Source organism: Microbacterium sp. NPDC058269, assembly GCF_042881445.1.
Lineage (GTDB): Bacteria > Actinomycetota > Actinomycetes > Actinomycetales > Microbacteriaceae > Microbacterium.
The window spans coordinates 112002-215433 of the sequence record NZ_JBHVXT010000004.1 but is presented as its reverse complement, the minus strand read 5'-3'; the positions used below and the strand labels follow the sequence as shown (position 1 = coordinate 215433).

The 103432-nt window shown below is 68.0% G+C and carries 98 protein-coding genes and 1 tRNA gene (1 of these 99 running past the window's edge); 75 read left to right on the top strand and 24 right to left on the bottom strand.

The window, feature by feature from the left end; all coding sequences use genetic code 11:
• Positions 1-255: 255 nt before the first annotated feature.
• The 22 genes from ACFVWL_RS18235 (at position 256) to ACFVWL_RS18130 (ending at position 22212) form a co-directional block, all read left to right on the top strand.
• The gene (locus tag ACFVWL_RS18235; RefSeq protein WP_387185870.1) at positions 256-1185 is read left to right on the top strand and encodes a hypothetical protein; all 930 of its coding nucleotides are present in this window, start codon (positions 256-258) and stop codon (positions 1183-1185) included.
• Between the two features lie 38 nt (positions 1186-1223).
• Entirely contained in the window at positions 1224-1982 is a 759-nt protein-coding gene (locus tag ACFVWL_RS18230) for a hypothetical protein (RefSeq protein ID WP_387185868.1), read from the top strand.
• The gene (locus ACFVWL_RS18225; RefSeq protein ID WP_387185866.1) at positions 1982-3019 is read left to right on the top strand and encodes an HAD-IIA family hydrolase; all 1038 of its coding nucleotides are present in this window, start codon (positions 1982-1984) and stop codon (positions 3017-3019) included. Before ACFVWL_RS18230 ends, ACFVWL_RS18225 begins: the two co-directional genes overlap by 1 nt.
• 53 nt (positions 3020-3072) lie before the next feature.
• On the top strand, positions 3073-3249 hold the full coding sequence (locus ACFVWL_RS18220) for a hypothetical protein (protein WP_387185864.1): 177 nt from the start codon (positions 3073-3075) through the stop codon (positions 3247-3249).
• A complete protein-coding gene (locus tag ACFVWL_RS18215) occupies positions 3246-4043 on the top strand; it encodes a TlyA family RNA methyltransferase (RefSeq protein WP_387185862.1) in 798 nt (265 codons plus the stop codon). Before ACFVWL_RS18220 ends, ACFVWL_RS18215 begins: the two co-directional genes overlap by 4 nt.
• Entirely contained in the window at positions 4040-4960 is a 921-nt protein-coding gene (locus tag ACFVWL_RS18210) for an NAD kinase (protein WP_387185859.1), read from the top strand. Before ACFVWL_RS18215 ends, ACFVWL_RS18210 begins: the two co-directional genes overlap by 4 nt.
• 13 nt (positions 4961-4973) lie before the next feature.
• Entirely contained in the window at positions 4974-6665 is a 1692-nt protein-coding gene (recN, locus tag ACFVWL_RS18205; protein ID WP_387185856.1) for a DNA repair protein RecN, read from the top strand.
• A gap of 17 nt (positions 6666-6682) precedes the next feature.
• The gene (locus ACFVWL_RS18200) at positions 6683-8392 is read left to right on the top strand and encodes a CTP synthase (protein ID WP_387185853.1); all 1710 of its coding nucleotides are present in this window, start codon (positions 6683-6685) and stop codon (positions 8390-8392) included.
• Positions 8389-8970, top strand: a complete 582-nt coding sequence (locus tag ACFVWL_RS18195) for an NUDIX domain-containing protein (RefSeq protein ID WP_387185850.1) — start codon at positions 8389-8391, stop codon at positions 8968-8970. Before ACFVWL_RS18200 ends, ACFVWL_RS18195 begins: the two co-directional genes overlap by 4 nt.
• A 2-nt stretch (positions 8971-8972) precedes the next feature.
• Positions 8973-9875 carry a site-specific tyrosine recombinase XerD gene (gene xerD, locus ACFVWL_RS18190; RefSeq protein ID WP_387185848.1) on the top strand — a complete coding sequence of 301 codons (903 nt, stop codon included), beginning with the start codon at positions 8973-8975 and terminating at the stop codon, positions 9873-9875.
• Between the two features lie 151 nt (positions 9876-10026).
• A complete protein-coding gene (locus ACFVWL_RS18185) occupies positions 10027-11043 on the top strand; it encodes a hypothetical protein (RefSeq protein WP_387185846.1) in 1017 nt (338 codons plus the stop codon).
• A complete protein-coding gene (locus ACFVWL_RS18180) occupies positions 11043-12686 on the top strand; it encodes a hypothetical protein (protein WP_387185844.1) in 1644 nt (547 codons plus the stop codon). The genes ACFVWL_RS18185 and ACFVWL_RS18180 overlap by 1 nt, the downstream gene beginning before the upstream one ends.
• The gene (locus ACFVWL_RS18175; RefSeq protein WP_387185841.1) at positions 12683-13363 is read left to right on the top strand and encodes an ABC transporter ATP-binding protein; all 681 of its coding nucleotides are present in this window, start codon (positions 12683-12685) and stop codon (positions 13361-13363) included. The genes ACFVWL_RS18180 and ACFVWL_RS18175 overlap by 4 nt, the downstream gene beginning before the upstream one ends.
• On the top strand, positions 13360-14697 hold the full coding sequence (locus tag ACFVWL_RS18170; protein ID WP_387185839.1) for an ABC transporter permease: 1338 nt from the start codon (positions 13360-13362) through the stop codon (positions 14695-14697). The genes ACFVWL_RS18175 and ACFVWL_RS18170 overlap by 4 nt, the downstream gene beginning before the upstream one ends.
• Before the next feature lie 108 nt (positions 14698-14805).
• Complete coding sequence (locus ACFVWL_RS18165; RefSeq protein WP_181157642.1) at positions 14806-15639, top strand: ParA family protein; 834 nt, start codon at positions 14806-14808, stop codon at positions 15637-15639.
• On the top strand, positions 15623-16480 hold the full coding sequence (locus tag ACFVWL_RS18160; RefSeq protein WP_387185837.1) for a segregation and condensation protein A: 858 nt from the start codon (positions 15623-15625) through the stop codon (positions 16478-16480). Before ACFVWL_RS18165 ends, ACFVWL_RS18160 begins: the two co-directional genes overlap by 17 nt.
• Positions 16470-17084, top strand: coding sequence for an SMC-Scp complex subunit ScpB (gene scpB, locus ACFVWL_RS18155; protein WP_387185835.1), 615 nt, complete (start codon positions 16470-16472; stop codon positions 17082-17084). Before ACFVWL_RS18160 ends, scpB begins: the two co-directional genes overlap by 11 nt.
• On the top strand, positions 17081-17887 hold the full coding sequence (locus tag ACFVWL_RS18150) for a pseudouridine synthase (RefSeq protein WP_387185833.1): 807 nt from the start codon (positions 17081-17083) through the stop codon (positions 17885-17887). The genes scpB and ACFVWL_RS18150 overlap by 4 nt, the downstream gene beginning before the upstream one ends.
• Complete coding sequence (locus tag ACFVWL_RS18145) at positions 17884-19020, top strand: prephenate dehydrogenase (RefSeq protein WP_387185830.1); 1137 nt, start codon at positions 17884-17886, stop codon at positions 19018-19020. Before ACFVWL_RS18150 ends, ACFVWL_RS18145 begins: the two co-directional genes overlap by 4 nt.
• Complete coding sequence (gene cmk, locus ACFVWL_RS18140; RefSeq protein ID WP_387185827.1) at positions 19013-19732, top strand: (d)CMP kinase; 720 nt, start codon at positions 19013-19015, stop codon at positions 19730-19732. The genes ACFVWL_RS18145 and cmk overlap by 8 nt, the downstream gene beginning before the upstream one ends.
• A 40-nt stretch (positions 19733-19772) precedes the next feature.
• Complete coding sequence (gene der / locus ACFVWL_RS18135; protein ID WP_387185886.1) at positions 19773-21245, top strand: ribosome biogenesis GTPase Der; 1473 nt, start codon at positions 19773-19775, stop codon at positions 21243-21245.
• Positions 21246-21306: 61 nt separating this feature from the next.
• Positions 21307-22212, top strand: coding sequence for an NUDIX domain-containing protein (locus ACFVWL_RS18130; protein WP_387185824.1), 906 nt, complete (start codon positions 21307-21309; stop codon positions 22210-22212).
• A 30-nt stretch (positions 22213-22242) separates the two neighbouring features.
• Here ACFVWL_RS18130 and ACFVWL_RS18125 read toward each other — a convergent pair whose 3' ends face one another.
• The 5 genes from ACFVWL_RS18125 to ACFVWL_RS18105 all read right to left on the bottom strand — a co-directional run bounded on the left by ACFVWL_RS18125 (position 22243) and on the right by ACFVWL_RS18105 (position 25959).
• The gene (locus ACFVWL_RS18125) at positions 22243-23691 is read right to left on the bottom strand and encodes a DUF222 domain-containing protein (RefSeq protein WP_387185821.1); all 1449 of its coding nucleotides are present in this window, start codon (positions 23689-23691) and stop codon (positions 22243-22245) included.
• 62 nt (positions 23692-23753) lie between these two features.
• On the bottom strand, positions 23754-24125 hold the full coding sequence (locus tag ACFVWL_RS18120; RefSeq protein ID WP_387185819.1) for an RNA-binding S4 domain-containing protein: 372 nt from the start codon (positions 24123-24125) through the stop codon (positions 23754-23756).
• Entirely contained in the window at positions 24125-24793 is a 669-nt protein-coding gene (locus ACFVWL_RS18115) for a lysoplasmalogenase family protein (protein WP_387185816.1), read from the bottom strand. The genes ACFVWL_RS18120 and ACFVWL_RS18115 overlap by 1 nt, the downstream gene beginning before the upstream one ends.
• A 92-nt stretch (positions 24794-24885) precedes the next feature.
• Entirely contained in the window at positions 24886-25341 is a 456-nt protein-coding gene (locus tag ACFVWL_RS18110) for a hypothetical protein (RefSeq protein ID WP_387185813.1), read from the bottom strand.
• A 33-nt stretch (positions 25342-25374) separates the two neighbouring features.
• Positions 25375-25959 carry a GNAT family N-acetyltransferase gene (locus ACFVWL_RS18105; protein WP_387185811.1) on the bottom strand — a complete coding sequence of 195 codons (585 nt, stop codon included), beginning with the start codon at positions 25957-25959 and terminating at the stop codon, positions 25375-25377.
• Positions 25960-26065: 106 nt separating this feature from the next.
• Here ACFVWL_RS18105 and ACFVWL_RS18100 point away from each other — a divergent pair.
• The 5 genes from ACFVWL_RS18100 (at position 26066) to ACFVWL_RS18080 (ending at position 28838) form a co-directional block, all read left to right on the top strand.
• Positions 26066-26142, top strand: a tRNA-Pro gene (locus ACFVWL_RS18100).
• 135 nt (positions 26143-26277) lie between these two features.
• Positions 26278-26964 carry a hypothetical protein gene (locus tag ACFVWL_RS18095; protein WP_387185808.1) on the top strand — a complete coding sequence of 229 codons (687 nt, stop codon included), beginning with the start codon at positions 26278-26280 and terminating at the stop codon, positions 26962-26964.
• Positions 26965-27026: 62 nt separating this feature from the next.
• Positions 27027-27605 carry a hypothetical protein gene (locus tag ACFVWL_RS18090; protein WP_387185805.1) on the top strand — a complete coding sequence of 193 codons (579 nt, stop codon included), beginning with the start codon at positions 27027-27029 and terminating at the stop codon, positions 27603-27605.
• Positions 27606-27789: 184 nt separating this feature from the next.
• Positions 27790-28071, top strand: a complete 282-nt coding sequence (locus tag ACFVWL_RS18085) for a hypothetical protein (protein WP_387185803.1) — start codon at positions 27790-27792, stop codon at positions 28069-28071.
• Positions 28068-28838: a pentapeptide repeat-containing protein gene (locus ACFVWL_RS18080; RefSeq protein WP_387185801.1), complete on the top strand. Its 771-nt coding sequence runs from the start codon at positions 28068-28070 to the stop codon at positions 28836-28838. The genes ACFVWL_RS18085 and ACFVWL_RS18080 overlap by 4 nt, the downstream gene beginning before the upstream one ends.
• Here the strand turns inward: ACFVWL_RS18080 and ACFVWL_RS18075 are convergent.
• A complete protein-coding gene (locus tag ACFVWL_RS18075) occupies positions 28835-29368 on the bottom strand; it encodes a hypothetical protein (protein ID WP_387185798.1) in 534 nt (177 codons plus the stop codon). The genes ACFVWL_RS18080 and ACFVWL_RS18075 overlap by 4 nt on opposite strands.
• Before the next feature lie 37 nt (positions 29369-29405).
• The gene (locus ACFVWL_RS18070; RefSeq protein WP_387185796.1) at positions 29406-30254 is read right to left on the bottom strand and encodes a hypothetical protein; all 849 of its coding nucleotides are present in this window, start codon (positions 30252-30254) and stop codon (positions 29406-29408) included.
• 108 nt (positions 30255-30362) lie between these two features.
• Here ACFVWL_RS18070 and ACFVWL_RS18065 point away from each other — a divergent pair, with 108 nt between their 5' ends.
• Together ACFVWL_RS18065 and ACFVWL_RS18060 are read left to right on the top strand one after the other, a co-directional pair.
• The gene (locus ACFVWL_RS18065; RefSeq protein ID WP_387185792.1) at positions 30363-31049 is read left to right on the top strand and encodes a hypothetical protein; all 687 of its coding nucleotides are present in this window, start codon (positions 30363-30365) and stop codon (positions 31047-31049) included.
• 176 nt (positions 31050-31225) lie between these two features.
• Positions 31226-31624, top strand: coding sequence for a hypothetical protein (locus tag ACFVWL_RS18060; RefSeq protein ID WP_387185789.1), 399 nt, complete (start codon positions 31226-31228; stop codon positions 31622-31624).
• Positions 31625-31664: 40 nt separating this feature from the next.
• On the opposite strand, the gene ACFVWL_RS18055 is transcribed toward ACFVWL_RS18060, so the two are convergent.
• From ACFVWL_RS18055 to ACFVWL_RS18035, 5 genes are all read right to left on the bottom strand, one after another.
• Positions 31665-32729: a DUF6615 family protein gene (locus ACFVWL_RS18055; RefSeq protein ID WP_387185786.1), complete on the bottom strand. Its 1065-nt coding sequence runs from the start codon at positions 32727-32729 to the stop codon at positions 31665-31667.
• 116 nt (positions 32730-32845) lie between these two features.
• The gene (locus ACFVWL_RS18050) at positions 32846-34429 is read right to left on the bottom strand and encodes a carboxylesterase/lipase family protein (protein WP_387185783.1); all 1584 of its coding nucleotides are present in this window, start codon (positions 34427-34429) and stop codon (positions 32846-32848) included.
• Between the two features lie 26 nt (positions 34430-34455).
• A complete protein-coding gene (locus ACFVWL_RS18045; RefSeq protein ID WP_387185781.1) occupies positions 34456-35130 on the bottom strand; it encodes a GAP family protein in 675 nt (224 codons plus the stop codon).
• A 52-nt stretch (positions 35131-35182) separates the two neighbouring features.
• Positions 35183-36925 carry a hypothetical protein gene (locus ACFVWL_RS18040; protein WP_387185778.1) on the bottom strand — a complete coding sequence of 581 codons (1743 nt, stop codon included), beginning with the start codon at positions 36923-36925 and terminating at the stop codon, positions 35183-35185.
• The gene (locus tag ACFVWL_RS18035) at positions 36922-37563 is read right to left on the bottom strand and encodes a response regulator (RefSeq protein ID WP_387185775.1); all 642 of its coding nucleotides are present in this window, start codon (positions 37561-37563) and stop codon (positions 36922-36924) included. The genes ACFVWL_RS18040 and ACFVWL_RS18035 overlap by 4 nt, the downstream gene beginning before the upstream one ends.
• A gap of 153 nt (positions 37564-37716) precedes the next feature.
• On the opposite strand from ACFVWL_RS18035, the gene ACFVWL_RS18030 reads away from it, so the two are divergent.
• The 3 genes from ACFVWL_RS18030 to ACFVWL_RS18020 all read left to right on the top strand — a co-directional run bounded on the left by ACFVWL_RS18030 (position 37717) and on the right by ACFVWL_RS18020 (position 40075).
• Complete coding sequence (locus ACFVWL_RS18030) at positions 37717-38808, top strand: ATP-binding protein (protein WP_387185772.1); 1092 nt, start codon at positions 37717-37719, stop codon at positions 38806-38808.
• Between the two features lie 49 nt (positions 38809-38857).
• Positions 38858-39400: a hypothetical protein gene (locus ACFVWL_RS18025; RefSeq protein WP_387185770.1), complete on the top strand. Its 543-nt coding sequence runs from the start codon at positions 38858-38860 to the stop codon at positions 39398-39400.
• A 90-nt stretch (positions 39401-39490) separates the two neighbouring features.
• Positions 39491-40075, top strand: coding sequence for an NADPH-dependent FMN reductase (locus tag ACFVWL_RS18020; RefSeq protein ID WP_387185767.1), 585 nt, complete (start codon positions 39491-39493; stop codon positions 40073-40075).
• A gap of 33 nt (positions 40076-40108) precedes the next feature.
• Here ACFVWL_RS18020 and ACFVWL_RS18015 read toward each other — a convergent pair whose 3' ends face one another.
• Positions 40109-41815, bottom strand: coding sequence for a 2-isopropylmalate synthase (locus ACFVWL_RS18015; RefSeq protein ID WP_387185883.1), 1707 nt, complete (start codon positions 41813-41815; stop codon positions 40109-40111).
• Positions 41816-42091: 276 nt separating this feature from the next.
• Here ACFVWL_RS18015 and ACFVWL_RS18010 point away from each other — a divergent pair, with 276 nt between their 5' ends.
• Positions 42092-42760, top strand: a complete 669-nt coding sequence (locus ACFVWL_RS18010; protein ID WP_387185765.1) for a FadR/GntR family transcriptional regulator — start codon at positions 42092-42094, stop codon at positions 42758-42760.
• Between the two features lie 21 nt (positions 42761-42781).
• Here the strand turns inward: ACFVWL_RS18010 and helR are convergent, their stop codons facing one another.
• The gene (helR, locus tag ACFVWL_RS18005) at positions 42782-44914 is read right to left on the bottom strand and encodes an RNA polymerase recycling motor ATPase HelR (RefSeq protein ID WP_387185763.1); all 2133 of its coding nucleotides are present in this window, start codon (positions 44912-44914) and stop codon (positions 42782-42784) included.
• Positions 44915-45261: 347 nt separating this feature from the next.
• Here helR and ACFVWL_RS18000 point away from each other — a divergent pair, with 347 nt between their 5' ends.
• Positions 45262-45636, top strand: a complete 375-nt coding sequence (locus ACFVWL_RS18000) for a DUF2255 family protein (protein ID WP_387185760.1) — start codon at positions 45262-45264, stop codon at positions 45634-45636.
• Between the two features lie 285 nt (positions 45637-45921).
• On the top strand, positions 45922-46305 hold the full coding sequence (locus tag ACFVWL_RS17995; RefSeq protein WP_387185757.1) for a hypothetical protein: 384 nt from the start codon (positions 45922-45924) through the stop codon (positions 46303-46305).
• A gap of 32 nt (positions 46306-46337) precedes the next feature.
• Here ACFVWL_RS17995 and ACFVWL_RS17990 read toward each other — a convergent pair whose 3' ends face one another.
• Genes ACFVWL_RS17990 through ACFVWL_RS17980 form a run of 3 tightly spaced genes read right to left on the bottom strand, consistent with a single transcriptional unit; the run spans position 46338 to position 52119 of the window.
• A complete protein-coding gene (locus ACFVWL_RS17990) occupies positions 46338-49802 on the bottom strand; it encodes an error-prone DNA polymerase (protein WP_387185754.1) in 3465 nt (1154 codons plus the stop codon).
• Positions 49802-51340: a DNA polymerase Y family protein gene (locus ACFVWL_RS17985; RefSeq protein WP_387185751.1), complete on the bottom strand. Its 1539-nt coding sequence runs from the start codon at positions 51338-51340 to the stop codon at positions 49802-49804. The genes ACFVWL_RS17990 and ACFVWL_RS17985 overlap by 1 nt, the downstream gene beginning before the upstream one ends.
• A complete protein-coding gene (locus ACFVWL_RS17980; RefSeq protein WP_387185749.1) occupies positions 51337-52119 on the bottom strand; it encodes a hypothetical protein in 783 nt (260 codons plus the stop codon). Before ACFVWL_RS17980 ends, ACFVWL_RS17985 begins: the two co-directional genes overlap by 4 nt.
• 133 nt (positions 52120-52252) lie before the next feature.
• Here ACFVWL_RS17980 and ACFVWL_RS17975 point away from each other — a divergent pair, with 133 nt between their 5' ends.
• From ACFVWL_RS17975 to ACFVWL_RS17950, 6 genes are all read left to right on the top strand, one after another.
• A complete protein-coding gene (locus ACFVWL_RS17975) occupies positions 52253-52723 on the top strand; it encodes a prepilin peptidase (RefSeq protein ID WP_387185746.1) in 471 nt (156 codons plus the stop codon).
• Positions 52724-52772: 49 nt separating this feature from the next.
• Complete coding sequence (locus ACFVWL_RS17970) at positions 52773-52985, top strand: response regulator (protein WP_387185743.1); 213 nt, start codon at positions 52773-52775, stop codon at positions 52983-52985.
• Complete coding sequence (locus ACFVWL_RS17965; RefSeq protein ID WP_387185740.1) at positions 52978-53592, top strand: CYTH domain-containing protein; 615 nt, start codon at positions 52978-52980, stop codon at positions 53590-53592. The genes ACFVWL_RS17970 and ACFVWL_RS17965 overlap by 8 nt, the downstream gene beginning before the upstream one ends.
• A gap of 62 nt (positions 53593-53654) precedes the next feature.
• Positions 53655-54812, top strand: a complete 1158-nt coding sequence (locus tag ACFVWL_RS17960; RefSeq protein ID WP_387185737.1) for a type III polyketide synthase — start codon at positions 53655-53657, stop codon at positions 54810-54812.
• On the top strand, positions 54809-55534 hold the full coding sequence (locus tag ACFVWL_RS17955) for a methyltransferase domain-containing protein (RefSeq protein ID WP_387185734.1): 726 nt from the start codon (positions 54809-54811) through the stop codon (positions 55532-55534). The genes ACFVWL_RS17960 and ACFVWL_RS17955 overlap by 4 nt, the downstream gene beginning before the upstream one ends.
• Positions 55521-56642: an FAD-dependent oxidoreductase gene (locus ACFVWL_RS17950; protein ID WP_387185731.1), complete on the top strand. Its 1122-nt coding sequence runs from the start codon at positions 55521-55523 to the stop codon at positions 56640-56642. The genes ACFVWL_RS17955 and ACFVWL_RS17950 overlap by 14 nt, the downstream gene beginning before the upstream one ends.
• 70 nt (positions 56643-56712) lie before the next feature.
• Here ACFVWL_RS17950 and lpdA read toward each other — a convergent pair whose 3' ends face one another.
• Entirely contained in the window at positions 56713-58110 is a 1398-nt protein-coding gene (gene lpdA, locus ACFVWL_RS17945; RefSeq protein ID WP_387185728.1) for a dihydrolipoyl dehydrogenase, read from the bottom strand.
• 9 nt (positions 58111-58119) lie between these two features.
• Positions 58120-58770, bottom strand: a complete 651-nt coding sequence (locus ACFVWL_RS17940) for a copper resistance protein CopC (protein ID WP_387185725.1) — start codon at positions 58768-58770, stop codon at positions 58120-58122.
• 100 nt (positions 58771-58870) lie between these two features.
• Between ACFVWL_RS17940 and ACFVWL_RS17935 the strand changes: the two genes are divergently transcribed.
• The 3 genes from ACFVWL_RS17935 (at position 58871) to ACFVWL_RS17925 (ending at position 60688) form a co-directional block, all read left to right on the top strand.
• Positions 58871-59356: an FHA domain-containing protein gene (locus tag ACFVWL_RS17935; protein ID WP_387185722.1), complete on the top strand. Its 486-nt coding sequence runs from the start codon at positions 58871-58873 to the stop codon at positions 59354-59356.
• Entirely contained in the window at positions 59356-60042 is a 687-nt protein-coding gene (locus ACFVWL_RS17930; protein WP_387185720.1) for a MerR family transcriptional regulator, read from the top strand. The genes ACFVWL_RS17935 and ACFVWL_RS17930 overlap by 1 nt, the downstream gene beginning before the upstream one ends.
• Positions 60043-60142: 100 nt before the next feature.
• Positions 60143-60688 (top strand): MerR family transcriptional regulator, encoded by a 546-nt coding sequence (locus tag ACFVWL_RS17925; RefSeq protein WP_387185717.1) that lies wholly within the window; start codon positions 60143-60145, stop codon positions 60686-60688.
• A 76-nt stretch (positions 60689-60764) separates the two neighbouring features.
• On the opposite strand, the gene ACFVWL_RS17920 is transcribed toward ACFVWL_RS17925, so the two are convergent.
• Entirely contained in the window at positions 60765-61577 is an 813-nt protein-coding gene (locus ACFVWL_RS17920; protein ID WP_387185714.1) for a ParA family protein, read from the bottom strand.
• A 93-nt stretch (positions 61578-61670) separates the two neighbouring features.
• Between ACFVWL_RS17920 and ACFVWL_RS17915 the strand changes: the two genes are divergently transcribed.
• The 3 genes from ACFVWL_RS17915 (at position 61671) to def (ending at position 67374) form a co-directional block, all read left to right on the top strand.
• On the top strand, positions 61671-65078 hold the full coding sequence (locus ACFVWL_RS17915) for a pyruvate carboxylase (RefSeq protein WP_387185710.1): 3408 nt from the start codon (positions 61671-61673) through the stop codon (positions 65076-65078).
• 65 nt (positions 65079-65143) lie between these two features.
• Positions 65144-66883, top strand: a complete 1740-nt coding sequence (locus ACFVWL_RS17910; RefSeq protein WP_387185707.1) for an AAA family ATPase — start codon at positions 65144-65146, stop codon at positions 66881-66883.
• Positions 66883-67374 (top strand): peptide deformylase, encoded by a 492-nt coding sequence (def, locus tag ACFVWL_RS17905; protein WP_387185704.1) that lies wholly within the window; start codon positions 66883-66885, stop codon positions 67372-67374. Before ACFVWL_RS17910 ends, def begins: the two co-directional genes overlap by 1 nt.
• A gap of 61 nt (positions 67375-67435) precedes the next feature.
• Here def and ACFVWL_RS17900 read toward each other — a convergent pair whose 3' ends face one another.
• The gene (locus tag ACFVWL_RS17900; protein ID WP_387185701.1) at positions 67436-69268 is read right to left on the bottom strand and encodes an AMP-dependent synthetase/ligase; all 1833 of its coding nucleotides are present in this window, start codon (positions 69266-69268) and stop codon (positions 67436-67438) included.
• Positions 69269-69420: 152 nt separating this feature from the next.
• On the opposite strand from ACFVWL_RS17900, the gene ACFVWL_RS17895 reads away from it, so the two are divergent.
• Entirely contained in the window at positions 69421-70110 is a 690-nt protein-coding gene (locus ACFVWL_RS17895; RefSeq protein WP_387185699.1) for a lysophospholipid acyltransferase family protein, read from the top strand.
• Positions 70111-70157: 47 nt separating this feature from the next.
• Positions 70158-71498 carry a class II 3-deoxy-7-phosphoheptulonate synthase gene (locus tag ACFVWL_RS17890; RefSeq protein ID WP_387185696.1) on the top strand — a complete coding sequence of 447 codons (1341 nt, stop codon included), beginning with the start codon at positions 70158-70160 and terminating at the stop codon, positions 71496-71498.
• 118 nt (positions 71499-71616) lie between these two features.
• Here ACFVWL_RS17890 and pknB read toward each other — a convergent pair whose 3' ends face one another.
• Positions 71617-73563, bottom strand: coding sequence for a Stk1 family PASTA domain-containing Ser/Thr kinase (gene pknB, locus ACFVWL_RS17885; protein ID WP_387185693.1), 1947 nt, complete (start codon positions 73561-73563; stop codon positions 71617-71619).
• 78 nt (positions 73564-73641) lie between these two features.
• Positions 73642-74841 carry a LysM peptidoglycan-binding domain-containing protein gene (locus ACFVWL_RS17880; protein WP_387185690.1) on the bottom strand — a complete coding sequence of 400 codons (1200 nt, stop codon included), beginning with the start codon at positions 74839-74841 and terminating at the stop codon, positions 73642-73644.
• A 121-nt stretch (positions 74842-74962) separates the two neighbouring features.
• Here ACFVWL_RS17880 and ACFVWL_RS17875 point away from each other — a divergent pair, with 121 nt between their 5' ends.
• Complete coding sequence (locus tag ACFVWL_RS17875) at positions 74963-75331, top strand: Rv2175c family DNA-binding protein (protein WP_387185687.1); 369 nt, start codon at positions 74963-74965, stop codon at positions 75329-75331.
• 10 nt (positions 75332-75341) lie between these two features.
• Here the strand turns inward: ACFVWL_RS17875 and ACFVWL_RS17870 are convergent, their stop codons facing one another.
• A complete protein-coding gene (locus ACFVWL_RS17870) occupies positions 75342-76430 on the bottom strand; it encodes a polyprenyl synthetase family protein (RefSeq protein WP_387185684.1) in 1089 nt (362 codons plus the stop codon).
• 97 nt (positions 76431-76527) lie between these two features.
• Between ACFVWL_RS17870 and ACFVWL_RS17865 the strand changes: the two genes are divergently transcribed.
• The 25 genes from ACFVWL_RS17865 to hisD form a co-directional block, all read left to right on the top strand.
• Positions 76528-76902, top strand: coding sequence for a DUF3040 domain-containing protein (locus ACFVWL_RS17865; protein ID WP_387185681.1), 375 nt, complete (start codon positions 76528-76530; stop codon positions 76900-76902).
• 268 nt (positions 76903-77170) lie between these two features.
• Positions 77171-77602 carry a division/cell wall cluster transcriptional repressor MraZ gene (gene mraZ / locus ACFVWL_RS17860; RefSeq protein ID WP_091234647.1) on the top strand — a complete coding sequence of 144 codons (432 nt, stop codon included), beginning with the start codon at positions 77171-77173 and terminating at the stop codon, positions 77600-77602.
• Positions 77603-77705: 103 nt separating this feature from the next.
• Positions 77706-78644, top strand: a complete 939-nt coding sequence (gene rsmH / locus ACFVWL_RS17855) for a 16S rRNA (cytosine(1402)-N(4))-methyltransferase RsmH (RefSeq protein WP_387185679.1) — start codon at positions 77706-77708, stop codon at positions 78642-78644.
• Positions 78641-79216: a hypothetical protein gene (locus tag ACFVWL_RS17850; protein ID WP_387185676.1), complete on the top strand. Its 576-nt coding sequence runs from the start codon at positions 78641-78643 to the stop codon at positions 79214-79216. The genes rsmH and ACFVWL_RS17850 overlap by 4 nt, the downstream gene beginning before the upstream one ends.
• A gap of 25 nt (positions 79217-79241) precedes the next feature.
• Positions 79242-81011, top strand: coding sequence for a peptidoglycan D,D-transpeptidase FtsI family protein (locus ACFVWL_RS17845; protein ID WP_387185673.1), 1770 nt, complete (start codon positions 79242-79244; stop codon positions 81009-81011).
• A gap of 27 nt (positions 81012-81038) precedes the next feature.
• Positions 81039-82451 carry a UDP-N-acetylmuramoyl-tripeptide--D-alanyl-D-alanine ligase gene (gene murF, locus ACFVWL_RS17840; protein ID WP_387185670.1) on the top strand — a complete coding sequence of 471 codons (1413 nt, stop codon included), beginning with the start codon at positions 81039-81041 and terminating at the stop codon, positions 82449-82451.
• Entirely contained in the window at positions 82448-83554 is a 1107-nt protein-coding gene (gene mraY, locus ACFVWL_RS17835) for a phospho-N-acetylmuramoyl-pentapeptide-transferase (protein WP_387185666.1), read from the top strand. The genes murF and mraY overlap by 4 nt, the downstream gene beginning before the upstream one ends.
• A complete protein-coding gene (gene murD / locus ACFVWL_RS17830; RefSeq protein WP_387185663.1) occupies positions 83544-85079 on the top strand; it encodes a UDP-N-acetylmuramoyl-L-alanine--D-glutamate ligase in 1536 nt (511 codons plus the stop codon). Before mraY ends, murD begins: the two co-directional genes overlap by 11 nt.
• On the top strand, positions 85048-86253 hold the full coding sequence (gene ftsW, locus ACFVWL_RS17825; protein ID WP_387185661.1) for a putative lipid II flippase FtsW: 1206 nt from the start codon (positions 85048-85050) through the stop codon (positions 86251-86253). The genes murD and ftsW overlap by 32 nt, the downstream gene beginning before the upstream one ends.
• Positions 86250-87326 carry a glycosyltransferase gene (locus ACFVWL_RS17820; RefSeq protein WP_387185659.1) on the top strand — a complete coding sequence of 359 codons (1077 nt, stop codon included), beginning with the start codon at positions 86250-86252 and terminating at the stop codon, positions 87324-87326. Before ftsW ends, ACFVWL_RS17820 begins: the two co-directional genes overlap by 4 nt.
• A 40-nt stretch (positions 87327-87366) precedes the next feature.
• Positions 87367-88767 carry a UDP-N-acetylmuramate--L-alanine ligase gene (gene murC, locus ACFVWL_RS17815; protein WP_387185657.1) on the top strand — a complete coding sequence of 467 codons (1401 nt, stop codon included), beginning with the start codon at positions 87367-87369 and terminating at the stop codon, positions 88765-88767.
• Positions 88768-88770: 3 nt separating this feature from the next.
• The gene (locus ACFVWL_RS17810) at positions 88771-89709 is read left to right on the top strand and encodes an FtsQ-type POTRA domain-containing protein (protein ID WP_387185654.1); all 939 of its coding nucleotides are present in this window, start codon (positions 88771-88773) and stop codon (positions 89707-89709) included.
• Between the two features lie 164 nt (positions 89710-89873).
• Positions 89874-91016 (top strand): cell division protein FtsZ, encoded by a 1143-nt coding sequence (ftsZ, locus tag ACFVWL_RS17805; RefSeq protein WP_387185651.1) that lies wholly within the window; start codon positions 89874-89876, stop codon positions 91014-91016.
• Positions 91013-91720 (top strand): YggS family pyridoxal phosphate-dependent enzyme, encoded by a 708-nt coding sequence (locus ACFVWL_RS17800; protein WP_387185648.1) that lies wholly within the window; start codon positions 91013-91015, stop codon positions 91718-91720. The genes ftsZ and ACFVWL_RS17800 overlap by 4 nt, the downstream gene beginning before the upstream one ends.
• Positions 91721-91763: 43 nt before the next feature.
• Positions 91764-92237, top strand: coding sequence for a cell division protein SepF (locus tag ACFVWL_RS17795; RefSeq protein WP_029261566.1), 474 nt, complete (start codon positions 91764-91766; stop codon positions 92235-92237).
• A 3-nt stretch (positions 92238-92240) separates the two neighbouring features.
• On the top strand, positions 92241-92540 hold the full coding sequence (locus tag ACFVWL_RS17790) for a YggT family protein (protein WP_017830234.1): 300 nt from the start codon (positions 92241-92243) through the stop codon (positions 92538-92540).
• 181 nt (positions 92541-92721) lie between these two features.
• Positions 92722-93315, top strand: a complete 594-nt coding sequence (locus tag ACFVWL_RS17785) for a DivIVA domain-containing protein (protein WP_387185644.1) — start codon at positions 92722-92724, stop codon at positions 93313-93315.
• Positions 93316-93363: 48 nt separating this feature from the next.
• On the top strand, positions 93364-94005 hold the full coding sequence (lspA, locus tag ACFVWL_RS17780) for a signal peptidase II (protein WP_387185641.1): 642 nt from the start codon (positions 93364-93366) through the stop codon (positions 94003-94005).
• Between the two features lie 2 nt (positions 94006-94007).
• Positions 94008-94928: an RluA family pseudouridine synthase gene (locus ACFVWL_RS17775; RefSeq protein WP_387185638.1), complete on the top strand. Its 921-nt coding sequence runs from the start codon at positions 94008-94010 to the stop codon at positions 94926-94928.
• Between the two features lie 48 nt (positions 94929-94976).
• The gene (locus ACFVWL_RS17770) at positions 94977-95606 is read left to right on the top strand and encodes a GNAT family N-acetyltransferase (protein ID WP_387185636.1); all 630 of its coding nucleotides are present in this window, start codon (positions 94977-94979) and stop codon (positions 95604-95606) included.
• 26 nt (positions 95607-95632) lie between these two features.
• Complete coding sequence (locus tag ACFVWL_RS17765) at positions 95633-96175, top strand: RNA polymerase sigma factor (protein ID WP_387185879.1); 543 nt, start codon at positions 95633-95635, stop codon at positions 96173-96175.
• The gene (locus ACFVWL_RS17760) at positions 96150-97406 is read left to right on the top strand and encodes a hypothetical protein (RefSeq protein ID WP_387185634.1); all 1257 of its coding nucleotides are present in this window, start codon (positions 96150-96152) and stop codon (positions 97404-97406) included. Before ACFVWL_RS17765 ends, ACFVWL_RS17760 begins: the two co-directional genes overlap by 26 nt.
• Positions 97325-100843 (top strand): DNA polymerase III subunit alpha, encoded by a 3519-nt coding sequence (dnaE, locus tag ACFVWL_RS17755; protein ID WP_387185632.1) that lies wholly within the window; start codon positions 97325-97327, stop codon positions 100841-100843. The genes ACFVWL_RS17760 and dnaE overlap by 82 nt, the downstream gene beginning before the upstream one ends.
• Before the next feature lie 71 nt (positions 100844-100914).
• A complete protein-coding gene (locus tag ACFVWL_RS17750; protein WP_387185629.1) occupies positions 100915-102150 on the top strand; it encodes a hypothetical protein in 1236 nt (411 codons plus the stop codon).
• Position 102151: 1 nt separating this feature from the next.
• On the top strand, positions 102152-103432 hold the 5' portion of the coding sequence (gene hisD, locus ACFVWL_RS17745; RefSeq protein WP_387185626.1) for a histidinol dehydrogenase. It continues 24 nt past the right edge of the window; 1281 of the gene's 1305 nt are visible here — the first part of the coding sequence; its start codon is at positions 102152-102154; its stop codon lies off the right edge, out of view.

Here is a 103432-nt window from a genome sequence, read left to right as displayed (position 1 = left end):
CCGATGGTACTGCAGGGGGGACCCTGTGGGAGAGTAGGACACCGCCGGACTCCTTTTAGTCAAAATGGCCACCCATCGTTGGGTGGCCATTTTGCGTTTACACGAAAAGAACAGGGAGCATCATGCCAGAAGAGGAAGAGCGCCGTCCGCGTCGCAACGACGACAGTGGATCGCGCGGTAACCGCGCTTCTGGCGGACGCCCGACTAACAGCCGTGATGGTGGCGCCCCGCGTCGTGACGGCGGCGGTTATAACCGTGACGGATCTACTCCGCGTCGCGAGGGTGGCGGTTATAACCGTGATGGTGGTGCCCCGCGTCGTGAGGGTGGTTACAACCGTGACGGTGGTGCTCCTCGTCGTGAGGGCGGTGGTTACAACCGTGACGGTGGTGCTCCTCGTCGCGAGGGTGGCGGTTACAACCGTGATGGTGCGGCCCCGCGTCGCGAAGGTGGTTACAACCGTGACGGAGCTGCCCCGCGTCGCGAAGGTGGTTACAACCGTGACGGTGGTGCCCCTCGTCGCGAGGGTGGTGGTTACAACCGTGACGGAGCGGCCCCGCGTCGCGAGGGCGGTGGTCACAACCGTGACGGAGCTGCTCCTCGTCGCGAGGGCGGTGGTTACAACCGTGACGGTGGTGCTCCTCGTCGCGAGGGTGGCGGTTACAACCGTGATGGTGGTGCTCCTCGTCGCGAGGGTGGCGGTTACAACCGTGACGGAGCGGCCCCGCGTCGCGAAGGTGGTTACAACCGTGATGGTGGTGCCCCGCGTCGCGAAGGTGGTTACAACCGTGACGGTGGTGCTCCCCGTCGTGAAGGTAGCGGTTACAACCGTGACGGAGCGGCCCCGCGTCGCGAAGGTGGTTACAACCGTGACGGTGGTGCTCCCCGTCGTGAAGGAAGCGGTTACAACCGTGACGGTGGTGCTCCCCGTCGTGAAGGTAGCGGTTACAACCGTGACGGAGCGGCCCCGCGTCGTGAAGGCGGTTACAACCGTGATGGTGCCGCTCCGCGCCGTGAAGGTGGGGACCGCGACAAGTCGCGGTCCTTCCCGCAGCGTGGGGGAGCGGGCAGGGAGCGTCCGGCTCAGGCCGCGAACGAGCGTCCGCGGTTCGATGAGCCCCAGATTCCCGATGAAGTCACGGCACGTGACCTCAACGGCGCGGCTCGCAACGAGCTCAAGACTCTGAGTAAGGAGAACGCCGAGCACGTCGCCCGCCACCTGGCGATGGCGTCGCGTCTCATTGACGAGGATCCCGCGCTTGCTCACCAGCACGCCCTCGCTGCTTCTCGACGGGCCGGCCGCATCGCGATCGTCCGCGAGACCCTCGGCATCACGGCATACGCCACTGAGGACTTCGCCCTCGCGCTGCGCGAACTGCGCACCTACCGTCGCATCTCCGGCAAGGACGATCAGATCGCACTGATGGTCGACAGTGAGCGCGGCATCGGTCGGTCCGACCGTGCTCTCGAGACTGGCCGCGCCGTCGACCGCTCCGCGCTCGAGACTCCCGTACGCGTCGCGCTGGCGATCGCGATGTCCGGAGCCCGACTCGACCAGGGCGATCTCGAACTCGCGCTGGGTGAGCTCGAGATTCCCGAGCTCGACCCCGATCGCGCCTTCGAATGGAGCCCGGCGCTGTTCGCCGCGCGTGCCGCTGTGCTCGAGGATCTCGGGCGCACGGAGGAGGCGGAGTTCTGGGCACACCGCGCCGAGGTCGCTGCCGAGGCACTGGGCGTCGACGAGGCCGGTGACGAGGAGATCTTCATCGAAGACAGCCTCATCGAGGGCGAGTTCGCCGATGACGACGATGTCTCCTCCGCGGACGAGTCCGCGGCCGAAGACGAGCGCGTGGACAAGTCCGCGGCGGAGGACGAGTCCGCAAGCGACGAAGGTCTCACAACCGCGGAAGAACCGACCGTCGAAGACGAGGTGCGCGAACTCCTCGGCGAAGACGAGGACGACGAATCGGCCCCGGAGGCGTAGTGGCTCTGTTCTCGCGGAAGCGATCACCGCGCACTCCGCTCGACGGTGTCGACACGATCCTCGCCGACCTCGATGGTGTCGTGTACGCGGGGCCCGGTGCGCTGCCGTTCGCGGTGGACAGCCTCAACGAGGCCGCGAAGTCGGTCCGTCTCGGATACATCACGAACAACGCGGCGCGGACGGACGCCTCGGTCGCACAGCACCTGAGCAGTCTCGGGCTGCGCGTCGAGGCATCCGATGTCGTGACGAGCCCGCAGGCCGCGATGCGGCTGATGGCCGGGATCGTGCCGGCGCCGGCGACGATCCTGGTGATCGGCGGCGACGGTCTGGTCGACGAGGTGCAGAAGGCCGGTTACACGGTCACGCGTAGCGCGGATGACTCTCCGAGCGCCGTCGTGCAGGGGTTCGCCCCGGAGGTGGCGTGGACGGATCTCGCCGAGGCGGCGTTCGCTCTCAAGCTGCCCGAGGACGAAGGCGGCATCCCCTGGATCGCCACGAACACGGACTGGACGATCCCCCGTGAGCGTGGAGTCGCGCCGGGCAACGGCACCCTCGTGTCAGCGGTGCACACGGCCATCGGCAGGCTCGCGACGGTCGCGGGTAAACCGGAGGCGCCGATCTTCCAGGAAGCTCTTGCGCGCTTCGGTGCGAAGAAGGCGCTCTTCATCGGGGATCGCCTCGACACCGACATCATGGGTGCGAGCCGGGTCGGGATCGATTCGGTGCTGGTGCTCACGGGCATCGACCGGCCGAAGCATGTGCTGGCCGCACCGGAGGGCTCGCGTCCCACGTACATCCTCGGCGACCTGCGAGAACTGCACGTTCCGTATCCCGAGGTGACCGAGCAGGACGGCGTCTTCCGCGTGAACGGAGCCGCCGTGCGCGTGGCGGGCGCCGACGTCGAGATCGTCGCCGAGTCCGGCGAGCAGATCGATTTGCTGCGCGCAGGAGCCGCTGCCATCTGGGCGTCCGGTACTCCGGTGTTCGTCCTGCGTGTTCCAGAGCGCCTCTACGACGATCCGTTCCATCGCCCCTGAAGCGGGTCGCGTGGGCTCCCTCCCTCGTCGGAGGGGCCGCGTACAGTAGAACCGTGAGCGATGAGACGACGAGCGCGCCGACCGACGGCCTCTGGAGTCGGCTGCGCCTGATCGAGGGGCAACCGCTTCCGGCACGCGCCGACGCGTACGCCGCCCTCCACGACGAGCTCTCCCGCCGTCTCGAGAGCGGCGCGAGGCTCGAACAGCGGGAGACTTCGGGATCCCGATGACGCGACTCGACGCTGCCCTCGCCTCCCGAGGACTCGCCCGTTCGCGAACCCACGCGGCGACCCTGATCTCCGAGGGCCTCGTGAGCGTCGACGGCCGACCTGTGGTGAAGGCGTCCACCGCCGTCGACGACGCGGCGGAGATCACGATCGCCGGTGCCGACCACTACGTCGGGCGGGCCGCCCACAAGCTCATCGCGGGGCTCGGCGGCTTCGAGATCCCGGCCGAGGGGCGTCTCGCGCTCGACATGGGAGCCTCCACCGGCGGCTTCACCCAGGTGCTGCGCGAGCGCGGAGCCCGCAAGGTACTCGCGGTCGACGTCGGGCATGGACAACTCGCCCCATCGATCGCCGCCGATCCGGGAGTCGTTGCCGTCGAGGGGTACAACGTCCGATACATGACCCGCGAGAACCTCGCCGAGGCGACGGGTGAGGCGGCAGCGCCTGATCTGATCGTCGGCGACCTCTCGTTCATCTCCCTCGAACTCGTGCTACCGGCCGTCGCCGCCGTGGCCACACCGGAATCCGACATCCTGCTGCTCGTGAAGCCGCAGTTCGAGGTGGGGCGTACCGCCGTCCGTGGCGGGCTGGTCACCGACCCTGCGACGCGAGCCGACGCTGTGGCCCGCACGGTATGGAGCGCCTGGGACGTGGGGCTGGGGATGCTCGGCATCCTTCCCTCCCCGATCCTCGGAACCCACGGGAACGCGGAGTATCTGGTTCACCTCGCGCCGGGGCGTGGCAGCAATCCGACAGAATGGCTGGACAGCATCAACCGACTGGCAGGAGGACGATGAACGAGCGCAGCATCCTGGTCGTCGCTCACGCGGGACGTGTCGACACCGTCGAGGCCGCCCATCGGGTTATCGACGCGCTTCGGGAGGCCGGAGCACGACCCGTCCTGGCCGCCGACGACCACGAGGCCCTCGTGGCCGTGGACCCCTTCTTCTCCGACACCGACGTGCTCGGTGCCTCCGTCGATCCGTCCGACCTCGAGCTGGCGATCGTGCTGGGCGGAGACGGCACGATCCTGCGTGCGGCGGAACTCGTTCGCGACAGCGGCGCACCCGTGCTGGGCATCAACATGGGACACGTCGGCTTCCTCGCGGAGATCGACCGCGACGACATGGACAAGGCCGTGCGGCGTGTGATCGATCGCGACTACGAGGTCGAGGAGCGGCTCGCGCTTTCGGTGCGGGTGAAGGATGCCGACGGCACAGTCGTCTACGAGACCTGGGCTCTCAACGAGGCCACGGTCGAGAAGGCCAGTCGTGAGCGGATGATCGAGGTCGTGCTCGAGATCGACGGCCGACCGCTGTCGAGCTTCGGCTGCGACGGGATGGTGATCTCCACCCCGACAGGCTCGACCGCCTACAACTTCTCGGCCGGAGGGCCGGTCATCTGGCCGAGCGTAGAGGCGATCGCGGTGGTGCCCCTTTCGGCGCACGCGCTCTTCGCCAAGCCGCTCGTGGTCAGCCCCGATGCCTCGGTCGCGATCGAGATGCTCGAGCGCACGGACGGCTCCGGCATCCTGTGGTGCGACGGCCGCCGCTCGCACGACCTGCCGCCGGGTGCTCGCGTCGTGGTGCGCCGCTCCTCGCGTCCCGTGCGGCTTGCGCGGTTGCACCCCACGGCGTTCACCGACCGACTCGTGCGCAAGTTCCAGCTGCCTGTCGAGGGATGGCGTGGGCAAGTGCAGGGAGCGACGTCATGATCGAGGAGACGTCATGATCGAGGAGATGCGGATGCAGGGGCTCGGTGTCATCGCCGACGCCGTGTTGCCGCTCGGCCCCGGATTCACTGCGATCACAGGGGAGACGGGGGCGGGGAAGACGATGGTCGTCACCGGACTCGGACTGCTCCTGGGCCAGCGCGCCGATTCCGGTGCGGTGCGTGCCGGCGCAGCACAGGCTTCGGTCGCGGGCGTGTGGGTCGTCCCCGATGGCGGCAGCGTCGCGGAGATCGTCGCCGATGCGGGCGGCGAGTTGGAACCCGTCGGCGCAGGCAGCGCAGAGCTCTACGTGTCGCGCACGCTGAGCGCGGAGGGCCGCAGCCGTGCGAGCGTAGGCGGACGCGCCGCCCCTGCGGGAGTGCTGTCGTCCCTCGCCGAAGAACTCGTCGTCGTGCACGGCCAGTCCGAGCAGCTGCGTCTACGTTCGGCCGTCGCTCAGCGAGATGCCCTCGACCGCTTCGGCGGCGCCCCGATCACGGACGCGGTGGACAGGTACGCCCGCGCCTTCGCCCGCTGGCGCACCCTCGATATCGAGATCATCGAGATCACCGAGAACCGGGACCGTCGCGCCGAAGAGGCCTCGCGGTTGCGGGAGGCCCTCGCACTGATAGATGCGACGGCTCCCGAACCGGGGGAGGACCAGGAGCTCACCGAGCGAGCCGAGCGTCTCGCGAACGCCGAAGAGCTGCGTCTCGCGGCATCGCTCGCTCACGGAGCGCTCTCGAGCGAAGAGGGCGAGCCCGATGCCTCGGCACTCGTCGCGGAGGCACGTCGCGTGCTGGAACGGGCGTCCGACGTCAAGCTGACCGAGATCGGCGAGAACCTCGCCGACATCGGCTATCGGATCGCCGACACCGCCGGACTCCTCTCCGCCTACCTCGCCGACCTCGACGAGACGGGGCCACATGAGCTCGCCGCCGTCGAGGAACGTCGCGCCGCGCTGGGAACCCTCATCCGCGCGCACGGATCGCTCGATGAGGCTCTGACTCTCTGGCAGACCGGATCCGCTCGATTGGCCGAACTCGATGACGACGGCGATCGGATCGAACGGCTCATCGCCGAGCGCGATGCTGCCCGGGCGGAGCTCGACGCGCACGCCGATGCCCTGACGGCCGTGCGCACCGAGGCTGCCTCGCGTCTCGGAGCGGCCGTGACCGAAGAGCTGCACGCGCTCGCGATGCCGGACGCACGCCTCGAAGTCTCGGTCGCTGAGGGAGCGGAGAGCGCCCACGGCCGTGACGATGTCGCGATCCTCCTCGCACCGCATCCCGGCGCCGAGCCGCGTTCGGTCTCGAAGGGTGCGTCGGGTGGCGAACTGTCCCGAGTGATGCTGGCCATCGAGGTCGTCATCGCTGCGACGGACCCGGTGCCGACGTTCGTCTTCGACGAGGTCGACGCGGGCATCGGCGGTGCCGCGGCCATCGAGGTCGGTCGGCGACTCGCCCGACTTGCCGAGAAGTCGCAGGTCATCGCCGTGACACATCTCGCGCAGGTCGCCGCCTTCGCGAACAATCACCTGTCGGTCGTGAAAGCCAACGACGGCGCGGTCACGGCGTCCAGCGTGCGGCGTCTGGAGGGGGAGGAGCGGGAAGCCGAGATGGCTCGTCTGCTGTCGGGACTCGCCGATTCGGATGCCGCTCTGACCCACGCCCGCGAACTTCTCAGCCTCCGCGTCCCCTCCGCCTGATAGGATCGAAGCCCGTGATGAACTCTTCTTCTGCGGGACCCAAGAACGACACGACCAAGCACATCTTCGTGACTGGTGGTGTCGTTTCGTCTTTGGGCAAGGGACTGACGGCTGCGAGCCTCGGCAACCTCCTCACGGCCCGTGGTCTGCGCGTCGTGATGCAGAAGCTCGACCCGTACCTGAACGTCGATCCGGGCACGATGAACCCGTTCCAGCACGGCGAGGTCTTCGTGACGGACGACGGCGCGGAGACCGACCTCGACATCGGCCACTACGAGCGCTTCCTCGACATCAACCTGTCCGAGGCGGCGAACGTCACCACCGGCCAGATCTACTCCCAGGTGATCGCGCGCGAGCGCCGCGGCGAGTACCTCGGCGACACGGTGCAGGTGATCCCGCACATCACCGACGAGATCAAGCGCCGCATGCGCCTGCAGGCCTCGGAGGACCCCCGTCCCGACGTGATCATCACCGAGGTCGGCGGCACGGTCGGCGACATCGAGTCGCAGCCGTTCCTCGAGTCCGCGCGCCAGTTGCGTCACGAGCTCGGGCGCGACAGCGTCTTCTTCGTGCATGTCTCGCTCGTCCCGTTCATGGGGGCATCGGGGGAGCAGAAGACCAAGCCGACCCAGCACTCCGTCGCAGCTCTCCGACAGGTCGGCATCCAGCCCGACGCCCTGGTGCTCCGCAGCGACCGCCCGGTGAGCGTGAGCAACCGCAACAAGATCGCGCTGATGTGCGATGTCGACGTCGAGGGCGTCATCAACACCGTCGACCTGCCGAGCATCTACGACATCCCCTCGACGTTGAACGAGCAGGGCCTCGACTCGTACATCGTGCGCCGGCTGGGCCTCGACCAGAAGGCCGCCGACGTCGACTGGACCCGTTGGAACAAGGTGCTGCACGCGGTGCACAACCCCAAGCACGAGGTGACGATCGGCCTCGTCGGCAAGTACATCGACCTGCCGGACGCCTACCTCTCGGTGACTGAGGCTCTCAAGGCGGGCGGCTTCGCCCAGGAGACCAAGGTCAACATCCGCTGGATCCCTTCCGACCTCTGCGAGACACCGGAAGGAGCGCAGCAGCAGCTCGCCGAGCTCGACGGCATCTGCGTGCCCGGCGGTTTCGGTATCCGCGGTATCGAGGGCAAGCTCGGCGCGCTCAAGTTCGCGCGCGAGCAGGGCATCCCGACGCTCGGCCTGTGCCTCGGCCTGCAGTGCATGGTGATCGAGTATGCACGCGACGTCGCCGGCATCGTCGGAGCCTCCTCCAGCGAGTTCGACCCGGAGACCGCAGAGCCCGTCATCGCCACGATGGCCGAGCAGATCGACATCCTCGACGGCGGTGACCTCGGTGGCACCATGCGCCTCGGTCTGTACCAGGCTGCCCTCGCCGAAGGATCGCTCGCCCGCGAGCTCTACGGCGCCCCGGAGGCATCCGAGCGTCACCGGCACCGCTACGAGGTGAACAACGCGTACCGCGACCGCCTCTCGGCTGCGGGACTGGTGTTCTCGGGGCTCAATCCGGAGCTCGACCTGGTCGAGTACGTCGAGCTGCCCCGCGACGTGCACCCGTACTACATCGCCACTCAGGCACACCCCGAGCTGCGTTCTCGTCCGACGGCCCCGCACCCGCTGTTCCGCGGGCTGGTGGGCGCAGCGATCGAGCGGCACCGCGCGAGTGAGCTGTTCGACGTCAGCGCGGATGACGGAGTCGAGCAGGGATGACCGAGCAGGGGGAGAGCCTCCGGGACGAGCCCTTCGAACCGGAGGTTCTCCAGAGCGACCTCGTCTATCGTGGCAAGGTCTGGGACGTGCGCTCCGACCGCGTGCGATACGGCGAGGGCGAAATCGTCCGGCAGTACGTCGATCACACCGGCGCGGTGGCGATCGTCGCGCTCGACGACGAGGGTCGGGTGCTGCTCATCCAGCAGTATCGGCACCCCATCCGCCACCGTGACTGGGAGCTCCCGGCCGGGCTGCTCGACGTCGAGGGCGAAGAGCCTCTCGCCGCTGCCCGGCGCGAGTTGGCCGAGGAAGCCGACTTGGTCGCCGCGGACTGGGAGCCGCTCGTCTCCTCCTGGACGACTCCCGGGGGGAACGACGAACTCATCCACGTGTTCCTCGCGACCGGTGTCTCCTCGTCCGGGACGGCGCACGATCGTGAAGACGAGGAAGCCGACATCCGCGGGGAATGGGTGCCGCTGGCCGACGCCGTTTCTGCCGTGCTCGACGGGCGGATGCGCAACGGCATCCTCGCGATCGGTGTGCTCGCCGCCTCGCAGAGGCTGCGCGACCGGGGCTGAGGATGCTGCTCGCGCGTGCCATCGACACCTACCTGCGTCATGTCACGGTCGAGCGCGGTCTCAGCGTGCACACGATCGCGGCGTACCGACGTGACCTCGGGAGCTACCGGGAGTGGCTGGAGGCCGAGGGGATCGGTGACACCGCGGAGGTGACCCCTGCCGTGATCGATCGGTTCATCGCGGAACGGGCGTCAGCAGAGCCGCCCCCGGCGTCGACGAGCCTCGCCCGACTGCAATCCTCGGTGCGGGGATGGCATCGCTTCCTGGCACGCGAGGGCATCGAGTCCGACGATCCGAGCGGCAGACTGCGTCCACCGAAGGCGCCGCGCCGACTCCCCAAGGCCTTGACGATCGATCAGGTCGAGAGACTGCTCGGCGCGCCTTCTCCCGAGGAGCCGCTCGGCATCCGCGATCGCGCGCTGCTCGAACTTCTCTACGCGACCGGCGCACGCGTGTCCGAGGCCATCGATCTCGACGTCGACGACCTGGCTCATGGCGATGTCCTGCGCCTGCGCGGGAAGGGCGCGAAGGAGCGCATCGTGCCACTGGGCTCCTATGCGCGCACCGCCGTGGATGCCTATCTGACCCGTGTGCGCCCAGGGCTCGCCGCGAAGGGGCGCGCTTCGGCTCGACTGTTCCTGGGTGCTCGTGGAGCGCCGCTCTCCCGCCAGAGCGCGTGGCTCGTCATCCGAGCCGCGGCCGAGCGCGCCCAGATCACCGCGGACGTCTCGCCGCACACCCTGCGTCACTCGTTCGCGACCCACCTCCTGCAGGGCGGTGCCGATGTGCGCGTGGTGCAGGAGCTGCTCGGTCATTCGTCCGTCGCGACGACCCAGATCTACACCCACGTCTCGGTGGACGCGCTCCTCGACATCTACGCGACGTCGCACCCCCGCGCCCGCTGAGGGGAGATATCGGGTATCGGACGCGCCAGCGGCATTGCCCCGATTCTTCATGACGCGTGATTTATCATCCTCCAGGTGGATGCGGCGCCCGCACCTGACATTTTAGTGTGGAGGGCTCCGGCCATCTTCGGTCGTACAAAGGAGTCTTCGCATGCGTTCCACCGTTCCTCTCGCCGCGCTCGCGGCGTCCGCCATGGTGTTCATCCTCACGGGCTGCGGAGGCGCGTCCTCCGACGACAAGCTCAGCTACGAGGACTCGCCGCTGAGTCAGTACCTCTCCGCGGCGTGGGGCGGCGACCTCTCCCCGGAGGAACAGCAGAAGAAGATGGAAGAGCAGCAGACCAAGGTCGAAGACCTGGTCGCGCAGTGCATGGCCGACGAGGGGTTCGAGTACACGCCGAACACCGACACCGGCACCGTCGTGTCGGACGGCGGCGAGTGGGAGCCCGAGAAGCGGGAGTGGGTCGAGAAGTACGGATACGGCTTCGTCAACAGCCCGTTCTCGGAGCAGCTCGAGGAGAACCCTTCCGAGCAGGAGAGCTCAGACCCCAACGCCGACTACGTCACCTCGCTCTCGGAGTCGGAGCAGGCCGCGTTCTACGAGACCCTCTACGGCGCGACCCCGGCGGAGGACGAGTTGGCGGAAGACGGCAGCTACGAGTACCGCTGGGAGGACGCCGGCTGCCAGGGATGGGCGCAGCATGAGATCCAGGGCGACGACCCCAGCCAGTCCGAAGAGTTCAGCGCGCTCCGCACCAAGATGGAAGAGCTGATGACGACGATGCAGGACTCTCCCGAGCTCGCCGACCTCAACGCCGAGTGGGCGTCGTGCATGGCGGACAAGGGAGAGCCCGGTTTCACGAAGCAGTCGGAGGCCGGGGAGTCGATCATGGAGGAGCAGAACAAGATCTACGACGAGGTCTACGGTGATGGCTCGGAGCCTGTCGACACCGAAGCCGCCGATTTCGAGGACCCCAGCGAGGGCCCCGAGATGAAGGCGCTGGGAGAGCGGGAGCTCGAGCTGGCCGTCATCGACCTCGAGTGCCGCGAGAAGACCTCCTTCGCGACGAAGTCGCTGGAGATCCAGTTCGCGCTCGAGGAGAAGTTCATCGCCGAGAACAAGGCGGAACTCGAAGCTTTCAAGGCCGCTGCAGAGCAGAGCAAGTGATGCGCGAGGACGATACCCCGACGACGAAGCTTCCTGCAGAATCCTCACCCGGCGGCACGGCCTCGACACCGGACTCCGGCGTCGCCGATGCCGACACGACGCCGTTCTCCGAGCTGATCGACGGCACCGAAACCGCCGCGGCGGAGTCGGAGTCCGAGGTCGACACGTCTCGCGTGAGCGGATGGGGTCGGGTGCTGCGGGGAAATCGCGCGCTGTGGATCGTGGCGCTCGTCGCTGTGGTGTGCCTGGTCGCAGGTCTGCTCGTCGGACGCTTCCTGATGTCGCCCGATGCCTCGAGCGCCGATGCGCCCGAACCCGGTCTCGTGACCGCGCCCGTCGAGTTCGGACCGCTCAGCAACGACGTGACGCTGCGCGCGGACGTCGGATACGCGGACGCGGTCGAGGTGAAGCTCGACACGTCGGCGTTCTCCGGAGCGGCGGTCGTCACCGGCCAGGTTCCCGAGGTCGGGGCCACTCTCACACCGCTCTCGATCGCCCTCGAGGTGGTCGGGAGGCCGGTCATCGTGCTTCCCGGGGAGCTTCCGTCGTACCGCACGCTGCGGTTCGGCGTCTCCGGCCCCGACGTGCTCCAGCTGAAGCAGGCTCTCACGAGCGTGGGAATCGGGGCGGGCGATGTGAACTCGAACGTGTTCGATCGGGCGACGGCCGATGCGGTCGGCCAGCTGTATGCGCAGGCGGGGTACCCCGTGCCTGCACCGGAGGAAGGTGCGTCCGATGGCGTGCGGGCCGCTGAGGAGGGCGTTCGTGCGGCGCAGACGGGTGTCGCAGATGCCCAGAAAGCGCTGAACGAAGCCGGCGCCGGGCCCAGCACCGTCGAGATCTGGCAGGCAGATGTGAAGGTCGCCGCAGCTCAGCAGGCTCTCGCCAGGGCGCAGGGTGGCGATGGAGACCCGCAGCAGGCGCAGTGGGATCTGCAGACCGCACAGCTCGAGCGAGACGAGCTCCGCAAGGGGAAGGACACCAGTGCCCAGCGCTCGGCGCTCGATTCGGCACGCGCCCAGGTGGCTTCTGCTAATCAGGCGCTGGAGGAGGCCCGCCAGAAGGCGCTCCCGTACCTGCCGGCGAGCGAGGTCCTCTACCTCACCGAGCTTCCTCGCCGCGTTGACGCGGTGAGCGTCGAGCGCGGGTCGGTGCTGTCGGGGGCGGCGATGACCGTCTCCGGGGCGACGGTGCGTCTGACTGGGGCCGCAGCAGAGGCGGACGCCGCGCTGCTCGCCGCCGGTGCGGAAGGCTCGTTCGACCTGCCAGACGGAACAGCGCATCGGGCGGTGATCTCGGAGTTGAAAGCGGGCAAAGACAGCAAGTCGCGGTGGGAGGTTCTCCTCGACCCCGACCCGCTCACGCCCGAGCAGATCACTCAGCTGCAGGGGAAGAACGTGCGCGTGAAACTGGCGATCGGCGCGACGGAGGGCGATGTGCTCTCCGTTCCCCTCGCCGCGCTCACCGCCGGGCCCGGCGGAGAGTCGCGCGTGGAGGTCGTCGAGTCCGATCCGCGGGAAGGCAAGGACGCGAAGACGCGACTCGTCGTCGTCGAGACGGGACTCGCCGCGAAGGGCGCCGTCGAGGTGACAGCCGTCGACGGCACGCTCGAGGAGCGCGACCTCGTGGTGGTCGGGCGGTGACGCCGGCACCTCCGCTCGTCGAGTTCCGCGATGTCACGCGTTCGTTCCCGGGTCCGCCCGAGGTGCAGGCGCTCAAGGCCGCGACGCTCACCGTGGAAGCGGGAGACTACATCTCGATCGTCGGACCCAGCGGGTCGGGCAAGTCGACCATGCTCAACCTTCTCGGTCTCCTCGACCGTCCGAGTGTGGGGGAGTACCGGCTCGCGGGCTCGCTCACGGGCGACCTCACCGAGGACGAGCGGGCGGCGGTGCGTGCGCGGTTCATCGGCTTCGTGTTCCAGTCGTTCCATCTGCTGCCGCGGCGCAGTGTGCTCGACAACGTGCTGATGCCCATGCTCTACAGCGGCGTGCCGCGTCGGGAGCGCGAAGCCCGTGCGCGGGAGGCCTTGACCCGCGTGGGCCTCGGACACCGCATCGACTTCTTCCCCAACTCGCTCTCGGGCGGTGAGCGCCAGCGCGTCGCCGTGGCGCGTGCGGTCGTCAGCAGTCCGCAGCTCCTGCTCGCGGACGAGCCGACCGGAAACCTCGACCAGCGCACATCGGGCGAGGTGATGGAGCTGTTCGAAGAGCTGAACGCCGATGGGCTCACCCTCATCGTCATCACCCACGACGATGCGGTGGCGCGGCGTGCGGGTCGAAGCATCCGCATCGCCGACGGCCGATTGACGGAACTGTGATGCGCGTCCTGCGGCGTCGGAAGAACATCGAAGACACGTCTGCGGAGAGCGTCGGTGATCCCGCTGTGGCGCCGACGAGTTCGGCGGCCGCGCTGCTCCCGGCCGTGAAGCATGCCGATCGGTTCACCTTCCAAGACCTCGTGGCCGAGGCCACGGCCGACATCGGTTCGCGTCCCGCGCGACTGGTCATGACGATCCTCGGTACCGTCCTCGGCATCGCTTCGCTCGTCGCGACGCTCGGATTCGCACAGACCGCCGCGGCGCAGATCGCCAGTCAGTTCGACGGTGTCGCCGCGACGCAGGTGGTGGTCACCCCCGCCAAGGCGCAGTCGGGCAAGGCGAACACGACGGTCGCGACCGGCCGCCTGCCGTGGGACTCTCCCGAGCGGGTGAAACTGCTGGCCGGAGTGGACAGCGCTGCGCTGATCGCCGAGGTCGAGCTCGCAGACGGCGAGACGATCACAGCCGTACCGGTGAACGATCCGTCGGCGCCGATCACAGCATCGCCGAAGCTCTTCGCGACCACGCAGGACCTGCCGGAGACCGTCGACGGCGACCTCGTGACCGGGCGCTTCTTCGACGACGGGCACGACGCCCGGGGCGACCGCGTCGCGGTGCTGGGCCAGCGCGCAGCGGAGCGGATGGGGATCAACCGCGTCGATTCGCAGCCCTCGATCTTCATCGCGGGAGTCTCATATTCCGTCATCGGCATCATCGAGGGCATGGACCGCCGCTCCGAGTTCGTGGACGGCGTCATCATCCCGCAAGGGGCTGCGCGCGCAGACTTCGGGCTCACCGCGCCTTCCGAGTTGACGATCCACATCGCCCTGGGGGCGGGGCCGCAGGTCGCGGACCAGGCGGTGATCGCCCTCCAGCCCGACGATCCGGAGTCACTCGAGGCGAGGTCGCCGGCAGCATCGTCCGACCTCAGTCAGAACGTGCAGGCAGACGTCAACGTCGTCTTCCTCATCCTGGGCATCATCGCTCTGCTCGCCGGCGGTCTCGGCATCGCCAACGTCACCCTGCTGTCGGTGATGGAACGCATCGGCGAGATCGGACTCCGGCGTGCGCTCGGTGCGACGCGGCGCCAGATCGGCGCGCAGTTCATGGTCGAGTCCATCGTCATCGGGTTCATCGGCGGCATCATCGGCTCTGCCCTCGGCGTGCTCGCCGTGATCATCGTCGCGGCGGTGCAGGGGTGGTCGCCCGTGACCGATCCGCTGATCGCGGTCGCCGGCACTCTCCTCGGCGCCCTGGTCGGCTGGGCGTCCGGGTGGTACCCCGCGCGACGTGCAGCCCGCATCGAGCCGGTCGCCGCGTTGCGCGGCGTGTGAGAGGGGGCCTGGCCGGTACAATCGACCAAGCACGAAGGAGCAGGAGAACGGGTGGCTGAGAAAGTGGCGAAGTCCAGGGCGAAGGCGCAGAAGGCCGACGAGACCCCCATGGGACCCACCGGCCGCCCCTATCACGGGTTCCCGACCCCCGAGCCGTTGAAGTCCCACGGCCCGGCACGCATCATCGCGCTGTGCAACCAGAAGGGCGGCGTCGGCAAGACGACCACCTCCATCAACCTGGCCGCTGCCCTCGCGGAATACGGCCGGAAGGTGCTGGCCGTCGACTTCGACCCGCAGGGCGCCCTCTCGGCGGGCCTCGGAATCCCGACGCACGACGTGCCGACGATCTACGACCTGCTGCTCGACACCAAGCGCGACGCGCACGACGCGATCGTGCATTCGAGCGTCGAGGGCCTCGACGTCATGCCGGCCAACATCGACCTCTCCGCCGCCGAGGTGCACCTCGTCAACGAGGTGGCGCGTGAAACCATCCTCGCCCGGGTCCTGCGCCAGGTGGCGGGGGAGTACGACGTCATCCTCATCGACTGCCAGCCGTCGCTCGGCATCCTCACGGTCAACGCTCTGACCGCGGCACACGGGGTGATCATCCCGCTCGAGTGCGAGTTCTTCGCGCTGCGTGGTGTGGCGCTGCTGATCGAGACGATCGACAAGGTCCGCGATCGGTTGAACCCGTCCATCACGATGGACGGTCTGCTGGCGACGATGTACGACCCGCGCACGCTGCACTCTCGCGAGGTCCTCGAGCGGGTCGTCGAGGCATTCGGAGACGACGTGCTGGAGACCGTGATCGGCCGCACCGTGAAGTTCCCGGATGCATCGGTCTCGGGCGTCCCCATCACCGAGTTCGCCCCCGAGCACGCTGCCGCTCAGGCGTACCTGCGGCTGGCGCGGGAGCTGGTCGCCCGTGGCGCCGTCGCCTAGCGAAGGACCTGTCGACGCATCGCTCGAGGAGAGCGCAGGCGATGCCGCGTCCACCGACAACGCCGGTTTCCGGGTCTCGCTGTCGAACTTCGACGGCCCCTTCGATCTGCTGCTGAACCTCATCTCGAAGCACGAGATGGACATCACCGAGGTGTCGCTGAGCGCGGTGACCAACGAGTTCATCGCGTACCTGGGCGAACTCGACGACGACGAAGACCTCGATCAGGCCTCCGAGTTCCTGGTCGTGGCCGCGACCCTGCTCGACATGAAGGTGGCCGGACTTCTGCCGCAAGGCGAGCTGGTGGACGCCGAGGCCGTGGCCCTTCTCGAAGCGCGTGACCTGCTGTTCGCCCGGCTGCTGCAGTACCGGGCCTTCAAAGAGGTGTCCACGTGGTTCGCCCGCTGCCTGCAGCGCGAGGACCGTCGTCACGTGCGCGCCGTCCGTCTCGAGGAGAAGCACCGACGCCAGACGCCCGAACTCGTGTGGTCTCTGAGCGCCGACGACTTCGCCGCTCTCGCGCTGCTGGCCTTCGCACCCAAGGAGATCCCGCACGTCGGACTCGACCACCTGCACGCACCACTGGTCAGCATTAGAGAACAGGCGGCGATCGTGGTGACACTGCTGCGCGGCACGGAGTCGGTGAGCTTCCGCGAGCTCGTCGCCGGCGTGACCGAGCCCGGCATCGTCGTCGCGCGCTTCATCTCGGTGCTGGAGCTCTACCGGCATGCGGCACTGTCCTTCGAACAACTGGAACCGCTCGGCGAGCTGACACTGCGCTGGGCAGCCGACTCCTGGTCGGATGAGACGCTGGCGAGCCTGGGGGCCGACTATGACCGATGACATGACAGAAGAGCACCTGACCGCTGACACGGCGGAGGCATCCGTGGAACTCCCTCTCGCCGAGCGGATCGAGGCGATCCTCTTCATCGTGGATGAGCCGATCGGCCTGGTCGCTCTGGCTGCGGCCGTCGGGTCTCCTGTGCCCGCTGTACGTCAGACGCTCGAGACGCTGGTCGAGGACTACGACGGTCGAGGCGCCGGCCCTCGTCGCGGATTCGAACTGCGGGAGGTCGGTGGCGGGTGGCGACTGTACGTCCGTGAAGACCTCGACCCCGTGGTGGCCGATTTCGTCGGTGGACAGGCTCCCGCGCGGCTGTCGCAGGCTGCGCTCGAGACGCTGGCCGTCATCGCCTACAAGCAGCCGGTGACGCGCAGCCAGGTCGCCTCCATCCGCGCGGTGAACGTCGACTCGGTCGTCCGCACCCTCCTCGCCCGAGGACTGATCACCGAACTGTTCGCCGACTCCGAGACCGGCGCGATCAACTACGGCACGACCGACGCGCTTCTGCAGCACCTGGGTATCAACTCGCTCGACGAGCTGCCCCCGATCTCCCCGCTGCTCGATGACGGGGCAGACGGATTCGACGAAGGGACCATCCGATGACCGGCTTCGACGCCTCGACAGACTCCGAGGCCGCGCCCGAGGGCGTGCGCCTGCAGAAGGTGCTCGCCGCCGCAGGAGTGGCCTCGCGACGCGTGGTCGAGCAGTACATCACCGAGGGGCGCATCCGCGTCAACGGCGTCGTGGTCGCCGAACTCGGTCGGCGGATCGACCCGGATAACGACCTCGTCGATGTCGATGGGACCGCAGTGCAGCTCGACGTCTCGAAGCGCTATGTCATGCTCAACAAGCCGACAGGCGTCGTCAGCAGCATGAAGGACGAGAACGGGCGACCCGACCTGCGTCGTTTCACCGACGAGTTCGAGGAGCGCCTCTACAACGTCGGCCGCCTCGATGCCGAGACCAGCGGTCTGCTCATCCTCACCAACGACGGCGCTCTCGCCCATGTACTGGCCCACCCGTCGTTCGGGGTGACCAAGGTGTACATCGCCAAGGTCGAGGGGACGGTTCTGCCCCAGACCATCTCGAAGCTCACGAAGGGCATCGAGCTCGATGATGGTCCGATCGCCGCAGACAAGGCACGCTTGCTGGACACGTCGCGCGGGTCGAGCCTGGTGGAGCTGACGCTGCACTCCGGTCGCAACCGGATCGTCCGTCGGATGCTCGCGGCGGTCGGCCATCCCGTCACCGAGCTCGTTCGCCGGCAGTTCGGTCCCCTCCACCTGGGAACCCTCCCGGCCGGGAAGACGCGGGAACTGAGTAAAATCGAACTCGGCGCGCTTTTGACCCTGTCGCGCCGTGATTCCGGTGTCGCCGAGGCGCCAGGCGAGCAGGAGAGCGAATGACCGATACGACGAGTGCGCCCGCGGCGCGGAGAGCGGGCTTCGTCGCGCCGCGTCTCTCCGGCACCGTCCGCATCGTCGGCGCCGGCCTCCTCGGTGCGAGCATCGGACACGCGCTGCGCGCGAAGGGTGTCGACGTCGTGCTGACCGATGCCTCGCCCGCGCAGTTGCGTCTCGCCATCGACTACGGCGCAGGGCGGATCTCTGCGGAGGACGACGCGCCCTCGCTGATCGTCGTCGCCGTGCCACCCGATGTCACGGCAGACGTGATCCAGGCCGAACTCGAACGCTTTCCGGGCGCCGTCGTCACCGATGTCGCCAGTGTGAAGCTCGAGCCGTTCCGCACGCTCCAGGAGCGCGGCGTCGACCTCGCCCGCTACATCGGATCGCACCCGCTCGCCGGTCGCGAGCGCGGCGGCGCGATCTCGGCCCGCGCCGACCTCTTCATCGGGCGTCCCTGGGTCGTGTGCCGTGATGAGGAGACCCAAGCGTCCGATCTCGCTCTCGTCGAAGCTCTGGCGCTCGATGTGGGGGCCATGCCGCTCGAGATGACTCCGGAGGAGCACGACAGGTCGGTCGCGCTGACCTCGCACGTGCCCCAGGTGGTCGCGAGCCTCCTCGCCGGTCGCCTCGCGGAAGCCGAGGAAGGATCACTTCGTCTCGCGGGCCAGGGCGTCCGCGACACGACGCGCATCGCGGCATCCGCCCCCGAACTCTGGGTGCAGATCCTCGGGGCGAACGCCGCGCCCGTGGTCGAGATCCTCGACGCACTCGCCTCCGATCTCGGCGAGATCTCCGATGCTCTGCGCGAGCCGAGCGCTCCGGGGGCCCGCCGCATCGTGGCCGAGACCATCCGGCAGGGCAATGATGGGGTCGAGCGGCTTCCCGGCAAGCACGGACAGAACCAGCGCTTCGAAACCCTCGTGGTCATGGTCGACGACACCGCCGGTCAGCTCGGACGACTCTTCGGGGAACTCGGCGAACTGGGCGTGAACGTCGAAGACCTCCGCCTCGAGCACTCGCCGGGCGCACAGTTCGGCCTCGCCGAGATCAGTGTCGACCCGGCGGCTCTGCACGGGGCGATCACCGGGCTGCAGGAACGCGGCTGGCGCATCGCGGGGAGTACCAATGACTGACACCTCGACCTCTGCTGCGGAGACGCCCGTGACCGACGCCCACAAGTTCATCGCGATCGACGGGCCGGCCGGTTCCGGCAAATCCAGCGTCTCGAAGGCTGTCGCCCGCACGCGCGGCTTCGGCTACCTCGACACGGGATCCGCCTACCGCGCGCTGGCCTGGCATGTGCTCGATCGGGGCGCCGACACCGACGACCCCGAGGCTGTGCGCGCTGCGGCGTCGGAGTTCCCCCTCACGCTCGGGCTCGACCCCGACGATCGAACGGTGCTCGTCGGCGATGTCGAGGTCACCGAAGCCATCCGCGACCCTCGGGTCTCCGGCGCCGTGAGCGGTGTGGCGCGCGTGCCCGAGGTGCGTGCGCAGGTCAATGAGCTGTTCCGACGACTCGTCTCCGAGGCGTCGTATCCCGCCGTCGTGGTCGAGGGCCGGGACATCACCACCGTGGTCGCGCCGGACGCCCCGGTGCGGATCCTTCTCACCGCGGCCCCCGAAGTACGGGCCGCCCGACGTGCCGGCGAACTCGCCGGCGAGAACGCGGCAGCTGTCGCCGCGGCGCTGCACAAGCGCGACGCCTCAGACAGCGCCGTCGTCGACTTCCTGAATGCCGCTGAAGGCGTAGAGGTCGTCGATTCGACGGAACTCGATTTCCCCCAGACCATCGACGCCGTCCTCACGGTGATCGAGCGAATCCAAGGAGCACACCGTGGCTGACGAAGAATACGAAGGCGGCCCCGACCAGCTCGCCGAGAAGATGGACCAGCTCGACGAGCATCTCGCCGAGCAGCGCGCGGAGACGCTGCGCGCCGGCCTCTCCGACTACGAGCTGGATGACGAGGACGCGGAGCTCCTCGCCGGTATCACGCTCGGCGAGGACGGCATTCACTACAGCCCCGCGCTTCCTGTGGTGGCGATCGTCGGACGACCGAACGTGGGCAAGTCCGCCCTCGTGAACCGCATCCTCGGCCGCCGTGAGGCCGTCGTGGAGGACACCCCGGGCGTCACCCGCGACCGCGTGACGTACAAGGCCGAGTGGGCCGACCGTCGCTTCTCGCTCGTCGACACCGGTGGGTGGGAGCCCGACGCCCGCGGCATCGACCGCTCAGTGGCGATGCAGGCAGAGGTCGCGATCGACCTCGCCGACATGGTGCTGTTCGTCGTCGACGCGATGGTGGGCGCGACATCGACCGACGAGCACGTCGTGAAGCTGCTGCGCAAGAGCGGCAAGCCGGTGTTCCTGGTCGCCAACAAGATCGATGACGCCCGCCAGGAGCCGGAGACCGCAGCGCTGTGGAGCCTGGGTCTCGGGGAGCCCCACCCCGTGTCCGCCATCCACGGACGCGGTGTCGCCGACCTGCTGGATGCCGTGCTGAAGAAGCTTCCCGAGGTCTCGGCCGTCGCGAAGCAGGAGATCGGCGGACCGCGCCGCGTGGCTATCCTCGGTCGCCCGAACGTGGGCAAGTCGTCACTGCTGAACAAGGCAGCCGGCGAGGAGCGCGTGGTCGTCAACGATCTGGCCGGCACCACCCGCGACCCGGTGGACGAGGTCGTCGAGCTCGGCGGGAAGATGTGGCGTCTGGTCGACACCGCCGGTATCCGTCGTCGTGTGCACATGGCGCAGGGTGCGGACTTCTACGCGTCGCTGCGCACCTCTGCCGCGTTGGAGAAGGCAGAGGTCGCCGTCGTCGTGCTCGACGTCTCCGAGTCGATCAGCGAGCAGGACGTGCGCATCATCGACCTCGTTCTGGATTCGGGACGCGCCCTCGTCCTGGCGTTCAACAAGTGGGACCGACTGAACGACGAAGACCTCGAGAACGCCGAACGCCGTCGCTACCTCGAGCGAGAGATCGAGCAGGACCTGGCGCACGTCGCCTGGGCCCCGCGCGTGAACATCTCCGCGAAGACCGGACGACACCTCGACAAGCTCGTGCCCGCGCTGGAGACGGCGCTGGAGAACTGGGACCGTCGCATTCCGACGGGCAAGTTCAATGCGTTCCTCGCTGAGCTCGTGGCCGAGCACCCGCACCCGCTGCGCGGTGGCAAGCAGCCGCGCATCCTGTTCGGCACGCAGGCGTCGACGCGTCCGCCGACGTTCGTCCTGTTCACGACCGGATTCCTCGACCCCGGGTACCGCCGGTTCATCCAGCGGCGTCTGCGCGAGCTCTACTCGTTCGAGGGCACGCCGATCGTGATCAACATGCGGGTACGCGAGAAGCGTCAGCGCTGATCTGTTCCGGCGCGTGTCGCGCCGTAGTGCCGTGACCCCGATGCTGTGAAAGGCTGAGGGCGTGACTGTCGTACCTCCTGCCTCCGGTGAGCCGCGTCGCCCTGAGGGGCCACGGAACCCCGGCGATGCCTGGGTGGTCGCGGAGACGGGGGAGAAGTACTGGGGGCGCTTCGGCGCCGCCGGTCTTCTGGCCTACGACCCCGCCCGCGGGATCCTCCTGCAGCATCGTGTCTCCTGGAGCCACTTCGGTGGCACCTGGGGCCTGCCAGGCGGAGCGCTGCACGAGGGTGAGAGTGCTATCGCCGGAGCCATCCGCGAAGCTCAGGAAGAGGCGGGCGTGCCGGACGGAGCGGTACGTGCTCGGTTCACGAGCGTGCTCGACCTGGGCATCTGGTCGTACACCACCGTCATCGCCGACGTGCCGGTGCCGTTCGAACCGGTGATCAGTGACCCGGAGAGCGTCGCGCTGGAGTGGGTGCCGGTCGACCAGGTGGATGCGCGGCCGCTGCACCCCGGTTTCGGGGCGTCGTGGACGGCGCTGCGTGCGCTGCTCGAGGTTCGTCCGACGATCGTGGTGGACGCAGCGAATGTCGTCGGCTCCGTTCCGGACGGCTGGTGGAAGGACCGTGCGGGGGCGGCGGCTCGCCTGCGTGCTCGTCTGGAGGAGTTGGCGGTCCCCGCGGACGAGCTGGAGCTCGGGGGTGACGAGTGGTTCCCCGAGGTGTCGATGGTGGTCGAGGGGCAGGCGCGAAGCATCGATGACGACGCGAGCACGGTCGCCGTGGTCCGTGCCGAGGCCGGGGGCGACGATGCGATCGTTGCCGAGATCGAGCGTCGTATCGCCATGAGACAGACGGTGATCGCGGTCACCAGCGACCGCGGGCTCCGCCAACGAGCCGAGACCGCAGGCGCCGCGCGGATCCGTTCGGCCGGCTGGCTGCTCGAGCTGCTCGCGGCGCCCAGCTGATTTCTTTTCGAGCACTGCGAATACCGTGACTCAGACGAACATCACGCGCCGGGGTGGCGGGTCGGCGTAGTCACGGCCCAGCGGACTGTGCCACGTGACGCTGCCGTCCTTCTCCTGCTGTGCAGTCCATCGATGCGGCTCCGGGATATCCGGGTGCTTGAGGGTGTGATGGTTTCGGCAGAAGTGGCCGAGATTGTCGAGCCTGGTCTTCCCGCCCTTCGCGTGATCGTGATTGTGATCGATCTCGCAGCGGTGGATGGGCATGCGGCACCCCGGGAACCGGCAGTGTCGATCGCGCGCGCGGAGGAACCGTCGCATCCCCTCGGTCGGGGTGTAGGTGTCGGTCTCGACCACCATGCCGGTCGCGTCGAGGAACAGGCGGGTCCAGCCGGTGTTGCGCCCCGCGAGGTCGCGCGCGATGTCGGGGTGCAGCGGTCCGTGACCGTCGAGTTCTGCGGGGCTGTCGTCGGCACCGGCGAGCGTGCTCGCTGCGACGGTGACCTGAATGCGGGCCTGGATGCCGTCGAGGCCGTCACCGTGCGCGGCACTGGGGTCGGCGGTGAGGAGGAGGTCGGTGAAGAGGTCGGCTTCGGTCTGCGCCCACGTCCGAGTATCCGCCGGGAAGTGCACGACCTCAGGGTCGGTGGCGAACGTGTCTCCGTCGGCGTTCGGGATCATTCCGCCGGCTCCCGGGAGCACTCCGGCGTCGAGCAGATCGAACGCCGGGTCATCGAGGGCGAAGTCCTCGGGGCCGATGCCGTCGCCGTCGCCCGCATCGTCGAACCACCAGGGCAGGGGCACGATCTCGCGGTCGTCTCGGGCGCGCACGACCTCACGTGTCATCCGGTTCAACCGATCGGAGATCGCGGTGGCGATCCATTCGGGGAGCACAGCGGTGAGCAGTGCCAGCCCGTCGTCGAGGGACTTCACCATCACGCATCGCTCTTCCGCGGCGCGTCGGTGCCTCTCGACGAGCGTCTCTCCGACGAGGGCGGCGGCGACCTGTTGCGCATGGGCCTTGGTGCGGGCAGCCGTGTCTTGTTCGGCGACCACCAGCACCGCCGTCTCGAACAGTGCCATGACCGTGGCATCGGCCTTCTGGTTGCGGATGGCTTCGGCGACGATGGCGCTCGCCCTGGCGATCTCGCGCACGTGCCCGACGCTGATGGAGCCGTTCGAGAAGGCGGCGCGAACGGCGGGGAGATGGGTGTGCAGCGCTTGGGCGTCGGCGAAGGCGAACTCCATCGAGCCCTTCGAGACATGGCCGGCGGCCGAGAACTCCGCGACCATCGAGCGGTAGATCGCGTCGCGATGGAACGGGCTCGCGGTGATGTCGGCATCGTGGAGTGCGATCTGCTCGGCGAGCAGTTCGGCGGCCTCTGCTTCGAGTGCGGCGATCCGACGTCTCGTCGCGACCCAGGCATCCAGCACGCGACGTCGGGCCTCGAGTGCGAGGTCGAAATCGGTCGTGTGTGCCATGCCTCCACTTTAGAACATAAGTTCGATTCTTAGGAGGGGCGCAGGAGATGCATGCCGAGATATCAGCTCAGGTGGTCGTCGTTCCGCCCGCGCAGCCTGTCGATGTCACGACGTTCGCGCTTGGTGGGTCGCCCGGCTCCGCGGTCACGGAGGCCCAGGGCCGCTTGGGGTTCACGCTCGGGTGTGCGGTCGTCGTAGGCGAGAGCGGCGACCGGTGCCCCCACACGCTTGACGAGAAGTTGACGCACGATGAGGATCCGGTCGAATCCCGCGATGCGGATGCGCAGCTCGTCGCCCACGCGAATCTGCTGCGCGGCCTTCACCTTGTCGCCGTTCACGCGTACATGTCCTGCGCGGCATGCGGTCGTCGCGGCCGAACGCGTCTTGTAGACACGGATCGCCCACAACCAGCTGTCGACGCGCGCGGCCTCCATCAGGAGCTCCGCTTCCGCAGGGTCACGAGTGCACCGGCGATGATCAGGCCCTGCCCGATCGTGTAGGTGAGCATCACCGCGGGGCTGCTCCACGACGGCAGCGATTCGGGGAGGAACAGTCGGAAGGCGAGAATCGTGTCGCTCGTGAGGAAGAACGCGCCGCCGACTGCGACGAGGGGATGGCAGCGGGCCGAGAAAGCGGCTGTTCCGCCCAGCACGAGGCCATAGAGGGCGACCGCGAGGAGCAGACCGCCGGTGTGCGGGCCGAGCACCGCGATCATCGCGACCCACCATGCGGAGTACACGAGCGCCCACCATGGCATACGACGCACCGCCAGGAGACGCGCGAACAGCACGATGTATGCCACGTGGGCGATGCCGAAGAACAGCAGCATGAGGGGTAGCTCGGGGCCTGCGGGGAAGAAGGCGCCGGCGCCGTCGCCGAGCCAGGAGAAGAGCAGCGCGGCGAGCAGCAGAATCAGTGCGGAGCGCGGAGTGAGACGGCGTGCGGAAACCAGCACCGGGACAGCGAGCATCGGCATCAGCAGTAACTTCGTGGGGGCGGCGAGAGGGCTGTTCGCGGCAAGCAGGACCACGTGGAGAATCGACACCACGGCGAACGGAAGGAAGCTCCACGCGAGAGTGGGCGACGGGGTGCGGCGTTGCATGCCCTCATCGTAGGGTCGAGGCGGGGTCGGCCCTCGCGACGTGCTCTGTGCGGTCACGTTGGTCGCGACTCGACGGTTCACGACTAGACGGTTCACGATTCGACGGTGACCTGTACGACGCTGTCATCGACCCCGAGATGCACGGCGGGCCAATACCCCTCAGGGAAGTGCTCGCCGCAGCTGTCGATGAGGTGCACGACGACCGTGCCGTCGGTGGCCGCCTCGATGGCCTCGATGGTGAGGTCGGACGCGGCGTCGTCGAGCTCGTGAGCTTGAGGGTCGCCTGTGCTGAAGTTCGTGACGACCGCGTCGGTGGCGATACGGCGCACGATGTCCAGTCGCTTCACCGTGTCGCGCAGGCGGGGGAGGAGCGGTGTGACCTCGCCGGAGGTCGTGCCCTCCAGCATGAGCTCGAGCTCGGTGCCTTCGACGGAGACGGTGCCGACGAACCAGTCGTGCGTCAGCACGGAGCCGTCGGTGAGTTCCGTGCGGGCACGCGTGAACGTGCCGAGCTCGGGATCGTCGATGGTCGAAGTCACGTCGCTCATGACTTCACGCTAGCGGCTTCTCGACGCTCACGATCATGCGGCGAGGTCGAGGGCGACGAGCGTGCGACCGGGCTTGAGTTCGGCCTGCTCCGTGAAGCCCGCCGCGAGGAACGTGCCGAGCGTGCCGTGGAACAGATCGTTGGTGCGCTGCTTCTCGCCGCCTGTGTCGACGGGGTAGCCCTCGATGAGGCGTGCCCCGGACTCTCGGGCGTAGTCGACGGCGGCGTGCAGGAGTTCGAGGTTGAGCCCGGCGCCGCGGTGTTCTCGGCGCACCACGAAGCACGTCACGGCCCAGACGGACTCGTCGTCGAATGGTTCGGTGCTGGCCGCAGCGATGATGCGGGTACGGGGGACCCGCGCCTGGCGGGTGCGGGGACCGATGCGGATCCAGCCGGCGGCCTCGCCGTCGACGTAGGCGATGATGCCCGGCGGCGGACCGTCTTCGATCTCGGCGCGGAACATCTCGGTGCGCTGCGGGGTCGTGGTCGCGTTCCAGTCCTTGTTGCTGAGCACCGGCCAGATGCACTGGCAACTCGCTCCATCCCCGCCGCCGGTGAGCGCATGCTGCACGTCATCCCAACGGGCGGTCGTCGCCACCTCGGTCGTGATCGTCGCCATGCCGCGACGCTACGCCGGGCATCCGACACACGCAACGGGCCGGTTCGCGGAGCGGCCTGGGATGCGGCTAAGATAGGGGAGTTGCCTGCGCGAGAGTGCAGAACAACGGGCTGTGGCGCAGCTTGGTAGCGCACTTGACTGGGGGTCAAGGGGTCGCAGGTTCAAATCCTGTCAGCCCGACCACGAAGCCCCGGAGAACCGCAGAAACACGCGGGACTCCGGGGCTTTTTTCCTGTCCGGAACGGGCTCGGCTGGTATCCGTCTCACGCGCGCCTGGCTGACGTCGAGAAGCGGGGACCGGTCTGTCAGTATGGCGTCATGTCCGGCACGCACAAGCTCGCCCCTGTACTCGCCGCGCTCGCCTTGACGGCTGCCGCGCTGGCCGGGTGTACCGCCGCAGCACCGGCGGCAGTTCAGACGTCGAAGGCATCCGCACCCACGGTTGACACCGAGCGGTTGACCGTGGCTGCACCGACGCCGCAATCGACCGAGTCGAAGACTTGCTCCGGTATGTCCGAGGTCTACAGCGACGGCGGCGGTCTGTATTGGGAGCGGCGCGGCACTCTCCGTGATCTGGGCGCCCGCGATTTCGCTCGGGGTGAGGTGGCAGTAGATGCGAACGGCACGCCCGTGACGTATACCGTCGAGCCGGGCGACGTCGAGGCCGTGGTTGCTGAACGGCTCTGCGCGTACCCGACCCTCGGCTCGATGAACCACAGGCGCGACATTCACCCCGGCCAGGTGCTCTGGCTCACGCCCGACCCCGACATCCCCTGGGTGCCGTACTACAGCCCCGATGACGCGCCTGCGGGGTTCCCACAGATTCCGTATCAGCAGGCGATCGAGTCCGCAGGCGCGGCGGTTGACGCCGGTGACGTCGACACGGTGCGGGCTATTTGGAACGACACCCTCAAGGGCATGTTCACGAACCAGGGGACCATCGACGCCGTCCAGAAGGTGGTCGACTCCGGCGACCTCGACGCGCTCCGCCAGCTCTTCTCCTGATTCGGGATGAAGCGCCCACGGGTTGCCCGTGACCGCCGTCGATGTCCCCATAGGCTTGACGCATGCCCGTGCTCTTGTTCCCCGCGTTGCCGGATCGCGGGGATGGGGCGAGGTTGGGTGGTGCTCCGCCATCTGTGATCGAGAGGCATCCGCTTCTGGCGACGCATCGCTATCTGCTGACGCTTGCCGCGGACTGCGCGTCGTGGACCGGCGGCCGTGAGGTGTCGGTGGTGTTGCGTGCCGGCTTCCGCATCGAAGACGAGGATGTGGTGTATCCGGACATGGCTATGCGGGCGATCGTCCATGACCCCTCGCCGCGTGGCGGCCGGGACGACCTGGGATGGCCCGGACTGCGCGCGACAGCACTGATCCCAGGAACGGACGTCGCGTCCACGCCCGCACTGGTGCGGATCGATGACGAACCCGTATTGATTCAAGGAGAGCCGGCTTTCGCTGATGCAGTGCGCGCCGATGGCCATCGATTCCTCTTTCAGATCGACGAGGAGGGGTGGCCTCTGGAGGGCGAGCTCGAGGACGTCATCGCGGAATACCTGTGGGGATACGGCTCGGTGTACTTCTACGGCACACCGGGCGCAGAAGGGACCGTACGCGCCGTCGTCGCAGGCTTCCTCGACTTCTAGTCGAACGCGATCTCCCAACGCGACAGCCGAGCGTGCAGCACCCGTCGTACGAGCGCGGTCGATAGGCTCATCCGGTGACCCCCGTCGAATACCGTGATGCGCTGAGAGCCGTGCTCGATCCGGTGTCACAGTCCACCGCCGTCCGGCTCTTCCCTCTCGCACTCCGGTGCCCGGGCCGTCGGGGTTGCGGACACCGCGAGTCTTTCTGTCGCGACGCACCGTCACGGGAGAGATCCGGATCAGCGACGACGACGCCAGTGCTGCTTCTGATCCGGTCGCCTTCCTGCGCCAGACGATCCACACGGCAGTCGCCGACCTCATCCGTCGCATCGCTGCTCGCGACGCTGCCTTCGACGCGGACGCGGAGCGACGGAAGATCGCGTTCCTCATCGATGACGAGCCTGCGCCCGGCGCAGATGCAGTTCCTGATGCGACGACGCCTGCTGCCGAGCGGATGGGTCAATGAATGAGCCGGTGAAAGCGCCTCGCGATGCCGAGCTGTCGCGCCGGTGGACGCCGGACCGGCTGGCTGCGCTCCGGGAGCAGATGGGGGAGCAATCACGCATCGTGAAAGGCCCGCATCGATTCGACACCGACTGGCCGGAGACGGATGAGGGCCGGCTGGATCTGCGGGGTGTGAAATCGGGGCGCGATGGTCTGCAGTTCCGGTTCCTCACGTTGTCCGGCGTGGACTTCCGCCAGGCGCGCGGCCGACTGCTGTTCTTCGAATCCGAGCTCACGGACTGCCTGTTCGATTCCGTATCGCTTCCCGGGCAGCCCCGCTTCGACCGCAGCTTCGTGCGATGCAGTTTCCGCGCAGCGTCGCTGAAGGGACTGGCGATCGGCACGCAGATCACCGAGTGCGACTTCACGGGGGCGGATCTGCCCAGATTGAGGTCGTTGCCGAATACCCGATTCGAACGGTGCCTGTTCGATGCCGCCGACCTCAGTGGAGCAGACTTCTCGGATACCACCTTCACGGACTGCACGTTCGTCGATGCCACGTTCTCCGCGGGCACGAGCTTCACCCGGTGCGCGTTTGTGAACACGCCCGTCGCGTTCGGTCTCGCGCGTGTGACGCGCTCACACCGTGAGGGCGAGCCGCTGCCGGACCAATGGGACGGCGAGGAGCACACAGACGCCGCGCGTGAAGCGTACGCGCAGCGCTATGCGCGTGCCGCGGCTGCGGGGCGTGCGGACGACCTGCCCTTGGATGCGGACGCCGAGAGCTAGTCGCCACGGGTCGGGTCAGGGATGCCGGCGCCATCGAACAGGAGTCTCTCGACGATGCCGTTCCGTGCCGCCGGCCGCGCGATGATGTACCTCAGCAGATCCTCCAACGGAGAGAACACGACAACCGCCTCTTCGAACTCCGGCTCCGCTCCGTGGACGACTGCTCCGTCGTCTCGCACCGCCAGATACTCGTATCCGTCGCGAACGGACAGCAGGATGGGCACGTGACGTTCCCAGAAGCGGGAGACCGCGGCCGCCTCGTCATCTGTGATCGCAGACCGGATGCTCAGCTGTTCGCACTCGTTCCACGCGAACGCGCCCTCCGCGCCGGTCGAGTAGTCGCGGCGGGATAAGAACCACACCGTCTCGTCTGAACTCGACAGCAGCGAGAACGAGGACACCCAGCTGATCACCGTCTCGGGTGCCGTGCGCAGCGCGGAGGGAACGCCATCTTCCGCGGGCAGAGGCGGCTCATACTGCCACCCCGCCTCCTGCAGGGCTTCGGCCGTGCGTCGGAAGAGTTCCGTCATGCTCCCAGGCTACCGAGCAGTCTCTCCAGACAGACGGTCACGTGGTTGCGCCGGTGTTCGCCCATTCCAGCGTCGACAACTTGGCCTCGATCGTCTCGAGGCCGATGTTCCCGCATCCGACCAGGGTGAGCCTGCGCAGTCGGGGGAGGTCGTTGATGGCGGCGATGCCGGTGATCTTCTTGCAGTACTGGATATTCACGATCTCGAGTTGCTGGAGCGCTGCCAGCTCCGAGATGTCACCCAGAGCGGTGAGGTTCTTCAGCCGCAACGACTCCAGCTGGGGGAGCGCGCTGATCCCGGCGAGGCTCGTCAGCGTGCGTCCACCGATCAGTCCGAGACGGCGAAGCCCGACCGGTTCGACGAGGCGGAAGATCTCCTCGTCCGTGGGCACGTTCAACAGATTCAGTTCTTCGAGCGGCAGTTCGAGCGCCTGCCGGACATTGTTCAGAGATCTCTGCGGGTAGAGGGAGAGGGCCCGGAGTTCGGGGAAATGCTCGTTCTTGAAGCGGAACGGTTCGCCGACGTAGAGGGTCTTCAGGTTCGGCACCACCACGTCCGGCCACACCAGGGTCCGATCACCGATGTGCACCGAGAGCTCTTCCAGACTCTCGGGGAGATCGCCCTGCCGCAGTTCGGTGACGATGGTGGGGAGGACCCTCCCCGGGCCGATGCTGAGGGCTTTCAGGTTCGTCATCGCCGTGATGATCTGCGGGAGACGGTCGATGGGCCCGTCCAGGGGAGACCACAGATGCACATCGGTGATGCGCGACAGCCGCTCGGCGTCGTAGGGCTGGTCGTAGAACACGAGGTCCCGGTCCGGCACGTCGAACTGGTCCTGGTGCGCGCTGTGCAGCACCATCGTCCGCGTGCTCGTCGACGCCCTCATCCACTCACTCCTGAATCCGCCGGCTGTCGCCCACGCCGAACCCAGATTACCGGCGCATGCTGTCGTCGTTCCTCCCACGCCGCCGCGGGCAGTCGGGATAATGGAGGGGTGACGGTGAATCAGGAGGTCGTGACCTACGACGGATTGCCGACCTCGGCGGGAGGGGCGCACTCGCTTCGCACCAAGAATCCCCGAACTGCCTATGAGAGTGTGCAGGCCTTCCTCGATGCCGCCGGGCTGACCGTCGGTGCGCCGGAGATGTCCTTCGAGCTCTGGGCCGGAGGCTCGCCCGACGACACAGGCCGCTTCGAATCGTTCGCGGCAGCGCGCCTCGGGGGACCGCAGAGTCGACAGCGCACGCACAGCCGGTGGAGGGTTCGCGAAGATGACGTCGATGCCACGCTCGACGCCCTGAGCGGTGCGGGCTCCGGAGCGGTGACCGGCCACGGGCATCCGCTGGCCGCACTGGTCTTGAGCGCGCAGGTAACTCTGGTCGACCCCATGACGCGCGCGCCGTACGAGGGGATCGACGCCGAGGCGTTCGGTCGGTTCGCGGTGGATGGCTACGGTCGCCTCCTCGGCGCGTCCGGGATGCGTGCCACGTTCGGTACCACGGCGTCCTCGCTCTCGCTCTGGCTCGGGTTCCCCGCCGACGACCGGTTGCACCATGCAGCCGCTCACGTGCAGAAGCACCTGCCTTTCCGGATGTCGACGAAGCACTGGCGCCGGTGGCATGCCACGAAAGACGGGCAGTCCTACCGGGCGACCAAGATCATGTCACCCCTGGTGTCATGAGCACACCGTCGAAGCTCCATCGGCTCTGCGTCTTCATGACGCCCGCGGATGAAGAACAGTTGAGCGAGGCGGTGCGAACCACCCTTCCTGCGGTGAGGTTCGTCGACGCGACTCAACAACCCGAGACGCCCACCCCGACGTTTCGTTCGTCGCTGAACGAATGCGCAGGCCCTCACGTGACGCTCGTGGACACGAGCATCATCTCCGAGAACGCGTTTCATCGTGACTATGTGGTGCCTCACCCGTCCGGTCGGGGGTGGGCGTACGCGATCGTCGGCGCCGGCCTCGCAAGCCTCGTGCGGTCGCGTTCCGAGGACGACGGCGTGCGGAACGGCGAGGTGCGGGCATCCGTGCCGGCGGGTGACGGACGGACCGCCGACTACGTCCGTGAACTGATGTCTGTGGTGCGCGCCGAGGGGATGAGCGTGTTCGCCGTCGACCCGAGGACGAAGAGCATCGCGCGTCGCGCCGAGAGGAACTTCGTCGCGTGGCCGGATGCCGCATCCCGCTTCGGGGGCAAGGATGCTCCGTTGCTCACGAATGGTCCCACGGCCTGGTTCACCGTCGAACGCTGACGACTCGGGACACTCGGCGCCATGCAGACGATCGACGTCATCAGCCCGGGGCGCCTGTCTCCGACGGCCGCTCGGGGAGAGGCGGGAGACGATCGATGTCGAGGACCGAGACGAAGCTCGGGAGCGTCGCCAGAACCTCCCGCGTGTCGGCGCGATCGATCATGAGTGTTCGCGAGGGGAGCGGCACCGGGGAGTCTTCGAGGCTCCCGTCCCGAACCGTGTACGCGACCCCGGGTTCCCCTTCAGCCTGCCCGCTCGCACGCTCGGCTTCGGCATGTCGAGATTCGGGAGTCGCAACATGAAGCTCCGTCAGCGGGGCTCCATCGAAATCATCGTCATCGCGAGCAACGATGGTGCGGATGTACGCGGGTAACTCCGCGAAACACGTGCCCGCCGTCACGCGGGGCTCCCAGAAGTCATCGATGCTCTTCACCGCCGGGGGAAGCGAGGCGTCGGCCAGGCTTCCGATGATCGTGTCGAGCGACTCACCGGCCCGGAGACGGGCCACGAGCCCGTTGAAGATGTGAGACCACGGAATGGCGCCGGGACGGGGGACCCGGGGAGGGAGGTGGTCGAGGGCTCGAAGCCGTCCGGCTCGGCGCGGCGGTTTGCCGTAGTTCTCATTGACGATCCACGCCAGCTGCGCACTGCAGCCCGCATCACGCGTCACCGTGGTCTTCGCCACGTTCTCCGACGCGTAGAAGACATAGAGCGGCATCCAACGACACGCGACACTCTCGCGTCCCGGATCGAGGAGTCGTCGCATCTGTTCCCCGGTCGCGCGGGGGTGACCGAGTTCGGCAAAGCTCCCGTTCGCATTGATGATCTTCGCCTGGACACGTATCTGGATCCACCGGTCGCCGTGACCGATGATCCACTCCCAGTCGGCGCCGGTCGTGGTCTCATCAGGCTCGTTGGTCACGATGTACACGCGCTTCGTCCAGAACTCGCGGAGGCGGAAGAAGTTCAGTTCGGTGGTCGTGACTTCGCCGAGACGCAACCTGTACCCGGGAGACCGCGAGTAGCGCACCATGTCCCAGACATCTTCGGCCTGCTCGTCCATCTTCTGCTGCATGCGAACGAAGAAGTCGTACTCGGCCGTCATACGGGTAGCTTGGCACAGCCCTCACCACTTCCGGCCGTCGAGCAGGCCTGCGAGGTAGATCCACCATCGTCACCAGACGCTGACATCCGCCGGCGCTGGTGGGGAGTTCCTCGGCCTCAGAGGAAGTTGAGCACCCCGCCGCCCCACGCCGCGCGCAGGGGACCGTCGAGGTCGGAGATGATGCTGTCCTGCCGCTCGATCACGAGAGTATGACGACTGCTGTCGGAGGCGGAGTACGGCAACCACGCAGGGGCGTCCGCCGTCGTCCTCGCATCGGGTGCGCGTCCGTGCGCGAAGGCCGTCCAGCGCTCCTGCATCCGCACCGAGATCTTCTCGGCGGCGCGACGGCCGCCCAACCGGAACGTCGGATCCTTCGGCCCGATCGACAGATTGCCCCATAGGTACGGCAGCTCGGTCGCGTGCGTCGCCCCGAGACCGATCAGCCGCAGGAAGGGAGCGGCGTGATCGAAGCGGTAGAGCCACACATCGGCGACCGTGCTGTGGCCCTCCGCGATCCACACGGTCGGCATGCGGAACCCGATGTCACGGGCGATCCCGAGACCGACGGCGCGCTGCCGCACGTTCTCGTATGCCGTCTGCACCTGGGCGACAGAGGGAAGAGCGATCGTCGGATTGTCCTCGGCCATGTCGGCGAACATCTGCCGGATACGGTCGTCGGTGATCGGGATGAGAGGCGACTTCATGAACGTGAACAGCGACGCCTCGTCCTTGTTGGTCCCGATCAAGAGGGGGACCCGGATGCCGCGTCCTTCGCGCAGCACGGTCACCGGCGCTTCCGGAAGCAGCTCGCCGTCGATGACGGGCGCGAACGCGAGGGTTCCCGGGGCCTCGCTCGGCACGGCCGCGTACACCTTCATGCTCGCCGTGACGATGTCATCGACGGATGCTGCGCGCAGTGCCCCCGCAACTGCCGCAGCATCCGTCGAATCGATGCCCAGCTCATGCACGAACCGGGTGGCGACGTCACGCGCCCGCTCGGTGCCGTACATGCTCGAGGCGGGGGAGGACTGCGCGATCGCGCGGGCGAACAGACCGTCAGCCGAAGGCGTCGCCAGCAGCGTGGTCACGAGCCCTCCTCCCGCGGACTCCCCGAACACCGTGACTCTGCCTGCGTCGCCCCCGAACGCGGAGATGTTCTCCCGCACCCAGCGCAACGCGAGCAACGCGTCCTTCAAGGCGAGGTTGCGATCGAAACCCTCTTCAGGCAAGAGCCCGGCGAGATCCAGAAAACCGAAGGCGCCGAGCCGATAGTTGACCGTCACGACGACGACCTCGCCGCTCGTCGCCAGTGACGTCGCATCGAACAGCGGTTGGCTCGACGCCCCGAATGTATAGGCGCCCCCGTGCAGCCACACCATGACCGGCAGGGTGCCGCCATGCTGCCCCGATGGTGCCCACACGTTCAGCACGAGGCAGTCCTCGTCCATGACCGCGCCGTCACCCAGGGGCACTGCGGGGTTCATCTTCTGCGGACACACGTTGCCGTACGCAGTGGCGTCGATCTCGCCGATGGCGGGAGACGCCGCGACGGGATCGCGCCAGCGCAGCGGTCCGACCGGCGGCTGGGCGTAGCGGATACCGCGCCACGAGCGCGCACCGTCGGCGACTGTGCCGCAGAAGGTGCCGGCCGGCGCTGTGACGATGCACGTCTCATCGCCGGGAAGGGTGTCGTCTGACATGGGGGCTGCTCCTGACGTGGTCGTGTTCAGGCCAGGTGACGGATGACCTGGGCGGCTTCGTTGGCGGCGAGGGTCGCGAACAGCACCGTCATGATCATCGCGTTGTGGGCGATCATCTCCGTCTTCACTCGTTCGAGCGCCTTCGTGACGGCCGTCGATCCGCTCGTGGCGACGGCGGCCGCGATGATGAGCGGCAGGGAACCGGCGACGACCAGTGCGAGGCACAGCCCTCCTGCCGAGAGAAGGGAGAGATGGGCCTCGCCGATCAGCGCGCCGCCCTTCAGCGCGAGCGGGATGTTCTTCGTGTTGGTGACCGCCATGATCAGCGCCAGGGTCGCCGCTTTCCCCGGGGTGACGGCGTCGAGAGCCGCGAGCCAGGCCGGGGTTCTGGATGGTTGGTCGTGGCGAGGCCGCGAGAGCCAACTCGCGATAGCGAGCGCCGCGAAGCCGAGCGCGAGCACGATCGCGAGGACGAACGAGACGGTCTTCGCCGTGCCGGACGGAGAAACCGAGGAGGATCCCGCGGCGGTGAGCGCGCCGACCATGACCACGCCGAGGGAGACGCCGATGAACACTGAGGCGTAGGCGGGTGCCGCCGTCCGTCCGCGAGGAGCGAGGATGATCGCGATGATCGCCACGACGGGCAGCGGCGAGATGAGTATCCCCACGGCGAGCGGGAGGAGATCGTGCAACTGGTTCACTTCGCGTCCGTTCGTCTACCTCGCGTGCCCTGCGATGCGGGCGATGACGACGTTACGGTGGCGATACGTGAGGCCAGCCGCGATGTTCGGCTGACACGACAGCGGTGTCTGCGGTGAGCGCGAAGCCGGCTTCGAGGGCGATTCCGTCCGGGCTGCGGAGGAGGCGGGCGCCGAGCTCATGCATCCGTGAGGAGGTGCGCAGACGTGCGGCGGGCGCGGCAGTACCGGGCGAGGAGACGCGAACGCGAAGGCGAGGTCCCGCTCCGGTCGTCACGCGGCGAAGAGACACCTCCGCTCGTCGCTCGCTCGCGTGCTTCGCCGAGTTCAGGAGTCCCTCGGCGATGACTTCATAGCAGTCTCGCGACACCCAGGGTGAGACGTGCAGGGCCTCCCGCGCGTCGTCGTCGATGTCGACGACGAGGTCGATGACATGCGCCCACGTGTCGAACAGTGCGGTCAGTGAGGCTGGGGCTCCGGGATCGTGGGCCCCGACGAACGCATCAGGCAGGCGGCCCACCACGGCTGCGAGATCGTCCTGCAAACGCCGCACCTCCTCAGGGCCGGGTGCCGGGTGGGAGAGGGCGAACATGACGCACGCGCCCTGCGCGTCTGCGTGCAGAAGCTCGGCGGCAGCGCGGAGACCTTCGCGAACGGGACGCGTGTCGGCGCGGGCGAGCCGCTGAGCGTGTGCGACCGCGCTCGACAGTCGGCGCTGGTCACAGCGGAGGCGGTGCAGGACGCCGGCGCACGATCCGGCGGCGAGCGCGAACCCGATGTATGCGATCGCCGACACGGCAGCGACGAACGGAGGTACGCCCTGCGCAACGGCGAGTGCGGCGAGTGCGAAGCCGACGACGCACGAGAGCATGACGAAGAGCGACGAAGCCCCGTGGGGGACCCGGACGATCGCGCGGCGGCGAGGCAGCAGGTCGGCGAGCGCACCTCCCACAGCGAGGGCGGTGATCCCGACGAGCAGGTCGAGCGACGTCTGCGTCCTCGCCGCATAGGGGAGGAGGCACGCCGCATAGACGAGGGCGACGATGCCGGGCGGCGGCAGGCGGAAGGGAAGTTGTCGACGAGGGTTGTGCGGGGCAGGAACTCCGTCATCGATGGGATCGCCGTCGGTGCCGCCCGGGGTGCCCGCCCCTTTCGCCTCGGCGAGTGCGACGAGGCGGTGACTCCATTCGCGCACCTGTTCGGCGCCGAGACGGCGAACGCCGGCGGATGTCGGTTCCAGATCGAGAATCGCCGCCGCGAGAGCCGACCGTGCCTGGTCGAGAAGCTTCCGGGCCGCGGTCGCGAATGCCTGCGCACCGTGCTGAGCCCGCGCGAGTTCCTGCGCGACGGACCGCAGCAGGGCGTTCGTCCGACGCAGCGATCGGAGTGAGGACTCGAGCACCGCGATGATGCTCAGCACCATCGCCCAGACGACGATGTTCGTCGCGATGCGGTACGGCAGTTGATCCGCCGATGGGGTGGGGAGGGCGCTGAGGTGGAGCCAACCGTCCTGCAACGCAGGGCGCAGCGTCGCGCAGAGGGCGATCCCGGCGATCACGATGGCTGCCCTCTGCGGGCGGGAACGTCCGTGCCGCTCCAGGGTGGCGACGCCGACGAGTGCGGCTCCGAAACAGAGCCAGGTCACGACCATCGCGGGAAGCGCGGCCTGCGGTTCGATGCCGTCTCCGACGGGGGCCATGACGGACAGCGACAGGGGGAGCGAGACGCCGATCGACCAGAAGGTGAGGAAGCGGCCGCTGCCGACCGCGCGGACAGCCGCGCGGGCGAGGTTCCTCATCGGGCGGGACCGAACGCGGAGAGGTACAGTCCCGCAGCGGCGACGCGGGCGTTGACGGTCGGGTCGCGCGTCACCTCGAGCCGCCCGAACAGTCGGCTGATGGATCGTTCGACCGCGCGCACCGTGCCGCCGGTCTCGGCGGCGATGCGTTCGTTCGACCATCCGCGGGCGATCATCGCGAGGATCTCCAGTTGATGCCGCGTCAACGTCGCCAGGGGATCACGCACTGCAGGCGCGGAAGGCTCCGGGCTCGGGTGCGTCGACAGGGCGCGCTCCAGCGCGGAGAGGAGAGCGGCGGGCGACTCGAGATCCTGTTTCGGGACGAAGACGGCGTGCGCGATGCCCATCGCGGTGGCGCCGGCAGCAGCACGGGGGTAGCTGCTGAGGAACACGACGGCGATATGCGGTGCGAGCTCGACCAGCATCGCCGCCAACTCCGCTCCGGACGGGCGGGAACCCAGATCGATGTCGGTCAGCAGCGCGTCCGGGTCGAAATCGGTGAACAGCCGTGTCGCCTCTGCGGCGTCGGCGGCCGCGGCGGTCTGGAATCCGTGACGCTCGAGCAGATCGCACACCAGCATGCGCAGGGCGCCTTGATCCTCGACGACGAGCACCCGTCGCCTCCACTGCGCGCCCACGTTGTCACCCTAGTGGAGCGTACGAATTCACGGCGTCGCCCGTTCGCACTGGTGCGTTCGAGCGTGACCGAGGATGATGTCGTGCATCGGCGTCGGAGCAGGGTCGCCTCTTCCGGACGAGATGACGACGTGAGTGAAAGGCGTATCGGAGTGATGACGAACCTGACCATCGGAACGACGTTCGACGACCCACGGGCACCGGTCGATCTCGATGCTCGGCGCTTCAACAGACACACCTTCTGGGTCGGCCAGAGCGGCAGCGGGAAGACGTATGCGCTCGGCGTGGTGCTCGAGCAGCTGCTCCTGAACACCGAGCTGCCGATGCTCGTGCTCGACCCGAACGGCGACTTCACACGCTTGCGGGAGACGCGGGCCTCGGCAGGCGTGATGGACGCGGACCGGATGGCGGAACTCGACATCCGCGTCTTCCGCTCCAGTGCGGGTGAGGGCGAGCGTCTGCACGTGCGTTACGTCGATCTGGCACCGGCATCGAAGGCGGCCGTGCTGCAGATGGACCCGATCGCCGACGCCGAGGAGTACAACGCCCTGATCCACGTGGAGCAGGAGGCCGAGAGCTTCGATGCTCGCGACATGCTCCCGGATCTGCGCGCCTCGGCCGACCCGGCACGGGTGGGGCTCGCGAACCGGATGGAGAACCTCGAGGTGTTGGAGTGGGAGCTGTGGTCTCGCGGCGGTTCGTCGGTGACCGACGTGATCGACGAGCGACCCCGTGCAACCGTCCTCGACCTGGGCGGCTTCGAGCATCGTGCCGAGCCGAAGGTCGCAGCTCTCGCGGTGCTCGAACATCTGTGGGCGCATCGGGAGGAACGACGGCCCGTCCTGATCGTCATCGATGAGGCCCACAACCTCTGCTCTCCGAACCCCGAGACCCCCGTCGAACGAGCTCTCACCGAGCAGCTCGTGCAGATCGCCGCCGAAGGGCGCAAGTTCGGTCTCTGGCTGCTGCTCTCCACGCAGCGGCCGACGAAGATCCACCCGAATGTGCTCTCGCAGTGCGACAACCTCGCACTCATGCGGGTCAATGCGCCGCGCGACCTCGCCGAGCTTGCGGACGTCTTCGGGTTCGCCTCTGAGGAAGCCATCCGCAGGTCGGCGGACTTCGTGCAGGGGCAGGCGCTGTTCGCCGGGGGTTTCATCGCGACGCCGACCTTCGTGCAGATGGGGGAGCGGATCACCGAGGAGGCCGGCGGCGACGTGAAGGTTCCGCTGCGCGTCGGGGGATGATGGGAGTGCGGATGTAGCGGTGGGACGACGGGTCAGGAGCAGCAGCGGGATGAACAGGCGGAGAACGGCTGCGGACGACGGGATCCTGCGTGTGCACAGGGCATTGCGATCCGGGTTCGGCACGGAGGCCGCCGTCTACGGCACGATTCTCGTCAGCGGTCTGGTGGCGGTGTCCTCGGCGCACGGGGAGACGTCGCTGGTCGTGCTGGTGACCGTCGCCGTGACCGTGCTGGTGTTCTGGGGTGCGCACGTCTATGCCGGCACCGTGGCCAGGGTCAGCGACCGCGATGAACGGGAACAGGGCGAAGCCGTCGGCGTGCGAGCGGCGTTCGCGGCGTCGGTGAAGCACTCCCTGGGCATGCTCAGCTCCGCGACGGTTCCGGCGGTGTTCCTGCTGGCGGGCACGACCCGGGTCATGCCCGACGGGCTCGCGAACGATCTCGCACTCTGGTCGGGCGTCGTCATCCTCGCGTTCCTCGGCTACGTGGCATTCCTTCGTCGAGGCAGCCCCCTCCTCACGCGCATTCTCGGGGCTCTGGGAACCGCGTCGTTCGGGCTCGTCTTCGTGGTGCTCAAAGCCCTCGTGCACTGAGTCCGGGGGCCCGCACGGGCTTGCCGCACACGGGTGCAGGGCTATCCTGAACGCGAACGAACAAGGCCGAACGAACAAGGGAGAATCCGCATGACCCACCGGATCGGCTACCTCATCGGAAGCCTCGCCCACGACTCGATCAACCGCGTCGTCGCGACCGCTCTCGTGAAGCTGGCACCGCCCAGCCTCGAGATGTTCGAGATCCCCATTCGCGAACTGCCGCTGTACAACCGTGACGACGAGCTCGATCCGGTCGCCGCCGTCACCGCGTTCAAGCAGGCGGTGGAACATGCGGAGGGACTGCTGATCGTCTCGCCCGAGTACAACCGCTCGATTCCCGGCGCGTTGAAGAACGCGATCGACTGGGGCTCGCGCCCGTGGGGCCACAACTCCTTCGCCCGCAAGCCCACAGGCATCATCGGCGCCTCCACCGGCGCCATCGGCACCGCCGTCATGCAGTCGTCGATGCGCAGCGTGCTGAGCTTCCTCAATGCGCCGCAGCTCAACGCCCCCGAGGCCTACCTGACGTATCGGCCCGAGATGTTCGGTGCCGAAGGTTCGGTCGAGGACGAGAGCACGAAGAAGTTCCTGGAGCACTACATGGAGGAGTACGCCGCCTTCGTCGAGCGTGTGCTCTCTCTGACCGCTCCGGGCCACGTCGGCGACCCGGAGTAGCGGGCGGGGCGGCTCGGCGTTCAGCGGTACCGTTCAGCCCTCGGTGCCACCTGCCCGTGTGCGGTTCGCCGCCGTGATCACCGCGGACAGGCTCGCGGAGAGGACAGAACGCCCCCGGCCAGCCGTCCAAGCCGCACCGTCTTCCGTGCGGTGCTCCAGAAGTGTGAGCGCGTCGCTGTCGTCGCCGGATCCCAGGCTGGTCTGGTGCAGGCTCACGACGTCGACCCGGACCCCGTGGGTCTCGAGCGTCGCGGTGAGGGCCTCGACGGGACCACCTCCTGCATGGGTGGCCGTGTGCTCGAACCCGTCGATGCGCAGGATGATCTGTGTGCGGGACTCCACGCCACCCTCAGCGATGTCGTATGAGACGAGCGCGACACGGGCGGGGTCGGCGTCGGTGTCCGCGGGGAGGTAGGCCTCCTCGAAGACCTGGCGCAGCTCGGCTGCCGTGACCTCGGCGCCGGTCGTGTCCGTATGCCGCTGCACGTACCGGGCGAAGTCGATCTGCAGGCGACGAGGCAGCTCGATCCCGTACTCGGTCTCGAGCAGGTAGGCGATGCCGCCCTTGCCCGACTGCGAGTTCACCCGGATCACCGCGTCGTAGTCGCGCCCGATGTCGGCGGGGTCGATCGGCAAGTAGGGGACCCGCCACTCGATCTCCCGTTCCGTGCGTCCTTCGGCCGAAGCGCGGGCGCGATGCTCGGCGAAGCCCTTCTTGATCGCGTCCTGGTGCGTGCCGCTGAACGCCGTGTGCACCAGGTCGCCGACGTAGGGGTGGCGGGCGTGCACCTCGATCCGGTTGCAGTACTCGACCGTGCGGCGGATCCCGTCGATGTCCGAGAAGTCGATCATCGGGTCGACGCCCTGCGCGTGCAGATTCAGAGCGAGCGTCGCGATGTCGACGTTGCCGGTGCGTTCGCCGTTTCCGAAGATGCACCCTTCGACCCGCTGCGCTCCGGCGAGCACCGCGAGCTCGGCGCAGGCGATGCCCGTGCCGCGGTCGTTGTGGGGGTGCACCGAGAGGATCACGGCATCGCGGCGGGCGAGGTTCTTGTGCATGTACTCGATCTGGTCGGCGTACACGTTCGGGGTGGCGACCTCGACCGTGGCCGGGAGGTTCAGGATCACCGGACGCTCGGGAGTGGCCTGCCACAGCTCGGTCATGGCATCGCAGATGTCGATCACGTAGTCGGGCTCGGTCAGGTTGAACACCTCGGGGGAGAACTCGAACCGCACGTTCGGCAGGTGCCCGGCGAACTCCCACACATCGCGCCCGCCGGCCAGGATGAGCTGTTTCAGGTCTTCGGTCCCGTAGCCGAGCACCATGTCGCGCCAGGTCGGGGCGGTCGCGGTGTACATGTGGATCACGACCGGATTCGCGATGCCCCGGATGGAGGCGACCGTGCGCTCGATGAGATCGCGGCGCGCGGGAGTGAACACCACGATCGTCACATCCTCGGGGGCGATGTCGCTCTCGGCGATCAGCCTCACGAAGTCGTAGTCGGTCTGCGACGCCGAGGGATATCCGACTTCGATCTCCTTGTAGCCCATCGACACCATCAGCTCGAAGAAGCGCCGCTTCCGGGCGGGATCCATCGGCTCGGCGAGGGCCTGGTTGCCGTCGCGCAGATCGACGGGCACCCACAGCGGTGCCGCAGTCAGGCGGCGCGTGGGCCAGTCCCGCTCGGTCAACGGAACTTCGACCAGGGAGTAGACGTCGCGGTAGCGGTGCGACGGCATCGAGGAGTGCCGCTGTCGGTTCCAGGACGGCGCCTGGTCAGGTACGGGGCCGGAGGGGGTGGTCGGGCGTGTGGAGGATGTCGTGGCCATGATGGTGCGTGTCCTTCTTCGAGCGTGGCGACCGGCACACGTTCGACCCCACGACGGGGAGCCGGTCCGGCTACGCCCCGCCGTGGCGGCGAAGAAGAAGGTGCTCTGACGAGAACATGGCTAGACTGTAACACAACTCCTCAGACAAGTAGACGAGAGGAGCGTGAACGACATCGGAGGCGACGTATGGCGCAGGTGAGACGTGCACCTCTGGCGGATCAGGCCGCGGAACTGCTGCTGGAAAGGGTCCGCGCCGGAGAATGGGCCCTGGGGGAGAAGCTCCCCGGCGAGACGACGCTCGCCCCGCAGCTCGGCGTCGGCCGTTCCACCGTTCGCGAGGCGATCCGCCAGCTCGCCGGGCGCGGAGTATTGGCCTCGCGGCAGGGTGCAGGAGTGTTCGTGACGGCTCTCGATGCCCCGGAGGACTGGGACGCGGTCCTGCGCAGGGCCGGCATCCTCGCGGTGATCGAGGCGCGCATCGCGATCGAGACCGAAGCCGCCGCGCTCGCCGCCGTTCGACGCACCCCCGCCGATCTGCGCCGCATCCGGCGCGCGCTGGCCGACCGCGCCGCGCACCGCTCCGACATCGAGAGCCACGTCGATGCCGACACCACGTTCCATCGGACGGTGGTCGCCGCTGCGCACAACCCGGTTCTCCTCGATCTGTTCGACAGCTTCACCCCGCGGTTGCGCGAAGCCATGGTCGAGATGCTCCGCATCCGGCGCGAATTCGGAGACGATGCCGATCACGACGCCCACGCCGACCAGGTGCAAGCGATCGCCGGCCGCGATGAGGGCGCCGCCGCAGCGCGCAGCCGCGCTCATCTCCTCGCCCTGCGTGACGCTCTGGCGTGACGCGGCTGTCGGAGCCCCACGTCACCGGAGCACGACGAGCTCCTGCGTCGACCGGGTCATCGACACGTAGCGATCCACGGCGCCGGTGACGTCGTCGCCGAACTGCTCTGGACGCACGAGGACGACCAGATCGAATTCCAGCCCCTTCGATCCCTCGGGGGTCAGCGACCGCACGCGTGCGGTCGGGGCGAACCCGGGGGCGCCGATCACGCACGCGACGCCGTCGGGATGCGCATCCAGCCAGGTGCTCAGCAGATGGGGAAGCGAAGCGGCGGCATCGAATCGCACCGGCGTTCCGCTCTCGCGCACCGAGGTCGGCACCTTCGCGTCCGGGATAGCCGCGAGAATCTCGGGTGCCGCTGCCGCCATCACCTCGGTCGGTGTCCGGTAGTTCACGTTCAGGTGCGCGATCCGGACATCACGGAGGCCGATACGGGAGAGTCGTGAATCCCAGCTCTCCGTGAACCCGTGCCGTGCCTGCGCGCGATCACCGACGATCGTGAAGCTGTGCGAGGGGCAGCGGGCGAGGAGCATCCGCCACTCGGCATCCGTGAGCTCCTGCGCCTCATCGACCACGATGTGTCCGAACGGCCCCGCCAGCTCATCCGGCGCCATCGGGGGTGGGGCGTCGACACCGAGAAGCACGTTCCTCGCATCCTGTCCGCGCAGGATGGACATGACCTTCATCTCGCTGTCGTCGTCTTCGATCAGGTGATCCACCACATGGGAGATCTGCTCCTGCGCCGAAGAGATCACGGCCTGACGCCGGTGCTCCTCGCGCACGGCGTCCGGGTCGCCGATGCGTCGGCGTGCGGCGTCCAGGAACGGCAGGTCGGCGACGGTCCACGCCTCGGGTTCCTCGCGCTGCAGGAGCAGGATCTCTCCGGGGGAGAGCTCCGGTGCGCAGCGCCCTAGGAATTCGGGTGAGCTCCACAGTCGAGCCACCACCGTTGTCGGCGACAGCAACGGCCAGGCGCGCACGAACGTGCCTGTCAGCTCCTCGTCCTGGCGCAGCCACCGTCGGACGATGTGGGGTGGCGCGTCGTCATCGTGGACTTGGTCGGTCAGCAGCTCGAGGGCCTCCTCCCACACCTCGTCGCGCGCCTCGTTGTGCGAGGCAGCAGGGTCGGCGCCGGAGAACAGCTCCGCCCATTCCTCGCGACTCATCCAGAGGTCGGCCCATGGCGACTCGAGACGCATGGCGTGCTGCGGTGGCCGCTCGAACCACTTCGCGGCCGTTTCGAGCATCGCGACGGGATCGAGCACGGCCTTCAGCACCGCCCTCTGCGGATTCTCCTCGTCGACCGCCGACGCTCCCTCTGGCACCAGATCACGCAGGGTCGACAGCCGCACGGTGTCCTCCCCGAGGCTCGGCAGCACGTCGTCGACGTACGCGAGGTAGGGCGCGTGAGGACCGACGAGAAGCATGCCGCCCGCGCTCTGCGTGAGCCGCGGCTCCGCATACAGCAGGTGCGCGGCGCGGTGCAGCGCCACGACCGTCTTGCCCGTGCCCGGGCCGCCGTCCACGACGAGCGCGCCGGGGGATGACGCGCGGATGATCGCGTCCTGGTCGGCCTGGATCGTCGCGAGCACATCACGCATCCTCGACGTGCGGTGGGTGTCGAGACTGGCGATGAAGGCGGACTGATCGTCGAGGGAGGCCGCACCGTCGAATCCCGCGTCTGCCAGTGCCTCATCCCAGTAGTCGCTGATGCGTCCATCGGTCCAGCGGTACCGTCTTCGGGAGATGAGGCCGCGCGGATCCTCCATGGTCGCGGCGAAGTACGGCTCCGCCGCAGGGGTCCGCCAATCGATGAGGAGCCGGGTTCCGTCGGCAGCGGCCAGCCCGGTACGGCCGATGTACATCGGTTCGCCGTCTTCCGGGGTCATCCGGCCGAGGCAGACGTCGACGCCGTAGCGATCGAGCACGCGGAGCTGTCCACTCAGGCGGCGGATCTCCAGGTCGCGGTCCACGGCGCTGTCGCCGAACCCGGCGTGCCGACCACGCATCTCGTCGAGGCGGGATGCGACTTCCGCGCGCTGATCCTCCAGCGTGGCGGCGATGCGCAGCAGTCGGGCGCGGTCGGCATCGAGGAGCTCCGGCGTGTCCTTCGCGCGGAGGTTCTCGGGCAGGTGGAAAGGATCGAGGGGCATGGATCTCCTTCGTGCATGCGCGCGGATCGCGTGAGCGAGGGTCGATTCTGCCCCACGAGGGGGGCCTTGCGGCAAGCCCCCATGCCGGAGATATCCTGGAAATGCAAAGGGGGCATCCGGTCTCCGCCGCCCGCACGGCGCAGGTGGCGTTCCCGACCGGGTGCGCCGCGCGATCGACCTGCACGCGTCGCGTCTCGCCTGGAGCAGTCTCGCCCGGAGTCGTCCTGTCCGGGCCTGCGCACGGGAATTCGCTCGTGCCCGCCCCGGTTGACGACCAGTGGGGTCGACGCCGGCCGCGCCGCGCGATCCCGTCGCCGCATGATCGCATGACGAAGAGGGAGACCACCATGACGACCTGGAGCACCGAGGAGCTCACCCGCATCGCCGAGCCGGAGATGTTCGATCTCTCCGCGCAGCTCGAGGATGGGACGATGCCCAAGACCGTGGGGATCTGGGCGGTGGCGGTCGACGGCCGCCTGTTCGTCCGCTCCTACACGGGCCTCGAGGGCAAGTGGTACGCCCCGGCCCTGGCCAGCCTGCGTGGTCGGGTCTCGGCGGGTGGTGTCACGAAGGACGTCCGGTTCGAGCGGATCACCGACGAGGCGATCAACGCCGCGATCGACGCCGAGTACCTCCGCAAGTACACGCCGAGCCCGTACGCGCCGGAGATGGGCCAGGAGCCGGTGCGCTCGAACACGCTCGAGGTCATCCCGCTCGGCTGAGCGCGCGGCCTGTGCAGGCGGACCGGGGAGATTGGCCCTCTCGATGACCCGCCCCAGACGGTGTCGTCGAGAGGGCTCACCGCCCTTCCCGGACGGTAGGGGAGGCGGCGAAGATCTCGCTGCGCTCACGACTGATTCCCCAGCTCATCAGCCTCGTAGCCCCCGCTACGTGAGCAGAATATCGCTTAATCGTCTTGTCCGCCATTTGGGGGACAAAGAAATTTACGAATGTTACCCGAGCGGACTCCCTGTTGTCTTCCCGACGGGCTTCTCTAGGGTGGACTCATGGACAGACTGCTCGTGCTCACCGCTCAGGTCGCCATTGCTCACGGCCACCGCATCGAGGTGACGGAGCAGGTCGATCCGCTCACCGATGAACCGGTGGTCCTCGCCCTCGTCGACCTCGACACCGGCATCCGCTACCGACGCGCAGAAGACCCGAGCGGCGACTTCTCCCGCTGGATCGGGCGCGTCCTGAGGTGCACGGTGACCATCGGCGAGGCAGGCGCGCACACGTCGCTGCTCGTCGACCCCATCGGCCCCGGCCCGACCGGAGCCAAGGTCGCTCTCCGCGAAGCCGACGCCGCCGCCGACGCTGCGAAGGCCGAAGCCGACCGGTGGGGTGGAGCCGATCGTCCCCCGGTGGAGGAGTCCGAGCGCTTCTGGTGAATCTCAGCGCTTGGTGAATCGGGCGGCCGTCCTCAACGGAAGTCCCTGGAGCGATGCGTGAGACCGGTGCGCAGATCCTCGAACCCGTCGGCGAGCACGTTGATCACGCCCTCTGCGGATCTCTCCAGGATGCCGCGGATGATGAGTGCGGGTGAATCCCGCGCGACGCGGCGGTAGCGGTTCCAGACGCCGGCCGAGCAGACGATGTTCACCAGGCCGCTCTCATCCTCGAGGTTCACGAAGGTGATCCCGGCGGCCGTCGCCGGTCGCTGACGATGGGTGACGAGACCTGCGACCTCGATGCGCCGACCGACCTCGTGTCCCTGCAGGTCGACCGCGGTCAGCACACCGCGGGCGCGCAGCTCTTCGCGGAAGTGGGCCATCGGATGATCGTCGGTCGATACCCCGGTCGCCCACAGATCCGCGGAGAGGCGCTCGTAACTGGTCTGATCGGCGAACAGCGGCGGTTGCACGGCGACCGTCGTCCCCGGGAGGAACCTGGAGCGGTCGTCCGCTGCGGCACCCGCCATCCAGATGGCCTCTCGGCGCTCCAGGCCCAGGCAGTCGAAGGCACCGGCAGTGGCGAGCGCCTCCAGCTGTGCGGCGGTGGCATCCGTCCGCCGCACCAGGTCGTTCAGATCCCGGTACCGGCCGTTCGCGTCGCGTTCGACGACGATCCGCTCCGCCAGAGGCATGCCGATCCCGCGGATATCGCTGAGGCCCAGCCGCACCGCGAACCTCCCGTCCCTGCGGTGCGCCTCTGAGACATCGGGCGCATCTCTGTCGAAGCGGAGCGTGGGCGGCTGCGGGTCGGCGAGGCAGTCGTCCCGGCCCGTCGGCCTTCTCGGCACACCGTCGGCCGACGGCTCCAGAGTCTCCGCCGCCCCCGAGACATGCAGGTCGGGGCGTCGGACCTCGACCCCATGCCGCCGTGCATCCGCAGTGAGCGTCGCCGCGGAGTAGAAGCCCATCGGCTGCGAGCGCAGGAGACCTGCGAGGAACGCGGCGGGGTAGTGCAGCTTCACCCAGGAGCTGGCGTAGACGAGCAGCGCGAACGACAGGGAGTGCGACTCGGCGAACCCGAAGTTCGAGAACGCCTGGATCTGCGCGTAGATGCGATCGGCTGCCTCGTCGACGAGACCGCGCCTGGCCATGCCCGCGTACAGCTTGTCCCTGACCTTCTCGATCTTCTCCAGGCCGCGCTTGGAGCCCATGGCGCGGCGCAGCAGATCGGCCTCATCGGCGGTGCAGTCGCCGATCGCCGTCGCCATCTGGATGAGCTGCTCCTGGAAGATCGGAATCCCCAGCGTGCGCTTCAGGATGTCCTCCAGATCGCTGTGCGGGTAGGGGATCGTGAACTCCACCGGGTCCTGACCGCGAGTCGCCCGCTCCCGGTTCTCCTCGTCGACACGGTCCTTCGCCATCTTGCGCCGAACGAACGGATGCACCGCCCCGCCCTGGATCGGCCCAGGACGGATGAGCGCGATCTGGATGGCGAGGTCGTAGAAGCTCCGCGGCTGCAGGCGGGGGAGCAGCCCGATCTGCGCGCGGGACTCCACCTGGAAGACCCCGATGGAGTCCGCGCGGCAGAGCATGTCGTAGACGGCCGGCTCCTCCTTGGGGATGCTCTCGAGCGTCCACTCCTCGCCGGTGGTCTCCCGGATCAGGTCGAAGCAGTGCTGGAGGGCGGCGAGCATCCCGAGTCCCAGCAGATCGAACTTCACCAGTCCCATGAAGGCGGAGTCGTCCTTGTCCCATTGGATGACCGTGCGGTTCTCCATGCGAGCGTGCTCCACGGGCACGACCTCCCCGACCGGGCGGGCGGTGAGCACCATGCCGCCGGAGTGGATGCCGAGATGACGTGGCGCCTTCAGCAGCTCACCGGCGTAGGCGAGCACGTTCTCGGGGATGTCGTGCCCCTCGGCGGGTTCCAGTCCTGCGCCCCAGCCGTCGACCTGGCGCGACCACGCGTCCTGCTGGCCGGGGGAGTGTCCGAGCGCCCTCGCCATGTCGCGCACCGCGTTCTTCGGGCGGTACTGGATGACGTTCGCCACCTGCGCTGCCCGTTCCCTGCCGTACTCCGCGTACACCCACTGGATGATCTCCTCGCGGCGGTCGGAATCGAAGTCCACGTCGATGTCGGGCTCCTCCGTCCGCGTGGTGGCCAGGAACCTCTCGAAGGGCAGGCGGTAGAGGATCGGGTCGACGGCGGTGATCCCCAGCAGGTAGCAGACGGCGCTCGCCGCGGCCGACCCCCGACCCTGGCAGAGGATGCCGCGTCTGCGCGCCTCGGCGACGATGCCGTGCACGATCAGGAAGTACCCCGGGAAGTCCTTCTCCTCGATCACATCGAGCTCGCGTGCGATCCGGCGGCGGCCGTCATCGTCCAGGCGCGGATACTTCGCCGGCACGGCTTCCCACACCAGGTGACGCAGCCAGGTCATCGGGGTGTGTCCCTCCGGCACTTTCTGCTGCGGCAGTGCCGGTCGGGCGAGCCGCAGCGGGAAGGCGGATGCGGCGGCCAGCTCGAGCCCGTGCGAGATCGCTCCGGGGTAGCGCTGGAAGCGTGCGGACATCTCGGCGCCGCTACGCAGATGCGCCCCGCCGTGTGCGGGCAGCCAGCCGTCGAGCTCGTCCATGCTGCGCACCGCGCGGACCGCGGCCACGGCCTCGGCGAGGGGCGCCTGCGCAGGGGTGGCATAGTGCACGTTGTTGGTCGCGACCACCGGCAGCCGCATCCGACGCGCGAGGTCGGCGAGGGCATCGTTGCGCCGGGTGTCGAGGGGATCTCCGTGATCGAAGAGCTCGACGGCGACGTGGTCGCTCCCGAACAGATCGACGAGCGACCGCAGCGGGGTGGCCGCATCTCCCGCCTCGAGCCCGCGACGCACGGCTCCTTTGCGGCATCCGGTCAGGATCGTCCAGTGTCCGCCCGCTCGTGCACCGAGGTCATCGAGGTCGTACACCGGGCGTCCCTTCTCACCACCGCGCAGCTGCGCCGCCGTGATCGCCCCCGACAGGCGGTGGTATCCCTCCATGCCCCGGGCGATGACCAGCAGATGCTCGCCGGCGGGATCGGCCGAACCCCGCTGCGGTGCAGGCAGGTCGAGCGAGAGCTCGGCGCCGAACACCGTCTGCAGCGGGCTCTCCATGAGATCCGCCACCTCGGCGAAGCGTGCGGCACCGTAGAAGCCGTCGTGGTCGGTGAGGGCGAGGGCGGTCAGCCCGAGGCGGTCAGCTTCGGCGAGCAGCTCTTCAGGGGAGGAGGCGCCGTCGAGGAACGAGTACGACGAATGGGCGTGCAGCTCGGCGTAGGGGACGGCGTCTTCGGGGCGGGAGACGGCGACGGGGGGAGTGCGCTTGCGGCGATGACTCACCGGTCCCGGATCCGTCCGCTGCCCTCGAGGTTCGACGCCGGGAGGGGGTGGGGGTGGCTCCTCCCCGCTGAGGGTGCGTTCCAGATCGTTCCAGGACAGGGGTGGGTTGTGCCAGCCCATCAGCGATACCTCCCCTCGGCCCACCAGCGCTCGCCGGTGTGGAAGACCAGCCACGCGCGGTCGTGGTCGTCGATGATCTGCAGTCGGTATCCGCGCTTCCCGCCGCCGGAGGTCCAGCGCCTCTCATGCACCGGCCAGGGACCGGCCCAGGCCTGGACGGCGGCCCCGTCGATGCGGGCTGGGTGGCTCGAGAGAGCCCCGCGCTCATCGACGGTGATGGTGCTCTCATCCGCGTCGAGCACTCCGATGGGGCGCGGGGGCAGGAACACCTCGGCGGGAAGCGGGTCGGGGAGACTCCCCGGCCACGGGGATCCGGGGTCGCGCGGGGGCACCGTGCGTTCTCCCCAGGGCGTGAGCACCTGGCGATCGGCGAGCCAGCGTCCGCCCGCCACCGCAGCTGTGACCACGCCCTGGTGACCGAGCATGGTCTGCACGCGCGAGACCGCATGGTGCAGGCGCTCATCGGTGCCGGATCCGAAGAGGCCAGGCTGGTGGTGCGCGGCATCGTCGACGGCGGCAGGGACGATGCGCACCGCCACGATGCCGCCGAACGCCCGGGCTTCGTCGACCGGATCCTTCGCGGACCGTGCGGCGAGGGCCTCCAGCTGCCAGCGCACCCGGTCGACGAGGTCGGAGGCGTCGAAGCAGGTCGGATGCAGCCAGGATCGGGAGAAGACCACCCCGTTGTCGTCGGTCAGGTCGATCCGCACCTCCGTGCAGACGAGCGAGGCGTCGCCGAGGGCGAGCATCACCGCATCCGCCGTCTGGCGCACCGCGAAGGCCACCTGATCCGTTCCTCCCAGCGGGGAGTCGAACTCGATGCTCCGCACCAGCTCAGGGTCGGGCGGCCGCGGCGTCAGCGGGCGGGAGTCGGCACCAGCGGCGAGCGCGTGCAGCCGTGCGCCGTGCTCGCCGAAGCGGTCGCGCACGTCGAGCGGGGCGAGGGCGGTGAACTCGCCGAGCGTGCGCACTCCGAGCCGGATGAGGAGGCCGGCGATCTGCTCGTCGCGCAGCACCTGCACCGGGTACGGCGCCAGGAACTCCCGGGACCCTCCTGGCGGCACCACCGTGCAGGGAACAGGGCCTCGTGCGGCGATCTCGGCGGTGAAAGGACCGTCGGCGACACCGACGCGCACTTCGGGGAAGCCTGCTTCGGACAGGACGGCAATGAGCGCCTCTGCCGCCTCCGCCTCCCCTCCGTGATAGCGGGAGATGCCTCTGGCGCGGAGGATCGCGAGTCCCGGTCGCAGCAGCGTGACCCCGGGGGCGTGCTTCTCGATCAGGTGCAGCACCGGCAGGAAGGCGCGTTCGTCCCGGTCGGGGTCGTGGGGGAGCACCTGCAACGAGGAGAGGTGCCCCTGTGCGACCCGGCGACGCTGCCCGGTGCGGACACCGTGCTCTCTGGCTGACGCAGTGCAGGCGACGATCGTGTTCGCCTGTACCAGCGCGGTGGGCGGATGCGGGGGCGCGCTGCCGAGGGCGGCCCGCATCGGCCAATCGGGGAACCACAGCACGAGAACGCGGAGCGGACTGTTCATCCGGCTTCCGCCCATCGCAGGAGCTCCGGCGGTGCGGATCCGCCCGCGACGACGGTCTCCGGAGAGAGCGAGGGCAGTGCGGTGAGCTCGGCCCCGACGGTCTCGACGGCGCCGTGTCCTCCGGGGAGCCGCACGCGCACGCTCGACGGTCGCGGGCTGTGCCGTGTCTGGGCCGTCACCGTGACCGTGCAGTCGGAGAGCAGTCCCCAGCCGGCGCCGAGGCCGTGCCAGTGCGGGTCGTGCAGGCGTAGGGTCCCCTCGCTCTGCGGCCAGCGTTCGGCGCCGGGGGACTCGGTGACCAGGAGTGTGCACCCGCGATCGCGCAGGCGCGCGCTCAACCGGGCGACATCGGCGTCTCGTGCGCGTCCGCCCGGGGCCACGACGATCAGGGGCACGACCTCGGCCAGGGCGGAGGTCGCGGCGAGCCAGCGTTCTCCGGGCGTGGGGACGAGGATCAGGCGGGCGAGGTCGATGCCGAATGCGGCGGCGGCTTCGACGCCGAGGGTCGGCATGCCGACGACGGCGCACCACAGCCCCTTCTGCGATGCGGCGCTGAGCAGCGCGAGGACGAGACTCGGCGAGGGGGAGACGGTGTAGGAGGTGCCGGTCTGCAACCCCTCCTCCGGGAGGAGCGCGGCGAAGGCGGGGTCGAGGGGGAGCAGAGCATGTTCGCTGCGCCGTCTTTGCATCCGGCTGATCTCGCGACGCAGCCGCAGCACTTCTCCCGCGCGGGAGTCGCCCGCCGGAGAGAGCGAGGCGATTGCGTCGAGCCCGAGCACCCTGCGTCCTTTCTCGAAGATATATTCTAATATACCAAGCCGTGGGAATGACGATAGTTCGTACATCAGACATCGGCCAGGGGTTGTCCACAGGAGGTCGGAGCCAGGTCCGCCGATCTCCTAATCTGCGGGGATGGACATCCGGTTCGCCCTCATCGTGCTCGTGCACGCCGCACTCATCGGCGTCGCCGCATGGCTCGTCGTGGTCGACGCGCGCACGCATCGCCTCCCGAACCGGATCGTGCTGCCGACGCTCGGCTCTCTCCTCGTGCTCGTCGCGATCGATGCGCTGGCGGCAGGGCAGGGGAGGTCGTTCGTCCGCGCCCTCCTCGGCCTGGTGATCCTCGGCAGCTTCTATGCGGTGCTGCGGGCGATCAGCCGTGCGGGGATGGGCGGCGGAGACGTGAAGCTCGCCGCCGTCATCGGCCTGGTGCTGGGGTGGCACGGCTGGCAGGCGTTCGTGATCGGGGCGGCCGCGGCCTTCGTGCTGGGTGCGCTCTACGCGCTCGTGCTCATCCTGCTGCACAGAGCGAACGGCACGACCCGCATCGCTTTCGGCCCCTGGATGATCGCCGGCGCTCTTCTGGGGATCGCCCTCGGATGAATCCGCCTGCCTCGCACCGATACCGCGACGACGGCGCTACCCTGAGCACATGGCACTCGCACGACTTCACGGCGGCCCGCTCGACGGGCAGATCATCCCTCTCGGCGACGCGGACGACAAGCTGATCGTCCCCTACAGCGAGACGCAGGTGGTGTACAACCGCCGTGGCGAACCGCAGAACACCGGGGCCGCTGACGGACCCACAGAGGTCGACTACTGGTTCGAAGAGTCTCTCGAGGACCTCACGCTCGACGATGACTGAGCCGTCCCGCACGGTCGAGGTCGAGCGCAAGTACGACGTCGACCTCGAGACCCCGTTGCCGTGGTGGGAGGCGATTCCCGGCGTCGACGCGGTCAGCTCGGGAGAAGTCCGCACTTTGGACGCCCAGTACTTCGACACGGCCGACGGCACGCTCTCTCGTGCCGGAGTGGCACTGCGTCGTCGCACCGGCGGACCCGATGAGGGTTGGCATGTGAAGGGGCCGCGACAGGGCGACGGCCGACTCGAACTCGGCTGGCCTCTGGGTGACGGAGACACGCTTCCGTCCGCCGTCGCCGCGACCGTCTCCGAGTGGACGACCGCGCCGCTCACCCCGCTCGCCCGCATCGAGAACGACCGCACCGCCTATCTGCTCACCGGCTCGGACGGGGTGGTGGCCGAGTTCGTCGACGATCGGGTGCGCGCGACCGACCTGCGCCGGAACGTGAGGCGCGAATGGCGTGAGTGGGAGATGGAACTCGGGCCCGCGGCGCCGGCCGACGATGCCGGGCGGGCCGTGTTCTTCGACGCCGTGGAGCGGGCGGTCGTGGCCGCCGGAGGCCGCGAATCGGCATCCGGCTCCAAGCTCGCCAGAGCGCTCGGCGTCTAGGCCAGACAGCGCCCGGACGCAACCCCTTCCCCCGGGGCGGTGCGCAGTGCTTGAGTGACACCATGAGCCGACCGCCTGTGCTTCGATCGCTGCAGACGATCGTCCCCGACACCGTTCTCGTCCAGGAGCAGGTGCGTGATGTCTTCGCGCAGCAGCCCGACCTCGGGAGATTGGCCCAGCGCATCGTCACGACGTCGTTCAACGTCTCGGGTATCGATACCCGCCACACCGTGATCGACGAGCTGTCGTTGGATTCCGACGTCACCGACCCCGTCTTCTTCGACCGTCGAACGGGAATGCTGCTCGCTCCCGGTACGAGAGCACGCAATGACTTCTACAGCCGCGAGGCCACCAAGCTCTTCGTCGAGGCCGCACGGCGGACGATCGAGGCCGACCCCGATCTCGACCCCTCCGATGTGACGCACGTCATCACCGTCTCCTGCACCGGTTTCCACGCGCCGGGTCCGGAGTACGAGATCGTGCGGGCGCTCGGACTCTCCGACGCGGTGCAGCGCTTCCACCTCGGGTTCATGGGCTGTTATGCCTCGATGCCGGCGCTCCGGGCGGCGAGTCAGTTCTGCGCTGCGGACGAGAACGCCGTCGTCCTGGTCGTGAGCGTCGAGCTGTGCACGCTGCACCTGCGCTCCTCGGAGAATCCCGACACGATCGTCGCCTCGTCGCTGTTCGCCGACGGCGCGGCCGCCGGCATCGTCACGGCGCGCGATCTCCCGTCGCCGATGACCGCGCTGCGCCTGGACCGCTTCCACACGGCGATCGCGCCGGAGGGCGAGAAGGACATGGCCTGGACCATCGGCGACACCGGTTTCGAGATGATCCTCTCCACGGCCGTGCCGCAGATCATCGGCGAGACCATCATCGGTGCGCTCCGGCCGCTGTACGGCGCTGAGGAAGGTCTCGGTGAGGCCTTCGAGGCCGGGAATGTGGGGGAGGCGGTCCAGCACTGGGCCATCCACCCCGGCGGGCGGAGCATCCTCGACAAGGTTCAGGAGCGACTGCACCTCAGCGATGCGCAGCTGCACCCGGCCAGGGAGGTGCTGCGGGAGAACGGCAACATGTCCAGCGCGACCGTGCTGTTCGTCCTCAAGCACATCCTCGAGGAGGGGGCGAGCGCAGGCGACCGGGTCTCGGCGATGGCGTTCGGGCCGGGGTTGACGGCCGAGAGCGCCCTGATGACCGTCGTCGCGCCGCCGCGGTCATGAGCCCCGCATTGACCGCGCGGGATGTCCGCACCCGCGAGCTGATGGACGATCCGCACGCCGATGCGCGGAGGCTGGCGCGGACCTACGGACGGTTCGGGTTCGTGAACGCCCTGGTCTCCCGCCCGGGCATGCTCTACCGGCGCGACATCCGACCGCGGGCGGAGCGCTCCCGGTCGTTGCGGATCCTCGACGTCGGCGCGGGAGGGGGAGACCTCTGCCGTCTGCTCGCCTGGAGATTGCGTCAGGACGGGCTCGACGCCGAGATCACCGCTCTCGACGCCGATGAGCGCGCGATCCGCTGGGCGTCGGCGCATGATCGCGGTGCCGGCATCCGCTATCGCTGCGCCCTCACGACCGAGCTCGTGGCCGCCGGCGAGACCTACGACGTGGTGCTGTCCAATCACGTCCTGCATCATCTCGATGACGCAGAGCTCCGGACCGTCCTCAGCGACTCCGTGCAGCTCGCCGCCTCGGGCGGGCTGGTGTCGCATCAGGACATCGCCCGCAGCCGCACCGCGCACCTGCTGTTCGCCGCGGCTACCTGGGCGGTCTCCGGCACGCTCCTCGCGGACTCGTTCATCCGCGAGGACGGCCTCATCAGCATCCGCCGTTCGTACACGGTCGCAGAGCTCGCCGCGATCGCTCCTGCCGGGTGGACGGTCCGCGGGGGTGTGCCCTCTCGTCTGGAACTGCGGTGGGAGGGCGACCATGCCCGATCATGACGTGCTGATCGTCGGTGCGGGCCCGGTCGGTCTGCTGCTGGCCTGTCTGCTGGTGCAGGAGGGGTTGCGGGTCGCGGTCTGCGAGCGTCGGAAGGAGGATGATGACCGCACCAGGGCGATCGGCATCCATCGTCCTGGTCTGGAAGCTCTGGAGGCTGCGGGTATCGGAGACGCGGTGCGGGCGCAGGGGCTGCGGCTCGAGGGCGGCGAGGTGCGCAGCCGTCGGCGGACACTGGCGACGCTGACGTTCGCTGCCGATCGCCCCGTTCTGATCCTTCCGCAGCCGCGCACCGGCGCGCTGCTGCGCGCTCGACTGCAGTCGCTCTCCGCAGAGGCGCTGATCCTCGGGTGCGACGTGACCGGCATCCGGCAGACGGCGGAGGCCGTGCACGTCACCGCCGATGCCGCCGACGGGAGGCGAGAGCTCTCGGCCGCCGTCGTGGTGGTCGCGGACGGCGTACGCAGCCGGCTCCGCGACGATCTCGGCCTCGGGTGGCGCCCCCGCACCGGACGAGCCTCCTATGCGATGGTGGACGTCATCGATTCGGCACCGGGCGCACGGGCCGTGCTGCACTGCGAGCCGGAGGGACTCGTGGAGTCTTTTCCCCTTCCGGACGGTCGCCGGCGGTGGGTGGTGCGGGTGTCGGAGGGCAGAGGTCTGGAGGGCATCGAGGACTTCTGCGCGGCGATCGCGACGCGTACGGGAGTCGACCTCGGGCTCCCGCCCGATGTGAGGCCGACCGCGTTCGTCGCCGCGCAGCACACGGCGAAGCGGGTGCATCGGGGGCGGATCGTGCTCCTGGGCGACGCGGCGCACGAGGTCAGCCCGATCGGCGGGCAGGGGATGAACCTCGGATGGGTGGATGCCGTGCGTCTCGCAGAGCGGCTCGCGCGCTCCGCCCCGGCGCGGATGCCGGACCTGACGGCCTACGACCGACAGGTGCGCAGATCGGCATCGCGGGCCCAGCGCCGCTCGGCGTTCTACATGTCCATGGGGGCTCCGGCGCCCGCCACAACCGTGCGCGCCAGGGAGGTGCTCATGCGCACGCTCGGATCGGCCCCGTTGCGCGGGTGGACGGCCGGGCTCCTCACGATGCGCGGCCTCTGAGAGAAGCGTCCAGACGCAGAAAGGCCCGATCCGTGCTGTGCGGATCGGGCCTTCCTGGATCAGCGGGTGATCAGAAGTTGATCATGTGGCCGGCGAGGCCGTGGAAGCCCTCCTGCAGCGCCTCCGAAAGCGTCGGGTGCGTGTGCACGTTCCTGGCCAGTTCGAGCGCCGTCAGGTCCCACTTCTGGGCCAGCGTCAGCTCGGGCAGGAGTTCGGACACGTCGGGGCCGATCATGTGCGCGCCGATGAGCTCGAGGTGCTCCGCATCGGCGATCAGCTTGACGAAGCCGACCGGCTCGCCCAGGCCGTGCGCCTTGCCGTTGGCCATGAACGGGAAGGTGGCGACCTTGATCTCGCGCCCCTCGTCCTTGGCCTGCTGCTCGGTGAGACCGAACGATGCGACCTGCGGCGAGCAGAACGTCGCGCGGGGCATCATGCGGTAGTCGCCCAGCGTCTGGGTCTCCGCGCCGCCGATGGTCTCGGCGGCGACGACGGCCTGCGCCTCGGCGACGTGGGCGAGCTGCAGCTTGGCGGTCACGTCGCCGATCGCGTAGATGCCCTCGACGTTGGTGCGCATGTGGTCGTCGATGTCGATCGCACCGCGCTCGGTGAGCCTCACACCGGTCTTGTCGAGACCGAAGCCCTCGATGTTCGGGGCGAAGCCGACGGACATGAGCACCTTGTCGGCCTCGATCGAGCTTTGCTGGCCGTCCTTGCCGGTGTAGGTGACGGTGACCGAGGAGCCGTTGTCGACGACCGTCTCGACCTTGGTGGAGGTCAGGATGTCGACGCCGTAGTTCTTGTACTGCTTCGTGATCTCCTTCGACACATCGGCGTCCTCGTTGGGGAGCGCGCGGTCGAGGAACTCGATGATGGTGACCTTGACGCCGTAGTTCGTCATCACATACGCGAACTCCATGCCGATGGCGCCGGCGCCGACGATGACGATCGACTTCGGCAGCTCACGGCTCATGATCTGCTCTTCGTACGTCACGACGTTGTCGCTGAGCTCGACACCCGGAAGCAGGCGCACCCGCGAGCCGGTCGCGATGATGGCGTTGTCGAACGTGACCTCTTCGGTCGAGCCGTCGGACTTGGCGACCGAGATCGCCTTGGGGCCGGTGAAGGTTCCGCGGCCGTCGTACTCGGTGACCTTGTTCTTCTTCATCAGGAAGTGGATGCCCTTGACGCGACCGTCGGCCACGACGCGACTGCGATCGAAAGCCTTGCCGTAGTCGATCGTGAACTCGCCGGAGATTCCGAAGAACTCCGCCTTGTGGTTCAGGGTGTGTGCGAGCTCCGCGTTCTTCAGGAGTGCCTTGGAGGGGATGCAGCCGACGTTGAGGCAGACACCGCCCCAGTACTTCTCCTCGATGATGGCGGTGGAGAGACCGAGCTGCGCGCTGCGAACCGCAGCGACGTATCCGCCAGGACCTGCACCAAGGATGACGACGTCGTAGTGTGGCATGCCTTAAGCCTATCGCTCGGAGGAGGGGTCGGAATCGGTAGCCGAGGCGCTCTTCCGCCCGCGCATGCTGTACCAGAGCATCAGCGCCACGATGACGAGGATCCCCCCGATCGAGATCCCCCAGATCCACGCGGAAGCGCCGGGGCCGGAGTCGGCGTCAGTGGCGGCCGGCGTGTCGCTCGGGGCGGGAGCGGCGGTCTGCTCGGTGGTGGGCGCAGCCGTCGTCGGCGCGGTGCTGGGCCCGTCCGTGGCCGCACCGTCACCGGTGGTCACGGTGAAGGAGTACTCGCCGGACGTGGGGTGGCCGTCGCTCGAGACGACCTTCCAGATCACGTGATAGGCCCCGGCCGGTCCCGAGCCCTGCAGCGGTTGCGTGACGATCGCGCCGTCCACCGTCGCCGGTCCGTCGGTGACCGAGTTGCCGTCGGGGTCCGTCACGACCACCTCGGTGGCGCCCTCGCCGCCGATCAGCTTCGCGCTGAAGGTGAGCGTCAGCTCGGCGGGAACGACCTCGACCGACTCGTCCGCTGCCGGCGACGACGACACGAGCGCATCGTGCGCCGACGCGGAGAGAGGGGAGAGGAGCACGAGAAAGGCGGCGAGCAGCGTCGCGGCGAGGACGATCGGGGCAGCCGAGCGGCTCAGAGCTTTGGTCTTCACGAGTACAGCCTATGAATCCTCGGTATGCGACGGCTGAGTGTGAAAGCGGCCTCCCGCGAGCGGCTCGGCATCCGTTAGTCTGGACAACCAGGAGGGCACAGTGACTGACAGCGACAGCCGACCGGCCGGAGAAGCCGCGATCCACCGTTCCGGTGAACAGAGACACGACGTTACGCAGACGTTCGGACACGATTCCGATCTGTCGTTCGTGCCGTTCGGAGTGGAGCTCACCGACGTCGAGGAGACGGCGATCGCCGCTCTGCCCGCGGGATCGGCGCTTCTGCTGGTACGCTCCGGCGCCCTCGCCGGAGCGCGTTACCTTCTCGACACCGACGTGACCACCGTCGGCCGACACCCCGAGGCCGACATCTTCTTCGATGACGTGACTGTCTCGCGTCGGCACGCGGAGATCACCCGCACGGGATCGACGTTCGAGATCATCGATCAGCGCTCGCTCAACGGGACGTATGTCAACGGTGAGCGCGTCGACCGCAGCGCGCTGGTGGACGGTTCCGAACTCCGTGTCGGCAAGTTCCGCCTGAACTTCTTCGCCTCTCCGCGCGACCGCCTGGCGGCGAACGCCTGATGGCGGCCTCTCCCGCCCGCGAACGCTCTGCGTCCGCGGGCCTGTTGAGTATCGGTCAGGTGCTCGCAAGGCTCACCCCGGAGTTCCCCGACCTGACCTCCAGCAAGCTGCGTTTCCTCGAGGTGCAGGGCATCGTCAGCCCGTCTCGCACCGACTCCGGCTACCGCAAGTTCTCGGCATCCGACATCGAGCGTCTCCGTCTCGGGCTCACCCTGCAACGCGATCACTACCTGCCGTTGAGCGTCATCCGGGAACAGCTGGATGACGCCGACGCCGGGGGAGATGCCACCACGCTCGCGCCGCCGCCGTCGATCGCCCCGACGCCCCGCCGCTATCGGCGCGACGAGCTCCTCGCCGCGGCCGGAGCCGGCCCGCAGCTTCTCAACGACGCCATCAGCACGGGAGTCATCACCGCTCAGGAGAGCTATCCCGAGGCGACGGCGACGCTGCTCCGCGGGCTCGTCGCCCTCGACCGTCACGGCATCGAGCCGCGACATCTGCGCTCGTTGCGCCAGGGCGCTGAGCGCGAGGTCGCCCTCATCGAATCGGCCATGTCCGCGCTGCTGCGCCGGACGGATGCCGCCTCCCGTGCGAAGGCCAGCGAACTCGCCCCCGAACTCGCCACACGCATCGACGAAGTGCGATCGCTCTTCGTCAAGGACGCACTCTCGCGGGTGCTTTCGTAACGAACTGATTGCGACACACCTTCGCTGTCGTACGGATGTCATTGCCGGTGCCCAGGCACTGCTCTACCGTGGAAGATAACCGTTCCAGGGAGGATTTCAGATGAATGCGGATGAGCTCACAGGCGACCCGCGGTTCGTGCCCGAACTCCTCTTCACCGACGGTCTCCCGGCCATGGATGACGAGGTCGGCTACCGCGGCGCGGTCGCTGCTCGTGCCGCCGGCATCACCTACCGTCAGCTGGACTACTGGGCGCGCACCGAACTGGTCGAGCCCACCGTCCGCGGCGCGAGCGGCTCCGGCTCGCAGCGTCTGTACGGGTTCCGCGACATCCTCGTCCTCAAGCTCGTGAAGAGCCTTCTCGACACCGGCATCTCGCTGCAGCAGATCCGCACGGCGGTCGAAGAGCTCCGTCGTGCCGGCATCCGCGATCTCGCAGGCACCACGCTCATGAGCGACGGCGCCTCGGTCTACCTCTGCACCTCGAACGACGAGGTCATCGACCTCGTCAGCCGCGGACAGGGAGTGTTCGGCATCGCCGTCGGCAAGGTGCTCCGCGAGGTCGAGTCGACGCTCGTGGCCTTCGACGCGAGTGCTCCGGACCCCGTGGACGAGCTGTCGGCGCGTCGCACCAAGCGTTCCGCCTGACGACGCGGTCGCCCGCCATACAGAAAAACGGCCGTCCTCGAAGAGGATGGCCGTTTCGCTGTGTGCGCCGGGGCGGTCAGCCCTGCTGACCGCTTTCCGGGACGGCGATGCGTCCGGTGCGGATGATCCGGTCGAGCAGCTGATCGAAGTCGGCGGCGAGCTCCTGGGCAGAGTCGCCCGGCCAGATGTGCAGCGGCTTCGCGGCACCCTGAGCCTGCTGCAACGAGGTGCGCTCCGGAAGCTGAGGGGAGAGGACGAGAGGCCCGAACATGTCGCGCAGCTCCTTGATGCGGAACTGGTGCTCGATGGACTGCGGGCGCACGCGGTTCACGACGATGCCGAGAGGCTGCAGCCGCGGAGAGAGGCCGCGGCGGATCTCCTCGATCGCGCGGAGGGCGCGGTCGGCTGCGGCGACGGAGAACAGGCCGGGTTCGGTGACGACCATGACGCGGTCGCTCGCCGCCCACGCCGTGCGGGTCAAGGCGTTCAGCGACGGCGCGCAGTCGACCAGCACGAGGTCGTAGTCGGCCTCGACGGATGCGAGGGCCTCTTCCAGCTTCCACACGTCGCGGACGCTCGGGTGCGGCCCGTCGAAGTTGATCGCAGAGGGGCTGCCGATGAGGACATCGATCGTCCCGGGGTGCACCTTCGCCCAGCCGCTGGAAGTGATCGCCTGACGGACGACCTTCTCCTTCGGGTTCGCCAGGACGTCGGCGATGTTGAGGCGTCCTGCCACCTGGATGTCCATCCCGGTGGAGACGTCGGACTGCGGGTCGAGGTCGACGACGAGCGTCCGGACTCCTCGGGCGAAAGCCGCTGAGGCCAGCCCGAGTGTCACGGTCGTCTTGCCGACGCCTCCCTTGAGAGAGCTGACGCTGAGTACGTGCACGGACACCACGTTACCTTCCCCTAGGCTGGGGGAACACTCAGCCCCGCCCCATGCGCATCGAAAACGCTGCGCATCGAGCTCCCAGAGGTGTGCATGTTCCAGAAGATCCTTGTGGCGAATCGCGGCGAGATCGCGATCCGTGCCTTCCGTGCGGCAGTCGAAGTGGGAGCGCGCACTGTCGCGGTGTTCCCGCATGAGGACCGCGGTTCCGTTCATCGACTCAAGGCCGATGAGGCCTACGAGATCGGTGAGCGCGGGCATCCGGTGCGCGCATACCTGAACGTCGATGAGATCATCCGCGTCGCGCTCGAATCGGGCGCGGATGCGATCTACCCCGGGTACGGGTTCCTCTCCGAGAACCCCGAGCTGGCCGAGAAGGCCGCAGCGAACGGCATCGTGTTCATCGGTCCGCCCTCGAACGTGCTCGAGATGGCCGGCAACAAGGTCGAGGCGAAGCGGCACGCGGTCGAGGCCGGTGTCCCCGTGCTCCGCTCCACCGAGGCATCCGACGACGTCGATGCTCTGGTGGCGCAGGCCGACGAGATCGGCTTCCCCCTGTTCGCCAAGGCGGTGGCCGGTGGTGGCGGTCGCGGGATGCGTCGTGTCGAGACGGCCGGCGATCTCGCTCCTGCTCTGGCCGAAGCGATGCGGGAAGCCGCGAGTGCCTTCGGCGATGCCAGGATGTTCCTCGAGCAGGCGGTCGTTCGTCCTCGGCACATCGAGGTGCAGATCCTCGCCGACAAGACCGGCGAGACGGTGCACCTGTTCGAGCGGGACTGCTCGGTGCAGCGGCGCCATCAGAAGGTCGTGGAGATCGCCCCGGCGCCGAACCTCGATGACAGTGTGCGCACCGCGTTGCACGGGTACGCCGTCGCCTTCGCCCGCTCCATCGGCTACGAGAACGCGGGCACCGTCGAGTTCCTGCTCGAGACCGCGGGGGAGCGCACCGGCGAGGTCGTCTTCATCGAGATGAATCCACGCATCCAGGTCGAGCACACGGTCACAGAAGAGGTGACCGACGTCGACCTGGTGCAGAGCCAGATGCGGATCGCCTCCGGTCAGACCCTCGCCGACCTCGGTCTGCAGCAGGAGAACCTGCACCTGCGTGGAGCGGCGCTGCAGTGCAGGATCACGACCGAGGACCCGACGCAGGGGTTCCGGCCCGACACCGGCAAGATCACCACCTACCGTTCTCCCGGTGGTGCCGGCATCCGCCTCGACGGCGGCACCGTGCATCAGGGCGCGCAGATCAGCCCGCACTTCGACTCCATGCTGGCGAAGCTCACCTGCCGCGGGCGCGACTTCCCGGCGGCCGTCGCGCGTGCACGTCGTGCTCTCGCAGAGTTCCGCATCCGCGGTGTCTCGACCAACATCCCCTTCCTCCAGGCGCTTCTGGAGGACGATGCCTTCATCGCGGGCGACGTCAGCACCTCGTTCATCGACGAGCGCCCCGAGCTGCTGCGCGGCCGAGTCTCCAAGGACCGCGGCACGAAGCTGCTGAACTGGCTGGTCGACGTCACGGTGAACAAACCGCACGGCGCGCACCCCGGCGTCGTCGACGCGGCCACCAAGCTCCCCGCCGTCGATCTGACCGCCGCGCCGACTCCGGGCTCGCGCCAGAAGCTCCTCGAGCTCGGACCGGAGGGCTTCGCCCGCAGCCTCCGCGAGCAGACGGCGCTGGCGATCACAGACACGACCTTCCGCGACGCGCACCAGTCGCTGCTGGCCACGCGCGTGCGCACGAAGGATCTGGTCGCCGCTGCTCCGTACATCGCGCGGTTGACGCCCGGTCTGCTCTCGGTCGAGGCGTGGGGCGGAGCGACCTATGACGTCGCGCTGCGATTCCTCGGGGAAGACCCCTGGGAGCGGCTCGACAAGCTGCGTGCCGCGCTGCCCAACGTGGCGATCCAGATGCTGCTGCGTGGACGGAACACGGTCGGCTACACCCCGTACCCGACGGCCGTGACAGAGGCGTTCGTCGCCGAGGCCGCGGCCAGCGGTGTCGACATCTTCCGCATCTTCGACGCACTCAACGACGTGGAGCAGATGCGTCCGGCGATCGAGGCCGTCCGCAACACGGGGACCGCCGTCGCCGAGGTCGCCCTCTGCTACACGGGAGATCTGCTCGATCCGGCAGAAGACCTCTACACTCTGGACTACTACCTCGGTCTCGCAGACCAGATCGTCGCGGCGGGTGCGCACATCATCGCGATCAAGGACATGGCGGGCCTGCTGCGTCCGGCGGCGGCGGCCAAGCTGGTCACCGCGTTGCGCGATCGTTTCGATCTCCCGGTCCATCTGCACACGCACGACACCCCCGGCGGTCAGCTCGCGACACTCCTCGCGGCCAGCGCCGCCGGCGTGGACGCGGTCGACGCCGCATCGGCGCCGCTCTCCGGGACGACGAGCCAGCCCTCGCTGTCCTCTCTGGTGGCAGCCCTCGCGCACACCGAGCGCGACAGCGGCATCTCCCTCGACGCCGTCTCCGATCTCGAGCCCTACTGGGAGGCGGTGCGTCGTCAGTACGCGCCGTTCGAGTCGGGCCTGCCCGGTCCCACAGGCCGCGTCTACCACCACGAGATCCCGGGTGGCCAGCTGTCCAACCTGCGACAGCAGGCGAAGGCGCTCGGCCTCGCGGACGACTTCGAGCTCATCGAGGACATGTACGCCGCGGCCGACCGCATCCTCGGCCGAGTGCCCAAGGTGACGCCCTCCTCGAAGGTCGTCGGAGATCTCGCCCTCCACCTCGCGGCGGTGAAAGCCGACCCGGCTGACTTCGAGGCCAACCCCGAGAAGTACGACGTGCCGGACTCGGTCGTCGGATTCATGGCGGGTGAACTCGGCGATCTCCCCGGTGGATGGCCGGAGCCCTTCCGCACCAAGGTCCTCGCCGGACGGTCCGTGCGCACCGGACTCACCGCGATCACAGCGGACGACGAGGCGGCACTCGCCGGTACCCGTTCCGAGCGACGGACACGCCTCAACACCCTGCTGTTCCCCGCGCCCAGCGCCGAGTTCGCCGAGCGTCGGGAACTCTTCGGCGACCTCTCGGTGCTCGACACGAGCGACTACCTGTACGGCCTCGTGGCGGGGCAGGAGCACCAGGTCGAGATCGATCGCGGTGTGCGGCTGTACGTCGGGCTCGAAGCCATCGGCGATGCCGACGACAAGGGTATGCGTACTGTGATGACGACTCTGAACGGTCAACTCCGTCCGGTATTCGTCCGTGACCGTTCCATCACGGTCGATGCGATCGAGGTCGAGAAGGCGGATACCTCCGTTCCCGGTCAGGTGGCCGCTCCGTTCTCCGGTGTCGTCACCCTGAAGGCTGAGGTCGGGGCATCCGTCCGGGCCGGTGAACCTGTCGCATCCATCGAGGCGATGAAGATGGAAGCGGCCATCACCGCACCCGTCGACGGTGTCGTCGAGCGGCACGCGATCGCCGAGACTCAGCAGGTGGATGCCGGAGATCTTTTGGTCGTGATCCGCCCGGCGCACTAATCTTGTGCGGGCGAGGGCCGCGCATCCGTGTGCACCCGAGGCCCGCGCAGGCTTGGAGCGACATCGTGACACCGAAGAACACCACTGACCCCGAGGAGAACTCGCTGGGGGTGCTCGACGAAGCCGCGTCTCTCGACACGGCAGGCATCGGCATCCTCGGCGGAACCGCCCAGGTCAGCGTGACCCTGCCCACGGGCGACGACGACGACCTCGCCGACGACGGGGTCGTCGAAGGCGAGGTCATCGGTGACCTCCTGATCGATCAGGCCCCTGCCGTCGACCCGAAGCCGATGTCCGCGTCGAAGACGAAGGCCAAGGCGAAACCGCTGCCGAAAGCGGCGCCCCATCCTGAGCCCGGATCGGCATCGGCGCCCATCGTCGCGCCGGCCGATGCGCCGGTGGATCCTCCGATCGTCGACGCGGTATCGGTGGAAGAGCCGGCCGCGGAACCTGCGGTCGTCACGGGGGAGATCGACGAGACACCCGGCATCGACCCGATCGTGATCGACGTCTCGGCACTCGAATCGGTCCCCGTCGAGGAGACCATCGTCGACGCGGTCGTCGTCGACGATGGTCACCTCGAAGACCAGGAGCCCGAGTCGGTCGCTGATGACCGTGATGCCGCCGAGGAGCGGGCTGCGGAGGAAGCCGCCGCCGCCCGATTCCTCTCCCAGGCTCGATCCGAGATCGAGACGGCTCCTCCTGCACCGGCATCCGCCGTGCGGGCATCCGCCGAGAAGGAGACCACTGCCGTGTCCACCCCCGAAGAGAGGCCCGTCGTGGTGCAGTCTGCTCGTGCGGCGGCCCGCACGGACGTGACGCTCACGTCGAAGCGCCTGGACGATCTGGGCGATTCGTCGCGTGAGTCCGCCGACCTGCTCACCGCCGACCGGCTGCTCGATCCGCACCAGATCACGAAGCCCGAGCCCGAGGGTGCATGGAGTCACTTCCTGTACGCCGTCTCCGGCAGACGTATCAACATCGGCGACGGCCGCCGTGCGCGGGAGCGGAAGGCGCTCTCGGCGAGGATCGCTGCACCGCTCGCCGGGGGAGCGCGCTTCGTCCCCGTGCTGTCCCGCAAGGGCGGGGTGGGGAAGACGACGATCACCGCGCTGCTGGGTATGGCCCTCGCTGATGCCCGCGAAGACCGTGTGATCGCCGTCGATGCCAATCCGGACCGTGGAACTCTCGCGGAGCGCATCGTGCGTCCGCACCACAGCAAGTCCGTGCGCGACCTCGTCCGGATCCATGACGACGTCAAGGGATACCACGACATCTCCGCCATCGTGGCGCGTGATGCGACACGACTCGATGTCCTCGCCTCCGATGCCGACCCGCGCATCGCCGAGGCCTTCAGTGACAGCGACTACCGTGACGTGGCCGGTGTGGCCGCCCACTACTACTCGCTCGTCCTCACCGACACGGGGACGGGGATCGTCCACTCCGTGATGTCGGCGACTCTCGATCTCGCCGATCAGATCGTCATCGTCTCGGGACTCAGCGTCGACGAGGCCCGCCTCGCGTCCGAGACCCTCACCTGGCTCGAGACCAACGGGTACGAGGAGCAGGCGCGCGAGGCGATCGTCGTCCTCAACCAGTCCACGCCGGGGACTCCTCTCGTGCGCCTGAACGAATTGCAGGCGCACTTCGCCACGAGGGCGCGGAGCGTCGTTCGGGTCCCCTACGATCCGCAGATCGCCGGGGGAGGCACGATCGTGTTCGCCAACCTCCTCCCAGAGACCCGGATCGCCGCCCGCGAACTCGCGGCACTGCTCGTCGAGGGCCTGCGGGCCAGGGCCGCCTGATGGCGGTCCGTGAGATCCGCATCTTCGGCGACCCCGTTCTGCGCACGGTCTGCGCGCCGATCGAGGAGATCGACGACGGGGTACGCGCCCTGGTGGCCGACCTGGTCGACACCGTCGAGCTGCCGGGGCGCGCAGGTGTCGCGGCACCGCAGATCGGCGTCGCTCTGCGCGCGTTCAGCTACAACATCGACGGCGACATCGGCTATGTGCTCAACCCCGTGCTGACCGAGGTTCGCGGCGAGCCCGAACCCACGGGGGAGGGGTGCCTCTCGGTGCCCGGGCTCTGGCACGACGCGCAGCGCCACCCCTGGGCTCGCGTCGAGGGGATCGATCTCGACGGCAACCCCGTGGTCCTCGAGGGTGACGGCCTGCTCGCTCAGGCTCTGCAGCATGAGACCGATCACCTCGACGGCAAGCTCTTCCTGACCCGGCTGGATCCGGAGACGCGAAAGATCGCCATGCGCGAAGTGCGGGAGAGCTCCTGGTTCTGAGCGCATGAGACATGAAGAAGGGCCCCGCTCGCGCGGGGCCCTTCTTCATGCGGAGAGCGTGTCAGCCGCCGATGGGGACGTTCGTCGTCGCGACGGGCTCGTCGTAGATCGCGGCGATCTCGTCGGCGAAGTCGTTCATGATGATGTTCCGCTTGATCGAGAGCTTCGGGGTCAGGTGGCCGGAGGCCTCCGTCCACTCGGAGTCGAGGATCGTGAACTTGCGGATCGACTCCGCACGCGAGACACGGGCGTTCGCGGCATCGACGGCGCGCTGCACCTCAGCACGCACTGCTTCGTTCTTCGCGGCATCCACGAGAGACATCGTCGCCTCCAGGCCGTTGTTGGCGAGCCAGGTGGGGAGCATCTCCGGGTCGAGCGTCACGAGCGCCGAGATGAACGGACGCTGGTCGCCGACGACCACGACCTGGCCGATGATCGGGTTCGCGCGGATGGGGTCCTCCAGCGCGGCGGGTGCGACGTTCTTGCCGCCGGCCGTGACGATGATCTCCTTCTTGCGGCCGGTGATCGTCAGGAAGCCCTCGGAGTCGAAGCTGCCGATGTCGCCGGTGTGGAACCAGCCGCCCTCGCTGAAGGCCTCGGCCGTGGCCTCGGGGTTGTTCCAGTACTCCTTGAACACGTTGATGCCGCGGACCTCGATCTCGCCGTCGTCTGCGAGGCGCACCCCGACGCCGGGGAGAGCAGGGCCGACCGTGCCGATCTTCGACTTGTCCGCCAGGTTCACCGTGGCGGGTGCGGTCGTCTCGGTCAGTCCGTAGCCCTCGAGGATCACCACGCCGAGGCTGTGGAAGAAGTGTCCGAGTCGCGCGCCGAGCGGTGCGGACCCCGAGACGGCATAGACGACGTTGCCGCCCATGGCCTCGCGGAGCTTGCTGTAGACGAGCTTGTTGAACAGGGCGAACTTGAGCTTCATCCCGAACGGGATCTTCTTGCCCTCTTCGAGCAGCTTCGAGTGCTCGATGGCGACGTCGGCGGCGGCACGGAAGATCTTGCCCTTGCCGCCCGCCTCCGCCTTCTGCTCCGCCGAGTTGTAGACCTTCTCGAACACGCGGGGGACCGCGAGGAGGAAGGTCGGCTTGAACGATCCGAGCGCCGGCAGGAGCTGGCGCGTGTCGGGCTGGTGGCCGGTGCGCACGCCCGCGTGGATGTCGAGGATCGAGATGAACCGGGCGAACACGTGCGCGGTCGTGATGAAGAGAAGCGTGGAGGCTCCCGGCGTCTGGACGACCTCATCCAGCGCCTTGGCCGAATTGCGGGACAGCTCGACGAAGTTGCTGTGCGTGAGCACGCACCCCTTGGGGCGCCCCGTGGATCCGGAGGTGTAGATGAGGGTCGCGATGTCGGAGCCGACAGCGAGACTGCGCCGGCGTTCGATCTCGGCGTCACTCACCGAGGCGCCCTGTGCGGTCAAGGTGTCGATGGCCCCGAGGTGCAGCTGCCATACCTCGCGGATCAGTGGGAGGTCGCCACGGACCTCGTCGACGCGGGCGAAGTGCTCTGGCGATTCCACGATGAGCGCGATCGCGCCGGAATCCTCGAGGATCCACTGGATCTGGGAGGGGGAGCTGGTCTCGTAGATCGGCACCATCACGGCACCGGTGTAGAAGAGCGCGAAGTCGACGAGCGTCCATTCGTACGTGGTGCGCGCGAGGAATCCGACCTTCTCGCCGGGCTGAATGCCGGCGGCGGCGAAGCCCTTCGCGAGAGCGACCACGACCGTCTGGAAGTCGGCGGCGGAGATGTCGCGCCAGCCTTCTCCCTCGGGGACCGAGAACAACGCCCGATCCGGGGTGGCTTCGACACGCTTCACCAGGAGGTCGGCGACGTTCGCGTCGGGATCGGCGGGGACGATCGCGGGGACTTCAAACTGGACCACGGCAGCTCCTTCGGTACCGGTCGGGCACGGACTTGCCTCCGAGTCTAAGGCATGGAACCGAGTCGCGCCCCAGGTGGAACTGGGTCGCGTGTACGAGTGAGGCGAGAAGACCGCTCCGACGGATGCCGGACGCGGCGCTAGACTTCACCACGATGTTCTACTGGCTGATGAAGTACGTGGTGATCGGCCCCGTGGTCAAGGCGGTGTTCCGCCCCTGGATCGTGGGGCGGAAGAACGTGCCCGCGAACGGTGCGGCGATCCTGGCGAGCAACCATCTCTCCTTCGCCGATTCCATCTTCCTTCCCCTGGTGATCGACCGGTCGATGTCCTTCCTCGCGAAGAGCGACTACTTCACCGGTCGTGGTCTCAAAGGCTGGGCAACCAAGTTCTTCATGAAGGCGACGGGACAGATCCCCATCGACAGGTCGGGGGGCAAGGCGTCCGAGGCCTCGCTGAACACGGGGCTTCAGGTGCTCGGGGGAGGCGACCTGCTCGGGATCTACCCCGAGGGGACGCGAAGCCCCGACGGCAAGCTGTATCGGGGCCGCACCGGGATCGCCAGGATGGCGCTCGAGGCGAAGGTCCCGGTGGTGCCGGTCATCATGGTCGACACAGACACGGCGATGCCCATCGGCCGGCGGCTGCCGCGCATCGTGCGCGTCGGCATCGTCATCGGGGAGCCTCTCGACTTCTCCCGATACGCGGGCATGGAGAACGATCGCTACATCCTGCGCTCGGTCACCGACGAGATCATGGTGGCCCTGCAGCGGCTCGGCGAGCAGAAGTACGAGGACGTCTACGCATCGACGGTCAAGGACCGGCTCCCGACCCGCGTCACATAGGCTTCGCGCGGATCTCGGCGGTATCCGCGACCACTAGGCTGGAACGCATGCTCCCGCACCACATCGAAGCCCTTGATGCATGGCGCTCGCTTCCCATCAAGCAGCAGCCGCAGTGGCCCGACGCGGACCGCGTCGCCGACGTCTCCCAGCAGATCGCCACCCTTCCACCGCTGGTCTTTGCCGGCGAGGTCGACAACCTCCGCGACAGGCTCGCCCGTGCGGCGTCCGGCCAGGCGTTCCTGCTCCAGGGCGGAGACTGCGCCGAGACCTTCGCGGGCGCGACGGCCGAGCAGATTCGCAACCGCATCAAGACGGTGCTGCAGATGGCCGTGGTGCTGACCTATGGCGCCTCGATGCCGATCGTGAAGATGGGCCGCATGGCCGGCCAGTTCGCCAAGCCGCGATCGAGCGACAACGAGACGCGCGGCGAGGTCACCCTGCCCGCGTACCGTGGCGACATCGTGAACGGGTACGACTTCACCGAGGGGTCCCGCACGGCGGACCCTGCTCGTCTGCTGCAGGGCTACCACACGGCGGCTTCCACGCTGAACCTGATCCGTGCGTTCACGCAGGGTGGCTTCGCCGATCTCCGCGAGGTGCACTCGTGGAACAAGGGCTTCGCACAGAACCCGGCCAACCAGCGCTACGAGCGCATGGCCGCCGAGATCGACCGTGCGATCAAGTTCATGGAGGCTGCGGGAGCAGACTTCGACGAGCTCAAGCGGGTCGAGTTCTTCACGGGGCACGAGGGTCTGCTCATGGACTACGAGCGCCCGATGACGCGTATCGACTCGCGCACGGACACGCCGTACAACACCTCTGCGCACTTCCTCTGGATCGGAGAGCGCACGCGTGAGCTCGATGGTGCGCACGTCGACTACTTCTCCAAGATCCGCAACCCCATCGGAGTGAAGCTCGGGCCGACCACGTCACCCGACACCGCACTCGCCCTGATCGACAAGCTCGATCCTGAACGTGAGCCCGGACGCCTGACCTTCATCACCCGCATGGGGGCGGGCAAGATCCGCGATGCTCTGCCGCCGCTGCTCGAAGCCGTACGCGACTCCGGAGCGCAGCCGCTGTGGGTCACCGACCCGATGCACGGCAACGGCATCACCACGCCGACCGGATACAAGACCCGTCGCTTCGACGACGTCGTCGACGAGGTGCGGGGCTTCTTCGAAGCGCACCGTGCGGTCGGCACATTCCCCGGCGGCATTCACGTCGAGCTCACCGGGGACGACGTCACCGAGTGCCTCGGCGGCTCCGAGCAGATCGACGAGGCCGCTCTGGCCACGCGCTACGAGAGCCTGTGCGACCCACGCCTGAACCACATGCAGTCGCTCGAGCTCGCCTTCCTGGTGGCCGAGGAGCTCGAGAAGCGCTGACGCTCCGTCGTCGAGACGAAGCGTCATAGACACGGAGAAAGCCGCCCTCCCGGAATGACCGGGGAGGGCGGCTTTCTCGTTGCTCGGTCCCCGTTCTCGCGGGGACCGTCAGCGGGACTCAGCCGCTCAGCTGAATCGACAGGTTCACCGTGCCACCGCGTGGGAGGGATTTGTCCGGGCCGGGATCCTGACCGGTGACCTTGGCCATCTCGGCGAAGCCCGGCAGATCGCCCCAGGCGGCGTAGGTCGATTTGAAGCCCTTGTCGGACAGGATCTTCTTGGCCTCGTTCAGTGTCTTGCCGGAGACATCCGGCACGGGGAACAGCTCCGGGCCTTTCGAGACGATGAGCTGCACGTTGTCGCCCGGCCGCCAATTGCCCTCTTCCGCACGATCGGCAACCCCGATGACCACGTCCTTCGCGACGTTGTCGCTGAAGGTGTACTGCGCGTCGGGAGTGACGGTGAGGCCCTTGTCGGTGAGCGTGGAGGTCGCCTCGCCGACCGACATGCCGGCGACGTCGGGGAAATCGCCGGCGGAGACATAGAGCTCCACCGTGTCGTCTTCGAAGATCTCGCAGCCGTCACCGCAGATGTAGGACTCTCCGCCCGCCCTCGGCGTGACATACGCGTTGATGACGATCCCGGCGTCGGCGTCGGAGAAGAGCAGGAGCGACTTGTCCGTGACATTGACGTTGAGGCCGGTGAGGTAATCGCGAGCGTCCTGCTCCGCACGACCGTTCAAGGGGTCGAGCGTGTGCGTGGCCGGTCCTGCCGAGACGATGACCGTGACGGAGGCGCCCTTGTCGAGTCGCGCACCTTCCGCCGGATCGGTTTCGATCACGGTCCCCGCGGGGATGTCGATCGAGAACTCGTCCTTCGGGACGGGTGCGAATCCGGCTTCCGTCAGCGTTGCGGCGGCGTCGTCGTATGTGCCCCCGGCGACGGCCGGGACGGCGATGAGCGACCCGGGGCCCGAGCCGAACCACCAGCCGACACCGCCGGCGAGCACCGCCAGCAGCAGCACGAGCGTGAGCAGGAATGCACCGCGCGCGCGGCGCTTGGACGCACGTCGACGCAGGAGCGTCGCGTTGTCGAGTGCGGCCGGGACCGGGGCCGTGGGGTCGGCGATCACCATGGTCCCCGGCATCACCTTGGTGAGGTCTCCGGAGTCGCCGTGGCTGTGCTGCGAGGCGGTGGATCTGGCCGCGGTAGGGGCGATGCCGAGGTCGCGTTCGATGTCTCTCAGGCGCTCGAGCATCTGCTGCGCATCGTCTGGCCGGTCGTCAGGCGACTTCTCCGTAGCCCAGAGCACGAGCTCGTCGAGTTGCTCCGGCACCGCGGGATTGCGCACGCTCGGCCGCGGCACCGACTCCGTGGCGTGCTGGAACGCGATCTGCATGGGCTGCTCACCCTTGTAGGGCTGCTCGCCGACCAGCATCTCGTACAGCATGATCCCGAGGGCGTAGATGTCGCTGCGGGCATCGGCGGTACCGCGGGTGACGAGCTCGGGGGCGAGGTAGGCGATCGTCCCCAGCAGCTGCTGCCCGGTCGCGGTGTTCGCGGTCGTCGCTCGCGCGAGTCCGAAGTCGCCGATCTTGATGCGACCGTCTTCAGCGAGGAGTACGTTCTCCGGCTTCACGTCCCGGTGCACGATCCCGGCCCGATGCGCGGCCGAGAGGCCTGCCAGGATCGCATCCATGATGGTGATGGTCTGCGGGATCGTGAGACGCTTCTGCTCTCGCAGGAGCTCGCGCAGCGTGATGCCGGGCAGATACTCCATCACGAGGTAGGCGAGCTCGCCGTCCTGTCCCTGGTCGAACACGTTCACGACGTGCGGATCCGCCAGACGTGCCGCAGACCTGGCCTCTTGGATGAAGCGGCTCTGGAAGGCCGAATCGTCGCTGAGGTGGGCGTGCATCACCTTGAGGGCGATGCGCCGCTCGAGTCGGAGGTCGGTCGCGACGTACACCGTCGCCATGCCGCCGCGAGCGATTCGCGCGCGTACACGGTAGCGGCCGTCGACAAGCCGCCCGATGAGGGGGTCGGCTTGCTGATTGGTCGTCACGTCAGAATTCTATGGAGAACTGCCTGAAAGACAGGGGAGCGGCTCACCCCTCGACCCTGTGGGTTTTCCCGAATGTCGTCACCCGTGGAGCGCGAGCCAGGCATAAGCTTGCGTCTCCCACTGTCCGTACTTGTCCGGGTAGGCCGAGATCTGGACCGCCTGCGCTGCTGCCGTGAAGGGCATGCCCTCCCAACCGGGGATGTCCAGGAGTCCGCGCGTCGCCGGTCCGTTCGGGTCGCTCTGGCCGCCGTAGAAAACGCGCGTGCTCCGGTCGGCGTCCATGATCTGGGCGGGTGTGCCCCACCCGGTGCTGGGGCGCTGCTGGAAGATGCCGAGCGAATCGCGGTCGCCCCAGTCGAGATTGCGCAGCCCCGATTCGACCATCCCGGTCGCGAGGGCGAGGGCGATCGCCCGATCGGAGACGCCGAGCTCGCGGCCGATGCGTATGATGAGCGCCGCGTTCGCCGCCTGCTCCGCGGTGAGTGTCGCCGCCTGCTGGCCGGCTGTGACAGGGACTGCCGCCGGGGCAGGCGCGGGTGCCGGTGCCCCTTGCAGGGAGAGAGTCTGGCCGGGATAGATGATCGACGAGGGACCGAGGCCATTCGCGGCGTACAGGGTCTGTGTCGTGGTGCCGTACTTCTGCGCGATGCCGAACAGTGTGTCTCCGGCCGCGACGGTGTGGGTCGCGGTGGATGCCGGAGCCGTTGCCGGAGCCGTTGGCGGCGCGGCTGCCACCGGCACCGCGGATCCGCCGACGACGAGGCTCTGGCCGGGGAAGATGACGGATGCGCGGGTGAGCCCGTTGGCCGACAACACGGCGTCGACGGTGGTCCCGTACCTCTGGGCTATGGCGTACACGGTGTCGCCGGCGACCACCTGGTGCGTGGACGCGGCTGTCGGGGCCGGAACCACTGCGGGGGTCGGAGCGACCGCGGGCGCGACGACGGCTGCCGGCTGGAGCGTCAGAGTCTCGCCCGGGTAGATCACCGAGCGCCAGGAGAGGCCGTTCCAGGTCAGGATGTCGACGACTCGCAGTCCGAAGCGCGTCGCGATCGCCGAAACCGTGTCTCCCGGTCGGACGACGTAGCTCGACGGCACCGACTCGGAAGGCACCACGCGGGCGGGGAGAAGACGTTGACGTTCGATGGGAGCGGTGTCTGCGGGCGAGGCCGCGCTGGCCGGTGCCGCAGCGAGTGTGGTCGCCAGGGCGCCGAGCACCACCGCAGGCACTCCGATCTGAAGGTGTCGCGTTCGACGCGTGGCGGTCTTGAGTATCAAGGCTTGCCCCCTTTTCGAGCTTTTCACGCTGACACGGATGTAAACAGAAGTCAACAGAAGTGACGCAAGTGAAGGATGTGACTGGAGCGTCGACATGCGACCGCCACGCAGAGGTGAGATAGTGGGCAACGTGTCTGAGAACGTTGCTGGATCCCCTGCCGCCGCTCCCACCGAGTGGTTGACGATGCCCGACCTCGTCGAGGTGCTCGACGAGCCCCTCGGGCGTGTGCGTCGCCTGATCGATGAGCACTACCTCGTCGGGTCGACCCGCAACGGAGCCTTCGCCGTGCCGTCGGTTTTCATCGTCGACGGCCACCCGCTGAGCTCTCTGCGCGGAACGGTGATCGTCCTGCAGGACGCCGGATTCACCGACGATGAGCTGATCGACTGGCTCCTCGCTGACGAGGAGAGCCTGGGTCGATCGCCGATCGAGGCGCTGCTGGCCGGACACAAGAGCTCGGTCCGACGCCTCGCACGCACGCTCGCCTGATCGGGCGCTGTCAGGACGAACGCACCGTGGCCGCGCGGGCGAGATCGCGCAGTTCGCCGACGGCGGCGTTGTCGAGCCGTGCGCCAGACAACGCGCGATCGGCCTCGCGGGCGTAGTCGGCGATCATCGCCTCCACCTGATCGAGTGCTCCCGAATCGGTGATGGTCGCCTGCAGGAACGACACCTGCTCCGGCGTCAGATCCGGGTCGCCCAGCATCTCGTCCAGGAGATTCCGCGTGGAGGTCTCGAGGGACTGCCTGGTGAGGGCGATCAGCACGGTGCGCTTGCCCTCGCGGAGGTCATCTCCGGCGGGCTTCCCCGTCACGGATGCGTCGCCGAACACGCCGAGCACGTCGTCCCGGAGCTGGAAGGCCATACCGATCGGGTGCCCGAACCGGCGAAGAGCCGCCGTCTGGTCCGCCTCGGCTCCCGCGAACGCGCCGCCGAGAATCAGGGGCTGCTCGATGCTGTACCTGGCTGACTTGAGAGAGGCCACGCGCAGTGCCCTCTCTGCATGAACGCTCCCGTCGTTCACGCTCCAGGCCGACTCCTCGGCGATGTCCAGGAACTGCCCGGTGGTCACATCCCTTCGCATCCTCGCGTACTCGGAACGCACGGTTCGCGCGTGCGGCTGTCCGTCGAGCGCCGATTCCAACAGGTCATCACTCCAGGCGACGAGGAGGTCTCCGAGGAGAATGGCCGCCGCCCGACCGAATGCTTCGGCATCTCCCGACCAGGCGGCGGTGCGGTGCGATGCCTCGAGCGCGCGGTGCGCGGCCGGACGGCCACGGCGGGTGTCGGAGTTGTCGATCAGGTCGTCGTGGACGAGCGCGGCTGACTGGAAGATCTCCAGTGCGGTGCACATGTCCCACAGCGCATCGGTCTCCGTCGCTTCACGGTCGTCGAACCTCGCGACGGCACGCCAACCCGCATGGCAGAAGCGCGCGCGAAGCCGCTTCCCTCCGTCGAGCGTGCCGGCGGCGGCGTCGAGAAAGGATGCCGCATCCGGGCCGTAGCCCGTCGCTTCGTCGCGCATCCGTGCGAGGAAACGATCGAGGTGCGCGGCGATGGCGTCGGGGACGGGGGAGGAGGACGGCACGACTCCCAGCATACGTAAAGCAAGAGGAGGTCGAACGGCTAGCCCCGAACGCCTCGGCGCGCGTAGAATGGAAGGCACGATACCCGAGGGGGACGAAATGCCACTCTCCGAACAGGAGCAGCGTCTGCTCGACGAGATGGAACGCCATCTCCTTCACAATGATGCCGACGTGGTCACCGCGCCGTCCGGCGATCGAGCATTGAGCTATCGAAATCTCGTCTACGGTGCGCTTCTCCTGCTCGCCGGCGTCGGCGGTCTGGTCGCCGGAGTGATCCTCGGTGGCGTGTGGGGCATCGTCGTCGGTGTCGTCGGCTTCGCCGCGATGCTCGCCGGTGTCATGGTTGCCGTCACTCCCGTGAGGCGAACGACGGCGTCGGAGCCTCGAGAACGTTCCGCCCCCAAGCGACAGGAGTCGGCCTCGTTCATGGATCGAATGAACGATCGTTGGGATCGCCGCCAGGACGGTCACTGACCTCCCTCACAACTTCTCGACAGAAGCCCGGATGCTGAGCATCCGGGCTTCTGTCGTTAACGGTGGTCGGGAGAAGGCTCCCTCTCCCTGAGCCGGCAGATCCCTCCACTCACCCTCCACCTTCCTCCACCGCGGGATTCCGCGGTTCTTCGGCGCGCGCATCAGCCTGCTCCGCGGTAGTCTGCGGATTGGTCGTAGGTATGTGGAGGAAAGTGGAGTAAAGTGGGGCGCACCTCGAGTTGGCCGGACGCAGAGGGGGTGGTGGCCGATGTTGCTGGGTACGCACTCACCGAAGCTGGACGACAAAGGACGGGTCATCCTTCCTGCGAAGTTCCGCGAGGACCTCGGCGGCGGCATCGTCGTCACGCGAGGCCAGGAACGGTGCCTCTACGTGTTCAGCACGGCCGAGTTCGAGGCGATGCACGAGCGGATCCGTCAGGCCCCGCTCGCGAACAAGCAGGCGCGTGACTTCATGCGACTGTTCCTCTCCGGAGCCAGCGCGGAGATGCCAGACAGCCAGAACCGCATCACGATCCCGGCGCACCTGCGTCAGTACGCAGGTCTGCAGAAGGAACTCATCGTCACCGGAGTCGGCGCCCACGCCGAGATCTGGGATGCCGAGAGCTGGAACGCCTACCTCGCCGCCGGCGAGGAGACCTACGCCGACCTCGAGCAGGAGGTGATTCCGGGACTCTTCTGACCACGGCTGTGATGCCCCGCCGCTCCCGCCCCGACACACTTCCCCGGTGCCGGGTCGAGAAGCGGAGGGGGATCAGAGCCGAAGGTCACCCCCGAGAGAGATCATGAACCTCCGAGACATCCACACCCCAGTACTGCTCGACCGCTGCGTCGAACTGCTCGCTCCCGCCCTCCAGGCGGACGGAGCGGTGCTCGTCGATGCCACCCTCGGCATGGGCGGCCACTCCGAGGCGCTGCTCGAACGCTTCCCGAACATCCGCCTGGTCGGACTCGACCGCGACACCGACGCGCTGCGCATCGCGGGGGAGCGGCTCGCTCGCTTCCGTGATCGCGTCACCCTCGTGCACACGGTGTACGACGAGATCGGCCTGCACGCGCAGGGGGCTTCGGGGATCCTGTTCGATCTCGGCGTCTCCTCCCTGCAGCTCGACGAGGCCGACCGCGGGTTCGCGTATTCGAAGGATGCTCCGCTCGACATGCGGATGGATCAGACGAAGGGTGTCACCGCAGCCGATGTGATCGCCACGTACAGCGAGGGGAACCTCCGCCGCATCTTCGAGCGCTACGGCGAGGAGAAGCTCGCCGGGCGCTACGCCCGCTTCATCATCGAGGCGCGTCAGAAGCAGCCGATCACGCGTTCCGGCGAGCTCGTCGAGATCCTGATCGCGGCGACACCCGCCGCGGCGCAACGCGCCGGTCACCCGGCCAAGCGCGTGTTCCAGGCGCTGCGCATCGAGGTGAACACCGAACTCAACGTGCTCGCCGACGCGATCCCCTCGGCCATGGACGCGCTCGACGTCGGAGGACGCATCGTCGTGATGTCGTATCAGTCGCTCGAGGATCGCCTCGTGAAGCAGGCGTTCGCCGCCGCATCCTCCTCGACCGCACCCGCCGGGCTTCCGGTCGAACTCCCCGAACATGCTCCGCGGTTCCGCATCCTGACCAAGGGTGCAGAACTCGCCGACGACGATGAGCGCGCGCGCAACCCGCGGGCGATCCCGGTGCGCCTGCGCGCCGCCGAGAAACTGCGGGAGAGCGCATGAGTCTGAATGCCGTCGTCCGCAAACCGGTCCAGCCGGTCGCGCCGGTCGCGCCGGACAGCACGCCGCAGCGGAAGCTGCAGCCGGTCACCCGTCCGGCGGTCCGTCGCAAGCCGAAGCTCGCGTACGCGCTCGTCGCGCTCGGCGGAGCGCTCGCGATCGGTGCCGCGCAGATCGGGCTGTCGCTCGCCATCACCCAGGACTCGTTCACGCTCGCCAGCCTCTCGTCGCAGCAGCGCGAATTGAACCTCAAGACCCACGCGCTCCAAGAAGAACTCACCGGTGTCAGCTCGCCCCAGGTGCTCGCGAGCGGCGCGGCCGGCCTCGGGATGGTGGTCGCCGGCTCGCCGTCGTATCTGCGCCTCAGCGATGGCGCCGTCTTCGGTACCGGGGCCGGTGCCGACTGGACGTCCACGGTGAACCCCGCCGGTGTCGGAGCCGTGAGCAACTCGCTCATCGTCGAACCGCCGCCGCCCCCCGCGGAGACCGAAGACGGGACGGCGGTGACGGAGCAACCCACGCAGGAACTCCCGCCGTCGATCACCGACGGCCTTCCCAGCCCCACGACGCACTGACACACACGATCGACGGAGAGATCCCATGACGACACGAGCCACCCGCGGACCGCGGCGACGCACCGTCGTCGCCCTCGCCGTGATCCTCTCGGTGCTGGTCGCCTTCGTGGTGCGGCTGGTCGACATCCAGGTGGTCAGCGCCGACGAACACGTATCCGAGTCCCTCGAGCACCTCGGGGCGAGCTCGGCCATCCCCGGACAGCGCGGGTCGATCGTCGATGCCTCCGGCACGGTCCTGGCCTCCAGCGTGATGGTCTACGACGCGCAGCTCAGCCCGCAGGTGATCATGCTGGTCGAGGAGAAGGATCCGAAGCTGCCGTGGGCCGAGGCCTCCGACAAGATCGCGGCCATCACCGGGCAGACCGGCGAGGAGGTTCGGGCGCTGGTGTCGAACGCCCTCGCGGAGAACCCGGACAGCCAGTACGCACCCCTCAAGAAGGGGTTGAACACCGAGCAGTACATGGCGCTACGGGACCTGGGAATCGGTTCCTATCTGTCACTGAAGGCGCGCGAGACGCGGGTGTACCCGAACGGCGCGGTCGCGGGCAACATCCTCGGCTTCCTCGACAACTCCGGCGAGGCACAAGCAGGCGTGGAGAAGCTCGACGACTCCTGCCTGGCTCCCGTCGACGGTGAAGAGACGTACCGCAAGGGCAAGGACGGGGTCGTGATCCCCGGGAGCGAGCGCACGGTCGATGCCGTGAACGGCGGCTCGGTGCAGCTGACCATCAACAGCGACCTCAACTGGTACCTGCAGCAGATGATCGCCGAAGAAGCGCAGACGCAGGGCGCCAAGGGCGGCACGGTCACGGTCGTCGAGGTGAAGACGGGGAAGATCCGCGCCGCGGCCGAGTGGCCGGCACTGGACCCGAACGATCTCGATGCCTCGACACCGGCGACCAGGGCCAGCCAGATCTTCCACCGCGACTTCGAGCCCGGATCGACCTTCAAGGCCGTCACTGCCGCTGCGGCCATCGAGGGCGGGGGTCTGACCCCTCTCAGCACGGTCAGCGCTTCCTCTCGCGAGAAGTTCCCGAACGGCGCCGTCGTCAACGATGCGTTCAGCCACCCCGCCTACAACTACACGCTCGCCGGCGGACTCATCGACTCGTCGAACGTCGCGCTGTCGAAGTTCGGCACCATGGTGAGCCCTGAGGTGCGTTACGACTACCTCGAGCGGTTCGGCGTCGGCGACAAGACGCTCGACTTCCCGTCCGAGGTCGGGGGAATCCTGCACCCGGTCAAGGACTGGGACAACCAGTCGCTGTACACGACCACGTTCGGGCAGTACTTCACCGTGACGGCCGCCCAGCTCGCCGGCGCCTACCAGGCGATCGCGAACGGCGGCGAGAAGATCGACCTCTCGCTCGTCGAGTCGTGCACCGGGGCCGACGGCACGGTCACCGCACCGGCCGATCCGAAGCATGAGCAGATCATCCAGGAGCAGACGGCCGCCGAGCTCACCCGGATGCTGGAGAACGTGGCAGTGCAGGGCGGCAACGCCGAGCGCATCCAGGTTCCCGGTTACCGCGTGACCAGCAAGACCGGTACGGCTCAGGTCTCCGACGGGAACGGCGGCTACAAGGCCGGGGTGTACTACACCAGCATGGTGGGCTTCGCGCCGGTCGACGATCCGCAGTACGTCGTCGTGGTCACCCTCGACGAGCCGACTAAGGTTGTATCGTCCGCGGCCACCGCATCCGCCTTCCAGAAGGCGATGACGCAGGTGATGAAGACCTATCGCGTGATGCCGTCCTCTGTCCCGATGGACGAGCTCCTCCCCAAGTTCGGATAGTCGGCGAGAGCCGCGCATGGAGATGACATGATCGCCCTGACGCTCGCTGAGATCACCGCCGCAGTCGGAGGTGATCTGCGCGTGGCCGGAGAAGACACGGCCGAGACCGTGGTCGACGGTCTCGTCGACACCGATTCACGCACGATGGGCCCGGGCACGATCTTCGTGGCCAAGCCCGGCGCCGAGACCGACGGACACCGCTTCGTCGGGCCCGCCGCCGAGGCAGGCGCCGTGCTGGCAATCGTCGAGCACCCCGTCGACGTCGCCATCACTCAGATCGTCGTACCGGATGCGGTCGCAGCTCTCGGCGCGCTCGCGAAGGAGGTCGTCGCGCGCGTCCGTGCCGGCGGAGACCTTCGCATCGTCGGCATCACCGGATCGAACGGCAAGACCACCACCAAGAACTTCCTCGCACGCATCCTCGAAGGCGAAGGCGAGACCGTCGCCCCCGTGAAGTCGTTCAACAACGAGGTCGGCGCTCCCGTCACCATGCTCCGCGTCACCGAGAGCACCCGGTTCCTCGTGAGCGAGTTCGGCGCTGCGGCACCGGGGAGCATCGCTCACCTCGCCGGCCTCGTCGAGCCGGACGTCGCCGTCGTGCTGATGGTCGGCATGGCGCACGCCGGCGGATTCGGCGGGATCGAGGCGACCGCGAAGGCGAAGGCCGAACTCGTCGCCGCGGCTCGTGTGCCCGGAACTGCAGTTCTCAACGTCGACGACCCCCGGGTCGCCGCCATGCGCGAACTCGCGGACTCCCGCGGGCTGCGCACGGTCGGCTTCGGCCAGGGACCAACGGCCGACGTGCGCGCGCACGACATCGAGGTGTCGGCATCCGGCACCTCGTGCGCGGTCGAGGTCGACGGGCAGCGCTTGTCCCTGCGGCTCCAGGTGCTCGGTGCGCACCACATCTCCAACGCGCTGGCTGCGATCGCCGCAGCGCTCGTGCTCGGTGTCGCGCCCGCGGAGGCCGTCGAGCGCCTCGAGACGGTCGAGATCGCGGAGCGGTGGCGCATGCAGCCGCTGGGCAACGACCGCGTCCGGATCATCAACGACGCGTACAACGCCAGCCCGGACTCGATGGCCGCCGCCCTGCGCACACTTGCCCAGATCACGGGCCCCGGGGAGCGCACGGTCGCGGTGCTCGGTGCCATGAGCGAGCTCGGCGAGAGCGCAGGGGAGGAGCACGACCGCATCGGGTTGCTCGCGGTGCGCCTCAACATCCAGCGGATCGTCGTCGTCGGACCCGAGGCGAGGCGCCTCTATCTCGCCGCGGTCGGTGAGGGCTCCTGGGACAGCGAGGCTGTCCATCTTCCTGACCAGGACGCCGCGTTCGAGTATCTCCGCACCGAGCTTCGCGACGGCGACCGCGTGCTCGTGAAGTCATCCAACTCCGTGGGCCTCCGGCATCTCGGCGATCGTCTGGGAGAATTGTTCTCGTGAGGTCTCTCATCATGTCGGCGGCGATCTCGCTCGCCTTCACCCTGTTCCTGACTCCCGTCTTCCTCCGGCTCTTCCGGAAGTGGGGCTGGGGGCAGGTCATCCGCACCCCGGAATCCGTCCACAACCCGAGCCATGAGGCCAAGCGCGGCACGCCCACGATGGGTGGCGTCATCTTCATCGTCGGCTCAATGGTCGGCTACTTCACCGGTGTGCTCGTGAGCGGTGAGGTGCCTGCGCTCTCCGCGCTGCTCGTGATCTGGCTGATGGTCGGATTCGGCGCCGTCGGGTTCATCGACGACTACATGAAGGTGCGCAGCCAGCGCAGCCTCGGGCTGTCGGGCTGGCGCAAGGTGATCGGCCAGCTGCTGGTCATCATCCCTTTCGGCATCGTCGCTCTGAACTTCCCGAACAAGTGGGGACAGACACCGGCGAGTTCTGCGATCTCGCTGTTCCGCGACATCACCTGGCTCAATCTCTTCGCGTTCGGCGTGGTGCTCGGCTGGATCCTCTACCTCGTATGGATCTCGATCATCGGCGTCGCGACCTCGAACAGCGTGAACTTGACCGACGGTCTCGACGGCCTCGCCGCCGGAGCCGGAGTCATCGTCGTCGGCGCCTACAGCGTGATCGCCTTCTGGCAGTTCAAGCAGCCCTGCATCGGCGGCGATCCCGACGCCCTCGGCGGATGCTATGAAGTGCGCGACCCGTTCAACCTGGCGATCATCGCCGCCTCGTTCGCCGCCAGTCTGATCGGATTCCTGTGGTGGAACGCACCCAAGGCGAAGGTCTTCATGGGCGACGTCGGTTCGATGGCGATCGGCGGAGTGATCACCGCGATGGCGATCCTGACCCGCACCGAACTCCTCCTGCTCGTGATCGCCGGCGTCTTCGTCCTGTCCTCCGGGTCGGTCATCCTGCAGCGCGGGTACTTCAAGATCACGCGCGGCAAGCGTCTGTTCCTGATGAGTCCCTTCCACCATCACCTCGAGATGCGCGGCTGGTCCGAGGTCACCATCGTGGTGCGGATGTGGATCATCGCCGGTCTGCTCGCCGTCTCGGCCGTCGGACTCTTCTACGTCGAATGGCTGACCCGTGTCGACTGATCGTCTGGCCGGGCTGACGAGCTGGAACGCCGACTGGAGCGGCCTGCGAGTCGCCGTGCTCGGACTCTCCATGACCGGGTTCTCGGTGGCCGACACGCTGGCCGAGCTCGGCGCCGACGTGCTCGTGCTGAGCGAGTCCGCCGAGGAGGAGTACGAACGTCTGCTCCCGGTGATCGGCGCCAGGCTCGAACTGGGTTCGCTCGCTGAGGTCCCTTCAGCGCTCGTCGAGTTCGACCCCGAGGTGGTCATCGCCTCGCCGGGCTTCTCTCCGTCGCATCCGCTCATCCGCTGGGCGCAGGACTCCGGTGTCGCGATCTGGGGCGATGTCGAACTCGCGTGGCGCGTGCGGGACAAGGTCGTCCGCGCCGATGGTACGCCGGCGGACTGGGTGCTCATCACCGGGACGAACGGCAAGACCACGACGACCCAGCTGACGGCGACCCTGCTCGTCGCGGGGGGTCTGCGGGCGGCTCCGTGCGGCAACATCGGCGTGCCGGTGCTCGATGCCGTGCGCGACCCCGCCGGGTTCGACGTGCTCGTGGTCGAACTCTCCAGCCACCAGCTGTGGTACCTCGGACAGTCGAGCGCCGAGGGGGAGCTGTTCCCCCACGCGTCCGTGTGCCTCAACCTCGCGGACGACCACCTCGTCTGGCATGGAAGCGCGCAGGCCTATCGCGACGCGAAGGCCGTGGTGTACCGCAACACCCGGGTCGCGTGCGTCTACAACAAGGCGGACGAGGCCACGCGACGGATGGTCGAAGAGGCGGAGGTCGTCGAGGGTGCCCGCGCGATCGGCTTCGATCTCGGCATCCCCGGCCCCAGCGACCTCGGTGTGGTCGAGGGGCTGCTCGTCGACCGAGCGTTCCTCGACGATCGCTCGCGCAGCGCTCTCGAGCTGACGACCGTCGCCGACCTCGACGCTGTGGGTCTCGCCGCTCCCCACATCGTGCAGAACATCCTCGCCGCGAGTGCCCTGGCACGCTCGCTCGGCGTCGAGCCGGAGGCGATCCACACCGCTCTGCAGTCTTTCCGCCTCGATCCGCACCGCATCCAGGTGGTCGCCCGGCATCGCGGTATCACCTGGGTCGATGACTCCAAGGCGACGAACCCGCACGCCGCCGCGTCCTCACTGCGCGCGTATCCCGGCGCGGTGTGGGTGCTCGGCGGGGATCTGAAGGGCGTCGACATCTCCGATCTGGTCGCCGAGGTGGGTACGACGGCTCGTGCAGCCGTCGTGATCGGGGTCGAGCGCTCCACCGTGGTGACGGCATTCCAGCGACACGCGCCCGGGGTGCCGGTGTTCGAGGTGGATGCTGGCGAGACTGGACAGGTCATGAACCGTGTCGTGGAGATCGCCGCGGGAATCGTCGACGACGAGGGAACAGTCCTGCTGGCCCCCGCGGCGGCATCCTTCGATCAGTTCTCCGGCTACGCGGAACGGGGCCATCGCTTCGCCGAGGCGGTGCGGGACTGGATCGACCGGGGGAGCGCCGATGACACAGGTATCCCGCCCTCCGCGCTCTGAGTCGGGCGGCCTCGCGGCCAGGGTCTCGCTCGGGCGCCGGTTCACGCCGGTGTCGACCGAATTCCTACTCATCGCGTCGACCGCTCTGCTGCTCACTCTCTTCGGCCTCGTCATGGTGCTGTCGGCGACCAGCGCGACCGCCGTCTCCAAGGGTGTCAATCCCATGGACGGTGTGCTCCGCCAAGGAGTCTTCGCGCTCCTCGGCATCCCCCTGATGTTCCTGATCAGCCGCCTGCCGGTCGATTTCCTCAAGCGGATGGCATGGCCCGCGCTGTTCGGCGCCGTGGCGCTGCAGATGCTCGTCTTCACGCCGTTGGGGATCGAAGACGGTGGAAACCGGAACTGGATCAGAATCGCCGGCTTCACGCTGCAGCCGTCGGAGTTCCTGAAGCTCGCTCTCGCCCTATGGATCGCGGCCGTGCTGTTGCGCAAGCGCACGATGCTCGGCACCTGGCACCACGTCTTCATCCCTGTGATCCCCGTGGGAGCCCTTGCGATCGGCACCGTCCTCGCGGGTAAGGACCTCGGCACCGCGATGGTGCTGGTGCTCATCCTTCTGGGGTGCCTCTTCTTCTCGGGGGTCAAGCTCCGACTGTTCATCATCCCGCTGATCCTCGGCGTCATCGCCGTGCTCGCCTATGCGCTGTCGAGCGAAGACCGCATGCGGCGCATCACGGCGACCTGCGACAACATGGCGCTGTACTACACGGATTGCTATCAGTCGATCCACGGGATCTGGGGGATGGCCACCGGGGGCATCTTCGGTCTCGGACTCGGCAATTCCCAGGAGAAGTACGGGTGGCTTCCCGCTGCGGGCAACGACTTCATCTTCGCGATCGTCGGGGAGGAGCTGGGCCTGATCGGCTGCATCGTCGTGCTCGCCCTGTTCACGTTCTTCACGATCGGCGCGTTCCACATCATCCGCAAGACGCCGGACCCCTTCATCCGGGTGGCGGCCGGCGGTATCACCGTGTGGATCGTCGGCCAGGCCGTGATGAACGTCGGCGTCGTCATCGGCGTCTTCCCGGTGATGGGCGTTCCGCTCCCGTTCATGTCCCAGGGCGGCACGGCCCTGCTCGCAGTGCTGATCGCGTGCGGTGTGCTGCTCGCGTTCGCGCGCACGATCCCCGTGACCGAGAAGCAGCCAGCCGAGCGGGGTAGGGTCACGAGGTGACTTCGTATCTCCTCGCCGGCGGTGGCACCGCCGGCCATGTCAATCCCCTGCTCGCCGTCGCGGACGGTCTCCGCGCACGCGATGCCGAAGCCGCCGTGCTCGTGCTCGGCACGGCCGAGGGACTCGAGTCCCGTCTCGTCCCCGCGCGCGGCTACGAGCTTCTGATCGTCGACAAGGTTCCTTTTCCCCGGCGACCGAACAGGCAGGCCTTGGCCTTCCCCGGCCGATTCCGTCGTGCCGTCGCCCAGGTACGCGGTCACATCCGTCGGCACGGCATCGACGTGGTCGTCGGCTTCGGCGGGTACGCCTCCGCGCCGGCGTACGTGGCGGCTCGTCGTGAGGGGGTGCCGTTCGTGGTGCACGAGGCCAACGCCAAGCCGGGGCTCGCGAACGTGCTCGGTGCGCGCCGTGCTGCCGCGGTCGGCGTCGCGTTCGAGGGCACCCCGCTTCGTGGCGGTCAGGTGGTCGGCATGCCTCTGCGTCAAGAGGTCATCGCGCTCGACCGCGCGGCGTCACGTGCGGAGGCGGCGGAGTGCTTCGGCCTCGACGCCGAGCGCCCCGTCCTCCTCGTCTTCGGCGGCTCGCTGGGCGCTCAGCGACTCAACGAGGCGCTCGCGGACTCGTGGCGGGACATCCTGGATGCCGGGTGGCAGCTGCTGCATGTGACGGGGGAGCGCAGCGACCTCGCCGACCCCGGCGTCGAGGGCTATGCCCTGCATCGCTACGTCGACCGCATGGATCTGGCCTTCGCCGTGGCCGATCTGATCGTCTCCCGTTCCGGGGCAGCGACCGTGAGCGAGATCAGCGCGCTGGGTATCCCCGCTCTCTACGTCCCGTACTCCGTGGGCAACGGTGAGCAGCGCCTGAACGCCGCCTCCGCTGTCGCCGCGGGGGCCGCAGAGCTCCTCGACGATGCGACCTTCGACGGAGACGCGGTGCGGCGCATCGTCGTGCCGCTGCTCGGAGACCGGGAGCGGATCGCGCGGATGGCGGCCGCCGCTGAGACCGCCGGCACCCGCAGCGGCACCGAGAATGTCATCACCCTCATCGACCGCGCGCTCGTCGCCGTCTGACGCGGTCGACGAGACCGAAGAAAAGTAGACTGAAGCGGACATGATCAGACCCGACCTCTCCCTCCCCATTCCCGAGACGATCACCTCCGCGCACTTCATCGGCATCGGCGGTTCCGGCATGAGCGGTCTCGCGAAGATGTTCCTCGACGCCGGTATCCGCGTCTCCGGAAGCGACCGTGCCGACAGCGACAACCTGCGCGCATTGGCCGCCGCGGGAGCGACGGTGCACGTGGGCCACGACGCGGCCCACCTCGGCGATGCCGACACGGTCGTGCACACCGGAGCCATCTGGCCGGAGAATCCCGAATTCGTGACGGCGAAGGACCGTGGACTCCACGTGATCCACCGGTCGCAGGCACTGCACTGGCTGATCGGTTCCCGCCGCCTGGTCTCGGTCGCGGGCGCGCACGGGAAGACGACCTCGACCGGCATGATCGTCACCGCGCTGCGTGAGCTCGGTGCTGACCCGCACTTCGTCAACGGCGGTGTGATCGAGCAGCTCGGCACGTCGAGCTCGACGGGATCCGGCGACCTCTTCGTCATCGAGGCCGATGAATCCGACGGAACGTTCCTGCTGTACGACACCGCGGTCGCGTTGATCACCAACGTGGACCCGGACCACCTCGATCACTACGGTTCGGAGGAGGCCTTCCACCAGGCGTTCGTGCAGTTCGCGGACGCCGCGACCGAGGCCGTGGTGATCTCCAGCGACGACGCCGGGGCGCTGCGGGTCGGTGCCGGGCTCTCGCATCCGAACGTGCTCACCTTCGGTCAGGCGGAGAGTGCGGATGTGCGGGTGACCGACATCGTCGCCGCCGGTCCCGTCGCCGCCACGCTGACGCACGGTGACGAGCAGGCGCGGATGCAGCTCGCCGTCCCCGGCGTGCACAACGCGATCAACGCGGCCGGAGCCGTGACGGTTCTGCGCGCGCTCGGCCACCCTCTCGTCGACGCTGTTCGCGCTGTCGAGGGTTTCGCGGGCACCGTGCGTCGCCTGGAGCAGCACGGTGTCGAGCGTGGCGTCACGGTGTACGACGACTACTCGCACCACCCGACGGAGGTGCAGGCCGCGCTCGAGGCGATGCGCAGCATCGCGGGGCCGGGACGGATCATCGCCATCCAGCAGCCCCACACGTACTCCCGCACGCAGCATATGTACCAGGAGTTCGCCGACGTGCTCGAGAAGTTCGCCGATCACACGGTGATGCTCGATGTGTACGGTGCCAGAGAAGATCCCGTACCCGGTGTCACCGGTGAGCTGGTGAGCGGTGCGTTCCGAGACCCGTCCCACGTGCACTACGTCGCGGACTGGCAGCAAGCCGCCGACTACACCGCGACCGTCGCACGAGAGGGTGACTTCGTCGTCACGCTCGGCTGCGGCAACGTCTACCAGATCATCCCGCAGGTCCTGGACTCGCTGCGTCGGACCGACGAGGCGTAGCCGATGCGCCGGCCCGCACCGCTGCCGTCCACCCCGGGGAGGCCGGGGGAGAAGGACGCCGCCCCGGCGGCGAAGTCCGGCCGGCGGCGACGAGATGTGGGAGCGGAAGACGGCTCTTCGTCGCTCGATGACGTCGCTCGTGACGAGCGCGCGGACGACGTCTCCGTCGACGAGCCGCAGCCGCAGCCGACGTCGACGCGAGACGTCTGGCGAGCGGCGCGCGCGCGTCGCAAGGCTCTTCGCGCGGAGATCCGGCGCTTCACCCAGCGATCCCGACGACGGAGGATCGTGTGGTTGAGCAGCATCGGCGCCGCGCTCCTGCTCGTCGGGGGCAGTGTCGTGGCCGCCTACAGCCCGCTCTTCGCCGTTCAGAAGATCACCGTCGCCGGTGCCACGAGTCTCGATCCCGCCGCGATCGAGGCCGCGCTCGGCGATCAGCTCGGAACACCACTCGCGCTCGTCGACTCCAGCAAGGTGAAGGCCGCGTTGCTGGCGTTCCCCCTCATCGAGACCTACGCGCTCGAAGCGCGCCCACCGCACGACCTCACGGTGCGGATCGTGGAACGCACTCCGGTGGGTGTCATCCGCTCCACTGCCGGCTACACGCTGGTGGACGCCGCCGGAGTCGCGCTCTCGACGACCTCCGATCAGCCGCCCGCACAGCCGGTGATCGATGTCGCGGGCGGTGTCGATTCCGCGGCGTTCCGCAGCGCAGGCCTCGTGGTGCGCGCCCTTCCCGCCGATGTCCGCGCCGCCTTGACGGGAATCAGCGCGACGACCGCGGATGATGTGACCCTCACGCTCAACAGCGGGTTGACGGTGGTCTGGGGGAGCGCTGACGAGTCGGCGCTGAAAGCCCTCGTGCTCTCGAAGACCATGGCCAACAGACCGGACGCTGCTTCGATCGACGTCACGTCCCCCGAAGTCGCCGTCGTCGGCTGACCGCTTTCGCGGGGAATGGCGCGACACGCCCGTGTCTTCGCGCGTACGCGGGCGGGCGGCGCTTACCTTCGATCAAAGAGAACGCAATACCGGGAAATACTTTACACCTCTACTTGAGGTTTAAGGTTCACCCACTTCCAGGCTCGAATAATCGGAGGCCGGCCATGAGCCAGAACCAGAACTACCTCGCCGTGATCAAGGTCGTCGGCGTCGGCGGTGGCGGCGTCAACGCCGTGAACCGCATGATCGATCTCGGCCTCCGCGGAGTCGAGTTCATCGCCGTGAACACCGACGCGCAGGCGCTGCTCATGAGCGACGCCGACGTCAAGCTCGACGTGGGTCGCGAACTCACCCGCGGTCTCGGCGCCGGCGCGGATCCCGAGGTGGGTCGTCGTGCCGCAGAGGACCACGCCGAAGAGATCGAGCAGGCGCTGACCGGCGCCGACATGGTCTTCGTGACGGCCGGAGAGGGCGGTGGCACCGGAACAGGTGGCGCGCCCGTCGTGGCTCGCATCGCGAAGTCCATAGGAGCCCTCACCATCGGTGTCGTGACCAAGCCGTTCTCGTTCGAGGGTCGCCGCCGACAGAGCCAGGCCGAGGCCGGTGTCTCCAAGCTCAAGGAAGAAGTCGACACCCTCATCGTGGTGCCGAACGACCGCCTCCTCGAGATCAGCGACCGCGGCATCTCGATGATCGAGGCCTTCGCCACCGCCGACCAGGTGCTCCTCGCCGGTGTTCAGGGCATCACCGACCTCATCACGACCCCGGGTCTCATCAACCTCGACTTCGCCGACGTGAAGTCGGTCATGCAGGGTGCGGGATCCGCGCTCATGGGTATCGGCTCGGCGCGCGGCGCTGACCGTGCGATCAAGGCGGCCGAGCTGGCAGTGGAGTCCCCGCTGCTGGAAGCGAGCATCGAAGGTGCGCACGGCGTGCTGCTCTCGATCCAGGGCGGCTCGAACCTCGGCATCTTCGAGATCCACGATGCGGCCGACCTCGTCAAGGAAGCCGCTCACCCCGAGGCCAACATCATCTTCGGAACGGTCATCGACGACACGCTCGGCGACGAGGTGCGGGTGACGGTGATCGCCGCAGGCTTCGACGGCGGCGAACCCTCGCTGCGTCTGGACCCGATGGTCGTGTCGCGGCCCTCCACGACGCCTCTTCCCGAAGTCGCGCTCACCGATGAGGCTGAGAGCAAGCCCGAGACGGCCACGCCCGAGCCTGTGCAGCAGCGGGTCCCGGCGACCAGCATCGAGCCGGCTTTCGCAGACGACGACATCGACATCCCTGAATTCCTGAAGTGACCTCTCCGGTCGACGGCTCTGGGTCTTCATCCCTGGCCGCGCGGCTGTCGGCGATCGACGAGAAGATCGCCGCGGCCGCGCAGGCCGCCGGGAGGAGTTCGGAGGAGATCACCCGGATCGTGGTGACGAAGTTCCACCCGGCATCCCTGGTGCGCGACTTGCACGACCTCGGTGTACGCGACGTCGGCGAGAACCGTCAGCAGGAGCTGTCGGCGAAGCAAGCCGAACTCGCGACCCGGGGGTTGCGCTGGCACTTCATCGGTCAGGGGCAGACCAACAAGGCGGCGGCGATCCGCAGGAGTGCGGACGTCGTGCACTCGGTCGACCGAGACCGGTTCGCCGATGCCCTGCATCGGGCGGCCGACGGTGAGGGTCGACTCGAGGTGCTCGTGCAGATCAACCTCACGGATGATCCCGGTCGCGGGGGAGTCGTCCCCGCTCAGGCTGTGGCGCTCGCAGAACATGTCCTGACGCTGCCATCGCTGCATCTGCGCGGCGTCATGGCTGTGGCGCCCCTCGACGAGGAACCCGCGTCCGCCTTCGCCCGACTGCGCGACGTCTCGGACAGCGTCCGCGCCGTCGACCCTTCCGCATCCTGGATCTCTGCGGGGATGACCGGAGACTTCGCCGAGGCGATCGCCGTCGGCGCGACACACCTGCGGATCGGCTCCGCAATCACCGGCCCCCGGCCCGACCGGGGTTAACCTGTGAAAAGACCAGCCCGACACGTTCGAACCGGAGGACACGATGGGTAACCCGCTGAAGAAGACCATGGTGTATCTCGGCCTCGCCGATGAAGAAGAGGTCTACGAGGAGGAGGCGCAGGCACCTGCCCGCGCCCACCGCGAACGCGACCGTGACCGCGAGGAGCCGGCACCGGCCCCCGTCACGCCGCTTCGCCGCCCCGTCGCCGTCCGCCAGCCGTCTGCAGGAGCCGTGAACGAGATTCTCACCGTCCACCCGAAGCAGTACCGCGACGCCCAGCTGATCGCGGAGAGCTTCCGCGAGGGTGTCCCGGTCATCATCAACCTCTCCCAGATGAGCGATGCCGACGCGCGTCGCCTCATCGACTTCGCGAGCGGACTCTCCCTCGGCCTCTACGGCCGCATCGAGCGCGTGACGTCGAAGGTCTTCCTGCTGTCGCCGGAGAACATCGCCGTCTCGGGGCACGGGGGCATCGCACACGCAGACGCCGAGTCTGCGGGCTTCGATCAGTCGTAGCCCGTGCAGCTGGTCTCCGTCCTCGCGAGCATCGTCCATCTGGTGCTCCTTCTGTACGTCTTCGTGCTCTTCGCGCGCCTGATCCTGGACTACATCCCGATGTTCAATCGGGAGTGGCGTCCCAAGGGTTTCGGATTGGTGGCTGCTGAGGCGGTCTACACGCTCACCGATCCGCCCATCCGGTTCTTCCGGCGGATCATCCCGCCGCTGCGGATCGGTTCGCTCTCCCTTGATTTCGGGTTCACGCTCACCCTTCTGATCGTTCTGATTCTGATGAACGTCGTCGGGCTGTTCATCCGCTGAAATCCAGGCGTGTCTCCCGACCGGACGTCGACCACTTCGCCCACTCTGGGTGTCGTGACATCGCGGCGCCAATGTGCGGGGGCTATGCTGGCACCCAGGTGCGCGCCCCGGGTTCGCGCCACATCACGACCACGCCATACATCGATACTGGCAATCGAACTCATCGAAAGAGGAGCCACCCATGGCACTTACCCCGGATGACGTCGTCACCAAGCAGTTCCAGCACGTCCGCTTCAAGGACGGCTTCGACCCGGACGAGGTGGACGACTTCCTCGACGAGATCGTCATCGAGTGGCGCAAGGCTCTCGAGGAGAACGTCGAGTTGAAGGCCAAGCTGGCCGCGTACGAGTCCGGTGCTGCTCCTGAAGCCGCCGCTCCCGCCGCAGCCGAGGCTCCGGCCCCCGCGCCTGTCGCCGAGGCTCCTGCTGAGCCGGCTCCGACGGGTTCCGCGACCGCAACCGCCGGCATCATCGAGCTCGCGCAGCGCTTGCACGACGAGCACGTCGCCGAGGGTGAGGCGAAGCGCAACGCGCTCATCGCCGAGGCCGAGACCGAGGTTGCCCGCATCCGCACCGAGGCCGAGGCCAAGCAGCGCGAGGAGTCGGCACGACTCGAGCGCGAGCGCAACACGCTCGAGGCCCGCATCACCGAACTCCGCAACTTCGAGCGCGACTACCGTTCGCAGCTGCGTGGCTACATCGAGGGTCAGCTCCGCGAGCTCGACGAGAAGTCGACCTCCACGGACTCGACGCCCGTTTCCGCGATCGGTCTGTAAGGCGCCCTCTTGTCAGGACGCCGTCCCCTTCGTCGGTCGGCGGCCGGCATGGTCGTTGCGATTCTCGCAGCGATCGTGCTGGCCGCCGATCAGTTTGTGAAGCACCTCACGATCGAGAACCTTCCGTATCAGGAGCCGGTTCCGGTCCTGGGTGAGTTCCTTCAGCTGTACTACGTCCGCAATCCCGGCGCGGCGTTCTCTCTCGGCTCCGAGGTCACGTGGATCTTCACGATCGCCCTCGCGGTCGTGGCGTGCGTGATCGTGTGGAAGGCGTTCGGCCTCAAGTCCCGTCTGTGGGCTGTCGTCCTCGGTCTTCTCCTCGGCGGGGTCCTCGGCAACCTCAGCGACCGCCTGTTCCGTGAACCCGGTTTCCCGGTGGGACACGTGGTCGACATGATCTCGATGCCGTGGATGATGCCGGCGATCTTCAACGTCGCGGACATCTTCATCGTGACGGGGATGATCTCGGTCGCCTTGCTGGTCGTCTTCGGACTTCGCTTCGACGGCACGCGGGAACGCGATCACGAGATCGTGGAGACCGAGGAAGAAGCCGAAGCTGCGGCTGCGGCTGCTGTCGCGGCAACCGACACCGACGACGACATGGTCGACGCCGACGACTCCGCGCCGCTGCGCTCGACCGATGACGATGCGCCCTCGGAGGATGCGACTTCCGCATCGGAAGGACGTTGACCGTGGAATCACGGTCGCTGCCGGTGCCCGACGGCCTGGACGGCGCACGCGTCGACGCGGCTCTGGCGAAGCTGATGGGTTTCTCCCGTACCTTCGCCGCCGAGGTCGCAGCCGCGGGTGGAGTGCGGCTCGACGGCGTGACGCTCGACAAGTCCGACCGCCTGCGCGGCGGCGGTTGGCTCGACATCGAATGGCAGCCGAAAGAAGCACCGAAGATCGTTCCCATCGCGGTGCCGGAGCTCGGGATCGTCTACGACGACGATGACCTCGTCGTCGTCGACAAGCCGACAGGCGTCGCGGCCCATCCGTCGGTCGGTTGGGAGGGCCCCACGGTCGTCGGCGCCCTCGCTGCCGCGGGCTTCCGCGTCGCGACCAGCGGTGCTCCGGAGCGTCAGGGCGTGGTGCACCGACTCGATGTCGGTACCAGCGGCCTGATGGTGGTGGCGAAGTCCGAGCATGCCTACACGGTTCTGAAACAGGCCTTCAAGGACCGCACGGTCGAGAAGATCTATCACGCGGTCGTCCAGGGACACCCGGATCCGCTTGCCGGAACGATCGATGCTCCGATCGGTCGCCACCCGAACCATTCGTGGAAGTTCGCAGTGGTCCCGGACGGAAAGCCGTCCGTCACGCACTACGAGACGCTCGAGGCGTTTCCCGGGGCGTCGCTGCTCGAGATCCACCTCGAGACCGGCCGCACCCATCAGATCCGGGTGCACATGGCTGCGCACCGCCACCCCTGCGTCGGCGACCCGCTCTACGGAGCAGACCCGACGATGTCGGCACGGTTGGGGCTCAACCGCCAGTGGCTGCATGCGCACCGGCTCGCCTTCGCGCATCCCACGACGGGGGACTGGGTGCAGTTCGAGTCCCCGTATCCCGAGGACTTCCGTCACGCATTGGACGTGCTGCGGGGCGACTGATCCGTGTTTCACCGACAGGGTGTCGGTGATGTGCGCGACACTGAACGCATGACCATCGAGGTTCGTCCCGCGACCGCGTTCGACGACGTCGCGGCCCTCGTCGGGCCGAAGAAGCCGACGTCGAACGTGTGCTTCTGCCTGAGCTACCGGATCGGCAGCAAGGAGAATCTGGCTCTGAAAGGGCCAGCCCGTGCCGATCGCGTGCGCGAGCTGTGCCATGAGGATCCGCCGCCCGGAGTGATCGCTTATCTCGACGGCGAACCGGTCGGCTGGGCGGCGCTGCATCCGCGACGGGATACGAGCTTCGCCCGCAACCGACTCATCCCGCACGTCGACGATCTCGACGTGTGGTCGCTTTGGTGTTTCCGCGTGCGTCCTGGTCACCGGAAGCAGGGCATCTCCCACGCCCTGATCGACGGCGCCGTGACCTATGCGGAGGAGCGAGGAGCACCGGCGATCGAGGGCTATCCGGTGGATAACGGTGCCGAGAAGGTGAATCTGACGATGGCGTACGTCGGCACACGCTCCCTTTTCGAGAGCGCGGGTTTCGTGAAGGCGGCGGACACAGGGTCCGTCCTCGACGGGTTCCCTCGCGTGTTGATGAGGCTCGATCTGGGCGCATCGCAGATGCCATCGAAGAAAGCGCGAACCGCTCGGCGGAGCACGGCCCATGCATAGCGTGACCACAGACAGCGAGATCATCCATCGGTCACTCCAGCCTCCGGCGGCGTTCGCCGATTCGCTGCCGTGACGATTTTCGAACCGTCTTCGCGATCTGGGGCAATACCTTCCTGGTCGCGTTCGCACGACGGAGATCGTTCGACACGGCCTGGGACTCGGCGCTTCCCTGGTTGTACGGGATCGCTTCCCGTCTGATCAAGAAGCATCGGGCGCGAGAGGCCAAGCATCTCCGCTCGAGCGCGGCGTCAGCCGCCAGGGAAGAGCACATCTCCCACGGGGAACTCGACGTGGCGGTCGCCCGTCTCGACGCCGAGATCTCCACCAGGGAGCTGGCGCCGATGATCGCGTCGCTTTCAGCGAAGGATCGCGAGACCCTGCTGCTCTACGCGTGGGGCGACCTCACCTATGAGGAGATCGCCATCGCCCTCGGCGTCCCGGTGGGGACCGTCCGATCGCGCATCAACCGCGTGCGGACGCGGTTGAATCCGAATCGCGGGAGCGGTCGAGAACGAATCGTGGACGAGAAGAAGGGAGAGGTCGATGGACGTTTTCGAGCGAGTGCGTGAGGTCAACCGGGGGGCTGGCCTGACGGAGGAGCGGATCACGGCGGCGAAGGCGCGGCTTCTCCGCGGGATCGATGAGGAACGGAGTGCGGAGCGAAAGCGGATCGCGCGTCGGCCGATGTTCGTGATCGCCGGGGCGGTGGCCGGAGTGGCTGCAGCGACGGCGGGTATCGTCGTCGTGAATCAGTTGAGCGCTCCGGCTCCGCGCGTCGAGGCGGTTCCCGACGAGGCCATCCGACCGACACCACAGCCCTCGCCGCCGACGCCGCTGCCCTCCGCCACCTCGGGGACGACCGTGACGGAACCGTTCCCGGGAACGACCCCGCAGGCGGGGCAGTACCTCCGAATCGAGAGCGACATCCAGCGGTTGAGCTATCGAGACTCTCAGGGGGCGGTCTTCACGTGGCCCTCGTACCGGGGCACACCTCTCGTCTCGGCGCTCCTCACGCGCGACCGGCTGCAGCTGTACGTTCCCGCCGATCGATCGAGGGATTGGTACAACGAGAACGGGCCTTTCGCCGAGCGGGTTCAGTTCTTCCCTGGAGGTGAGGCATCTTCCGATGATGAGGCCGCATGGAGCGTCGCGATGCCCGTACAGCCGGGCGCCGACGGATGGTGGAGTCCTGGAGGGCTCGGCGGGGACATGCTGCCGGCGACAGGTTCGATCGATTCCTATGCGAACCTTCCCAGGGATCCACAGGCGCTCCTCGACGACCTGCGCGCGAGGATCTCGGGTTGGACGTCGACACAGCGGGAGGCCGACGACGCGCTCCTCGAAGGTCTCACCTTCGAGTTGCTGTTGAATATCGCGCCGCCCGACGTTCGCAAGGCATACCTGGATGCGCTGGCGGTCAGCGGACTCGTGCAGACGGAGGGGGCCGGCAGCGGGACCGTCCGCTACGAGTATCGCCGTGACCTGCACGATCCGCGCACCGAGACGATCACGGTGGATGAGGCGACGGGGTGGGTGATCGAGCATGCGGTGCGCTACGACCGGACGGTCAACGCCGCCGTCGACATCGTCTCCTCGAGTGCCGGACATCCGGACGACGTACACGGTCTCTATCGTGGACTCCGCACCGTAGAGCTGGAGCCCCGGCGGGGGCCCGACACCGACCTCCGGTGTCGGGGCCCCGCCGTAGAATCGAAGGCATGGCATCCGACTCCTTCGTCCACCTGCACGTGCACAGTGAGTACTCGATGCTCGACGGTGCGGCGAAGATCAACGCCATGACCCAGGCGGCCGCCGAATACAAGATGCCGGCGATCGCGGTGACCGATCACGGCAACACGTTCGCGGCGTTCGAGTTCTACAACGCGGCGCGCAACGCGGGCATCAAGCCGATCATCGGGCTCGAGGCGTACATGACCCCCGGCACGCACCGCAGCGACAAGACGCGTGTGCAGTGGGGCTCGCCCGACCAGAAGAGCGACGACGTCTCCGGCTCGGGCGCCTACACCCACATGACGATGTGGAGCCAGAGCACCGAGGGCATGCACAACCTCTTCCGCATCAGTTCCCGGTCGAGTATGGAGGGCTATTACTTCAAGCCCCGCATGGACCGCGAACTGCTCCAGACCTATGGCAAGGGGATCATCGCGACGACGGGGTGCCCGTCGGGTGAGGTGCAGACGAGACTCCGGTTGGGTCAGTACGATGCGGCTCGGGCGGCAGCCGCGGAATTCCAGGACATCTTCGGCAAGGAGAACTACTTCGCCGAGATCATGGACCACGGGCTGTCCATCGAGCGACGTGTGATGACCGATCTCCTCCGCCTCTCGAAGGATCTGAACATCCCGCTGGTCGCCACCAACGACTCGCACTACACGCACCAGCACGAGGCCGACGCGCACGAAGCGCTCCTGTGCGTGCAGTCGGGATCGACGATGGACGACCCGAACCGGTTCAAGTTCGACGGCGACGGCTACTACATCAAGACCGCGGCCGAGATGCGGCAGCTGTTCCGCGATCACCCCGAAGCCTGCGACAACACCCTGCTGATCGCCGAGCGTTGCGAGGTCGAGTTCAACACCTCGGCCAACTACATGCCGCGCTTCCCCGTGCCCGACGGCGAGACCGAGGACAGCTGGCTCATCAAAGAGGTCGAGACCGGCCTGCACTACCGGTATCCCGGTGGCATCCCCGACAAGGTGCGCAAGCAGGCAGAGTACGAGACCGGCATCATCCTGCAGATGGGCTTCCCGGGGTACTTCCTCGTCGTCGCCGACTTCATCAACTGGGCGAAGGACAACGGCATCCGCGTGGGTCCGGGCCGTGGCTCCGGTGCCGGCTCGATGGTCGCCTACGCCATGAAGATCACCGACCTCGACCCGCTCGAGCACGGTCTGATCTTCGAGCGCTTCCTCAATCCCGACCGCGTCTCGATGCCCGACTTCGACGTCGACTTCGATGACCGGCGCCGTGGCGAGGTCATCGACTACGTCACGGAGAAGTACGGGTCCGAGCGCGTCGCGCAAATCGTCACCTACGGCACGATCAAGTCCAAGCAGGCGCTGAAGGACGCCGGTCGTGTGCTCGGCTTCCCGTTCAGCATGGGGGAGCGGCTCACCAAGGCGATGCCGCCCCCCGTGATGGGTAAGGACATGCCCCTCGACGGCATGTTCGACTCGGCGCACCCGCGGTACAAGGAGGCGAGCGAGTTCCGCACGCTCATCGACACCGACCCCGAGGCGAAGACGGTATTCGACCGCGCACTCGGTCTGGAGGGTCTGAAGCGCCAGTGGGGCGTGCACGCTGCCGGCGTGATCATGTCGTCCGATCCGCTGCTCGACATCATCCCGATCATGCGCCGTGAGCAGGACGGGCAGATCGTCACGCAGTTCGACTACCCGTCCTGCGAGTCCCTCGGCCTGATCAAGATGGACTTCCTCGGGCTCCGCAACCTCACGATCATCTCGGATGCGCTCGACAACATTCGCACGAACCGTGGCGAAGAGCTCGATCTCGAACACCTCGGCCTCGACGACCCCGGCGTGTACCAGCTGCTCGCCCGCGGCGACACCCTGGGCGTCTTCCAGCTCGACAGCCCGCCGCTGCGTTCGCTCATGCGACTGATGAAGCCCGACAACTTCGGCGACATCTCGGCCCTCATCGCCCTGTACCGCCCGGGGCCCATGGGCGCCAACTCGCACACGAATTACGCGCTGCGCAAGAACGGGCTGCAGGAGATCACTCCGATCCACCCTGAGCTGGAAGCGCCGCTCGCCGAGATCCTGGAGGAGTCCTACGGGCTCATCATCTATCAGGAGCAGGTCATGGCCATCGCCCAAGCGGTCGCCGGGTTCAGCCTCGGTCAGGCAGACATCCTCCGTCGGGCGATGGGTAAGAAGAAGAAGTCCGAGCTCGACAAGCAGTACGAGGGCTTCGCGGGCGGCATGACCCAGCGCGGATTCGGAGAGGCGGCGATCAAGGCTCTGTGGGACATCCTGCTGCCCTTCTCGGACTACGCCTTCAACAAAGCCCACTCCGCTGCATACGGGCTCGTCTCGTACTGGACCGCGTACCTCAAGGCGCACTATCCCGCCGAGTACATGGCGGCGCTGCTCACCAGCGTCGGCGACTCCAAGGACAAGATGGCGCTGTACCTGAACGAGTGCCGCCGCATGGGAATCAAGGTGCTTCCGCCCGACGTCTCCGACTCGATCAACTTCTTCGCCGCCGTCGGCGACGACATCCGCTTCGGCCTCGGTGCGGTGCGCAACGTCGGCAGCAACGTCGTCGAAGGGATCGTGAAGGCCCGCAAGGACGAGCGCTTCACGTCGTTCCATCACTTCCTCGAGAAGGTGCCGCTGCACGTCTCGAACAAGCGCACGGTCGAGTCGCTGATCAAGGCCGGCGCCTTCGACTCGATGGGGGACACGCGTCGCGCACTCTACGAGGTGCATGAAGACGCGGTCGAGGCCGCGGTCGACCGCAAACGCAACGAGGCCCAGGGCGCCATCGGCTTCGACTTCGACAGCCTGTACGACGGCACCGAAGAGGTGGCCCCGGCGAAAGTCCCGGCGAAGCCCGAATGGATCAAGAAGGACAAGCTCGCGTTCGAGCGGGAGATGCTCGGCCTCTACGTGTCGGACCACCCGTTGGCCGGGCTCGAGGTGCCGCTCGCGAAGCACGCATCGATCTCGATCCACGACCTCAACAACTCCGAAGACCTGCAGGACGGCGACCAGGTGACGGTGGCCGGGCTCGTGACCAGCGTGCAACATCGCGTCGCCAAAGCGAGCGGAAACCCCTACGGCATGATCACCGTCGAGGACTTCAACGGTGAGGTCACCGTGATGTTCATGGGGAAGACCTACACCGAGTTCCAGCACACCCTGCAGCAGGATGCGATCCTCGCCGTGCGCGGGCGCGTGTCCCGACGAGATGACGGGCTCAACCTTCACGCGCAGTCGGCGTTCGCGCCCGACGTCGGCTCGTTCGATGCAGCCGGTCCGCTGGCTCTGGTGCTCGCCGAGCAGCGGGCGACCGAGCGCGTGATGATGGAACTCGCCGAGGTGCTGCGACGACACAACGGCGACACCGAAGTGCTGCTTCGCGTGCATCGGGGCGGCACGGCGAAGGTCTTCGAGGTGCCGATGCCGGTCAAGGTGTCGGCAGACCTCTTCGGTGACCTCAAGTCACTGCTCGGACCCACCTGTCTGGGGTGAGCGGGTAGGATCATGAGCCGTCGGCAGAACGACGAATCCACCCGTCGAGCCCTGTGACGAAAGGACCACGCATGAGCACGGATCTCCCCGAAGCGGACCCCGAGGACACGGTTTTCAGCGACGACGACGGCGTCCTCTACGACGAAGAGGTCACCCCCGAATTCGGCATCCTCGGTTTCACGCTGCGCGAGCTCCTCATCGTCGGAGTCTGGCTGCTGTCCTTCGTGTTCTCTTTCTTCCCCCTGATCGGTGACCTCTCGCTGTGGGGCGTCGGTATCCAATGGGTTCTCCCCGTGGCGCTCCCGACCGTCGCCGTGTTCCTGCTGGTGCTTCGCCGGTTCTCGCCCGACGGCATCCGCCGGGTCGGTTCGCTCGGCATCGATCAGTTCGCGTCTGTCGCCTTCTCCGTGTCGGCCGTGGTCTGGGTCAGCAGCCTGTGGCTCGCGATCTCCGCAGCGATCTCCGGCGGAAGCTGGAGCCTTCCCTGGAACGGGGTGGCCATGGTCATCACCTCGCTCGCCCTCGTCGCCCTCACCGTCTTCGCCCCGATCATCCCAGGGCTCAAGGAAGACTTCCACGGTCGGCTCGTGACGCTCGCGCACCGCAACGCGAATCCGGTGCGCCCCGTGATCGCACGACCGCGTCCCGAGCCGGTGCCGGTCGCCGAAGACGACGAAGAGGCGACCAGTACAGCCGAACCGTCTGCGTCCTTCGATGGGACCAGCGAGCAGGAGGAGCAGACCGACGTCATCGCGGACAGCTCAGAGCGTCCGCTCGTCGTCGACCTCGATGTCGAGACGTCGGGTCGTCAGGCCACCGACGAGATCGCCCGATTCGATCTGGCCGAGCAGGTGCCTCTCACAGCGCATGCCTCGGGCGGTGGTCTCGGTACCGCGCAGGAGACCTCCGACGACGAGTACGTGCCTGCCTACTCGCGTCGTTCCCGCGGCCAGGAACCGGAGATCGTCTCGGATACCGGGAGCATCGAATCGCTGCTGGAGACGGCCGCGACCTACGAGACGAGCACGCTCGCGGAAGAAGAGCCCGCACCGCTGGTCCTGGAGGGCGTCAGCGATGCCGACCTCGAGCCGACGAACCAGCGGGAGGCGGAACTCGCCGTCCAGCCGTTCTGGATCCTCGCGCCCTCGGAGCGCGACGTCCACGACGAGCGCGGCGAACCGCTCTTCCGCATCGGCCCGAGTGCCTGGGCTCTCGTGATCGAGGACCGTGGGGGTGCCTTCGTCGTGCGACATGATGACGGCCGCATCGGCTACCTCCACGACATCTCCGACATCACGAAGGGCTGAAATGCGCACGATCGATCTGCGAGGGCGTGAGCTCTCGCCCGCCGGCATGCTCGCCGCCGTACCTCGCGCCACCCAGGCGCGCGCCGAAGCGCTCGACACTGCGGCTCGCATCGTCGAGGACGTGCGCGGGCGCGGTGAAGTCGCTCTTCGCGAGCAGGCCGAGCGTTTCGACGCCGTCACGGACCACGCCGTGCGGGTGCCGGCCGAGCACATCACCACAGCCCTGGCGGAACTCGATCCCGCGGTGCGGACTGCCCTCGAAGAGGCGATCCGGCGAGTGCGTCTCGCCTCCGCCGCGCAGGTTCCCGCCACGCAGGTCACCCGGATCGGTGAGGGGGCCGTCATCACCCAGCGCTGGCAGCCGGTGCACCGTGTAGGCGTCTACATCCCCGGTGGCAAAGCCGTCTATCCGTCGAGCGTGATCATGAACGTCGTCCCCGCGCAGATCGCCGGAGTCGCGGAGATCGCGCTGGCATCGCCGCCGCAAGCGGATCAGGGTGGGCGGATCCACCCGACGATCCTGGCGGCGGCGGCGCTGCTCGGCGTGACCGAGGTGTACGCGATGGGCGGTGCCGGCGCGATCGGCGCCCTGGCGTACGGCGTGCCGTCCCTCGACCTCGACCCGGTCGATGTCGTGTCCGGCCCCGGCAACAACTACGTCGCGTCCGCCAAGCGTGCGGTCGCGGGTGTCGTCGGTACCGATTCGGAAGCCGGGGCGACGGAGATCCTCGTGGTCGCCGACGCCCACGCGGATCCGCGTCTCATCGCCGCCGACCTCGTCAGCCAGGCCGAGCACGACGAGCAGGCATCCGCCGTGCTGGTCACCGACGCGCCGGAGCTCGCCGAGAAGGTCGCCATCGAGGTGGAGCGCATCGCCGCGATCACGCGCCACAGTGAACGTGTCGCCGCCGCACTGTCGGGGCCGCAGTCCGCCATCGTCCTCGTCGACGACCGAGCGATGGCCACGGCGTTCAGCAACGCCTACGCACCGGAGCACCTCGAACTGCACCTGGTGGACGCCGAGGAAGCGGCAGCCGAGTTCACCAGCGCGGGCGCCGTGTTCGTCGGCGACCAGACCCCGGTCAGCCTCGGCGACTACATGGCGGGCAGCAATCACGTGCTGCCGACCGGGGGACAGGCGCGCTACGCGCCCGGGCTCGGGTCGTACACGTTCCTCCGTCCACAGCAGGTGATCTCCTACGACAGGGCTGCACTGGAGGCCGTGCGTGCCGGAGTCGTCGCCTTCGCCGAAACCGAGGTGCTCCCCGCACACGGTGAAGCG

What these genes read in the sequence shown, in the direction of transcription:
- recN (WP_387185856.1), top strand. Translation starts at nt 4,974, where the DNA reads ATGATCGAGGAGATGCGGATGCAGGGGCTCGGTGTCATCGCCGACGCC.
- lspA (WP_387185641.1), top strand. Translation starts at nt 93,364, where the DNA reads ATGGTCGTTGCGATTCTCGCAGCGATCGTGCTGGCCGCCGATCAGTTT.
- ftsW (WP_387185661.1), top strand. Translation starts at nt 85,048, where the DNA reads ATGACACAGGTATCCCGCCCTCCGCGCTCTGAGTCGGGCGGCCTCGCG.
- ACFVWL_RS17965 (WP_387185740.1), top strand. Translation starts at nt 52,978, where the DNA reads ATGACTGAGCCGTCCCGCACGGTCGAGGTCGAGCGCAAGTACGACGTC.
- murC (WP_387185657.1), top strand. Translation starts at nt 87,367, where the DNA reads ATGATCAGACCCGACCTCTCCCTCCCCATTCCCGAGACGATCACCTCC.
- ACFVWL_RS18050 (WP_387185783.1), bottom strand. Translation starts at nt 34,429, where the DNA reads ATGTCAGACGACACCCTTCCCGGCGATGAGACGTGCATCGTCACAGCG.
- rsmH (WP_387185679.1), top strand. Translation starts at nt 77,706, where the DNA reads ATGAACCTCCGAGACATCCACACCCCAGTACTGCTCGACCGCTGCGTC.
- ACFVWL_RS17990 (WP_387185754.1), bottom strand. Translation starts at nt 49,802, where the DNA reads ATGGGCTGGCACAACCCACCCCTGTCCTGGAACGATCTGGAACGCACC.
- ACFVWL_RS17890 (WP_387185696.1), top strand. Translation starts at nt 70,158, where the DNA reads ATGCTCCCGCACCACATCGAAGCCCTTGATGCATGGCGCTCGCTTCCC.
- def (WP_387185704.1), top strand. Translation starts at nt 66,883, where the DNA reads ATGGCGGTCCGTGAGATCCGCATCTTCGGCGACCCCGTTCTGCGCACG.
- ACFVWL_RS18040 (WP_387185778.1), bottom strand. Translation starts at nt 36,925, where the DNA reads ATGAGGAACCTCGCCCGCGCGGCTGTCCGCGCGGTCGGCAGCGGCCGC.
- ACFVWL_RS18030 (WP_387185772.1), top strand. Translation starts at nt 37,717, where the DNA reads ATGACGAACCTGACCATCGGAACGACGTTCGACGACCCACGGGCACCG.
- ACFVWL_RS18145 (WP_387185830.1), top strand. Translation starts at nt 17,884, where the DNA reads ATGACCGATACGACGAGTGCGCCCGCGGCGCGGAGAGCGGGCTTCGTC.
- helR (WP_387185763.1), bottom strand. Translation starts at nt 44,914, where the DNA reads ATGCCCCTCGATCCTTTCCACCTGCCCGAGAACCTCCGCGCGAAGGAC.
- ACFVWL_RS18150 (WP_387185833.1), top strand. Translation starts at nt 17,081, where the DNA reads ATGACCGGCTTCGACGCCTCGACAGACTCCGAGGCCGCGCCCGAGGGC.
- ACFVWL_RS18070 (WP_387185796.1), bottom strand. Translation starts at nt 30,254, where the DNA reads ATGAGGGCGTCGACGAGCACGCGGACGATGGTGCTGCACAGCGCGCAC.
- ACFVWL_RS17930 (WP_387185720.1), top strand. Translation starts at nt 59,356, where the DNA reads ATGGCGGCCTCTCCCGCCCGCGAACGCTCTGCGTCCGCGGGCCTGTTG.
- ACFVWL_RS17985 (WP_387185751.1), bottom strand. Translation starts at nt 51,340, where the DNA reads ATGAACAGTCCGCTCCGCGTTCTCGTGCTGTGGTTCCCCGATTGGCCG.
- ACFVWL_RS17760 (WP_387185634.1), top strand. Translation starts at nt 96,150, where the DNA reads ATGGACGTTTTCGAGCGAGTGCGTGAGGTCAACCGGGGGGCTGGCCTG.
- der (WP_387185886.1), top strand. Translation starts at nt 19,773, where the DNA reads ATGGACCAGCTCGACGAGCATCTCGCCGAGCAGCGCGCGGAGACGCTG.
- ACFVWL_RS17955 (WP_387185734.1), top strand. Translation starts at nt 54,809, where the DNA reads ATGAGCCCCGCATTGACCGCGCGGGATGTCCGCACCCGCGAGCTGATG.
- ACFVWL_RS18110 (WP_387185813.1), bottom strand. Translation starts at nt 25,341, where the DNA reads ATGAGCGACGTGACTTCGACCATCGACGATCCCGAGCTCGGCACGTTC.
- ACFVWL_RS18120 (WP_387185819.1), bottom strand. Translation starts at nt 24,125, where the DNA reads ATGGAGGCCGCGCGCGTCGACAGCTGGTTGTGGGCGATCCGTGTCTAC.
- ACFVWL_RS17865 (WP_387185681.1), top strand. Translation starts at nt 76,528, where the DNA reads ATGCCACTCTCCGAACAGGAGCAGCGTCTGCTCGACGAGATGGAACGC.
- cmk (WP_387185827.1), top strand. Translation starts at nt 19,013, where the DNA reads ATGACTGACACCTCGACCTCTGCTGCGGAGACGCCCGTGACCGACGCC.
- scpB (WP_387185835.1), top strand. Translation starts at nt 16,470, where the DNA reads ATGACCGATGACATGACAGAAGAGCACCTGACCGCTGACACGGCGGAG.
- ACFVWL_RS18095 (WP_387185808.1), top strand. Translation starts at nt 26,278, where the DNA reads ATGTCCGGCACGCACAAGCTCGCCCCTGTACTCGCCGCGCTCGCCTTG.
- ACFVWL_RS18165 (WP_181157642.1), top strand. Translation starts at nt 14,806, where the DNA reads ATGGGACCCACCGGCCGCCCCTATCACGGGTTCCCGACCCCCGAGCCG.
- ACFVWL_RS18185 (WP_387185846.1), top strand. Translation starts at nt 10,027, where the DNA reads ATGCGTTCCACCGTTCCTCTCGCCGCGCTCGCGGCGTCCGCCATGGTG.
- ACFVWL_RS17850 (WP_387185676.1), top strand. Translation starts at nt 78,641, where the DNA reads ATGAGTCTGAATGCCGTCGTCCGCAAACCGGTCCAGCCGGTCGCGCCG.
- ACFVWL_RS18025 (WP_387185770.1), top strand. Translation starts at nt 38,858, where the DNA reads ATGAACAGGCGGAGAACGGCTGCGGACGACGGGATCCTGCGTGTGCAC.
- ACFVWL_RS18020 (WP_387185767.1), top strand. Translation starts at nt 39,491, where the DNA reads ATGACCCACCGGATCGGCTACCTCATCGGAAGCCTCGCCCACGACTCG.
- ACFVWL_RS17925 (WP_387185717.1), top strand. Translation starts at nt 60,143, where the DNA reads ATGAATGCGGATGAGCTCACAGGCGACCCGCGGTTCGTGCCCGAACTC.
- ACFVWL_RS18000 (WP_387185760.1), top strand. Translation starts at nt 45,262, where the DNA reads ATGACGACCTGGAGCACCGAGGAGCTCACCCGCATCGCCGAGCCGGAG.
- ACFVWL_RS18015 (WP_387185883.1), bottom strand. Translation starts at nt 41,815, where the DNA reads ATGCCGTCGCACCGCTACCGCGACGTCTACTCCCTGGTCGAAGTTCCG.
- ACFVWL_RS17810 (WP_387185654.1), top strand. Translation starts at nt 88,771, where the DNA reads ATGCGCCGGCCCGCACCGCTGCCGTCCACCCCGGGGAGGCCGGGGGAG.
- ACFVWL_RS17795 (WP_029261566.1), top strand. Translation starts at nt 91,764, where the DNA reads ATGGGTAACCCGCTGAAGAAGACCATGGTGTATCTCGGCCTCGCCGAT.
- ACFVWL_RS18180 (WP_387185844.1), top strand. Translation starts at nt 11,043, where the DNA reads ATGCGCGAGGACGATACCCCGACGACGAAGCTTCCTGCAGAATCCTCA.
- ACFVWL_RS18210 (WP_387185859.1), top strand. Translation starts at nt 4,040, where the DNA reads ATGAACGAGCGCAGCATCCTGGTCGTCGCTCACGCGGGACGTGTCGAC.
- ACFVWL_RS17950 (WP_387185731.1), top strand. Translation starts at nt 55,521, where the DNA reads ATGCCCGATCATGACGTGCTGATCGTCGGTGCGGGCCCGGTCGGTCTG.
- ftsZ (WP_387185651.1), top strand. Translation starts at nt 89,874, where the DNA reads ATGAGCCAGAACCAGAACTACCTCGCCGTGATCAAGGTCGTCGGCGTC.
- ACFVWL_RS18215 (WP_387185862.1), top strand. Translation starts at nt 3,246, where the DNA reads ATGACGCGACTCGACGCTGCCCTCGCCTCCCGAGGACTCGCCCGTTCG.
- xerD (WP_387185848.1), top strand. Translation starts at nt 8,973, where the DNA reads ATGCTGCTCGCGCGTGCCATCGACACCTACCTGCGTCATGTCACGGTC.
- ACFVWL_RS17750 (WP_387185629.1), top strand. Translation starts at nt 100,915, where the DNA reads ATGAGCACGGATCTCCCCGAAGCGGACCCCGAGGACACGGTTTTCAGC.
- ACFVWL_RS18090 (WP_387185805.1), top strand. Translation starts at nt 27,027, where the DNA reads ATGCCCGTGCTCTTGTTCCCCGCGTTGCCGGATCGCGGGGATGGGGCG.
- dnaE (WP_387185632.1), top strand. Translation starts at nt 97,325, where the DNA reads ATGGCATCCGACTCCTTCGTCCACCTGCACGTGCACAGTGAGTACTCG.
- ACFVWL_RS18010 (WP_387185765.1), top strand. Translation starts at nt 42,092, where the DNA reads ATGGCGCAGGTGAGACGTGCACCTCTGGCGGATCAGGCCGCGGAACTG.
- lpdA (WP_387185728.1), bottom strand. Translation starts at nt 58,110, where the DNA reads ATGCCACACTACGACGTCGTCATCCTTGGTGCAGGTCCTGGCGGATAC.
- ACFVWL_RS18115 (WP_387185816.1), bottom strand. Translation starts at nt 24,793, where the DNA reads ATGCAACGCCGCACCCCGTCGCCCACTCTCGCGTGGAGCTTCCTTCCG.
- ACFVWL_RS18080 (WP_387185801.1), top strand. Translation starts at nt 28,068, where the DNA reads ATGAATGAGCCGGTGAAAGCGCCTCGCGATGCCGAGCTGTCGCGCCGG.
- ACFVWL_RS17915 (WP_387185710.1), top strand. Translation starts at nt 61,671, where the DNA reads ATGTTCCAGAAGATCCTTGTGGCGAATCGCGGCGAGATCGCGATCCGT.
- ACFVWL_RS18230 (WP_387185868.1), top strand. Translation starts at nt 1,224, where the DNA reads ATGGCGTCGCGTCTCATTGACGAGGATCCCGCGCTTGCTCACCAGCAC.
- ACFVWL_RS17895 (WP_387185699.1), top strand. Translation starts at nt 69,421, where the DNA reads ATGTTCTACTGGCTGATGAAGTACGTGGTGATCGGCCCCGTGGTCAAG.
- ACFVWL_RS17770 (WP_387185636.1), top strand. Translation starts at nt 94,977, where the DNA reads ATGACCATCGAGGTTCGTCCCGCGACCGCGTTCGACGACGTCGCGGCC.
- ACFVWL_RS17785 (WP_387185644.1), top strand. Translation starts at nt 92,722, where the DNA reads ATGGCACTTACCCCGGATGACGTCGTCACCAAGCAGTTCCAGCACGTC.
- ACFVWL_RS18200 (WP_387185853.1), top strand. Translation starts at nt 6,683, where the DNA reads ATGAACTCTTCTTCTGCGGGACCCAAGAACGACACGACCAAGCACATC.
- ACFVWL_RS17970 (WP_387185743.1), top strand. Translation starts at nt 52,773, where the DNA reads ATGGCACTCGCACGACTTCACGGCGGCCCGCTCGACGGGCAGATCATC.
- mraZ (WP_091234647.1), top strand. Translation starts at nt 77,171, where the DNA reads ATGTTGCTGGGTACGCACTCACCGAAGCTGGACGACAAAGGACGGGTC.
- ACFVWL_RS17995 (WP_387185757.1), top strand. Translation starts at nt 45,922, where the DNA reads ATGGACAGACTGCTCGTGCTCACCGCTCAGGTCGCCATTGCTCACGGC.
- murF (WP_387185670.1), top strand. Translation starts at nt 81,039, where the DNA reads ATGATCGCCCTGACGCTCGCTGAGATCACCGCCGCAGTCGGAGGTGAT.
- ACFVWL_RS18075 (WP_387185798.1), bottom strand. Translation starts at nt 29,368, where the DNA reads ATGACGGAACTCTTCCGACGCACGGCCGAAGCCCTGCAGGAGGCGGGG.
- ACFVWL_RS18125 (WP_387185821.1), bottom strand. Translation starts at nt 23,691, where the DNA reads ATGGCACACACGACCGATTTCGACCTCGCACTCGAGGCCCGACGTCGC.
- ACFVWL_RS18105 (WP_387185811.1), bottom strand. Translation starts at nt 25,959, where the DNA reads ATGGCGACGATCACGACCGAGGTGGCGACGACCGCCCGTTGGGATGAC.
- ACFVWL_RS17975 (WP_387185746.1), top strand. Translation starts at nt 52,253, where the DNA reads ATGGACATCCGGTTCGCCCTCATCGTGCTCGTGCACGCCGCACTCATC.
- ACFVWL_RS18195 (WP_387185850.1), top strand. Translation starts at nt 8,389, where the DNA reads ATGACCGAGCAGGGGGAGAGCCTCCGGGACGAGCCCTTCGAACCGGAG.
- ACFVWL_RS17845 (WP_387185673.1), top strand. Translation starts at nt 79,242, where the DNA reads ATGACGACACGAGCCACCCGCGGACCGCGGCGACGCACCGTCGTCGCC.
- ACFVWL_RS18055 (WP_387185786.1), bottom strand. Translation starts at nt 32,729, where the DNA reads ATGACGGCCGAGTACGACTTCTTCGTTCGCATGCAGCAGAAGATGGAC.
- ACFVWL_RS17960 (WP_387185737.1), top strand. Translation starts at nt 53,655, where the DNA reads ATGAGCCGACCGCCTGTGCTTCGATCGCTGCAGACGATCGTCCCCGAC.